A 115343-nucleotide genomic window follows, 5' to 3' on the forward strand; every position below is an offset into this window, starting at 1 on the left:
GATTGTCGTCCACCGCCTTACCCAGCCGTGCCCAATATTCGATCTGCTTCGGTACCGAACGGTGTTCCGCAGCCGCATGTGGCTTAGCCATTTCAACCAGCTCGGCTGATAATTTCAAAGCGATGGCCATCTAGGCACCTTTACAAGTTGGTTGATTCAAGTCTGCCACCAAAGACAACCTTTTGCAACCAATGCCTCTAGCTAGCCAGCCGCCAGCGCGCCAAGCTTCATCCGGCATCACCGCGAAAAATATCCGGTCCGTCAGTTCCGGTTCAGGCTCGAAGCCGGGAAACGAAGCTTGTGTCATTATTTCACCCGCTGCTTTTCCAGCTTGCGCGCCAGGGTACGACGGTGCATGCCGAGCCGGCGCGCCGCCTCCGAGATGTTGAAGTCGGTCTCGGCCAGCACCGTGTGGATATGCTCCCACTCCAGCGTTTTGATCGATGTCGACCGGTTGGTCAGCTCCAGCTCGGCCGAGCCGGCGACGTGCTCGAACGCCGCCTCGATATCGTCGGTGTTGGATGGCTTGGCCAGGTACTGGCAGGCGCCCAGCTTGATCGCCTCGACCGCCGTGTTGATGCTGGCGAAACCCGTCAGCACCACGATCAGCATCTCCGGATCGTGCTGGTGCAGCATCTGCACGCAGGCCAGGCCGGACGAGTTGCCCTTCAGTTTCAGATCCACCACGGCGTAGCCGGGCGAGTGGTCCACCAGCACCGCGCTGGTCTCGTCGACGTTCTCGGCCAGCAACACCTTGTAGCCGCGCCGTTCAAACGAGCGGCTCAAGGTGCGGGCGAAAGCGGCGTCGTCTTCGACCAGCAGCAGCAAACGTTCTTCAGTTTCTTCAGTACTCATGGTTAACTTGTTCCGATTTGATTTCAATGGCCGACAATGGCAGCGTCAACCGCACCATCGCCCCACCCTGCTCCAGGTTGCTGGCGGTGACGGCACCGCCCAAGGTGCGCGCCACGTTCACCACCAGGAACAGCCCGAGCCCTCCGCCCGGCCGTCCTTTACTGGAATTGTAGGGTTTGCCGAATTGTGCCAGCATCGCCTCGGCGAAGCCGGGACCGGCGTCGGTTACCTGCAGCACCAGCGCGTCGTCCTCGCGCGAGGCCTCCATGCGCAGCCACTGCGGCGACGCCTCCAGCGCATTATCGAGCACATTGCAGATCATTTGCTTCAGCGTTGAATCGGACACCACCGGCAGGTCCGGTACGATGCGGTTTTCGAACTCGAACGCCACCACCGGACGGCCGATGCGCCACTCGGCGACCACCTCGTCGAGGAAGGTGTTGATGGTGGTCGCGGCCGACGATTCGCCGCGCGTCTCGCCGGCCGACAGCAGGATGCCGCTAACGATGGATTTGCAGCGCTTGAGCTGCGTCTGCATCTCGGCGATTTCCTCCAGCAGCACCGGATTGCCCTTGAACTCGGGCATGTGTTTCCAGTCGCCCAGGATCACGGCCAGGGTGGCCAGCGGCGTGCCCAACTCGTGCGCGGCGCCCGAGGCCAGCAGGCCCATGCGGATGATGTGCTCTTCCTCGGCCGCGCGCTGGTGCAAGGCGGCCAGCTTGGCGGCGGTCGTGCGCATATTGCGGGTGATGCGGCTGATGAAGATCACCAGCAACGCGGCGTCGAGGATGAAGCACACCAGCATCCCCTGCACGTACAGGCTGAGGATGCCGCGCTCGTGGTCCTGCGGCACGCGCAACGGTTCGGAGAACAGCGCCAGCCAGGCGATGCAGGCACCGGTGACGGCAACGATGGTCCAGGTCGACCAAGCCTCCAGCAGGACCGCGCCCAGGATCACGTGCAGCAGGTAGAGGAATACAAAGGGGTTGGTGGCGCCGCCGCTCAGGTACAGCTGGGCGGTCAGGCTGGCGACATCCACCGTCAGCGCGAGCAGCAGCTCGTTGTTCGAAACGAACTGGTTTTCCTGCCAGCGCAAGGTGCTGGCGATGTTGAAGGCGATCAGGCAGGCCAGCACGTTGAGCATGGCCGGCATCGGCAGTTGCACGTCGAGCAGCTGCGAGGCGGCGGCGATGGTGGTGATCTGGCCGATCACGGCGATCCAGCGCAGCTGGATCAGCTGCTGCATGTTCTTGTGGCCGGCCGCGTGCGTGATGGTGTTGGCCGACGCTTTCACGGCGGCCAGCGGTTCGACCACGGGAGCGTTGGGACGACCGCGGTCGAAGGGGTTGGGATATTTTGTCGCCATCCCCGGTATTTTACGTGATCAACGGCCCCGGCGTGTGTCCCTTGCGATCCACCATGCGGCCGCCGCCACCATCAGCGCCAGCCCGAACCAGGTCAGCGCATAAACAAGGTGATTGTTGACAAAGGAGATCACCGTCAGCCCGCCGATCGGGCGCACGCTTTCGCCGGGCAGTTCCACCCGCGCGGAGGCGGCGTCGGCGTCGACGAAGTACGGCGCCACCGCCGGCAAACCGCGCGACTTGGCAATCGCCTGCAGGTCGCGCGTGTACCAGTAATTGCGCTCCGGTTCGTTGCTGCGCAGCGAGCTGGTTTTCTCACTGACGCGCAACAGCCCGGTGACCGTGACCGCCGGCCCGCCAGCGACCGCCGCGCAGGCATCTGCCGCCGCAGGCGCCGGCGACGGGCGCGGACTCCAGCCGCCCGTACCCGCCGGCACGAAGCCGCGATTGACCATGACGATGCCGCCGTCCGCCGTGCACAGCGGCGTCAGCACCCAGTAGCCGATGCCGCGCTCGAGCGACGCCAGGGTCCACGTGGTCGATGCCGGCAAATACACACCGCTGATGCGCACGCGGCGGTATTCGTCCTCTTCGGCGGTCAGCTTCGGCCAGTCGGCAATGCCGGGCGCAGGCGTCGGCGCCGCGTGCACGCGTTGCTCCACCCGCTCGATCAACGCCAGCTTCCATTGCAACCTGAATATTTGCCACGTTCCCAAAGCAAAAAACCCTGCGAACATCATCCCGGCCACGAGGGCCAGGATGACGCGCAGGGCGCGGGAACGTTGGCGCGATGCGCCAGTCGTCATTTCATGTCGTGCATGCTGTGCACATCCGAACCCATCGAAGGCATCATGTTCAGGTTCATGTGGTACATGACCCAGATCGAGCCGGCCAGGACGATCAGCAGCAACACTGCTGTGAACATCAGCGCCAGCAGCGACCAGCCGCCTTCGTTCTTGCCGTTCATGTGCAGGAAGTAGACCATGTGCACGACCACCTGGACGGCGGCGAAGGCCAGCACCACGGCGGCCGTGGTGCTGGACTTGTCGAACACCTTGGCCATCACCAGCCAGAACGGGATTGCCGTCAGGATGACCGACAGCACGAAGCCGATGGCGTAATCCTTCAGGCTGCCGTGGGCGCCTTCCGCGCCGTGGCCGTGGTCGTCATGACCGTGACCGTGGCCGTGGCCGTGGCTATGGTTGGTTGGCGCGCTCATGGCAGAACTCCCATCAGGTAAACAAAGGTAAATACACCGATCCAGATCACGTCCAGGAAGTGCCAGAACATCGACAGGCACATCATGCGGCGGTTGTTCTCCGGTGTCAGGCCGTGCTTTTTGAGCTGGAACATCAAGGTGACCAGCCAGATCGTACCGAAGGTCACGTGCAGGCCGTGGGTGCCGACCAGCGCGAAGAACGAGGTCAGGAAGGCGCTGCGCTGCGGACCGGCACCGATATGTATCAGGTGCATGAACTCTTCGATCTCCAGGAACAGGAACGCCAGGCCGAACAGGCCCGTGATCCCCAGCCAGATGATGGCGAACTTGAGGCTCTTGCGCTGGGCGGCGATCATGGCGAAGCCATAGGTGATCGACGACAGTAGCAGGAACGCGGTGTTCAGGGCGATGGTGCCCAGCTCGAACAGCTCGGCGCCCGAAGGGCCGCCCGCGTAATTGCGGCCGAGCACGGCGTAAGCGGCGAACAGGCCGGCGAACAGCAGGCAGTCGCTCATCAGGTACAGCCAGAAGCCCAGCAGTGTGCCGTTCTCCGGGTGGTGGTCGGCTACGTAGTAGCGCGCGCTTGGGTCGTCGCTCAGGGCGGCGTTAGCGGTTATATCAGACATGGCTTTCCAGCAAACGAGTGTGCGCTTCTTCGGTACGGATGACTTCTTCCGCCTTGATGTAGAAATCGCGCTTGTAGTTAAAGGTGTGCTTGATGATGGCGACCATCATGGCGACGAAGCCGACGATGGCCAGCGCCCACATCTGCCAGACCAGGGCGAAGCCCATCACGAACGACAGCGACGAGATGATGAAGCCGGCCGCCGTGTTTTTCGGCATGTGGATGTCGACGAAGCCCTTGGTCGGACGCTTGTAGTTGTGCGCCTTCATGTCGGCCCAGCTGTCGCTGTCATGCACCACTGGCGTGAACGCGAAGTTGTAGTCCGGCGGTGGCGACGAGGTCGCCCACTCCAGCGTACGGCCGCCCCATGGGTCGCCGGTGACGTCGCGCAGTTTCTCGCGGTCGCGCCAGGACACATAGATCTGCATCAGGAAGGCGCCGATACCGCCGGCGATGATCAGCGCGCCGATGGCGGCGATGACGAACCAGATTTGCAGCGACGGATCTTCGAAGTGATTCATGCGGCGGGTAACGCCCATGAAGCCCATCACGTACAGCGGCGTGAAGGCGACCCAGAAGCCGACCAGCCAGCACCAGAAGCAGACCTTGCCCCAGAATTCATCGAGCTTAAAGCCGAACGCTTTCGGGAACCAGTAGTTCATGCCGGCGAACAGGCCGAACACCACGCCGCCGATGATGACGTTGTGGAAGTGGGCGATCAGGAACAGCGAGTTATGCAGCACGAAGTCGGCCGGTGGCACCGCCAGCATCACGCCGGTCATGCCGCCGATGACGAAGGTCAGCATGAAGCCCACGGTCCACAGCATCGGCACGTCGAAGGTGATGCGGCCCTTGTACATGGTGAACAGCCAGTTGAAGATCTTGGCGCCGGTCGGGATCGAGATGATCATCGTCGTGATGCCGAAGAACGAGTTGACGCTGGCGCCCGAACCCATGGTGAAGAAGTGGTGCAGCCATACCAGGTAGGACAGGATGGTGATCACGACGGTGGCGTACACCATCGAGGTGTAGCCGAACAGGCGCTTGGCGCTGAAGGTCGAGACGATTTCCGAGAACACGCCGAACACCGGCAGGATCAGAATGTAGACCTCGGGGTGGCCCCAGATCCAGATCAGGTTGACGTACAACATCGGGTTGCCGCCGAGGTCGTTGGTGAAGAAGTTGGTGCCGACCATGCGGTCGAGCGACAACATCGCCAGGGTGACGGTCAGGATCGGGAACGTCGCGACGATCAGGGCGTTGGTGCACAGCGCGGTCCAGGTGAAGACAGGCATCTTCATCAGGTCCATGCCCGGCGCGCGCATCTTGACGATGGTGGCGATCAGGTTGACGCCGGACAGGGTCGTGCCCACCCCGGCAATCTGCAATGACCAGATATAGTAGTCGACTCCCACATCCGGACTGGCCATGATGCCCGACAGCGGCGGGAAAGCCAGCCAGCCGGTCTTGGCGAATTCGCCGACGAACAGCGACACCATCGTCAGCATGGCGCCGAAGGTGGTCATCCAGAACGAGAAGTTGTTCAGGAACGGGAACGAGACGTCGCGCGCGCCGATCTGCAGCGGCACCACGTAGTTCATCAGGCCGGTTACCAGAGGCATTGCCACGAAGAAAATCATGATCGTGCCGTGGGCCGTGAAGACCTGGTCGTAGTGATGCGGCGGCAGGAAGCCGGCGTTGTCGCCGAAGGCCATCGCTTGCTGGGCGCGCATCATCAGCGCGTCGGCGAAGCCGCGCAGCAGCATGATGATACCCAGGATCATGTACATGATACCGATCTTCTTGTGGTCGATACTGGTGATCCAGTTCTTCCACAGCGGGCCCCACAGGCGGAATTTGAACATGACGGCGAGGAAGGCCAGGCCTCCGATCGCCACCATGGCGAAGGTGCCGATCAGAATCGGCTCATGCAGCGGGATCGATTCCCACGACAGGCGACCCAGGATCGGGTGGTTGGGTGTCAAGGTATGTTCGGACATGGTCATTCTTTACGGATAGGTTGGGCGGTGGCGGCAACGTCGGTCTCACAGACGTCTTTGTCCAGCGCTTTGACTGCGGCCGCCGCCTTGATGCGTGTGGCGTCCTGGTGCATCAAGGTGTTCATGCAGACCGAACCTTCAACGACGCAACGGTTCAGCACGAGGTCGTACAGACCCTTGTCGACATTACCGAAGTGCATGATCGGGTGCTTGATGGTCGGCTTGTCCAGGGTCACGAACTCGGCGCGGGTGAGCGCACCGGTGTTGGCCTTGGTCTTGGCGACCCAGGCGTCGAAGTCGCCCTGGTTCACGCCGTGGTACTTGAAGCGCATCTGCGAGAAGCCGGCGCCGCTGTAGTTCGACGAGAAGCCATCGTACACGCCCACCTTGTTCATCACCGCGTTCAACTGGGTCTCCATGCCGGGCATGGTGTAGATCATGCCGGCCAGCGCGGGGACGTAGAACGCGTTCATCACGGTCGACGAGGTCAGCTTGAAGCGCACCGGCACGTCGATCGGGGTCACCAGTTCATTGACGGTGGCGATGCCCTGCTCCGGATAGATGAACATCCACTTCCAGTCCATCGCCACCACCTGGATCTCCAGCGGCTTGACGCCGGCGGCGATCGGACGGTGCTCGTCGAGGCGGCTCAGCGGACGGTACGGGTCCAGCAAGTGGGTGTAGACCCACGTGATGGCGCCCAGCACGATGATGATCAGGAGCGGCGCGCCCCAGATCAGCAATTCGAGCTTGGTCGAGTGATCCCAGTTCGGTTCGTATTTGGCGGAAGTATTTGCCTTCCTATAGCGCCAAGCGAACAGACAGATCAAAATCATAACGGGTACGATAATCAACAGCATCAGCAATGTGGAAACAATGACAAGGTTTCCCTGCTGAGCAGCGATATCTCCGGACGGGTTCAACACGACCGTGTTGCAGCCAGCAAGCCACAACAACGGTGCGAGGAATAGCCCACGACGTGCGATAGGAGGAATCATGCGGTAATTTACGTCACAGATTATGGATAACATGCTACTGTACCTATTACGGAATGTTCTTGCCATTGGACACTTTGTCCTAGTGGCCCAGGGACATGATCGTAATAAAAATTAATTTACTTACGAGACGAGACCATGGCCAACACGACTACATTAACGGGCGTCGTCCCAGAGCATCAAACCAGCCAAGGCGCACGCAACATCAATGCCCGGGATGGGGATATTTCACCAGGCGAAATCGCCATCGGCGTGGTCATCGGCCGCGCCTCCGAATACTTCGACTTCTTCGTCTACGCGATCGCCTCGGCGCTGGTGTTCCCGTCCGTGTTCTTCCCGTACGAGAGCCGCCTTGACGGAACACTATACGCCTTCGCGATTTTCTCGCTAGCATTTATTGCCCGGCCGCTCGGTACTGTGGCGTTTATGGCAGTGCAACACCGGTTCACCCGGGAAACCAAGCTGATGCTCGCGCTGATGGTGATGGGCGTGTCCACCGCCGGCATCGCCTTCCTGCCCGACTACGCGTCGCTGGGCACCACCTCGATTGTCATCCTGTCGCTGCTGCGCATCGGCCAGGGCATCGCCCAAGGCGGCTCGTGGGACGGCCTGCCGTCGCTGCTGGCGCTGAACGCGCCCGAGCACAAGCGCGGCTGGTACGCCATGCTGGGCCAGCTGGGCGCACCGATCGGCTTCATCATCGCCGCCGGCCTGTTCGCCTACATGATGGGCACGCTCAGTTCGCTGGACTTCCTCGACTGGGGCTGGCGTTTCCCGTTCTATGTGGCCTTCGCCATCAACGTGGTCGCGCTGTTTGCCCGCCTGCGCCTGGTGACCACCCATGAATACTCGCACCTGCTCGACGAGCGCCAGCTGGAACCGGTCAGCGTGGTCGAACTGCTGAGCAAACAGGGCCGCAACGTTCTGATCGGCGCCCTCGCCGCGCTGGCCAGCTACGCGCTGTTCCACCTGGTGACGGTGTTCCCGCTGTCCTGGATCAGCCTGTATTCGCCGCGCTCGGTGTCCGGCTTCCTGCAAGTGCAGATGGTCGGCGTGGTATTGATGACGATCGGCATCATTATTTCGGGCCTGGTGGCCGACCGCTACGGCCGCCGCCGCACCCTGGGTACGCTGGCCATCATGATCGCGGTATTCAGCGCCGCGGTGCCGTCGCTCATCGACGGCGGTGAAATCGGCCAGGACGTCTTCATCCTGGTGGGCTTTGCGCTGCTGGGCCTGTCGTACGGCCAGGCCGCCGGCGCCGTTACCGCCAACTTCGAACAGCGCTTCCGCTATACCGGCGCGGCCTTGACGTCGGATATCGCCTGGCTGGTCGGCGCCGGTTTCGCGCCGCTGGTGGCGCTGGGCGTGTCGGCGCACTTCGGCCTGGCGTATGTGGGCCTGTACCTGCTGTCGGGCGCCGTGGCGTCGCTGGCCGCGCTGAGCCTGAACCGCAGGCTGGATATCCGCAACTGATCTGTAGCCGATCAAGACGTTGAACGACAAGTTAGACAATAATAATATGCAATAAGACCTGCTTCAGGAGGTGGGGCCGCACATCGCGGCCCCTTTTCTTTCAGAGGAGACAACATGAAAGTATGTATCGTCGGCGCCGGGGCCATTGGCGGTTTCATCGGCACCCGTCTGGCGGCTGCGGCCGCGTGTGATTTAAGTGTGCTGGCGCGCCGCGCAGCACTCGTTTCGTTGCAAGAACACGGCTGGCGGCTGCGCCAGGGCGATGTCCTGACCACGGCGCCGGCCCGCGCCAGCGACGACGCCTCTCAGCTGGGGCGACAGGACGTGGTCATCGTCGCCGTCAAAGGCCAGGGCTTGACGGCCGTCGCGCGTGAGATCGGCCCGCTGATCGGACCGGACACGGTGATCCTGCCGGCCATGAACGGTGTGCCGTGGTGGTTCGGCCAGGGCGTGCCCGCCATCGGCGACCAGCCGCTGGCCAGCGTCGATCCCGAAGGCACGGTCACCGCCGCCCTGCCATATGCCCAGGTGCTCGGCTGCGTGGTCCACGCCAGCACCTCGTCGCCCGAGCCGGGCCTGGTGGCCCACAAAATGGGCAACGGCCTGATCATCGGCGAACCGGGCGGCGGCGACTCGCCGCGCGCCCGCCAGCTCGGCACGCTGCTGCGCGGCGCCGGCTTCGACGTCACCGTCTCCGACAACATCCGCTACGACATCTGGTACAAGCTGTGGGGCAACATGACCTTGAACCCGGTGTCGGCCCTCACCGGCGCCACCGCCGACCGCATCCTCGACGATCCGCTGGTGGCCGAGTTCTGCCGCGCGGCCATGCGCGAGGCGGCGCTGATCGGCGACCGCATCGGTTGCCACATCGACGAAACGCCGGAACAGCGCCACGAGGTCACGCGCAAGCTGGGCGCTTTCAAGAGTTCGATGCTGCAGGACGCCGACGCCGGCCGCGTGCTGGAGTTGGATGCGCTGGTGGGCGCGGTGCGGGAAATCGGCCAGCGTCTGCAGCTGCCGACACCCCACATCGACGCCCTGCTCGGCCTGGCCCGGCTGTTCGGCCGGGTGCACGGACTGTATCCGCACTAACTCGAAACCCGCGAAACCGTCAACCAGACGCCAACCGCCGCGCTTAGGGGTCGGCCCCCAAGGGTCCGACCCCGCGTGGCTGCGCGGGTTAAGTACCCAGCGCCACGCGCGTGCCCAGAATGCTGAACACTTGCTGGCGCAGCTCGCCCGGGCGCCACAACAGGCCGCCGCCGATATGGGTATTGTCGATGAAATTAAACTGCATGTCGAGGCGGCGCCGGCTGTCGGTGCTGCTCAGCAGATTGGTCAGCGTCGGCCCCAGCAGGCTGACAAACGAGATCCCCTCGACAGGCACCGGCGTGAAGCCGGTCAGCAGCGGCACCGACAAGGTCCCACCCAGCTTAAACAGCGACAACTCGATGGTATCCACCTGTTGCGCTTGCTCCATGAGCGCCGACAGCTCCCCCGCCTTGAGCGCGTCCAGGTCGGTGTAGCGATAGCGCAAGGTGCCCAGCAGCGTCAGACCCTGCGGACTCTTCAATAACAAGTTATAGACCAGCTCATCCATCACAACCTCCATAGGTAAAGTCACCGCAAACATGCCTGCCTCGCCAGCGAGCCAGGATTTCAGCTTACCGAGCCGGGCGGATGGCACCATGATCGGATCGACATCGGGGCGATATTGATCCGTCATCGGCAGGTCACATTCCGCGCGTAAGCTATGCCAGGTCCACACTGAGGAGCATTGCGTGAAATTGAACGAGCAAGAATTGCTGGAGCGCGTGCACCGCGAGCTCACCGACAGCTACGACGAGGAACTGGAGATGGAGCTGGAGGACCGCGAGATCGATCCGGTCACCAAGCTGGTCATCGAAACGGAACGCAGCGAGGCCGCCAAGGCCGCCCGCCGCCATTACTTCCGCGAATTGTTCCGCCTGCAGGCGGAGCTGGTCAAACTGCAGGACTGGGTGGTCCACACCGGCCACAAGGTGGTGATCCTGTTTGAAGGCCGCGACGCCGCCGGCAAGGGTGGCGTCATCAAGCGCATCGTGCAGCGGCTCAATCCGCGCGTGTGCCGGGTCGCCGCGCTGCCCGCGCCCAACAACCGCGAGCGCACGCAGTGGTATTTCCAGCGCTACGCCTCGCACCTGCCGGCCGCCGGCGAGATCGTGCTGTTCGACCGCAGCTGGTACAACCGCGCCGGCGTAGAGCGCGTGATGGGTTTCTGCAGCGACGAGCAATACGAGGAGTTTTTCCAGACCGTGCCGGAGTTCGAGCGCATGCTGGCGCGCTCGGGCATCCAGCTGATCAAATACTGGTTCTCGATCTCGGACGAGGAGCAGAACGCGCGCTTCCTCGGCCGCATCCATGATCCCCTCAAGCAATGGAAACTGAGCCCGATGGACCTGGAATCGCGCCGCCGCTGGGAGGAATACACCAAGGCCAAGGAAATCATGCTCGAGCGCACCCACATTCCGGAGGCGCCGTGGTGGGTGGTGCAAGGCGTGGACAAGAAAAAGGCGCGGCTGAACTGCATCCACCACCTGCTGGGACAGATGCCCTACGTCGAAGTCGAGCATCCGGCGATCCAACTGCCGGAGCGCGAGTACCACGACGACTATGTGCGCCGCCCGGTGCCGTCGGAAATCATCGTGCCGGAGATATACTAGTTGCAGATCGGGCAGGTTTGAACAGCAGATCTGGCAGGTGTGCTGTTCCACCCGGCGGGCTCGAACCCGGAGGCATCAGAGCAGAGCGATGTTGCAGTCGCGGCGCGCATTTTTAACATCTCGCGTTTACAGTTAGTCAATTCACTTATTATAATAATTTATTATTTAATAACGGAGACTGACATGACGGCGACTTGGAAAAGTAAGATCACCGCGGGCGTGGCTGCGGCAACGCTGACATTGTTGGCTGCGGGAGCGGCGCGCGCCGAAACGGTGACCTACACCTTCACCGCCGTGGTCGACCGGGTGATGGAACTCCATTACTTTCAGGGAGGCTATGTCGATAGCGCCAATCTGGAGGGACACCATATGGCCGTGAACGATCGGCTGACCGGTCGCATCAGCTTCGACACGTCGAATCCTTCGTGGTTCTTCGATTACGGCAACTACAGCCTGAGCACCCTGCCCACGTTCAGCCTGGAATACAGCTTCCAGTCCGGTCTGAATAACTATGCCAGCGCCTATGCCGGTTCTGCCGACGTGACCAACACACCGGCGCTCGACTCCTTCGCCTTGGGTAACGTCAACTACTACCCGGGCCAGGCGCCTGATCTGACCGGGGGCGCGGGGCTGGCTTTCGACGATGCCAGTGGCGCCTACCTTACCTCGACGGCGCTGCCCGCCTCGATCGACACCCTGTTCCCGGGCCTGGTCTCCCGGATCGGGGGCGGCTGGTACCGCACCAGCGACGAAACCAGCGTCTCCTTCTGGGGCACGCTCACCTCCATCGAGCGGGTCCAGGTCTCCGCCGTGCCCGAGCCGGAGTCGGCCCTGCTGATGCTTGCAGGCCTGGGGGCGATCGGCGCGGCCATGCGCAAACGCCGCGCCTGAGCATCGCCGGATGCAACAAGGGCGCCACTCCCGTGGCGCCCTTCCCCCTCCGCGCCCTGCTTCACATGGGGAATGCGAGCTGCGTGCCCAGCACACTGAACACCAACGTGCCCGGCTGTCCTGGCTGCCACGTCAGACCGCCGCCGAGGTGGGTGGCGTCGATCGGATTAACTTGCATGCTGACGCCGCGCGTTTCATCGGTACTGAAGAACAGCACCGTCAACAGGCCCGCCGGACTGCCGAAGCCGATGCCGCTGAGCGGCACCGGCGTCATACCGGTCAGCAGCGGCACCGAAATCGTCCCTTCCACCGGCAGGATGAACAACTCGATGGTGGGCCGATCGAGCGCGGCGCCCATCAGCGCCTGCATGTCGCGGGCGCGGGCGCCGGCACCGGCGTCCGCGTCGGCGGCAAGGTCCGTGAAGCGGTAGCGCAACGTGCCGAGCAGGGTCAATCCCTGCGTACCCTTCAACAGCAGACTGTAGACAAATTCATCCATCGTAACCTCCGTCCAGGTTGAGTGGTCACCAAGCGCGAGCAATAGTGACGAAGAGAACTTCCCGCCCGATATGGCAGAAGTCCAGCTTACCCAGCCCAACGGACAGCGATATGATCAGATCGACATTGCCTGCTGTTCGGCGACCGATCAGTACGCGGTCTGCGTGTACGGCCGCGCGGCCGCGCCCTTGCCCCACGCCTTGTTCGGTTCCTTGTCCATCGTAAACACAAGCTCGCCGCCGGCCATGATTTGCTCGTGGCGCAGGAAGGTCTGCGCCAGCGGCTTGCCGTTCAAGGTGACCCCGGCGACATAGACGTTGTCGGCACTCAGGCCGGCGGCGCGGATGGTGAATGTCTTGCCGTTCGGCAGGTTCATCACCGCCTTGTCCAGGAAGGGACGCCCGATCACGTACTCGTTGCTGCCCGGCGCCACCGGATAAAAACCCAGCGCCGTGAAGGCCAGCCAGGCCGACATTTGCCCCAGATCGTCGTTGCCCGACAAGCCCTGCGGCGTGGCGTTGTACTGCGACGCCACCACCTGCGTCAGGCGCTGCTGGGTCTTCCACGGCGCGCCGGCGTAGTTGTACAGGTAGGCCACGTGGTGCGACGGTTCGTTGCCGTGCGCGTAGTGGCCGATCAGGCCGGAGATATCCTCCATGTGGGCGTAGACGTTGTCGTCGACCTTGGCGTCGAACATCATGTCGATCTTTTTTTGCAAGCCGGCATCGCCACCGAGCATCTTGATCAGGCCGGCGTTATCGTGCGGCGAATACCAGGAATATTGCCAGGCGCTGCCCTCCGTGTAATCGCTGCCGAAGTTCGAGCGCACCGGATCGAACGGCTCGCGGAACTTGCCGTCGGATTTCTTGGCGCGCAGGAAGCCGGTCTTGGTGTCGAAGGAGTTGCGATAGTTCAGCGCCCGCTTGTAGTAGCGCGCGGCGACGTCCTGCTTGCCCATCTTTTCGGCCATGCGCGCGATGGTCCAGTCGTCGAACGCGTACTCGACCGTCTTCGACGCCGCCTCCGGCTCCAGGTCGATCGGCACGTAGCCCAGCTTCATGTAATGGTCCAGGCCGCCGTAGGGGCCGTATTCGGCGCTGCTGGTCATCGCCTTGAGCGCCTCCTCGGCGTCGAAGCCCTTCATCCCCTTCATGTAGGCGTCGGCGATGACGGGCACCGCGTGATAGCCGATCATGCACCACGTCTCCAATCCGTGGTACTGCCACACCGGCAGGATGCCGTAGGGGCTGGCCTTTTGCGAGGCGATCAGCGAGCGCACGAAATCGACGTTTCGCTGCTCCGGCTGGATCAAGGTCAGCAGCGGATGCAGCGCGCGGTAGGTGTCCCACAGCGAGAAGGTCGAATGGAAGCGGAAGCCGTCGGCCTGGTGGACCTCGTTGTCCGGCCCCCGATAGCGGCCGTCGCGGTCCATGAACAGGCCGGGTGCCAGCATGCTGTGGTACAGCGCCGTGTAAACCATGGTTTTCATCGGCGCGGCCGCCTCGATCGCCACCGCGCCCAGCGCCTGGTTCCACGCGGCCGACGCGCTGGCGCGTTCGGCGTCGAAGTCCCAGCCCGGCATGTCGGCCAGGTTGGCGATCGCGCCCTCCTCGCTGACGGCCGATATCGCCACCTTGACCAGCAGCTTGCCGTCGGCCGGCACGCCGAATTCGAGCGCGCCGACCAGCGCCTTGCCTTCGACGAAGGGTTTGAGGTTCGGATCGGCGTTCGGGCCGCTGCCAGGGCCGGCGAAGCCCTTGTATTCGATATCGGCCTCCATGTTGCGCAACGCGCGCGCCGTCAGCGGTTGCGAGAACGCGATCGCGAAGTACAGCTGGCGGCCGGCCGCCCAGCCGCGCGTCTCGCGCATGCCGGTGATCAGTTTGTCGTTGCGCACGCGCAGGCGCGACCACAGGTTCTTGGCCTTGTAATCGTAGATGCTGCTACGCAGGTCCAGGATCACCTTGGCCGGCGCGCCGGGCGCGTAGCGGTAGCGGTGCAGGCCCACGCGCTCGCTGGCGGTCAGTTCGACATCGACCTCATTGTCGAGCAGCTTGACAGCGTAGTAGCCCGGCTCCGCGCGCTCGTCCTTGTGGCTGAAGCGCGATCGGTAGCCGCTGAAGGGACGCTCGGGATAGCCCGGCTCCAGCTTGGTCTCGCCGCTGTAGGGCATCAGCAGCACGTCGCCCAGGTCGGAGTGGCCGCTGCCGGAAAAGTGCGTGTGCGAGAAGCCGAGGATGCTGTCGTCCTCGTAGCGATAGCCGGCGGCCCAGGGGTAGCTCTGGCGGAACGGTCGCACTTGCGTGTCCGGGCTCAGTTGGATCATGCCGAACGGGCGCGCCGCGCCGGGGAAGGTGTGGCCGTCGCCGCCGGTGCCGATGAAGACGTTCACCGCGGCGGCGGGCGTGCCTGGGGCTGTTTGCGCTTGCGAAAGCGAGGGGAACAACAGGGACAGCACCAGCGCGCCGGCCGGCAGTAAAGTAGTCGCGTTCATCGGGTTCCTGGCATCGTGGAAGAAGACAAACCAACTTTATAGCGCCAGTGTGACCGCCGGTCAACACAATCGGCGTGCGCAACGCGCTGTTTAGTAAATGCGCTAAACAAGCGGGATCGGACCGGACGATTGCGTTACTTGTACCAGGGCCGGGTGATCTGCAATGGCCTGACGTCGAGCCGCATATTCAAAACGGTGTAGGCGTCCATCGTTGCCGAGCTGTAGCCGGTGGTGCCGGCGTCGCGCGTCAGCTTGAACTCGAAGCCGAGGTCCTGGCGCGGATCCAGCGGGCCGGCGATGGCGATGCCGATCGCCTGCGTCTCGCTGTTGTCGACCAGCTTGGACATCAGGATCAGGATGGTGTTGTGGCCCAGGACCTCGGTCGAATACACCGGCTCCTTGAGATACGGCTTCTCCGGATCGACCTTGCCCTCGACCTTGTCGGCGGACGGCGTGTAGATGCCCGTGGCCAAGTCGTAGCGGTCGTCGCGGTCCAGGTAGCTGAGCCGCGCGTTGGACAGGTTGAAGTCCTTGACCGCCTTGTCGACCTTGGCTTGCGTCAGATCGACCAGCAGCGCGCCCTGGTAGCCGACCACTTCCACCTGGCGCCGTCCGGTGATGATGACGGCGGAGTTTTCATCGATGCCGATGCCCAGCTTATAGCCCTTCTTCAGCATCGCCGGCAGCATGCGCGCGAAGCGTCCGCGCGCCAGCAGGTGCTGGTCGACGAAGATCTCGTCGCCGATAAACCCCAGGCCGGCGGTCAGCTCGCGGCCGTTGACGCCTTCGCTCAAGGTGCCGAACACGGTCTTGGCCTCGTAAAACATGGTGCTGCTCATGATGGCCGCGCCGGCGCTGGTACCGGCGATCACGCCGCCGCGCTCATACACATCCCAGATCGCCTGCAGCACCGCCGTGCGCGTGCCGTCGGGACGCACCAGCGCCTGCGTGATCAAGGCCTGGTCGCCGCCGGAGAAGTAGACGCCGCCCGCTTCGCGGATCGAGCGCGCCAGGGTTTCGTCCTCCGCGTCGCGTTTGTAGTCGCGGTCTTTCATCCGCACGGCCAGCGGCACGACAAAGCCCTCGGCGCCGTATTGCTTCAATCCGGCCACCAGATAGGCGCCGGCCCGCGCCGGATTGGCCGAGGCGCTCGGCAGCACGGCGATGCGCGCGCCGGGACCGCCGGCCAGCTGCACCACGCGCTGCCAGATGGCCGCGTTATCCCCGCGCACCGCGCCGCCGGCGATGACCAGCGAGCCTTTCGGCGCGGTTTTTGCGGCGTCGGCGGCCAGCGCCGTGCTCCCCAAAGGCGCCACCGCCAGCGCGATCAATACCCCCAAGCCGACGCGGCGCACCGCGCGAACGAAAATCGACATACCGTATTCCTTGAATGTGTGGCGCAAAAATTATCAATCTTGTCTGAACAATCAGGCATAGACTACCATAGCGGCAGGCCGACACCGTCATCCGCCCCCTGCACGGCAGGCCGAAGTTGTGCCAAAATGAAACTCTTTCATCAATAATCTTTCATCAGCGACCGGGAATCAAGTGGCCGATAATAATAATGAACTCAAACGTGGCCTTAAAAGCCGCCACATCCAGCTGATCGCGCTGGGCGGCGCCATCGGCACCGGACTTTTCCTCGGCATCGCGCAGACCATCCAGATGGCCGGGCCGTCGGTGCTGCTGGGGTACGGCGTGGCCGGCATCATCGCCTTCTTCATCATGCGCCAGCTCGGCGAGATGGTGGTCGACGAGCCGGTGGCCGGCTCGTTCAGCCACTTCGCCGACAAATACTGCGGCAACATGGCGGGCTTCCTGTCGGGCTGGAACTACTGGGTGCTGTATGTGCTCGTCAGCATGGCCGAACTGTCGGCGGTCGGCATCTATGTCCAGTACTGGTGGCCGGGCATACCGACCTGGGTCTCGGCGCTGGCGTTCTTCGTCATCATCAACGGCATTAGCCTGGCCAACGTCAAGGCCTTCGGCGAGATGGAATTCTGGTTCGCCATCATCAAGGTGGTGGCCATCGTCGGCATGATCGGTTTCGGCGGCTACCTGCTGCTGTCGGGCGAGGCCGGCCCGCAGGCCACCATCGCCAATCTGTGGCAGCACGGCGGTTTCTTCCCCAACGGCTTCGGCGGCCTGGTGATGGCCATGGCCGTCATCATGTTCTCGTTCGGCGGCCTGGAACTGATCGGCATCACCGCCGCCGAGGCCGACGACCCGGCCCGCACCATTCCGAAGGCCACCAACCAGGCCATCTACCGCATCCTGATCTTCTACATCGGCGCGCTGGGCATCCTGCTGTCGCTGTACCCGTGGCAAAAAGTCGTCAGCGGCGGCAGCCCGTTCGTGCTGATCTTTCAGGCGCTCAACAGCAATATGGTGGCGCACGTGCTCAACGCGGTGGTGCTGACGGCCGCGCTGTCGGTCTACAACAGCTGCGTCTACGCCAACACCCGCATGCTGTACGGCCTGGCCAAGCAAGGCAACGCGCCGCGCGTGCTGCTGACCGTGAACCGGCGCGGCGTGCCGCTGGCGGCGCTGGGCGTGTCGGCGCTGGCGACCGCCATCTGCGTGGCCGTCAACTACTTCATGCCGGGCAAGGCGTTCGGCTTCCTGATGGGGCTGGTGGTGTCGGCGCTGATCATCAACTGGGCCATGATCAGCTGGATCCATCTGCGCTTCCGCGCGCAGAAGAAAATGGAGGGCAAGACCACGCTGTTCCGCAGCCTGGGCTACCCGCTGACCAACTACCTGTGCCTGGCCTTCCTGGCCGGCATCCTGGTGGTCATGTACCTGACGCCGGACCTGCAACTGTCGGTGTATCTGATCCCGGTGTGGCTGATCGCGCTCAGCGCCGGTTACTGGTTGCGCCAGCGCCAGCTTTAACCCGCCCCCAGGCGGGGTCGTACCCCGTGCGGGGTACGACCCCTAAGCGATAACGCTCGCGCCTCGCTAACCGCTGGCCGGTTGACGGCTAGCCCTCCTACATGCCGCGACGCGGTATTCCTATGTCACCGTGTTTGCCAAACGCGCACCATCCTCCGACGGGCGTCGCGGAAGGCCGTGCCGCCTCGTGCTCAACCACACCAATGAGGAGTGACCCACATGTTTGCCCACAACAAAAGGCTGCAATACACGGTTCGCGTCGGTGAAACCAATCCCGGCCTGGCCAATCTGATGCTGGAACAATTCGGCGGACCGCAAGGCGAGCTGGCCGCCGCCATGCGCTACTTCACGCAGGCGGTCGCCGAGGACGATCCCGGCCGGCGCGACATGCTCTACGATATCGCCACCGAGGAGCTCAGCCACCTGGAGGTCATCGGTAATATCGTCGTCATGCTCAACAAGGGCTCCAAGGCCGAACTGGCCGAGGGCGTCGACCAGGCCGGCGAGCTGTATCGCAAGATCAGCGGCGCCGGCAACGACAGCCATGTGACGCAGGTGCTGTACGGCGCCGGCGCGCCGCTGACCAACTCGGGCGGCGTGCCGTGGACGGCGGCCTATATCGACACCATCGGCGAGCCGACGGCCGACCTGCGCTCGAACATCGCCGCCGAGGCGCGCGCCAAGATCGTCTACGAGCGGCTCATCAACCTGACCGACGATCCCGGCGTCAAGGAGGCGCTGGGCTTCCTGATGACGCGCGAGATCGCCCACCAGAAGTCGTTCGAGAAGGCGCTGTACGCGATCCAGCCCAACTTCCCGCCGGGGAAACTGCCGGGGCAGCCCGCCTTCACCAGCGTCTACTTCAACATGTCCCAGGGCGGGCCAGAGGTGCAAGGGCCGTGGAACGAAGGCGGCGACTGGACCGTCGTTAGCGACCGCGACCAGCAAATGGCGGTCGATGGCGGCGACGGCCTGGCGACGGTCCAGGTCACCAACGAGGAGCGCGCGCTGCTCGACCAGATGGCGGTGCGCACCATGTCCGACCCCGAGACCGAGCCGCTGACAGGCGCCGAGCTGGGCATGGGCATCGGCCAGAACATCGCCGGCAAGAACGGCTCGTCCGCGCACTAGCGCCACACACCGCGCCCGATAGTACAAAGGGCTCCCCCGGAGCCCTTTTTCTTGTCCACACGTCCACGCCGCGCCGTGGGCGCGGTCACCGTCCTTCAGCGCACCCGGCCGCGCCGCACCAGGTTGACGATCGCCAGCAGGATCAGCGCGCCGATAAACGACACCCCCAGCGACGCCAGGCTGAAGTCGTCGGAATTGATGGTGCCGGTCCCGAGCATCGGCGCCAGCAGCCAGCCGCTCAGCAACGCGCCAACGATGCCGACCACGACGTTCAATAACAACCCTTGCTGCGCGTCCGTCTTCATGACCAGGCTGGCAAGCCAGCCCAGTATGCCGCCTATGACTATCCAAAGTATCAGGTTCATCGCATCCCCCTTGTTGGTAAAAGCCGGCCGGGCGGCCGGTCGAGTGATTATCCGAAGCCTGGGACACCGCTGCTATCGGCTCTCACGCCGCCCCGGCGTGGGACTGATCCTAGCTCGCTTGCTGGCCATTTTTCCGAGCTTGCCGATCTGGTTGCTGGCCTTGTGGCTGCGTCGAGAACGGCCGCGCATCGGCCGGCAGGTCGATCGTCACGGTCGTGCCGCGCTCGGCCGAACTGTCGATCAGCACGCTGCCGCCGTGCGACTCGGCCACATGCCGGACGAACGGCAGGCCCAGTCCCCAACCCTGCACGCCGTTGCGCGCATGACGGCGAAACATCAGGAACACGTCGGCGATGCGCTCCTCGGGTATCGGCTCGCCGCTGTTGCTGACGGCGATGCTGGCGCGGCCCGGCGCGGTGGAGATCGCGATCCGCAAAGGCCGCTCCCCATCGCCGTACTTCCAGGCGTTGCGCAGCAGGTTCTCCAGCGCGCGCTTGAGCAGGCGCCGGCTCCAGTGGCCGGGCGGCGCGTCGCCTTCCAGTTCGTACGGGCCGGGCCGCTTCGGCGCGTCCGCCAGCACCTCCTCGGCCAGTTCGCGCAGGCGGAAGCAGCTGATATCGAGCGGCAGCTTTTGGGCGCTGTTCAGCGCCGCCGTGTCGAGCAGCTCGCGCACCATCGCATCGATGTGCTCGACATTGGACTGGACGCGGGCGGCCAGATCAACCGCCTGTTGCGGCTCCGGGCGCCTGGCCAGCAAAGTCGCCGCCATGCCTATTGTGCTGAGCGGCGTGCGCAGATCGTGCGCCAGCGTCGCCACATAGTCCTGGCGCAACCGCTCCTGCGTCGCCGTGTAGGCGGCGATCGCCTCGAGCACGGCCGCATCGACCGATTCGTGCACTTGTACCAGTTGCTCGGGCGTTAGCGGCACCCGTTCCCGCTCGACCATGCGCAGGAAGACGCGCTTGAAGATCTGGTACTCGGCGATCAGCTCGTGCGGCTGGTAGGTGGTCATGCGGGCCCGCTCGTCGCCGTGGGCCGAGGCGATCGACGTGCCCACGACCGCGTTGCGGCGCGGGTAGCCCGGCGCCAGCGCCTGCACCAGGTTGTCGTAAAACGTCGGCAAGGTATTGATCAGTATTGGCGGCAGCAACTGATTGGCACGCTGGATGTCGGCCAGGATCGCGGCGGTCCAATCGGCCATCAGCCGATCGCGCAGCGCGAGCAGCTGCCGCGCCAGCGGCGGCAGGTCCTGCGGCCGGTCGTGGTAATCGGTACCGATGAGCTCGGGCGGACTTTTCGATGGCTGGATATCGCTCATTCACACTCCCGGCAGTGGGAACAGGTTGGCGCCATGGCAGGTCGCCTTGCAAATCTCCGCGAGCGCCACCTTGGGACTGCGGTCGGCGTTGAGCAGGCCGTTGGTCTCCTGGAAGGTATCGGTGAACTGCGTGTAGCAAAAGCCGCTGAACATCGTCGTCTCCGACACCGCCTTGAGCAGCTCGGTGTATTGCGTCAGGAACGACTCGTCGTCGGTCGCGCGCGAATAGCCCCAGGTGCGGTTGCCGGTGGCCCGGGTGTCGTAGGCGATGCCGCCGAACTCGGTCAGCACGATGGGCTGGCCGCGATGCGGGAAGCCGTCCAGCGTCAGGATGCGCCCGCCGGGGCGGCGCTGGTCGAACAAGGTGCGCACCGGATCGGCCACCTCGTAGCGCTGGCGCAGCCGCAACGGGTCGGCGTCGTAGTCGTGGATGCCCAGGATGTCGGTGGCCGACGCCTCCCAGCCGTCGTTGCCGATCACCGGCCGGGTCGAATCGAGCATGCGCGTCAGGTGGTACAAGGCCTCGACGGCGTTGCGGTGCGCCTGCATCGACGTCAGGTTCGGCACGCCCCACGACTCGTTGAACGGCACCCAGACGATCAGGCACGGATGGCTGTAGTCGCGCTCGATGGCCTCGGTCCATTCCTTCAGCAGCCGGGTGATGGCGCGCGCGCTGAAGGCATAGCCGGACGGCATCTCGCCCCACACCAGCAGGCCGAGCTTGTCCGCCCAGTACAGGTAGCGCGGGTCCTCGATCTTCTGGTGCTTGCGCACGCCGTTAAAGCCCATTTCCTTGGCCAGCTCGACATCGCGGCGCAGCGCCGCGTCCGACGGCGCCGTCATCAGCGTGTCGGGCCAGTAGCCCTGGTCGAGCACGAGCCGCAGCGGATATGGCCGGCCGTTGAGCATGAAGCGGTCGCGGTTGATCGCCACCGACCGCATCGCCGTGTAGGACCGGACCCGGTCGATGACCTGGTCGCCGTGGTACAAGGTCAGCTCGGCGTCGAGCAGGGTCGGACTCTCCGGGCTCCACAGCAGGTCGTTGCGCGAATCGTCGATGCCGGGGTCCGACAGCACGATCTTGCGGGTCGCCTCCATGCCGACCATCAGATAGCGGTCGGCCGCCAGCAGCGTGTCGCCGTGGGTGACGCGCACCTCGACCGACAGGTCGGCGCGCGGATCGCCACCGGCCAGCACTTCGCAGCCGATCTCGAAACCGTCGAACACCGGCGTCCAGCGCAGCGCGCGGATGTAGGTGGCCGGCACCGGTTCGAGCCAGACGCTCTGCCAGATGCCGGTGGTGCGCGGATACCAGATCGAATGCGGCTCGAGCTGCCAATCCTGCTTGCCGCGCGGCTTGGCCAGGTCGGCCGGATCGTCCTCGGCCCGCACCACGATGGTCTGCGCCGGCCCCTCGACCAGCACGTCGGTGATGTCGGCGCAAAACGGCGTGTGGCCGCCCTCGTGGTCGGCCACCAGCATGCCGTTGACCCACACCCGCGCATGGTAGTCGACCGCGCCGAAATGCAGCATCGTGCGCTGGCCGCGCCGGGCCAGCTCGACACGGCGGCGGTACCAGCAAACGCAGTGAAACGATCGGTCGCCCAACCCGCTGGCGCCGGACTCCGGCGCGAACGGCACGTTGATGCGGTGGGTCCACTCGACCCCCTCGCCCGCCATGCCGCGGCGGCGGTCGCCGTCGAAGGCGAACTCCCATTCGCCGTTCAGCGATTGCCAGTCGTCGCGCACCAGTTGCGGGCGCGGATACTCAAACAGAGGCTCAGTCAAACTCATGCAACTCCCCGCGTGTGAAAGCGACGGCGTCACCGCCAGATCGACTCCATGCTACCAAGCTTGCCACCGGCCCGACGTTCAATTCCGAGCGGAATCGAACCGGAAAAGATGACGCGGTCGAGGCTGCAGTCCTGCCAGCCAGTCGTCCCGCCTTCCCGACATCTGTCAAAACATGGCATCATGGGGTCGTCTCAGAAAACGGAAAATAAAGCACGGTAAGCCTTATCTAGCTGCTCGATCAGCAGTCCGAAATCATTGTTGGCGCAATCGGATGTGTAGATGGCGCAATATGATTTTGTGAATTTGGCCTGATGCATGAAGATTGCTATATCGCGCAAAACGCGCACATTGCACAGGAACCAAACCATGCCAAGCAAAACCATTTTCATTACTGGCACCAACTCGGGCTTTGGAAAAGCAACCGTGGAGCAATTTGCCCAAGCAGGCTGGCAGGTGGCCGCGACGGTACGTGGCCTGTCGGCACATAGCCAGTTATTCAAAGAGTTTCCCAATGTTGAACTGTTTGAGCTGGATGTGACTGACTTTGCACAGGTAGAAGCCGTCGCACAGGCCGTTATTGCAAAGTTCGGCACCATCGACGTGGTGGTTAATAACGCCGGTTACTGCCTGATGGGGCCGACCGAGACATCCAGCATGGAGCAAATCAAGCGGCAGTTTGATACCAATGTGTTTGGCGTGTTTGCAGTCACCAAGGCCTTTATCCCGCATTTTCGCAGCAAGCGCTCAGGCGTGTTTATCAACCTGGCGTCTGCCAGTGCCCAGTTCAACTACCCGTTTATTGCCGCCTATGGCAGCAGTAAATGGGCGGTACGCGGCATGACGGAGAGCCTAGGCATTGAGCTAGCCCCGTTCAACATCGAAGTAAAGGCCATCTACCCCGGCCTGCACGCCACCAAAATATTCACCAAACTGGACGACGGTGGCGACGCGAAAACTCCGGCATTCGGGTTTTATGAGAAGTATTTCAAAATCTTTTTATCGGCACAGGAATCGGTTACCAGCGTGACCTCTCCCACCAGCATCGCCAACGAAATTTTCAAGGCAGCCACCCACACCAAGGGCAAGCTCCATATTGTTTCAGGGGGCGATGCCAAGCTGTACGCTCTTCTCAAAGCCATCTTGCCGGAGCGCATGTTCCAGAAAATGCAACTCCGCACCATGTTGCAGCCACTGTCTGCCATGGAAATTTCATTTGCCAAACGGTTATTTGGTTCCAATCTGGCCAAGCTCGAAGTCGGCAAACAAAAACCATAGGAGCAGCATATGGACTTCGTACAACACTTGGTCAGTTACTACAAAGGTGAGTGGCTGGAAGCCGTTTTCTTGACGGCGTTTGGCGTCACAACCACAGGTCTTGCGGTAGTGATGTGGCAGCACGCAGACCAGAATACCCTACTCAAGGGGCTTTTCTACCCCATAGCATTTTTGGCTACATTTACTTTGCTTGCGGGAGTTTTTCAGGTCTACAGCAACGGTCAGCGGCTGGCCACCATGCCCGCGCAGTACGCGCAAAGCCAAGCGGAGTTTGTTCAGGCCGAGCGCAATCGTTTTGAAGGAACCAATGGAGTCAATGCCTGGTGGATGCCGTTGAAAGTGTTGTGGACCGTTCTGGCCATCGCTGGCATTGCTGTGTCGTTTGCCACCCGCAATGACCTCACCCACGGTATTGCCATCGGTTTAATTGTCATCGGAGCGATGGGGTTTGTGATTGATGGATTCGCACACCACAGGGCCAAGGTGTACACCGCTGTATTGCTATCCCCAAATGCGGTTCAACCATGAACGATCGACAGGACGCAAGCACCCATGGTAGCTGACCGGATTCCTCTGTTTGGCCCTGGACTCACACGATTAGCTCAACTGGGTTTGGACGTAGACCAAGTGCTGCGCCACGCAAGCATTTCGCCTATGTTGCGCCACCAAACAAAAGTGTTGCTGACCACGCGCCAGTATTTCGACCTGTGGGCGGCCATCGAAGCGGTGAGCGGGGACGCGCTAATTGGACTGCGCATCGGCGGCGAAGCGCGCACCGACCAATTCGACCCAGCATCCTTTGCAGCCCTGTACTCCCACACCTTTGGCGAGGCGTTGGAGCGACTGGCAAGGTACAAGCGCCTGACATGCCCCGAGACCATTCGCGTGGAGCCCGACAGTGATTCAACCCGCATCAGCTTTCACTGGTTGTGGGCGCATGGCCTCGCGCCCCATGCCTTGACCGATTCCGGGTTTGCCAATATCGACCTGCTTCTGCGCAGTGGCACCGGCAAATCCATTGCGCCTTTGCGGATTGAGTTAGCGCATTTGCGTAGCGATGTACAACGCTATGCAGACTACTTTGACTGCGAAGTTTGTGCTGGGGCGGATCACGATGCACTGGTCTACTCCAGCGCTACGTTGAACGAGCGATTTGTTACCGGCAATGCGGATCTGATCGCGGCATTGCTACCGGGGCTTGACTTGCAACTGGACGCCATCTCGCCTCAGTCATTGGATCAGCAAGTGAAAGCTGTACTAACCAAGATGATGCGTGGGGAACGCCCCAGCATGGAGGCCGTAGCCCGGCAATTGCTCCTGAGTCCACGTACCTTACAGAGACGACTGACTGAAGCCCATACCAGTTACCAAAGCATTCTGGACACCGTGCGTCAGGACATGGCCTGCAAGCTGCTGAGTCGCACGAGCATGGAACCAAGTGAGATTGCCTTTTACCTTGGTTTTGAAGAAGCCAACTCCTTCCAGCGGGCATTTTGCAAGTGGCAGGGCATGACGCCGACACAGTGGCGTGCTCAGGAATCCATCAACCCAAGCACCCGGAACTCGGCCCCCTGATCTGCGAGTCAGTTTGAGCTATACCCTAACCTGATGTCAGATGCTGGGTGCAAACTACGTCAGAATAGAGTTGCAGTTTGCATTTATTGACACAAGCTGCCAAGCGTAATAGATTTCATCCTGACACTTTCACCTTTGGAGGCATCTTGCAAGGTCAACGCATTGGCTATGTCCGCGTCAGCAGCTTCGACCAGAACCCTGATCGGCAACTAGAGCAAATCGATGTCGGTAAGGTCTTCACCGATAAGGCTTCCGGCAAGGACACGCAACGTCCCGAACTTGAAAGGCTGCTGGCCTTCGTCCGCGAGGGTGATACCGTGGTGGTGCACAGCATGGACAGGCTGGCACGCAACCTTGATGACCTGCGCCGCATCGTTCAGGGGCTGACACAACGAGGCGTGCGCATGGAGTTTGTTAAAGAAGGGCTGGCGTTCACCGGCGATGACTCACCGATGGCCAACCTGATGCTGTCGGTCATGGGAGCTTTTGCGGAGTTCGAGCGCGCACTGATCCGCGAACGCCAGCGCGAGGGGATCGTGCTTGCCAAACAGCGTGGCGCCTACCGGGGACGAAAGAAATCGCTAAACAGCGAACAGATTACCGAGTTGAAACGGCGAGTCGCGGCTGGCGATCAAAAAACCTTGGTGGCCCGTGACTTCGGCATCAGCCGCGAAACCCTGTACCAGTACCTGCGGGAGGACTGACCATGCCGCGCCGCTCAATCCTGTCCGCCACCGAACGCGAAAGCCTGCTGGCACTGCCAGATGTCAAAGACGAACTGATCCGGCAGTACACGTTCAACGAGACTGATCTGTCGATCATCCGCCAGCACCGTGGCCCCGCAAATCGATTGGGCTTCGCTGTGCAACTTTGCTACTTACGATTTCCCGGCATCTTTTTGGGCATCGATGAGCTTCCGTTTCAGCCCTTGTTGCGCATGGTGGCTGCGCAACTCAAAGTGCCAGTGGAAAGCTGGAACGAGTATGGTCAGCGCGAGCAGACACGGCGGGAGCACTTGGTTGAGTTGCAAACGGTGTTCGGGTTCAAGCCCTTCACCATGAGCCACTACCGGCAAGCCGTCCATACATTGACCGAACTGGCCTTGCAGACCGACAAAGGCATTGTGCTGGCCAGCGCCCTTATCGAAAACCTGCGGCGGCAGAGCATCATCCTGCCCGCCATGAATGCCATCGAGCGCGCGAGCGCCGAGGCCATCACCCGTGCCAACCGGCGCATTTACGCGGCGTTGACCGATTCTTTGTTGTCGCACCACCGTCAGCGCCTAGATGAACTTCTCAAGCGCAAGGACGGCAGCAAATTGACGTGGCTGGCATGGCTGCGCCAGTCGCCCATCAAGCCGAACTCTCGGCATATGCTTGAACATATCGAGCGCCTCAAGGCTTGGCAGGCGCTTGACCTTCCCGCAGGCATCGAGCGACAAGTTCACCGGAACCGCCTGCTCAAGATCGCCCGAGAGGGCGGACAGATGACACCCGCCGACTTGGCCAAATTCGAGGTGCAACGACGCTATGCCACTCTGGTTTCGCTGGCCATTGAAGGCATAGCTACCGTCACCGACGAAATCATCGACCTGCACGACCGCATCATTGGCAAACTATTTAACGCCGCCAAAAACAAGCATCAGCAGCAGTTTCAGGCTTCCGGTAAGGCGATCAATGACAAGGTGCGGATGTATGGCCGCATCGGCCAAGCCTTGCTGGAAGCCAAACAGAGCGGCGGCGATCCGTTCGCCGCCATCGAGGCAGTAATGCCGTGGGATACCTTCGCAGCCAGCGTCACGGAGGCGCAAAAGCTCGCGCAACCGGAGAGCTTCGACTTTCTGCATCGCATCGGTGAAAGCTACGCTACGTTGCGCCGCTACGCGCCGCAGTTCCTGGACGTACTCAAGCTACGGGCGGCGCCAGCCGTCAAGGGCGTACTCGATGCCATCGAGGTGCTTCGCGATATGAATAGCGACAACGCCCGCAAGGTGCCCGCCGACGCGCCGACCGCATTCATCAAACCGCGCTGGGCAAAATTGGTGCTCACGGACGACGGCATTGACCGGCGTTACTACGAGCTGTGCGCCCTGTCGGAGCTGAAGAACGCGCTGCGCTCAGGAGATGTCTGGGTGCAGGGTTCGCGGCAGTTCAAGGACTTCGATGAGTACCTAGTACCGGTCGAGAAATTCACCACCTTGAAGCTGGGCAACGAATTGCCGCTGGCAGTGGTCACCGATTGCGATCAGTATTTGCACGACCGACTGGCATTGCTGGAACAGCAGCTTGCCACCGTCAACCGCATGGCGGCGGCCAATGATCTGCCGGATGCCATCATTACCGAGTCCGGCCTGAAGATCACGCCGCTGGACGCGGCGGTGCCGGAGACTGCACAAGCCCTAATCGACCAGTCGGCGATGCTGCTGCCACACGTCAAAATTACCGAACTGCTGATGGAAGTTGATGAGTGGACAGGCTTCACCCGGCATTTCACGCATCTGAAGACCGGCGACACGGCCAAGGACAAAACCTTGCTGCTGACGACTATCCTGGCTGATGGCATCAATCTTGGACTCACCAAAATGGCTGAGTCCTGCCCTGGCACGACCTACGCCAAACTGTCGTGGCTGCAAGCTTGGCACATCCGGGATGAAACGTATTCGACGGCACTGGGCGAGCTGGTGAATGCGCAGTTTCGACAACCTTTCGCCGAAAACTGGGGCGATGGCACCACATCATCGTCAGATGGCCAGAATTTCAGAACTGGTAGCAAGGCCGAGAGCACGGGACACATCAACCCGAAATATGGCAGCAGCCCAGGACGGACTTTCTACACTCACATATCCGACCAATACGCGCCTTTCAGCGCCAAGGTGGTCAACGTTGGTGTGCGCGATTCAACCTATGTGCTCTATGGCCTGCTGTACCACGAATCTGACTTGCGGATCGAGGAGCACTATACCGACACAGCGGGCTTTACCGATCATGTCTTCGGCCTGATGCACCTACTGGGTTTCCGATTCGCGCCACGTATCCGTGACCTGGGCGACACCAAGCTATTCATCCCAAAGAGCGATACCGCCTATGACGCGCTCAAGCCGATGATTAGCAGCGACCGGCTGAACATCAAGCAGATACGCGCCCATTGGGATGAAATCTTGCGGCTCGCGACCTCGATCAAGCAGGGTACGGTGACGGCCTCGCTGATGTTGCGCAAGCTCGGCAGCTATCCGCGTCAGAACGGACTGGCCGTTGCACTGCGCGAGCTGGGGCGGATTGAGCGCACGCTGTTCATACTGGATTGGCTGCAAAGCGTGGAGCTGCGTCGCCGCGTTAATGCCGGACTGAATAAGGGCGAAGCGCGCAACGCGTTGGCCAGGGCTGTCTTTTTCTACCGATTGGGTGAAATCCGCGACCGCAGCTTTGAGCAACAACGCTACCGAGCCAGCGGCCTCAATCTGGTGACGTCGGCCATCGTGTTGTGGAACACGGTTTATCTGGAGCGTGCCACCAGTGCTTTGCGTACCCACGGCAAGGTGCTGGACTACACGCTGTTGCAATATCTGTCGCCGCTGGGCTGGGAGCACATCAACCTGACCGGCGATTACCTCTGGCGCAGCAGTGCCAAGGTCGGTGCGGGCAAGTTCAGGCCGTTGCGACCGCTGCCACCGGCTTAGCGTGCTTTATTTTCCGTTTTCTGAGACGACCCCATCATGGTCCAGTCTGACTCTTGATGGATGTTAAGAATGTCTGAAGGTAACTCCCGTACAGTGGTCACTCGCGATGCCGGCCAACACAGGGCAGCGATCGCGCGTCCACAGATATGGAGCGCCACATGCCGCAATCCCGCCTTCAGCCGCATCGCGCAGGCCTGGCCCTGACCATGGCCGCTGTCGCTTTTTATCTGATCTCCACCGCACCGGCCGCGCATGCCGAAGCTGCGGCCGGCCTACCCCGCGACGCATTGGCCGCAAGCTCCATAGGCCTTCATGCAGGAACCGATTTCCGCGTTACCAGAGCCGACTGCAAGGACTGTGCCGCCTCCCCGCAGGCCCGCTGGTATTTCGGCGACGACACCGTCGCCGTCGCGAGTGGAGACGCAGTCGGTTCGACGCCCCGTCTGCGCGCGCAGGACGATGTCCGCGCCTGGCTCTCCTCTACCGCCTCCAAAGCTCAGGGCAAACCACCCCAACTGATCTGGATCGGCTCTCCACAGATCGCCGAAGGACGCCTCGCCGCCGACGCCGCATCGCTGATCGGCGCCAGCTCCGCGCTGCCCGTGGCGCTAACCGCGAGACTTGCCAGCAACCGCTCGTACTTCGACGCCAGCAGCCAGGCCTACTTCGCCGGACGCGAGATGAAGGCGCGCGGGATGTTCAAGGAAGGTACCTTCCACGCGCGCACCTTATGGCCGAAGGACTACGCCCTGCCCGCACTCCCCGTCCTGTCCCCGCTGAAGAACGGCGAATCCATCGAAAGCCTGGTGCGTATCAACGGCGGCGGCGCGCGCGATCCGCTCGCCGCGCGCACCTTGTGGCGCCGCGACGGCGCCAGCGCCGGGGAATTCCCACTGGCCGGAAAACCGGCGCTGGCCTTTATCCTCAACGGCGCGCAGGGCGACGACGACGAAGCGTACGGCGGCCACTTCGCGGTGGCCACCGGCCGCTTCGACCAGCAAGGTGGCTGGGACAACTGGTTGGTCAACAACTTCTACAATCTCGGATCGGTCAGCGAAAAAGGTATCATCGCCTCGACCTTGCCAATGGACGCCTACATGGCGGACTTGAACAGCGGCCAATCCTGGTACCGACCCTCCTACATGCTGGTCGCCGTCATGAAAGGCCAGCGGGTGCCCGCGCTCTACCAGGAAGCGATCAGCCGCGTCTTCAACCACTTCTATAGCCAGGACTTCCACTACCGCCACGCGGGCACCAATTGCGCCGGCATCAACGTCGAAACGCTGCGCACCCTCGGCTGGGAAATTCCGCGCCTGGGTGGCGAAAGTCCGTTGAAGGCCGCACTCGCGTTGCCGTACATGGCGCTCAAGGAGGTCAGTCTCGCCAGCGGGCAAAGCGCCTACGACTACCTCACAACCGAGCGCACGGAATTGATGCCCTTCGTCGCCTTCAACACGATCGGCGAGGACTTGTTAAATCGTCTGACGGACAAGGGCGGCGCGCGCAGCGCGATCGAGGCACAACTGGCGGATGATCTGGAGGCGATCGTCTTCGTGCGCATCCCGCAGTTTCCCTCCTCGCGCGCGTTCGGCTCCGATCCGGTGATGTCGCTGAATGAATATCAAAAGCGCGCGCCGGCCGACCGCGCCGACTGGAAAATCATCCCGGTAGGGCCGCGCGACTTTCCCGCCTCGATGAAAAACCCGCTGGCGCCGAAGGAAAAAAGGCCGCAATCGGTCACCGCGACATATGTCCTGGCGGCCGGCGTTCTTTGCCTGACTGGCGGCATCGCGATGGCGTGGCGAAGCAGGCGGAAAAAAGTACGATCGCGTACAGACATCTGATCGGCGGCGGGTTAGACTCTCTGCACGACGATTAAACAGACCGAGTCATGACGCCAAACGCCCCAACCCACGCCAGACCACTGCGACTGCCGGCGCTTGCCGGATGGTTGCTGCTGACGTTCGCCTTCGCCGCCATCGGCGCCTTTGCATCGGCGCAGGCGGGCGCGTTCTACATGCAGCTGGACCGGCCCTCCTGGGCGCCGCCAGCGTGGCTGTTCGGTCCCGCGTGGAGCGTGTTGTATCTGTTAATGGGCATCGCCGCCTGGCGCGTGCAGCGCACCGACGATCAAGGCGGCGTGCGGACGGAGATGACGCTGTATGTGGTTCAACTGGCGTTGAACGCATTGTGGACATGGCTATTTTTCGCCTGGCGCCAGGGCGCTTGGGCGTTCGTGGAAATTCTCGTGCTATGGCTGCTGATCGCCGCCACGATCCGCGCGTTTGGGCGCCGCGACAGGATCGCCGGACTGCTGCTGGTGCCCTATATCCTGTGGGTCAGCTACGCCACGGCACTGTGCTACAGCATCTGGCAACGCAACCCCTCGGTATTGGGCTAGCGCCCACGGCAAGCCGGCCCGTCTCATACCTGATACTTCGAACGCTACGGAAACACGTAGGGCGGATTAGCCGAAGGCGTAATCCGCCAAGAGCCGCCAACCCGCGCGCAAAATACCGGAAGAAAATATCGTACATTATCAATATCGACTTTGATAAAACTGTTTGCGCCCGCACAACAGCATCTCAAAGCGCACGGATAGGCTGACTGCTTCCCCAAGGAGGACATATGCCCGACTACAAGCGGATCTACATCGAAGGCTGCACCTACTTCTTCACGCTCGTCACCGCGCGACGTGCGCCGATCTTCGTCAACCCGGAGGCAAGGCTACTCCTACGCACCGCGATTCAGAAGGTCCGATGTCGCCATCCTTTCGAGATTGTCGGCATGGTGCTCTTGCCAGATCACATGCACGCGCTATGGCGCTTGCCGGCCGGCGATAGTGATTTTTCAATCCGTTGGCGCTTGATCAAAACGCATATGACTCGGTATGCAGGTCAGGGAAAACGCCTTTGGCAAGCGCGGTATTGGGAGCATGCCATCCGCGATGAGCATGATTTAAGCCATCATTTGGATTATCTTCATTGGAATCCCCTTAAACACAGCCTGGTAAATCGGGTCCAGGATTGGCCTTGGTCGAGTTTTCACCGTTATGTCGCAGCCGGGGTTTATCCGGTGGATTGGTGTGGGGCGCGTGAGTTGGCGGATTACGCCTTCGGCTAATCCGCCCTACGTGGCTCTGGGGTGCGCCAGCATCCATGGCCACAATGTTGGGCTCATTCGCCGCTATCATCTCCATCGTCCGCCCCGCCATGATACGATCTGCAAAAAGCCACGAAGGAGACGAATGAAGCACCAATTCCTGGCCATCGACGAGGGCCTCCAGAAGCTGTCGCTGATCGATACCACCAATCCCCGCTACGGCTGGACGCGCAGCCTGGAAGACTTCCCCGCCGCCCGCGATATGCAGCGCATCGGCCCGAACCGCGCCCTGATCGGCTTCGAACGCGGCTTCTTCGAACTCTCCATCTCCTCCGGCGAAGTACTGGCCGCCTGCGACCGCTGGGACAATGTCACCTCCGCCCGCCGCATGGTCAATGGCGCCACCCTGGTCACCGGCCAAAACCTCGACGGCGCCGGCGGCATCAACGTGCTTACCCTCGACCGCGAGTACCGCCAGGTGTCCAGCGTGCGCCGCGATTGCGACTACGTTCGCCTGATGCGCACCACCGACCTTGGCACCTACCTGTTCTGCATGAACGACCACATTCTGGAAACCGACACCTCGCTGATCGCATTGAACGCCATGCGCGCGCCGGGCTTCGAGCACGCGTGGAAGGCCGAGCGCATGGACGACGGCTCCACGCTGGTCTCGGCCGGCTACGGCGCCTTCATGGCGCGCTTCGACCGGCGCGGCAATCTGATCGCCACCTTCGGCGGCGCCAATCTCATGCCCGGGGAAGTCTCGCCATTCTTCTACGCGACGTTCCAGGTGCTGGAAGACGGCCGCGTCATGGTCGCCAACTGGCAGGGCCACGGGTCGGAAAACGGCCACAAAGGTCGCCAGCTGCTGGAGTTCAGCGCGGGCGGAAAACTGCTTGGCAGTTGGTCCGATCCGCACAAGATCTCCTCGCTCCAGGGCATCCTGGTACTGTGACCGGTCAACCCACGCGCCGCACCTCGAAGTTCTCGATCTTCTGGCGCGACTGCGTGGTGCGGAAGCCGAAGTAGCCGCCGCCCGCCAGCGGCCCGGGCGCCGAGAAGAACTCGCGATCGTCGACATACAAACGCGTCCCCCTGGCATCGACCACGATGCGAATACGGTATGGGTGATTCGACTTGAGCAGATACTCCGGAGCCAGGTATTCCTGCAGCAGCTTGCGCTCGCCGCTGCCGTCGTAATAGCGGAAACGCGATGTCGTATTCGTGTTGCCGCCGATGCCGGCATAGAACATCGGCACCTTGTCGTATTCTTCCAGCTTGCCCGAACGGCGGAACGGCTCCGGAGTGCCGCCCCCGCCAGCTGCGCCTCCCAGAAGAAGTTCAAATCCGACAAGCGCTCGTTCGGTTTTCGCTCGGCCAGTACGGTCCGCGTGAAGCTGATCTCATAGTGACCGATCAACTGCTTGCGCAGCCAGACCGTCAAGCCACGGCTCGCGTCCAGCACCAGCGCACGCGATACCGCCTGCGCGGCCTTGCCTGCGCCGCCGGCCTCCGCCTCCACCGCCCATGCCTGCGGATCGAAGCGCTGGAAGTCATCCTTGCAGACGACGGCACTGGTCGCGTCGAGCGCCATCATGCCCAAGGCGCCGAGGCCCCACTGGGCGATCGAATTGGTCGAAATCCTCGGCGCCTCCTCCACTTCCGTCAGCACCACGGGCGGCTTCACGCGGCGCGATACCAGGTCCTTTTCCACCAGGCCCGCCCGGCCCTCATAAAACTGCGCCCAGGCGCGTTTGAGCATCGCGCGGTCCTGCCATTCCACCGCCGCATAGGCCAGCAGGCGCGCGTGGCCCTGTCCCAGGTTCAGCTTGCCGAGGTCCTGGCCGAGTTCCGCCTTCTGCTCCTTCTCGCTGGCGTTATACAAGCGGCAGTAGCGCAGCCACGCATCACGGAACCCCGGCTGCGGCACGGTGCGTATCAATTCGCTGCAAATCTCCGGCAGCCCGAAGACCGCGCTCAGATGCGACACACTGATTTTCTTCTCGCGATCGACGACGTACGCGCCGGTGCGCAGGTCCATCACGCCGCCGCCGGCCAGGAACCCGAGCGGCTGCGCGGCGATACTGGCCATGCTGGCTAACAGCTTGTCGCGGTACTTCGGCTTGCCGCTGCGCTCCCATTCGGTGAACCAGGCCGCCGCCACCGCGCCCCAGTCGGTGCCAAAGGCAACGCTAGCGTAGTTTTTCGGATCGTCCGCCGGCGCCACCTGGCCGATCTTCCGGCCCGGGATGACGGTGCGCAGGCGCTCCACCGCGTCGACCTGCTCGGTGAGCAGATCGCCGATGCGTTCGTCGGCAGTCAGGTAGTACATGAAGCGGCGGTTGACGGCGGTCGAGATGCGCAACTGCTTGGCGCTGTCGCCCCAGTGCTGAACGCTGTGGCGCGAACCGAGCGGCGCGAACGGACCGATATGGTGGACATCGACCTCGCCGGTGTGGCGCGTCATCGCCTCGGCCATGCGGAACACGTCGGCGCGGCCGCTGTGCAGGAAGTAGTGCCACAACCAGATATCGGTGCTCAACTCCGAGTTGTCCCACGCGTAACCGCCCACGTCATAGCGCCAGACGTGACGCTGCTCGTCATACGTGTGCATCACATCGCCGTAATCCCAGAAGCCGTACCATTTGCGGTACTCGACCTGGTTGCGATAAAAGTCGAAACTCCACGCCAGCTGCTTTTCCAGCTTGGCCGCCTCCGGCGACGGCCGTTCCGGCGCGGGACTCCAGTATTCGCTGAACACGCCGGCTTGATGCAGCCGCGCTGGCGTCGCCAGCAACTGGGGCGGCGACTGGATACGGCGGCTGATCGCCACCAGTTCATCGGCCGAAGGCGTCGCCGGCAGCAGTTGCCATTCCAGCTCGCTGGTGCGGGCGACGCCGTACGGCGTGCCGAATTCCGGCTCGTAGTCCTCGTAGGTGATGTCGAGCGCGGCGCGCTGCTTCTCGAACGTGTCCTCGCCCATGCCGTCATGGTAGAAGCGCAGGTCCATCGCCGACGCCTTGGGCGCCCACAGCCACATGGTGACCGTGGCAAGCGGGGTTTCCGCGCCACCGATATCGATCTGGCCGGGATAGCTTTGCCAGAAATTGCGCACGCCGAAAGCGACACCGCCGTCCGGCGTGCCGATATAGCCGGTGCCACTGGCGCGCGCGCCGGTGGCGGCGTGTATCCAGCCCTGGCCGGCCTTGGTGCGCTTGCTGATCGAGAAGCCATCCGGATGCGATTGCAGCAGCGTGTAGTGGCCGAACGCCGGGACGTAAGGCAGTCCCTTGGTGACCGCCGCCGACATTTCCTTCAGCGGCACCGCCCGGCCGGACAATTGGGCATCGTAGACGCTTTGACCGGCATCGCGGCGCAAGCCGGTCAGGCCGCGCACCGCCTCGCCGAAGACGCCGCCGTTGTCGCCGACGAAGCGGATGTGGCGGTCGTGCAAAGGGCTGGACAGCGGCACGCCGAAGCGCAGCCCGACGCCGCGGATATACGCTTTGGCCGGATCGGCGTCGTACACCAGCGTGTGCACCAGGCGAACCGTGTCCGAGTTCTTGTAGAAGTACAGGCGAACCACGAACGGCAGCAGCCTGGCGCCGTCCGCGTGCCGGTGGCTGCCATCGACACGAACCACCGCGCGCAGCGGTCCGTTCTGCTCGAGCGTCACCTTGTCGATCGCACCATCGTAGGAGCGGCGCCCGGCGCCCGCCGATTCGTCGTCGATCGTATCGTCCACCAGCAGCAACAGCCGGCCATCGCGCAGCAGCGGCTTGCCCGACCGCTTCATCGCCGTCACCAGCACCGCGCCCGATCGGGGAAGCGCGCATTGCAGCACGCCCGTATCGATGTCGATTCCGCCGGAACCTTCCTTTGCCAGCGTGGCGCCGGCCGGGCCGGCGCTGGAGGTTTCGGCGCCGATCAGCGGATGCAGCGTGTAGCCGGCTTCCGGCTTGCCGCCGCCGGCTTCGGGCGGCAGCGCGTGCGCCGACCATTTGAGCGTGCCATCGGGCCAGTAGGCCAGCGGCCAGGATTGCGCCGCCTTCACGGCGCCTTTGCGGGCACCGGCACCAGCGGCGGCGCCACGCAACTCGAACGCCGCATTCCCGGGCACCCGCCCCTGCGGCCATGGCACGCCCCAAGTCGCGCCACTGAAACTGGCGGGCGCGCCTTCGAGCCAATGCAGGACCGTTTCGCCGGCCGGCGCCGGGACGGGAGCGCCGGCATCCGTGCTGTGCGCGGCGAACGCCTGCGCGGGCAGCACGTCGGCCAGCACGGCGACGCCGCCCGTCAGCAAGGACGCCAGTTTAAGAAATTGACGCCGTTCCAGTGTATCGCTCATTTGCCGCCGCTCCGTACTCAATATTTGTAAGCCAGGGTCGCGCCGATCGTGCGCGACTCGCCCAGCCAGCCCCAGACCGTGCCGTAGTCGCCGCTGGAGAGACGGCGGTAGTACGTTGTGTCGAAGGCGTTGTTGATCCAGAGCGAGGCGCTCCAGTCGCCGCGTTGGAGCTTACCACCGGTGCCGGCCGAAAACGAGGCCAGGCCATAACTACTCACGCGGGTGAGCGAAGAATTGTCCACCGTGCCGTACATCCAGCCGCGATAGGCGTAGCGCGCGCCGACGAAGTTGTTCAGGCCATTTTCGCTGCGCCAGCTATAGCGCGCGCTGGCGTTCCACGTCACCTTCGGCGCATTGAACACGCGCTGGCCGGTCAGGTTGCAGGATGGCGGCGGTTTCGGCGACAACGTCACCTCCGGCGCGCAGCGCGCATTGTCATAGTCCGTGTAGGTGGCGTCGTTATACACGGCGGCGAAATCGACCTGCAGATTGCGCGTTAGCGCGGCACGGATACTGGTTTCGGCGCCGCGCGAGCGGAAGCTCCCGGCGTTCATCAAGTAGGTTTGTTGGTCGTCGGGATTGTAGCCTTGGGTTTGGAAGTCGCTGATCTCGGTCAGGAACAGGTCTGCCTTCACCGTCACCTTGTCGTCCCACAGCGAGCCTTTCACACCCAATTCGGCGGTTCTGGTCTTCTCGGGTTTGATGTACAGCGAATCGTTGCCGGCCTGTCGCGCGGCGCCGGCGGAGACATTCAGGCCACCGGACTTTTCGCCATAGGAGCCAGCCAGATAGCTGTTCCACTCCGGCGTCAATTGATACTTCAGCACCAGCGTCCCCGATGGCAGTTGATGGTATTCCTTCAGGTTGCCCGAATTGAAGGGCACGCGATTGAGGCGCACAAACTGGCCACTCTTCTCCTCGTAATTGAAGCGCAGGCCAGCGTTCAAATCCCAGCCCGAAGCGATGTGCCAGGTGCCTTGCGCGTAAGGCGACAGCATATGGTCGCGCAGTTTCCCGAACCGGATCACGTCGAGGTTGTTGTACGACGCCGAAGCGTAATACACGCCGGCCAGCGTACCGGCGGCGTAGCGGGTATGCGCCACCGTGTCCAGATTCTGGCCAAGATAATTCAGGCCGACCGCATAGTCGTAGTCCTCGCCGACCGGCGATTCCAGGCGCAATTCCTGCGACCATGTATGATCGCGCACCTGGGTGCCGGTGTTGTTGTAGATGTTGACGCTAAAGCCGTCGGCCATTACCGGATTTGTGCGGAAGTAGCGCACCGATGTCACTGAGCGCAGCTTGTAGCCGCTGTCGAGCTGCCAATCGGCGACGGCGGAAGCGCCGCCCTGCACCACATGCACCCGGTTTTCATCGTCCAGATCGACCTGCGGGCCGAACACGATGTTGTTCCCGATCGCCTTGGACTTCGCCACGTAGCCGTCGGTGCCGCTAAAGACATTGGTGGCCAGCAGCACCGGCGTCGGCTCGCTGTTGGTATTGCTGTAGTCGGCGCTTAGCCGCAATCGGAACGCGTCGCCCTGCTTATATAACAGTTGTCCGCGCGCGCCGGTGCTGGAAGCTCCGTTCAGGCGATTGCCGTTGCGGACATTGGTGACCGCGCCATCGTTATTGCTGTAGACCAGATTCAAGCGACCCGCCCAACTGGCATCCAGAGGGCCGGAGACCATCGCCCGTCCGCGCGCGTAACCATTCTCCCCGATCGACACCGTGGCCGATGCCTCGGGCGTGAACGACGGCTCCCGCGTATGGATATTCAACACGCCGCCGGTGGCGTTGGCGCCGAAGGCCGCGCCCTGCGCGCCGCTGAGCACCTCGGCATAGGCGATATCGCCCAGTCCATTCCCCAACATGCCGGCGCGCGCAAGGTAGACGTTGTCGACGTAGATCGCCACGCTGCTTGGCATGCCGATATTGGCGTCGCCGCTCGCCTGCCCTCCGCCGTCGCCGACGCCACGAATGCTAATCTGGGTATCGGACGGATCGGTGCTCTGTATCACCAGGCCCGGAATCAGCTGCTGCAAATCCTCGAGCGTCGTCAGGTTCTGCTGCTCGGCCTCGTCGCCGGTCACGCGGTACGACGATGTCGGCGCGCGCTGGATGTTGTCGGTCTCCTGATCGGCGCTGTTGCGGCGGGCGCCTTTGACCGTCACGCGCGCCAGCACTTCGGTTGCCGGCGCCACGGCGGCGGCGGCGGCGGAAACGGGCTGCCGCAACGAGGTCTGCACGATCGGCGCCTGAATCGGCGTGGCCGGACGCGCCGGCGCTGCGGGAGCCGGAGCGCGGCGGATGGTCAGCGCGCGCCCGCCGCCGCTGGTGGCGAGCTCGAAGCCGGTACCCTCCAAAGCGCGGGTGATCGCCTCGGTGGCGCTGAAATTGCCGCTGACGGGCGCCGAGCGCGCCGTCTCGACCAGCTTCGGGTCGTACGCCAGCGCCACGCCGCTTTCGGCGGCAATGCGCAACAGGGTTTTGTCCAGCGGCGCCCCGGCCAGCTGATACGGCTGGCGTGTCGAGTCCTGCGCCAGCGCGGCCGGCAAGGCGAGTAACTGGGTGGCGGCCAACATCGCCAGCATGTGGTGTGGATTCTTCAAAACGTGCCTCACTAGAGTGGTTGTGCACCTCAACCGAGGGGCTTCACAACACATGTGCAGTGAGAATCCAAAAGCGTCAGCACGTTGCGAAAATATTTTTCTGGCAGCGAGCGGTCAGCTGAAAACAACCACATAGCGGCCATAACGCGTCAACTTGACAGGCAACGCGGCGGCCACCTGCAGCAGCGCGCCGTCAATATCGTCGAGACGGAATACGCCGCTGATCTGATGCATCGCGGCTTTGCTGCTGGCCCGCAGCAACCCGGTACGATAGCGGCCGAAGACCTCCAGCAGCTCCGCCAACGGAAGGCGGTCTGCGACAAAGACGCCGCGCGTCCAGGCGCTAGCGGCGGCGAACGACAGCTCGCTGGCCCGGGCGCCATCGTGATCGAAGTAGAAAGTCTGGCCGGCCTCGATCGGCACGGCGGTTCCTCCCACGGGCCGCAGCAGCGCGCTGCCAGCGCCCACGGACACCACGCTGCGCTCCCGCAGCCGCCCCACATTGAATATCGCGCCGCTGGAGACGACGGCGCCGTGCGCGGTGGCGACAGTAACGGTGCCTCCCGATGGAGTTGAAGGCCTCACCAAGAGCTGCCCCTGGCGCAGATCCAGCACGGGCGCGGTGGCGCCGCCGGCAAGGTAGATACGGCTGTCGGCATCGTAGGCCAGCGGCGTGCCGTCCGCCAAAACGCCCTCGCCCCGCTCGCCCACGGCGCTGCGCCAGTCGGCGTCCAGTCCCAGTCCATGCGCGCCCTCGCGGACGCCCCAGGCGCCGACGCCCAGCGCCAGCAGCGCAAAGGCGCCGCGCAGGGCACGCCGCCTTTCCGCGGACGGCGTCCGCAGCGCATGCGCCATCGCCGAAGAACCTCGCGACCCGCCCGCCCCGCCACCGCCCATCCGCGCCAGCCGCTCCTGTAACGCGTCCCAGGCATGCGCATTCTCCGCCGTGGCGCCGCGCCAGCGCTCGAATGCGCGCAGTTCGGCATCATCGGCGTCGCCTTCGCGCAGGCGCACCTCCCACATCACTGCTTGTTGTAGTGGAGACGCTGGCGCAGCCATCAAGCGTACTCGCAGCAAGCCGTCAAGGCCTGTGCGACATATTTGCGGACCATGCTGACCGATACGCCAAGACGCTGCGCGATCTCCGCGTATCCCATTTCCTCGAACTGGCTGAGGATGAACGCCTCGCGCGCCTTGGCGCTGACGCGCTCCAGCGCCGCATCGATGCGCAGCAATTGGTCGACCGCCAGGCACACCTCCTCCGGCGAGGCATCGAACTGCTCGGGGACCAGCGCCAGCTCGGCCAGATAATCGCGCTCCAGATCGCGCCGGCGCCAGAACTCGTAGGTCAGGCGCCGGGCGATGGTCGTCAACAACGCGCGCGGTTGGCGGATATGGCTCACATCATCGAGTCCGGCCAGTTCGGTGAAGGCCGATGCCGCCAGGTCCTCGGCATCGTTGCGCGAGCCGACCAGCCGCTGCATGCTGGCGGTCAGCCAGCCGTAGCTGCGACGGAATTCACTGCCCAGAAAGGTGTCGCGCGCGGCGGAAACGAAGGAAACGGTACTCATGGCCGCCAATATAAACGGGCGGCTTGCGTAATAAAACGAACAATTCCGATCTAGCTTATTCGGAAACCGTCGCGTGACGCCGGGGAGAAAAACCGATCACGAAAGCTGATCGCGGCGCCCATTTTGGTTATCGCGGCAGCCCGCCTTCCAGCATGGCCAAATGACGCTGGATCGTCGCGAACATCTGCTCGACATCGATAGGCTTGGCGATGAAGTCGTCCATGCCGGCGGCGATGCATTGCTCGCGCTCGGACTCCATCACCCCCGCCGTCATGGCGATCACCGGCAGTTGCAGGTGCAACTCCTCACGTATCAGGCGGGTCGCGGTAAAGCCGTCCATCACTGGCATTTGCACATCCATCAGCACCAGCTCGTAGCGCTCGCCGCGCAGCAGCTCCACCGCCACCGCGCCATTTTCCGCCACGGCCACCGCCGCCCCGGCCTGTTCAAGGATGCCTCTGGCGACGTTCTGATTGATCGGATTGTCCTCGACCAGCAACAGGCGAACGCCCGCCAGCCCCGGTGATGCGGGTGCCTCCGCCTCGCCGACGGCGCCTGGCTCGCGCTGCGCGAGCGCCGTCTGCACCGCATCGAACAGGCTGGAAGATGTCACCGGCTTGGTCAGATAGGCCGAGGTGGAGACCTCCGCCAGGTCTTCCATCAGCTTTCCACGCCCATAGGCGTTGACCATGCAAACCACAGGCACGCTCGCATCGGCCGTCTGCGACTGAATCGCCTTGATCGTTTCGACGCCGTCCATGCCGGGCATATGCCAGTCGACCAGCACCACGTCGTAGACGGCGCCGCCGCGCAAACGCTCAAGCGCCTCCGGCCCGGACGCCACGCTGTCGCACACCCAGTTCCAGGCCTCGATGGTCTTGCAGATGAACGAGCGGCTGGTCTGGTTATCATCCACCACCAGAAGGCGCAGGCCGGCGGGCGCCGAGCGGCCAGCAGGCATCGTCGTCTCGTCGCCAGCCATCATCGGCAACGTGAAGCGGAACTCGCTGCCGGCGCCGGGCGTGCTGCGCACCTCGATAGCGCCACCCAGCATTTCGATCAATCCCTTGGAAATGGTCAGTCCCAGGCCGGTGCCGCCGAAACGCCGCGTGGTCGACAAGTCGCCCTGCGTGAAGGGCGAGAACAAGCGGGCCAGCTGCTCCTCGCTCATGCCGATGCCGGTATCGCGCACGACAAAACCCAGCGTCAACGGCAGGCGCGCCGCCAGCTCGACCCGCACCGACACTTCCCCGTTTTCCGTGAACTTGATCGCGTTCCCAGCCAGGTTGACCAGCACCTGCTGCAGGCGCAACGCATCGCCGACCAGTGCGCGCGGCACATCCGGTTCGACACCGATACACAATTCCAGATCCTTGTCGCCGGAGCTCACGCTCATGATGGTCGCCAGCTCGTGCAGCACCTCGTCCAGATGGAAGCGCACCGGATGCATCTCCACCTTCCCGGCCTGCATCTTGGAGAAATCGAGGATGTCGTTCAGGATGCCCAGCAGCGACTGGCCGGAGGCCCGTATCATGTCCAGGTAGCGGCGCTGCTCCGGCGACAGGCCGGTGGTGCCAAGCAGGTGAGCCATGCCCAGCACCGCGTTCATCGGCGTGCGCAATTCGTGGCTCATATTGGCGACGAAAACGTCCTTGGCCGCATTGGCGGTCTGCGCCTGTTTGACCGCCAACTGCAGCTGGAGCGTGCGCTGCTCGATCAGGTTTTCCAGGTGGTGGCGGTAGCGCAGCAATTCCGCTTCGACCGTGTGCAGTGTCACGATCGCGTCGTCGGCTTCGCGGAAGCTGAGGCGCTGGGGCGGCGGCGGCATGCCGCCTTTGCCTGCCAGCCTGACCACGGCGAACGACAAGGCGCTGACGGAACGGGCGATGTTGCGGGCGAAGTACCACGCCACGCCAAGGCCCGCAGCCAGCAAAACCAGCAGGAAAGCGGTGATCCACTTGATCGACGCCAGCATCTCGGACAGCACCACGCTTCTCGGCACGCCGATGACGACGGTCCAATTGCTGGTCCCCGAGCGGCTGAACATCGAATACACGGGTATACCTTCAAGCGTGACCGCCTCGATCGCGTCCTCCAGCTTGTAAGGCAGCTTGGCCAGCAACGACGGCGAGCCCTTATGGCCGACGAACCTGGCCGCTTCGTGAGTACGGGCGACCACCACGCCGGTCGAATCGAAGATGGCGATCACACGGTCCGGCGGCAGCCGCTGCTCCTTGAGCACCTGCCCGAGACGGTCGGGAAGATAAGCGGTCGAAATCACGTAGAGGACTTTACCTTCGCGCAGCACCGGCACGTGGATCGCCACCAGCGGCCGTTTCAGTGCGCCGCCGATGAACAGGTCGGAGATCACCGGCTTGCCTGTCTCGAACACCTTGTTGATCCGCTCCGCGCTGCCCGGATCGGCCAACAACGGACCGTAGGGCCGCGCGGTGTTCATCAACTGCACCGAATCGCGGTCGCTCAGGACGAAATTAAAACCGGGGAATTCAGGCCGCAGCACGTTGGAGGCCTGTTTGTAAAACGCGGCGATGTCGCCGCTATCGAGACTGGGCGAGTTGGCCAGCGCCAGCGCCACGGTGATGCCGGTGTTCAGGTCCCGGTCCACCGCCTGGATCAGCGCGCGGGCGGTGATCAGGGTGTCCTGCTGGATCTGCGTGCGCTCACGCTCGTAAAAGTTATCGGTCAGCAGCGCGAACCCTATGATGGCTGGCAATGCGCAGGCCCACACCAGACTATAAATCTGCGATCTGATGGTCGGCAACGCGGCCACGTATGCCAGGTTCCCTCGGTCCTGCGCCATAAAAGTCCTTCCCGACCGGTGTCTTACTCAGGGAACAACTTTATCACAACCCCAGCTTGCTCCCCAAGCGCAATACGGCGGCGATGTTGCGCGCCGACACGCGCACGTTGCGTGCCGCGTCGGCCAGCGCTTGCTCCACCGTGCACGGACGGCTGACCGCGCCGAACACCGCGTCGATCCCGTGCTCGTGAACCGCCGCCGCGCCGGGCGCCAGACCGCCGGCGATGGCGATCACCGGTTTGCCGTGGCGCTGCGCCACCCGCGCCACGCCGACCGGCGTTTTGCCGTGGATGGTCTGGCTGTCGATGCGGCCTTCGCCGGTGACCACCAGATCGGCGTCCGCCACGGCCGCGTCCAGGCCCACGGCGGCGGTGACGATCTCGCTGCCGGGGCGCAGCCGGCCGCCGAGGAACACCAGCATCGCCGCGCCGATGCCGCCGCCGGCGCCAGCGCCCGGCACGTCGGCCACCGGCCGTCCCAGATCGCGGGCGATGATGTCGGCGTAGTGGCGCAAGCCGGCGTCCAGCAGTTCGATCATCTCCGGCGTCGCGCCTTTCTGCGGCCCGAAGATGTGCGAGGCGCCCTGCGGGCCCACCAGCGGATTGCTGACGTCGCAAGCGACATCGAACACGCAATCGGCGATGCGGGCGTCGAGTCCCAACAGATCGATCCTGGCCAGCGTCGCCAAGGCGCCGCCGCCGGCCGCCAGGTCCTTGCCCGCGCTGTCCAGCAGGCGACCGCCCAGAGCCTGCAGCATGCCAGCGCCGCCGTCGTTGGTGGCGCTGCCGCCGACACCCAGCACGAAGCGCCGCGCGCCCGCATCGAGGGCATCGCGTATCAGTTCCCCCGTGCCGTAGCTGGTGGTGCGCAGTGGATCGCGCAGCGCCACCGGCACCAGTTCCAGGCCGCTGGCGGCGGCCATCTCGATCACCGCCGTCTCGCCATCGCCCATCATGCCGTAGAACGCCGGCACCGGCTCGCCGAGCGGGCCGCGCACGCGCAATTCCACCAGGCGCCCGCCGCTGGCGTCGATCATCGCCTGCACGGTGCCCTCGCCGCCATCGGCAACCGGCACCTTGAGGTACTCGGCATCGGGGAAAATCTCGCGGAAGCCGGCCTCGATCTCGTTGGCGACGGCCATCGCCGACAGGCTCTCTTTATACGAATCAGGCGCTATGACGATTTTCATTGGTGCTCCAACTCTCGACCCCATCATCGATTAACCAGCTTGGCCGGTACACGCAGCACCAGTATCGCACCAAGCAGCATCACGCTGGACAGAATATACAGCGCCACGTCGGTGCTCTGGGTAGCATCCTTGATCCAGCCAACCAGGAACGGGCTGACGAAACCTGCGATCTGGCCCAGCGAATTAATCAGCGCCAGGCCGCCGGCCGCCGCCGCGCTGCCGAGGAAGGCCGCCGGCAGCGCCCAGAACATCGACAACGCCGCCAGCGCGCCCATGGTCGCCATGCTCAAACCGGCGATGACGATCACCGGATTGCTGGAGAAATTGGCCGCCAGGGTCAGGCCGACAAGGCCCATCAGCATCGGCGCGGTGACGTGCCAACGGCGCTCGCCGTGGCGGTCGGCCGACCGTCCGGCCCAGATCATGAACACGGCGGCGAACAGATACGGCACGGCGCTCAACCAGCCGACCGTGACCGCGCTCTGGTAGCCGAGCGACTTGATGATCGACGGCAGCCAGAAGTTGATCGCATAGACGCCCATCTGGATACAGAAGTAAATCACGCCCAGCATCCACACGCTGCCGTTGCGCAGCACGTCGGAGAACGACTGGCCGACCGTGCTGGTGGACTGGCGCTGCTTTTCATCGGCCGCCAGCGCGTCCTGCATCGCGCGCTTCTCGTCGGCGTCGAGCCATTTGGCCTGCGAAATGCCATCGTTCAGGTAGAAATACACGCCAATGCCGAGCAGCACCGTCGGCACGCCCTGCAGCAGGAACAGCCACTGCCAGCCCATCATGCCCCCTTGGCCGGCCGAAAAGTGCGCCAGCATCCAGCCCGACAACGGGCCGCCGATCAGGCCGGAAATGGGAATCGCCGACATGAACAGCGCCATCACCTGGCCGCGTTTCTGAGAAGGGAACCAATGCGTAAAGTACAGCACCATGCCCGGGAAGAAGCCGGCCTCGGCCACGCCGGTGAAGAAGCGCAGCGCGTAGAACGACAGCGGCGTCGTCACGAACAGCATGCACGCCGACAAGGCGCCCCATGCCACCATCATCACGGCGATCCAGCGCCGCGCGCCCAGCTTGTGAAGGATAAGGTTGCTCGGGACGCCGCTCAGCACGTAGCCGATGAAGAAGATGCCGGCGCCAAGGCCGTAGACAGTGTTGCTCAGCTTGAGCGCGTCGAGCATTTCCAGCTTGGCGAAGCCGACGTTGACGCGGTCGAGGTAGTTAAAGAAGTAGCAGACGAAGATAAACGGTATCAGGTGCCACGTCGCCTTTTTGTACGCCCCCTCGAGGACGGACGCCGCAGGCGCTTGCGCGGCGATCGACGGATTGCTCATTCCAGGTCTCCTAAGTTTTTTATAGTGGAGCTGATTATGTGGAATCGCCCAATAAAAAACATCGGCCAAACGCACGAGAATCGGCGGGCTGAAACTGCGATTATTGGGCAACCGCACAAATATTGCCCCATTAAAAGGTTAGAATCAGCCCCATCCTTGGGAAATTATTACAGCAGAAACCACCATGAGCATACTAAGCACCCAGCTGGCGCAGGACATCGTCACGCGCACGATGAAAATCATCCCCTACAACGTGAATGTGATGGATGTCAGCGGCAGCATCATCGCCAGCGGCAATCCGGCGCGCATCGGCGAACTGCACACGGGGGCGATGCTAGCGCTGGCCAAGAAGCTGGCGGTGGAGATCGACAGCGCCAGCGCGCGCAACATGCACGGCGCCCAGCCCGGCATCAACCTGCCGCTGACGGTCAACGGCCAGCTGTGCGGTGCGGTCGGCCTGAGCGGCGCGCCCGACGAAGTGCGTCAATTTGGCGAGCTGGTGCGCCTTACGGCTGAAATGATCCTCGAGCAGGCGCAGTTGGCGGGTGAACTGCAGCGCGACAGCCGCTATCGTGAAGCGTTCGTGCTCAAACTGATCAACGATGACGGCAGCGACCACGCCGGACTGGAGGCATGGGCGCGGCGGCTGGGCGTCGATTTCGGCCGTACTCATCAGGTCTTCGTGTTGGAAGTGGACGACAATGCGGCCGGCACCGTCGAAGCGCTGACCGAAATCCAGCGCCTGCAAATGCGCATGCTGACGCGCCAGCCAACGGCGCTGACTGCGGCGGCCAGCTCACATGAAATGGTCATCCTCGACTTCCACGATGCGCCAGGCGCCGCCAAAACCCAGGCGTCCGGCCCGGCCCAGGACGCCCAGGCGTGGGCGCAAAAGCGGTTGCAATCGTTCTCTGCGATGCTAAAGGAGGAAGGCGGCGACGCCCACACGCTGACGATGGGAATCGCCCTGACCGGGATCGAAGGCGTCGCGATCTCCTACCAAAGCGCGCGCACGGCAGCCCGCATCGGCCGCGCGCGCCAGCCGCGCGGCACCCGCTTCAGCTACTACGAGCAGGCGCTGCCGGTGCTGCTGTCCGGCCTCGGCTCCGGCTGGCAAGCGGCGCAACTGAGGCGCCCGATCGCCCGCCTGCGCGCGCAGGACAAGAACAAAGAGCTGCTCCAGCGCACGCTCGAAGCCTGGTTCACGCACGACGGCCACCCGGCGGCGACGGCCGAAGCGCTGCACATCCACCGCAACACGCTCGACTACCGCCTGCGCCGCATCGGCGAGATTACCGGACTTGACCTCGGCAAGCTCGAAGATCGCTTCCTGCTGTACGTCTCCGCGCTGCTGACAGACCGATAAACCGACGGGGGTCAAGTCTGACATTCGTACACGGCCTGATCATTTATACGGATTCTTGCAACAAAGCAAACCATTAATTCATACCAAGTTCCTGTATCATTTGGCGGCGCCGCGATCCGGCGCGAGGGGCAGAACCCCACACCATAGATACAGACAAACACAAAAATAAATGGAGCCCAATTTTGAGCCTTTTTAGAACGAAGAATCTGGATGACATGATCGCCAACGCGCGAAAACCGGGCGGCTTGGCCAAGGTGCTTGGTCCCTTCGACCTGATATTGATGGGCATCGGCGCCATCGTCGGCACCGGCATTTTCGTGCTGACCGGCACCGGCGCCGTCACCGCCGGCCCCGCCCTGACCTTGTCCTTCATCGTCGCCGCCGTCGCCTGCGGCTTCGCCGCGCTGTGTTACGCCGAATTTGCCTCCACCGTACCGGTCGCCGGCTCGATCTATACCTATACCTACGCCACCCTGGGCGAACTGGCCGCCTGGATGATAGGCTGGGACTTGCTGCTTGAATACGGACTGGCGACGTCGGCCGTCTCGGTCGGCTGGTCCGGCTACTTCCAGTCGCTGATCTCCGGCTTCGGCCTGCAGTTGCCCACGGTGCTCACCGCCGCGCCCGGCGCCCTGCCCGGCGTGACCACCTGGATCAACCTGCCGGCGCTGATCATCATGCTGATCCTGACGGCCATGTTGAGCTGGGGCGTGCGCGAATCGGCCCGCCTGAACAACATCATGGTCGCCATCAAGGTCGGCGTGGTGCTGCTGTTCATCGCGGTCGGCGCGCGCCACGTGCAGCCGGCCAACTGGCAGCCGTTCATGCCCTACGGCTACAACGGCATGCTGAGCGCGGCCGCGCTGGTGTTCTTCGCCTTCATCGGTTTCGATGCGGTGACGTCGGCCGCCGAGGAAGTCAAGCGTCCCGAGCGCGATCTGCCGATCGGCATCATCGGCTCGCTGGCGGCCTGCACGATCCTGTATGTGGTCGTGTCCGCGATCATGACCGGCATCGTGCCTTACCAGCAATTCCTTGGCGTCGACCACCCTGTCACCCTCGCGCTCAAGTACGCCGGCGAAAACTGGGTCGCCGCCTTCGTCGACCTCGGCGCCATTCTGGGCATGACCACGGTGATTCTGGTGATGGCTTACGGCCAGACCCGCGTGATCTACGCCATGTCGCGCGATGGCCTGCTGCCGAAGCGCCTGTCGACCGTGCATCCACGTTTCCATACCCCGTTCTTCGCGACCTGGCTGGTGGGTATCGTGTTCGGCTTGATCGCGGCCGTTGTGCCGCTAAATATCCTGACCGAGCTGATCAACATCGGCACCCTGGCCGCGTTCAGCCTGGTGGCGATCGCCGTGGTTATCCTGCGCAAGAAGCGTCCCGATCTGAAGCGCGCCTTCCGTTGCCCTTGGGTGCCGGTGATCCCCGCGCTGGCAGTGATCTTCTGCGTCATGCTGATGACTTACCTGAGCTGGCATACCTGGGTCGCGTTCATCATCTGGATGGCGATCGGCCTGCTGATTTATTTTGGTTACGCGCGCAAGCATTCGGCGATGAACTGAAGGCCTGAGGCTCGAAAAAAACCCGGCGCGACCATCAGGTTGCGCCGGATTTTTTTTTGCTTACTCCCCCTGCCTTAATTCACGGTCAATTTCCCCGTCCCCGCGTTACTCAGCACCGACGCCTTCACCGCCGACGCCCCCAGCGGCGAGTACGAATACGGCACGGTCCAGCCGACAGCGTTGCTGAAGCTGCACGCACCGGCCACGTTCAACGCGCTGCCGTTCAACAGCGAACCGGTATCGACAATCGCGCCGGTCTTGCTCGACGAGCCCGGATTCTTGACGATGTCCGGACAGCTGCTGGCGCCGGCGATCTCGAACGCATTGTTGGTGGAAATCACCTTCGCCAGGTAAGCCACGCCGATGCTGTACTGATGCTTGTACACCGGATGGCTGCGCGAACCCTCGAAGTAGTTGTTGTAGACGTGAACCTTACCGAAACGCACACGCGGCGCGCGGTCGCTGATGTTCAGGTAGTGGTTGTTGTTGAAGGTAACCGTCAAATGGCCATCGTCCGTGGTCCGGCTGTCGGAAGAACCCACCAGGTTGTTCTTGGCGTGCAGCTCGAATCGATTGTTCGACACCGTCACATAGTCCGAGGCGTTCTTGACGTCCAGCGCGCCGTCGTGGCACTGCTTGAGCATGCCGTTCTCCGTCGGCAACTGGTCATCGGTCTTGGGTGCGTCGGTGAAGACATTGTGGTCGACCCAGACGTTGGTCGAGGCCAGGATGGTGACGCCGTCATACTCCGAGTTCCAGTTGCCGTTGGCCCCATCGTTCGGATCCCACAACGGATATTTGTCGCATGGCAGGCTGATGTTCAAGTTGCGGATGATGACATTCTTCTTGCCGTTGACGACCAGATTGGCGTTGACCAGCTTGGCATCGCTGCCAACGCCGATCAAAGTGGTATTGCTGCCCAGCTTGATCTGCAGACGTGCGGCCTGGTCGTCCTTGCTGGTGTACGGGCCGCCGTTGTCCGACGAGGTCGGATCGATGGTTCCGTACAGTTTGATGATCTTCGGATTGTCGCCCTGGGCCTTGATCGCCGCCATCAGCTGCGACGCGGAACTGACCTTGTAGATCGCGGTCGATGGCGCGGCCGCGCCGCCGGTGGTGCCGCCGTTAGTGCCGGCCCAGCCCGATGCAGGCGCCGACTGATAGGTGGCGTCGCCCGGAGTTGGCGTAGGCGTAGGCGTCGGCGTCGGAGTGGGAGTTGGCGTCGGGGTCGGCGTCGGGGTCGGCGTCGGGGTTGGCGTAGGTGTCGGGGTTGGCGTCGACGACAGCGGACCAACCGCACATTTTTCAGCCACCCCCGCATTCGGATCAGAACCGAAAGTCGCCGTGGTGCACGCCACATTGCCGGACAGGGTTTTGATCACCCACTTATCCTTCAAGCCGAACGAGACCTGGCGGCTCGTGGTTCCCGCCTTGCAAGTCCCGCCCTCATCGGCGCATTTCGAAAAGCCGGTGGGCCAATCGGCGGCGTAGGCGCTGGTTGAAAACAGCGCTGCCAGCGCCGCACACATTACGGAATATTTTGGTGCCATGATTTTTGTCTCCTAACGGGTTAGTTACGGGCCTTCAAACAGGCCACTTGGATGGACAACTGCAACAGAACCGCGCCCGGGGAGAAATCTTGGCGCCACCGTGGTAGCCTGTGGGACAGGCTAAAGGGAACGCCCCTGTCATAGCGGGGCGTGGATTGCTTCAATGGTGTTAATCGACGGTCAGCTTGCCGGTGCCCGCGTTGCTCAGCACGGAGCCCTTCACCGCCGATGCCGCCATCGGCGACGCGGTGTACGGCACGGTCCAGCCGACCGCGCTGCTCTCGCTACACGCACCCGCCACATTCAGCGGATTGCCGTTCAACAGCGAGCCGGTATCGGTGATCGCGCCCGGCTTGCTGGACGAGCCGGGATTCTTGACGATGTCCGGGCAGCTGCTGGCGCCGACGATCTCGAACGCGTTGTTGCTCGAGATAATCTTGGCTTTGTAGGCAACGCCGATGCTGTACTGGTGCCGGTAAATCGCGTGGGTGCGCGAGCCCTGGAAGTAGTTGTTATAGATGTGCACTTTGCCAAAGCGTACACGCGGCGCCCGCTCGCCGATATTTAGATAGTGGTTGTTGTTGAAGGTAACCGTCAGGTGTCCCTCGTCGGTGGTCCTCTCGTCGCTCGAACCGACCAAGTTGTTCTTCTCATGCAGCTCAAACCGATTGTTCGACACGGTCACATAATCCGACGCGTTCTTGACGTCAAGCGCGCCGTCGTGGCACTGCTTGATCTTGCCGTTCTCGACGGGCGACTTGTCATCGGTCTTGGGCGCGTCGGTGAAGACGTTGTGATCGACCCAGACGTTGGTCGAGGCCAGGATGGTCACCCCGTCATACTCCGAATTCCAGTTGCCGACGGGGCCATCCTTGGGGTCCCAGACCGGGAACAGATCGCACGGCAGATTGATGTTCAGGTTGCGGATGATGACGTTCTTCTTGCCGTTGACGACCAGATTGGCGTTGACCAGCTTGGCATCGCCGCCCACGCCGATCAAAGTCGTATTGCTGCCCAGTTGGATCTCCAGGCGCGCCTTTTGATCGGCAACGCTTTTAAACGGGCCGCCGTTGTCGGCATCGGTCGGATCGATGGTGCCGTACAGCTTGATGATTTTCGGTTTGTCGCCCTGCGCTTTAAGCGCGGCCATCAGTTGCGCCGCCGAGCTGACCTTGTAGATCGCGGTCGACGGCGCGGCCGCGCCGCCGGAGGTGCCGCCATTGGTGCCGGCAAAGCCGGTGGTCGGCGCCGTGTCGAGCGTGGCGTCGGCGGCCAACGCGCCGGTGGAGCAAATTGCCGCCAATGCGGCGCATAACAGTGAGTACTTCGGTGCCATGGGTGTGTCCTTAATGGTCGGTGTCGGACCTTTAAAAAGGTCGCTTATGTCATTCACAGCATCGGCAAAGATGCCAAAATGAAAATTAAGATTAGCAGCCTGTGCTGGCTGATACCTCGGCGATTCAAATAATCAAGCGCTTGATTATTTAGAAGGTCATCCGATATCGTATGACTAGCCTGGGCTGTCTGTCGGAAATAATTCGATTTGCTGTGCAGCAGTACTGCGCCCGGGAGGAGTTTGGCGCCGCCGTGATAAGCCCTTGATTATAAGGCGCTTATAGTCACGCCCCGGCGGTGTCGGGGCGCTTGGGGAGGCTCTGGAGGTCTTGGTTAAGGCCGAAGATTTCCCTAGAGAAATCATATCTCAATCGCAAGGGGTATGACAAGTCAAGTTTTTCAGTAGTTGTTTTTTCGTGAACTCAGGCTTGCACGGTGCAATCCGCGAACGGGACTGGCGACTAGCTGACGATGAATCCCAACTCGCGAAGGAAGCTTGCCGCTTGCGCGTGCGAGATGACGGCGCCCTTGAACATGCCGGCGTCGGCCAGCTTCACGCCCTCGATGTCGGTGCCGCGCAGGTCCGCGCCCTGGAACTTCGCCAGCTTCAGCACCGCGTTGCGCAAACTGCCTCCTTCGAAGACGGCGTCGCGGAAATCGCAGCCGGCCAGATAAGCGTCGGACAGATCCAGTTCCTTCAGGGTCGCCTTGCGGAACGAAAAGCCGCGCATGTCGGCGCCGACCAGCAGGCTCTCCTCGAAATGGATGCCCAGATGCGACACCTCCTCGAACGAAGCGCCGGTCAGCTTGCAGCCACGATACGATGCCGATGCCAGCTTGGCGCGCCGCCACTTGGTATTGTTCAGGTCGCAGCCTTCGAAGCGCGCATCGACGGCGTCGGCCGATTCGAAATCGGCGCCACCGGCACGGCAGCGCAGCCAGCTGGTGCGGGCCATCTTGCAAGCGAATAATATCGAGCCAAGGAAGGTGCAGCGTTCGAAGGTGCAGCCCTGCAGATCGAGCCGCGACAGGTCGGCGTCGTCGAAGGTGCAACCATCGAAGCGGCGCACCGCTTGCGACAGGTGTTGTTCAAGTTCCGCCCTGTCGAGCGTCACGCCGGAAATCGTAGAGTTGTCATGTATCATCAGGCAGAATTTTATCAGAAGCGAACGCATGAAACGTGATATCGACATCATCCGCCAGCTGGACGACACCGAGGACGCCATCAAGCGCGCCCGGCTGCGCACCATGCAAGCGGTCGCACTGGGTTTGCTGGTGCTCGCCGCCCTGCTGTTCGCGCTGGCGCGCTCGCAACACGGCGGCCATCCGGCCTGGGGCTATCTGGAGGCGTTCTCCGAGGCGGCCATGGTGGGCGCCATCGCCGACTGGTTCGCCGTCACCGCGCTGTTCCGCCACCCGCTCGGCATTCCGCTGTGGCACACCGCCATCATCCCCAACAGCAAGGACAGCATCGGCAAAAGCCTGGGCAACTTTGTCGAGAACCACTTCATCACCGAGGAAGGCATCGCCCAGCGCATCCGCCAGGTCGATATCGCCGGCCGCGCCGGCCGTTACATGCAGACCAACGCCGCGCAACTGAGCGCCTGGGTCGGGCCAGCGCTGGAAAAGCTGCTGCAGATGGCCGACCACGACAAGATCCGCCGCATGCTGCGCGACGTGGCAACGCGCGAACTCGCGCGCATTGACCTGTCCGGGCTGGCGGGCGACTGTGTCGAGGCGCTGGTCGCCGAGGATCAGCCGCAGCAGCTGGTGGACGCGGCGCTCGACCAATTCGCCGTCTATCTGTCCGATCCGGCCAACCACCCGACCATCGAGGCGATGGTGCAGAGCGCGGTCAACACCGAAAGCTCGGTGCTCAAGTATGCGTTGCGCAAGGCCATGCCCCGGATCATCCGTTCGTCGATCGAGAAAGTGGCCGAGATGCGGCTCAACCGCTCGCACGAGGTGCGCCAGCGGCTGGGCGTGTGGATCGCCAATAGCGCGCTGCGGCTCAAGGGCGATCCGGCCTGGCAGGAGGCCATCGGCCGCTATCAACAGCAGGCACTGACCAGCGAGACCGTGCAGCACATGTTCGACGGCATCTGGGATACCTTGCGCGCCCGGCTGCTGGACGACTTGCGCAGCGAGACGCCAAGCATTCCCGCCAGCGCCCGGCGGCTGGTCGAGAATGCCGGCAAGCTGCTGACCGACAATCCGGCGGTGGGCGACAGCCTGAACCGCGCAATCGAATCCGGCAGCGCGCAGCTGGTGAAAAGTATCGCGGTGAGGTCGGCCTGTTCATCGAGGCGCAACTGGCAACGTGGACCAAGGAAGAAATGAGCAACCGGATCGAGCTGTCGATCGGGCGCGACTTGCAGTTTATCCGCATCAACGGCACTCTGGTCGGCGGGCTGGTGGGTGTCGTGATCCATTTCATTGTGACGATGTTTTAAGCAGGTATTGTCAAACGCCAACGGAAAGTGCATCCTGACGCTATATAAATTGTTACGTTGGAACCATGATCACTTGCTTTGACATCGGCGGCAGCGCCATCAAATCCGCCGGCGCCAGCGCCGACGGCCAGATCGGCGAACTGCGCCGCATCCCCACACCCGCGCACGACTTCGCCGCCTTCAGCGCCGCCATGAAAGAGCTGATCGCCGCCGGCGGCCCGTCGCGCGGCGTGGCCATCTCCATTGCCGGCGTCATCGACCCCGCCGACGGCCGCATCAAATGCGCCAACATCCCCTGCATCGACGGCCGCGCGCTGGCCGCCGACCTCGCCGCCGAACTGAACCTGCCGGTCTGGATCGCCAACGACGCCGATTGCTTCGCGCTGGCCGAGGCCCATGCCGGCGCGGGTCGCGGCCACGCCAACGTCTTCGGCCTGATCCTCGGCACCGGCGTCGGCGGCGGCCTGGTGATCGATGGGCGACTGATCGGCGGGCCGGGCGGCTTCGCCGGCGAATGGGGACACGGCCCGGTCGCGCCCCACTTCGCCGGCACGCCGCCGCAGGCGATCCCGCGCTTCGCCTGCGGCTGCGGCCAGACCGGCTGCCTGGACGCCATCGGCGGCGCGCGCGGACTGGAACGGGTGCACGCCGCGCTGCATCCCGGCGCCTCGCCGCTCGATAGCCGGCAAATCATCGACGCCTGGCAGGACGGCGACGCCAACGCCGCCCGCACCATCGACTGCTTCGTCGACATTCTCTCCGGCCCGCTGGCGATGCTGGTCAACACGATCGGCGCGTCCGTGCTGCCGGTCGGCGGTGGCCTGTCCAATAGCGCGCCGCTGATCGCCATGCTCGATCAGGCGGTGCGCGCGCGCATCCTGCGCAAGACCGGCGCCGCGATCATCGTGCAAGGACAATCCGGCGCCGAACCGGGATTGATCGGCGCCGCCTGGCTGGGGCTCGCCGAATGTCGAAAAGAATCATGATCGATATCGCCGCCCCCATCGCGCTGGAAGTCTGCGTCGACAACGTCGAGGGCCTGTCGGCCGCGATCGCGGGCGGCGCCGACCGCATCGAGCTATGCGGCGCTTTGGAAGTCGGCGGCCTGACGCCCACTTCCGGCCTGCTGCGCGTGGCGGCGGCCAGTCCGCTGCCGGTGGTGGCGATGATACGTCCGCGCGGGGGCGACTTCTGTTTCGACGACGTCGAGATCCAGCTGATGCTCAACGAGATCGACGCGGTGGCCGCCGTCGGTCTGCAAGGCGTGGTGCTCGGCGCCTCGCTGCGCAACGGCGAGCTGGATCATCAAACGCTGGAACGGCTGGTGCGGCGCGCGCGCGACCACGGGCTTGAAAGCACGCTGCACCGGGCAATAGACCTGTGCCCCGATCTGGCGGTGGCGACCAGATTGGCCATCGACCTGGGTTTTGCGCGCATCCTCACGTCCGGCGGCGCGCCCCGCGCGCTGGAGGGCCTGCGCGGCTTGCAGCGCTGCTTCGACGCCGCCGGCGACCGCATCACCATCATGCCCGGCGCCGGCATCGGCGCCGACAACGTCGGCCGGCTGCTCGACACGCTGCCGGTGCGTGAAGTGCATGCCTCCTGCTCCGCGCCGGTGGCGGCCAGCATGCCGCCGGTGCTGGCCTTCGGCTTCGACACCGGCGCGCGGCGGCAGACCAGTGTGACACGGGTGGCGGCGCTGAAGGCCGCGCTGCGCACCAAATAATGTACTTACGCACCGCGTAGCGCCGCTTGAAACGTGCCGCGCTTTGTGTGACACTCGTGACTATTGATGTGAAACCGGTATCGCTTTTCAGGTTGGAGCTCACTGTTTGACGTTCGACCCCACGCTCCTTGCGCCCTATCTCCCCGACCTCGCGGCCGGCGCACGCCTGACGGCGCTCGCTTGCGCGCTCGCCCTGGCCGGCGGACTGGCGGTGGGAGTCGCCGTCGCCCTGCTGCGCGCCTCGGCCGCCCCGCTACCGCGACGGCTGGCCGATATCTACGTCGACATCTTCCGCAACGTCCCCTTCATCGTCCAGCTGTTCTTCCTGTTCTACGGCCTGCCGGAACTCGGCATTGAGCTCGACGCCTTCAGCACCGGCGTGCTGGCGCTGTCGCTGGCCGGCGGCGCCTTCACGTCCGACGTTATCCGCTCCGGCATCCTCGCCATCGATCCCGGCGTGATCGAAGCGGCGCAGGTCAGCGGCCTGTCGCGCCGCGTCATCTACCAGAAGATCGTGCTGCCGATCGCCTTGCGCACCTCGGTGCGGCCGCTCGGCTCCGTGTTCGTCAACCTGATACTGACGTCGTCCATCCTGTCCGCCATCACCCTCAATGAATTGACGGGAGCGGCCAAGATCGTCGCCGCCGACACCTTCGCGCCGTTCGAAGTCTACGCCCTGCTGCTGGTGGCCTACGTCACGCTCACCTATCTGGTGTCGCTGACCGCCGGCGCGCTGCACCGCCGCCTTAACCGCGAGCGCGCGCTGGGCGTCAACTGATGCGTTATACCGAGTTCACCGTCCACGACATCCTGTTGATGCTGCAAGGCGCCGGCGTCTCGGTCGCACTGTTCGCCGCCACCACGCTGATTGGCCTGATTATCGGTTTGAGCTGGGCGGTGCTGCGCTATTACCGCACGCCGGTGCTGTCGCCCTTCTTCGCCGCCGTCGCGGAACTGCTGAAAAATTCACCGGTGCTGGTGCAACTGTTCCTCGTCTTCTTTGGCTTGCCGGTGCTGCTGGAGACGGACATCACGCCGGTGCAGGCGGCAGTCATCACCTTATCCGGCAATACGGCGGCCTTCGTCTACGTCATCGCGGTATCCGCGATTGAATCGATCGGCCGCGAACAGCTGGAAACCGCGCGCGTGTTCGGCTTGAGCCGCTGGCAAATCCTGCGCAAGGTGGTCGCCCCCCAGGCGGCGGCCTTCGGCCTCGGACCGCTGACCGGCTTACTTGTGAACCAGTTGCAGGTGACGTCGCTGATCTCCGTGATCGGCGTGCTCGATCTGACCAAGGTCGGCGCCATCCTGAACCTGCGCACGCTCAAGCCGTTCATCGTCTGGACGGTGGTCGGCCTGCTGTACTACCTGATGGCGAAGCTGATCGCCAGCACCTGCGCGCGCCTGGAAAACCGGCTGCGCGCCCACAGCCAATGGAAAGGTTTGTAGCATGATTCAAATCGAAGGCGTCGGCAAAAGCTTCGGCCAGACCAAGGTGCTCGATGGCGTCAATCTGCGCGTCGCGCCGGGCGAAGTGGTCTCCATACTGGGCGCCAGCGGTTCGGGCAAGTCCACGCTGATCCGCTGCATCAACGGGTTGGAGAAACTGGACAAGGGCAGCATCGCCATCGACGGCTTCCGCGTCGACGATCCCAAACAACTGCAACAGGCGCGCCGCTGCTCGGGCACCGTGTTCCAGTTGTTCCACCTGTACCCGCACATGACGGCGCTGCAAAACATCACGCTGGCGCCGGTCGAAGTGCTGAAGGTGCCGCGGCGCGAGTCCGAAGACGCCGCCCGCGAGCTGCTGGCCTCCGTCGGCCTGTCGGACCGCGCAGACGCCTACCCCGCACAATTATCCGGCGGCCAGCGCCAGCGCGTCGGGATCTGCCGCGCGCTGGCCATGAAGCCGCGCTACCTGCTGCTCGACGAAGTCACCAGCGCGCTCGATCCCGAGATGACCGCCGAGGTGCTGGACATCCTTGCCAGGCTGGCGGCAGCCGGCACGACGATGCTGTTCGTCACCCACGAAATCGACTTCGCCCGCCAGATCTCCAACCGCATCGTTTTCCTCGAACAGGGCCGCCTGCTGGCCGACCTGCCGACGGCGGAATTCTTCGCAGCCGACGGCGGACTGGCACACCCGCGCATCGCCCAATTCCTCTCCAAGATGAAGAAAGACCATTGATGAAAATGCTGCTTGCCAACGCCGAGGCCTGGCCCGGCTTCGACACCACCGTCGATCTGCTCAAACAAGACGGCGCCGGCATCGACGCCATGATCGCCGGCATCGCCAAGGTCGAACGCGAAGCCAAGGTGCGCAGCGTCGGCTACGGCGGCTGGCCAAATATGCTGGGCGAAATGGAGTTCGACGCCGGCGTCATGGACGGCACCACGCGCGACGTCGGCGCGGTCGGCGCCGTGCCTGCCACGTTGCCCGTTTCCGCGCTCGCGCACGAGGTCATGAAGCACCTGCCGCACGTGATGCTGACGGGCGCCGGCGCGCGCCGTTTCGCCACCGAGCGCGGATTCGCGGTCGACGACACGCTGCACCCGGACAGCAAGCGCGTATGGTGGGAACGCCTGCAGAAGGAAATGACGCCGGAGCAGCTGGCCGCCTTCCCCGACATCGCCCTCGCCCCGCTCAGCAACACGATCACCGACCCGGAGCGGGTGCGCGACACCACCGTTTTCCTCGCTCGCGACGCCTCGCAGGGACTGGGCGTGGTTACCTCGACCTCCGGCTGGGCGTGGAAGTATCCGGGCCGTCTGGGCGACTCGCCCATCGTCGGCGCCGGATTCTACGCCGATAGCCGGTACGGCGCTGCCGCCTGCACCCACACCGGCGAGATGACGATGCGCTGCGGGACTTCGCGCAGCATCGTGCTGGCACTGCGGCTCGGCCACTCGCTCGACGACGCCGTCAAGCTGGCGGTCGAGGAACTGGGCGAGTTGAAGACCGGCTTCCTGGCGGAAGTCGTCATCCACGCCATGGACGCGATGGGCAATCACAAGGTTGTCAGCTTCCGCTGCGACGAGGAGATACGTTACTGGTATTGGGACGAACACATGGCCGCGCCGGAACTACGCGTCGCCAGCGCTGTGTAAAAAACCTAAATAAGGAATCGACATGCCGCAATTGAAACGCATCGCCGCCATCGCGGTCCTGACCATGATCGCCGGTTCCGCCGTCGCCGGCCGCATCGAGGAGATCAAGGCGCGCGGTTACGTGCGGATCGGCGTCTCGCTTGGCGGCGAGCCGGTTGGATTCCGCAACAGAAAGAATGAGCCGGTCGGGTACGACGTCGATGTCGCCACGCAGCTCGCGGCCAAGCTCGGCGTGCCGGTGCGGTTCTCGGACGTTTCGGCGGACGCGCGCATCTCGATGCTGATGTCGAAGCAGCTGGACCTGGTGGTGGCCAACGTATCGATCACGCCGCAACGGGCGCGTGTGGTCGACTTTTCCAAGCCTTACAACATGGCCGGGCTGCGCGTGATTGTGCAGAAAAGCGCCGGGATCAAGACATTGGCGGATCTCAAAGGCAAGCGCGTGGTGGTCGGTCGCGGCACCACGGCGGACGCCTTCCTGAAGCAGTCGGCGCCGCAAGCGATATTCGTCTACACCGACAATTTCGCGCCGGACGGCGTGCTGCTGCTCAAGCAAAAGCGCGTCGACGCCGGGATAGAGGATTCGTCGCTGCTCGACTACCTCGCCAGCAAGAACGACCAGCTCGGCGTCCTGCCGGGCATCCACGGCCAGACCCCGATCGGCATCGCCGTGGCGAAGGGCGACCCGGAGATGCTCAAGTTCGTCAACGCCTTCGTTGCCGATTACGTCAAGACGGGCGACTACGCCGTCAATTACCGCAAGTGGTGGGGAGAGAAAAGCGCGCCGCCGGCGTTGTAGTTCGCTTACGTGTGCACTAGCCCACAGACAGTGGCGGGCGATATTCCTATTCTTATTCGAGGAGTATCGCCCCCAATGAAAAAATACCGCAAGCAACCTTTCGATCCAGCCAACATCCGGCGTCCGCTCGGCCCACGCCCGGAGACCGCGTGAACACCAACCACTGGTTCCTGCTGGTCGGCCTGCTGATGCTCGCGCGCGGCCTGGCGGCGACCACCATCTCGCGCTCGCCTTTTACATCGGCGATGGTGTATCTCGGCTTCGGCATCCTGCTCGGACCGACCGTGTTCAACATCCTCGACTTCGACCCGATGCTGCAATCGGACCTGCTGGAGGTACTGACCGAGATTGCCATCCTGATTTCGCTGTTCTCCGCCGGTATCAAGATGCCGGTGCCGTTCAAACTGCGCCACTGGGACGCGCCGCTGCGGCTGGCCTGGGTCTCGATGACGTTGACGGTGGCGCTGGTGGCTGCCTTCGGCTTCTTCGTCCTCGGCCTGCCGCTGGGCGCCGGCATCCTGTTGGGCGGCATATTGGCGCCGACCGATCCGGTGCTGGCCACCGACGTCCAGGTGCGCCACGCGGGCGACAAGGACCAGCTGCGCTTCACGCTCACCTGCGAGGCCGGCATGAACGACGGCAGCGCCTTCCCGTTCGTGTTCCTCGGCCTGGCCATGCTGGGCATGGGCGACGACACCGGCGCCTGGCACTGGCGCTGGTTCCTGGTCGACGTGGTCTGGGCGACGGGGGCGGCAATCGCCGTGGGCTACCTGGGCGGCACCCTGACGGCGCGCCTGGGCTGGCGCCTGCGCATCATCAAACCGCAGCACGAAATCATGGACGACCTGGTGGGGCTGGGCCTGATCGCGGTGGTTTACGGCGTCTCCAGCCTGATACACGCGTGGGGGTTCCTGGCGGTGTTCTTCGCCGCCGTGGCGCTGCGCCAGACCGAGTTGGTGCTGGCCGGCGCACCCAGGGACCGTCAAGGCTTGCTGGAGCAGGACGTGGCCAAATCGGCCGCCGCCAGGAGCAGCGAAACGCACGAAGTGCCGATGACCGTCAGCACCGAGTCGCTGGTATTCAAGGAGCACCTGGAACGCCTGTCCGAACTGACCCTCGTGCTGCTACTGGGCGGCATGATCTCGCTGCATAACATGGATTGGGATGCGGTCTGGATGGCCGCCTTCCTGTTCTTCATCGCGCGTCCGGCCAGCGTATTCCTCGGCCTGGCGGGCGGCGACACCAGCATGCGGCTACGTGCGATGACGGCATGGTTCGGCGTGCGCGGTATCGGCTCGATCTACTACCTGATGTACGCGATCGAACAGGGGTTGGCACCGGACCTGGCGCAACGCCTGACGCACATTTCGCTGTTCGTCATCATGCTGTCGATCGTTGTGCATGGCCTGAGCGTCAAGCCGTTGATGGAAAGCGTGTGGCCCCGGCGCCAGTGAGCGGCCGGCTCAAATACCTTCCAGGCTAAGCGCGCGCACCGCGCCGCGCAGCAGCCCATGCAGGCGCACGCGTTCCTCGTGATCCATGTCGGGGAACATCTGCATCTCCACTTCCCTCACTTTGCCGTCGCATTGCGCCAGGATCGCGTGCCCGGCTTCGGTCAGCTGGATCTGGATGATGCGGCCGTGCGAGGGATCGGGCGTGCGCTCGATCCAGCCCTTCGCTTCGATCGACTTCACCATCTCGTTGGCCGATTGTGGCGACACCATCGTCCGCACCGCCAGCTGCGCATTCGATAACGCACCCTGCGCCCGGAACACCGACAACGCCGTGTACTGCGGCACCGTCACACCAGCAGGCGCGCAGCAATCGCGCAGGCGCTTGTTCAACACGTGATCGAGACGCCCCACCAGGTAGGCCAGCCCCAACGGTTTAGTGCTATCGGAAAAATCTGCTTTGACCATAAAAATTTTCTTGTAAAACAAAAGAGGTGGGTATAGTATAAGTCACATATCAGGTAGCCTGATACTTAAAACCAAACATTAGCGAACTAAAAGGAGACACATTGTATGTCCAAATATGAAGCCCGCTGGGAAACCGTCAAAGTCGATGTTGAAAAAGGTATCGGCTGGATCACCCTGAACCGCCCGGACAAGCGCAACGCCATGAGCCCGACCCTGAACCGCGAGATGATCGACGTTCTGGAAACGCTGGAACTGGACGAGGAAGCGCAAGTCATCGTGCTGACCGGCGCCGGCGACGCCTGGACCGCCGGCATGGACCTGAAAGAATACTTCCGCGAGAACGACGGCAAGCCGGAGATTTTTCAGGAGCGCCTGCGCCGCGACTGCTCGCAGTGGCAATGGAAGCTGCTGCGCATGTACAGCAAGCCCACCATCGCCATGGTCAACGGCTGGTGCTTCGGCGGGGCGTTCTCGCCGCTGGTCGCCTGCGACCTGGCCATCGCCGCCGACGAAGCGGTGTTCGGCCTGTCCGAGATCAACTGGGGCATCCCGCCCGGTAACCTGGTCAGCAAAGCCGTCGCCGACACCATGGGCCACCGCCAGGCGCTGCACTACATTATGACCGGCGACACCTTCACCGGCCAGGAAGCGGCCGCCATGGGCCTGATCAACAAGAGCGTGCCACGCGCCCAGCTGCGCGACGAAGTGGTCGCGCTGGCCGAAAAACTGCTGGCCAAGGCGCCGACCGTGCTGCGCATCGCCAAGAACGGCTTCAAGCGCTGCCGCGAACTGAATTGGGACCAGAACGAAGACTACCTGTACGCAAAGGTCGACCAGTCCAACTACCGCGATCCGGAAAAAGGACGCGCGCAAGGCCTCAAGCAGTTCCTGGACGATAAGACGATCAAGCCAGGTCTGCAGACTTTCAAACGCGGCTAAACTCTACAATAAAAATAAAGGAGACAACCATGTTTGACACCGATCTGCTGATCGGCGGCCAAGGCGCCGCCGCCCAGGACAACACCACTTTCGAACGGCGCAGCCCCGCCACCGGCGAGGTGGTCACCCGCGCCGCCGCCGCGCAACTGGCCGATGTCGACCGCGCAGTGAAAGCCGCGCAGGAAGCCTTTCCCGCATGGTCGGCGATGGCGCCCGGCGCCCGCCGCGCCCTGCTGCTGAAGGCCGCCGACACGATGGAAAAATACCGCGCCGAATTCGTCGCCCGCGGCGTCGCCGAAGCCGGCGGCAGCCCGATGTGGTATCAGTTCAACGTCACCCTGGCCGGGAACATGCTGCGCGAGGCGGCGTCGATGACCACCCAGATCAGCGGCGAGGTCATTCCGTCCGACGTCCCCGGCTCGATGGCCATGGGCCTGCGCCAGGCGTGCGGCGTGGTGGTCGGCCTGGCGCCGTGGAACGCCCCGATCATCCTGGGCACCCGCGCTATCGCCATGCCGCTCGCCTGCGGCAATACCGTGATCCTCAAGGCTTCCGAATTGTGCCCGGCGCTGCACCGCCTGATCGGCGCCGTGTTCGAGGAAGCCGGCTTCGCACCGGGCGTCGTCAACGTCCTAACCAACGCGCCGCAGGATGCGCCCCAGGTGGTGGAACGCCTGATCGCCGCGCCGGCCGTCCGCCGCGTCAACTTCACCGGTTCGACCAATGTCGGCCGCATCATCGCCCAGCATTGCGCCCGCCACCTGAAACCCGTTTTGCTGGAACTGGGCGGCAAGAACCCTCTGCTGATCCTGGACGACGCGGACCTGGACGAAGCCGTGGAAGCGGCCGCGTTCAGCGCCTTCTTCAACCAGGGCCAGATCTGCATGTCGGCCGACCGCATTTTGGTCGACAACAAAGTGGCGCCGGCCTTCCTGGAAAAGCTGGCCGCCAAGACCGCGACATTGAAAGCGGCGCAAAGCGACGCGCCGCTGTCCGGCATGATCGATCCATCGGCCACCACCCGCGTGGCCGCCATGCTGCAGGACGCCCGCGATCGCGGCGCCAAGGTCACGCAAAGCTCGGCCGAAGTGGTCGGCAACATCATGCAGCCGGCCATCGTCGACGGCGTGACGCCGGAGATGAAGGTCTATCAGGAGGAGTCGTTCGGTCCCATCGTCTCGATCCTGCGCTTCGATACCGACGAGGAAGCCATCGCGCTGGCCAACGACAGCGAGTACGGCCTGTCGTCGGCGGTCTTCAGCCGTGACATCGGCCGCGCGATGGCCGTCGCGCGCCGCATCGAATCGGGCATCTGCCACATCAACGGTCCGACCGTGCACGATGAGGCGCAAATGCCGTTCGGCGGCGTCAAAGGTAGCGGCTACGGGCGTTTCGGCGGCAAGGCGGCCATCGCCGAGTTCACGGAGCTGCGCTGGATCACGATCCAGACCACCTCGCGCCATTATCCGATCTGACAGGAGCTCCGCATGAATCAATCGATGAACGCGGAGCAGCCCGGCGGCACGGCAAAGCGACGCCCGGTCAGACTGGGCAATCCGCAGATCGCGGCCTACCAGGCCGACGGCCTGTGGCACGTGGACGCCGTCACGCCGCTGGAGGCGTTCCCGTCGCGCTTCACCGACCGCCTGGAATCAGGCGCCGCCGCCCACCCGGAGCGTACCCTGGTCGCGCGCCGCGCGGCCGATGGCGCCGGCGAATGGATACGGCTGTCGTACGCCGAGGTGCTGCGCCGCGCCCGCAGCATCGGCCAGGCGCTGCTCGATCGCGGCCTGTCGGCCGAACGTCCGCTGGTGATCCTGTCCGGTAACGACCTGGAACACTTCCAGCTCGCGCTGGGAGCCATGTACGCCGGCATTCCCTATGCACCGGTGTCGCCATCGTATTGTCTGGTGGCGACCGATTTCACCAAGCTGTCGGAAATGCTGGCCAAGCTGACGCCAGGCGCGCTGTTCGCCTGCGATGGCGCCGCCTACACCCGCGCCATCCAGGCGGTGATGCCGGCCGACGTGGAACTGATACTGGCCCACGGCGAAGTCCCGGGCCAGCAGTCCACCAGCTTCCAGTCGCTGCTTGACACGGCACCCTCGACCGTCGAAGCGGCGCACGCCGCCGTCGGCGTCGACACGGTCGCCAAGTTCCTGTTCACCTCCGGCTCGATCAAAAAACCGAAAGCGGTCACCACCACCCACGGTATGTTGTGCAGCAATCAGCAGATGCTGCTGCAAACCTTTCCGTTCATGGGCGACGAGCCGCCGGTGCTGCTCGACTGGCTGCCATGGAACCACACCTTCGGCGGCAGCCACAATGTCGGCATTGTGCTGTATAACGGCGGCACCCTGTACCTGGACGACGGCAAGCCAACCCCGCGCGACTTCCCCACCACCCTGAGGAACCTGCGCGAGATCGCGCCGACGATGTATTTCAATATCCCCAAAGGGTTCGAGATGCTGACCGACGCCATGAAGACCGACGCCCAACTGAGCGCCAACTTCTTCTCACGCGTGAAGCTGTTCCTGTGCGCCGGCGCCGGACTGTCGCAGGCGGCGTGGGACAGGCTGGACAACGCCGCCATCGCCGAAACCGGCGAATCGGTACGCATCATCACGGGGCTGGGCATGACGGAGACGTCGCCGTCGTGCACCTTCGGCACCGGCTCCATCATCAAGGCCGGCTACGTCGGCGTACCGGCGCCGGGCTGCAAGGTCAAGCTGGTACCGTTCGGCGACAAGCTGGAAGCGCGCTTCAGCGGCCCGCACGTGATGCCGGGCTACTGGCGCGCGCCGGACCTGAACGCCGCCGTCTTCGACGAGGATGGCTACTACTGCACCGGCGACGCCCTGCGCTTCGTCGATCCGGAAAGACCGGAGCTGGGCTTCATGTTCGACGGCCGCATCGCCGAGGACTTCAAGCTCAGTACCGGCACCTTCGTCAGCGTCGGTCCGCTGCGCGCGAAGGTGATCAGTGCCGCCGCGCCTTATGTGCTGGACGCGGTGGTCACCGGCATCGACCGCAACGCCATCGGCCTGCTGCTGTTCCCGCGGATGGAGCACTGCCAGGTGCTGTCGGAACTGGGCCCGGACGCCAGCGCCGCCGAAGTGCTGGCAAGCGCACCGGTGCGGGCCTGGTTCGCGCGCCTGCTCAAGTTGTTGAACCAGGACGCCAGCGGTTCGTCGATGCGCATCGACCGGCTGCTGCTGTTACCCGAACCGCCGTCCGTCGATCATCGCGAGATGACCGACAAGGGTTCGATCAACCAGTCGGCGGTGCTGACGCGGCGCGCGGCCGTCGTCGAAGCGCTGTATGAAGGCACGGATCCACAAGTAATCATCGCGGCATAAACCAAAAAAGACGGAGACAAGCAATGAAACTTAAAAAACTGGCCAACATCGGCATGGTCGTCAGCGTGGCCTTGATCGGCACCGGTGTAGCGCAGGCTCAGGACAGCATCAAGGTCGGCGTCATCGCCGCGCTGACCGGGCCTTTCGCCAACACCGGCAAGCCGTTCGAGGATGGCATCAAAACCTATATGCTGCAGTACGGCGCCACCGTGGCCGGCAAGAAGATCGAGATCATCTACCGCGACGACGGCGGCACCAACGCCGACATGTCCAAGCGGGCCGCCCAGGAGCTGATCTCGCGCGACAAGGTCAGCTTCCTGATCGGCTTCTCGCTGACGCCTAGCGCGCTGGCGGTGGCGCCGATCGCCACCCAGGCCAAGATTCCGATGATCGTCATGAACGCCGTCACCACCGGCATCACCGCCAAGTCGCCGTACATGCTGCGCACCAGTATGACGATGCAGCAGATGACCGAGCCTTTCGGCACCTGGACCGCCCAGAACAAGGTCGGCAAGGTGTACACGCTGGTGAGCGACTACAGCACCGGCATCGACGCCGAGGCCCGCTTCGGCAAGGGTTTCACCGCCGGCGGCGGCAAGTTGGTTGGCGCGTCGCGCGTGCCGTTGGCCAATCCGGACTACTCGCCGTTCATCCAGCGCATCAAGGACGAGAAGCCGGACGCGCTGTTCTTCTTCGCTCCCGGCGCCGAAGACGGCACCGCCCTGCTCAAGGCCTTCAGCGACAAGGGCCTGGACAAGGCCGGCATCAAATTCCTGGGCGTGGGCGACATGACCAGCGACCATCCGACGCTGGAAGCGCTGGGCGACCGCGCGCTGGGCGCCATCACGGTGCTGAACTATTCGACGGCGCTGGACAACGCCACCAACAAATCCTTCCTGACCGCCTACGCAGCCGCCCTGCCGAACGCGCGTCCGCCGACCTTCGTCACCGTGGCCGCGTACGACACGATGGCCATGCTGTACGAAACCATCCGCAAGCTGAATGGCAAGGTCACCGGCGACACCGCCATGAAGGTATTGTCGGGCATGAAGCTGGACAGCCCGCGCGGCCCGATCAGCATCGACCCGGCCTCGCGCGATATCGTGCAGAACATGTACGTCCGTGAGGTCAAGAAGGTCAACGGCAAGCTGGTCAACCAGCCGATCAGCACGCTCAAAGACGTGATGCCGAACTAGGTTTCGTTCCAACCCGCTCCACCCAGCACCACCCCGCTTCACCCCCAAGGCAGGTCCCGACGCAGCCCTCAGAACGCTGCGCGGGGCCCGCACGTCCATCGCTTTGCAAGAACAGAGGAGACAACTCGCATGAAAAGCCGCGACATCAACCCATCCACAGCCCCGATACTGCCACTCGCCACCGCCATCTCGGCGGCATTGCTGCTAAGCGCATGCGCCGGCGGCGGCGACAGCCTCGACAGTACCGGCCTGCCGCGCCTGGCGGCCGCCACCGGCGCAGCGCTGCCGTCCTGCACCGATTTGGTCACCCGAGTGCAGCTCGCCAACACCACCATCACCGGCGCCAACAGCATGGCCGCCGGCACCTTGCGCGTGGCCGGCAAACCAGTCACGGCCCATTGCCAGGTGACCGGCCGCATGTTCGACCGCGTCAGCACCGTCGACGGCGCCCGCTACGCGATCGGCTTCGAGATGCGCCTGCCGCTGAACTGGAACGGCCGCTTCTTCTATCAAGGCAACGGCGGCCTGGACGGCTCGGTCGTCCCGGCCACCGGTCAGGTTGGCGGCGGCGGTCCGCTGGACAGCGCGCTTAACATGGGCTTTGCGGTCATCAGTTCCGACGCCGGCCACGGTGCGCCCAATCCCGCCTTCGGCATCGATCCGCAAGCGCGGCTCGACTACGGCTACCAGGCGGCCGGCAAGCTGACGCCGATGGCCAAGAACCTGATCCAGATCGCTTACGGCAAGGCGCCGGAGCGCTCCTACTACGGCGGCTGCTCCAATGGCGGGCGGCACGCGATGGTGGCCGCAGCCCGCTTCGCCGACCAATACGACGGCTTCCTGGTCGGCAATCCGGGCTTCCGCCTGCCGCTGGCGGCGATCGCCAACATTGCCGGCGCACAGGCCTACAATGCGCTGGCCACCACGCCGGGCGACCTGTCGACCGGTTTCACCAAGGCCGAACGCACCACCGTCGAGAACGCCGTGCTGGCGAAATGCGACGCGCTCGACGGCGCCGCCGACGGCTTGATCCAGAACACGCAGGCGTGCCAGGCGGCCTTCAACCTTGATCGCGACGTGCCGACCTGCACGGGCGCGCGCAACGGCAGCTGCCTGAGCGCCGCGCAAAAAACCACCATCGGCGGCTTGTTCTCGGGAGCGACCACCAGCGCCGGGACGAAGTTCTATTCGAGCTGGCCGTATGACGCCGGCATCTCGACGGGCGGCTGGGCCGACTGGAAGTTCAACAGCCCGCTGACCCGCGACTCAGGCGCCGTCGGACTGATCTGGCAAGCGCCGCCGGAAAACCTGGCGACCTTCAACGGTCCGCAGTTCGCGCTGACCGGCAACGTCGACAGCATGCTGGCCAGGGTTGGCGCCACCACCTCCGTGTACACGGAAAGCGCGCTGTCGTTCATGCTGCCGCCCAACCCGACCAACCTCGGCACCTTGAAAAGCCGTGGCGGCAAGATGATGGTGTACCACGGCACCGCCGATCCGATCTTTTCCAGCGACGACACCACCACCTGGTATGACGGCTTGCGCGCGGCCAATGGCGGCGACGCCTCGAACTTCGCCCGTTTCTTCCGCGTGCCCGGCATGAACCACTGCGGCGGCGGCCCGTCGGCGGAGCAGTTCGACATGCTGACGCCGCTAGTCGCGTGGGTCGAACGCGGCCAGGCGCCGGACAACGTCATCGCCAGCGTGCGCGGCGCCGGCAATGCGGGAGGCGCCAATGCCGACGTGCCGGCCAACTGGTCGCCAAACCGCACCCGTCCGCTGTGCCCGTATCCGAAGGCCGCCAAGTACAAAGGCAACGGCAACATCGAGGATGCCGCCAGCTTCAGCTGCGAGTGATACTTTGGAAGGGGCGCGGCTCGAGAGCTTCGCCCCATCAGAAGTGACGTACGGCGGATTACGCGCTGCGCGCTAATCCGCCCCACGGTTCTTCGTAGATGCCTTGAGTGCCCGTGACAAGTACGGCGCCGTGCGACTACGCTTGTCCTTCGCCAACTGGTCCGGCGGGCCGGCGGCGACGATCGCACCGCCCTCCTCGCCCGCGCCCGGGCCGACGTCGATCACCCAGTCGCTGTCGGCCAGCACCTGCATATTGTGCTCGACCACCACCACGGTGTTGCCGGCATCAACCAGCCCATGCAGCTGTGTCATCAGCAACTCGATGTCGGACGGATGCAAACCCGTGGTCGGTTCATCGAGGACGTACAAGGTGTCGCCACGGCTGGCGCGCTGTAGTTCGGTGGCCAGCTTGATGCGCTGCGCTTCGCCGCCGGACAGCTCCGTCGCCGGCTGCCCGAGACGCAGATAGCCCAGTCCCACCGCGCGCAGCACATCCAGCGCATGCCGCAGCGGCGCCTCTTCGGCGAAGAACTCCCACGCCGCGTCCACCGTCATCTGTAACACCTCGGCGATATTGCGGTCGCGGTGGCGCACCGCCAGCGTATCCGGGTTATAGCGCGCGCCCTCGCATTCCGGACACGGCGCATAGACACTCGGCAGGAACAGCAATTCGACCATGACAAACCCCTCGCCCGCGCAGTTCGGACAACGGCCCTTGGCGACGTTGAACGAGAAGCGCCCCGCGTCGTAATGCCGGGCGCGGGCCGACTTGGTGGCCGCAAACAGCTTGCGCACATGGTCGAACAAACCGGTATAAGTGGCCAGGTTGGAACGCGGCGTGCGCCCGATGGGCCGCTGGTCGACCTGCACCAGCCTTCGAACACCCTCCATGCCGGCGACGATACGGCCGCGCACATCGCCGCCAGCCGTATCGTCGAGCGCCGCCTCGACCAAATCGGTGTCGGCGTCGCTGGCGGGCGCGTTTTGCCCCAACTGTTCCAGCACCAGTTGGACCAGCGCCTGACTCACGAGGCTTGACTTTCCGGAGCCCGAAACGCCGCTCACGCTGGTCAACACGCCCAGCGGAAAATCGGCGTCGACGCCATGCAGATTATTGCGCTCGACACCGCGCAACCGCAACCAGTCAGCCGGGGCGCGCACCGTGCGCGGCGAGCGCTCGACACGCTCGAACAGATACCGCGCGGTACGCGACTCTTCCACGCCGGCCAGTCCGTCCGGCGCGCCGCTGTACAGTATGCGGCCACCCTGTTGGCCCGCCTTTGGCCCGACATCGACAATCCAGTCGGCGTGCCGTATCACATCCAGCGCGTGCTCGACGACGAACAGCGAATTGCCTGCCGCCATGAGCCGGTCCAATGCCCGCAGCAGCGCCTCGGTATCGACCGGATGCAGGCCGGCCGACGGCTCGTCCAGCACATAGACCACGCCGAATAAGCTGGACCTCACCTGCGTCGCCAGGCGCAGCCTTTGCAGCTCGCCGGGCGACAACGTCGGCGTGCCGCGTTCGAGGCTTAAATAACCCAATCCAAGGTCCAGCAGCACGGCGAGCCGCGCCAACAGATCCTGGGCGATGCGCTGCGTGACGATCGCTTTTTCCGGATGGCGCTCGGCGTCCTTCGCCTTGGCCTTGGTCCTCGCGGCCGGCGGCTTGCCCTCCGCGTAAGGCGCCAGCAACTGCGCCAACCGCTGCAAGGGCAGGCGCCCGATCTCGGTGATATCGTGGCCGCAGAACGTCACCGACAGCGATTCCGTGCGCAGCCGCTTGCCGTCGCAGGTCGGGCAATCCATGCCCACCAGGTACTGCGACACGCGCTTCTTCATGATCGCGCTCTCGGTGCCGGCGAACGTCTGCAGCACGTACTTGCGCGCACCGGTGAAGGTGCCCTGGTAGCTCGGCGTCTCCTTGCGCTTGTGGGCGCGCCGCGCCTCGGCCGGGGTCAGTCCCGCGTACACCGGCACGGTGGGCTGCTCGTCGGTGAACAAAATCCAGTCACGCTGCTTTTTGGGCAGCTCGCGCCACGGCGTGTCGACGTCGTAGCCGAGCGTCACCAGGATATCGCGCAAGTTCTGTCCGTGCCAGGCGGTGGGCCATGCAGCCACCGCCCGTTCGCGTATCGTCAGGCTATCGTCCGGCACCATCGAGCGCTCGGTCGCCTCGTACACCCGGCCCAGTCCATGACACTGCGGGCACGCGCCCTGCGGCGTGTTGGGCGAGAACGATTCGGCGTACAGCAGCTCCTGGCCGGGCGGATAGTCGCCGGCGCGCGAGTACAACATGCGCAGCGAATTGGACAAGGTGCTGACACTGCCGACCGATGAACGGGTCGTCGGCGCGCCGCGCTGCTGCTGCAACGCCACCGCCGGCGGCAGGCCGTCGATGGCGTCGACCTCCGGCACCGCCATCTGATGGAACAGGCGCCTCGCATAAGGCGACACCGATTCGAGATAGCGCCGCTGCGCCTCCGCATACAAGGTGCCGAAAGCCAGCGACGATTTGCCGGAGCCGGATACGCCGGTGAACACCACCAGCGCGTTGCGCGGAATATCGACATCGACGTTCTGAAGATTATGCTCGCGCGCGCCGCGCACGCGGACGTAGCCCGCGTCGGCGGTCTCGATGGCTGAGCGGGTCTGTTCGCCGGGGCTTGAAGGGCGGTGCTTGGCCATAAAACGTTCCTATAGTAATTTATCCCAGCATCATCGATTCCGGGAAATTAGTATGTACGGCAACGTACCGGATCGCCAACTGGAGCGCATCGTTGCCAATCTACAAGACTTAGGAAGACGCGTGCGCTCCCTCCCCGTTACCAGCGATAAACTGCACTGATCCAATCATTGAAACAGGAATTCAATCATGGCCAAAACAGTCGCCGAAGTCGTTATCGAAACCTTGCAGCAAGCCGGGGCCAAACATTGCTGGGGCATTCCCGGCGATTCCCTGAACTACATCACCGACGCCATTCGCGTCAGCGAGATCGAATGGGTGCATGTGCGGCACGAGGAGGCAGGCGGTTTCGCCGCCGGCGCCGAGGCCATCGTCGCCAACCGCCTGACCTTGTGCGCCGGCTCCTGCGGGCCGGGCAGCCTGCATTTCATCAACGGCTTGTTCGAGGCGCACCGCAACCGCTCGCCGGTGGTGCTGATCGCCAGCCAGATCACCCGCGACGAGCTGGGGACCGACTTCCCGCAGGAGGTCGACTACAAGCCGATCTACGACCAGTGCAGCGTGTTTTGCCAGGAGATCCGCACGCCGGCCCACGCCAGGCGCATCACCACCATGGCGGCGCAGGCGGCCATGACCAAGGGCGGCGTGGCGGTGATCATCCTGCCGGTCGACCTGTCCAAGGAATCGGCGGTCGACGAGCCGCACTTCTCGGTCCACCTGCCGCAGCCGCAAAGCCGGCCCTCGGACACGGAAATGAACCGCATCGCCGAAATCATCAACGACGGCAAAAAGGTGGCGATCTACGCGGGTTCCGGTTGCGAAGGCGCGCACGGGCCGCTGATGGCGCTGGCCGAGCGTATCAAGGCGCCGATCGCGCACACCTCGCGCGCCAAGGATTTCGTCGAGTACAACAATCCCTATAACGTCGGCATGACCGGCATCTTCGGCATCGACTCCGGCTACCATGCAGTGACCGAGTGCGACACCCTGCTGCTGCTTGGATGCGACTTCGCCTGGCGCCAGTACTACCCCGCGCACGCGCGCATCATCCAGATCGACATCGACCCCACCCACCTGGGGCGGCGCCACCCGGTGGAAGTGGGCGCCTGCGGCGACATCGCCACCACCCTGGCGGCACTGCTGCCGCGCGTGCAGGTGCGCGGCGACCGCGAATTCCTCGACCACTGCGTCGAACGGCACCACAAGGCGGTCGAACACCTGAACGAGCGCGCCACGCCGGGCGACGGCGGCACGATCCGCCCGCAGTACCTGACCGCGATGATCGACAAGCACGCCGACGACGACTGCATCTTCACCGCCGACGGCGGCTCGCCGATGGTATGGGTGCTGCGCCATACCCGTGCCACCGGCAAGCGCCGCACCCTGGTCAGCCTGACCCACGGCACCATGGCCAACGCCATGCCGCAGGCGCTGGGCGCGAAGAAGGCGTTCCCGCAGCGCCAGGTGATCTCGCTGTCCGGCGACGGTGGACTGACGATGATGATGGGCGACTTGATCACGGCGGTACAGGAGAACATCGCCATCAAGGTCGCCGTCTACAACAACGGCTCGCTGGGCTTCGTCGAACTGGAACAAAAGGTCGAGGGCCTGCTCGACGCCTACACCGAGCTGAAAAATCCAAACTTCGCGGCGGTGGCGGAGGCGATCGGCATCTACGGCCGCCGCGTCGAATCGGCGGCCGAACTCGAATCGGAGGTGCAGGCCTGGCTGGCGCACCCGGGTCCGGCCTTGCTTGACGTGACGACCGACCGCTTCGAACTGGTCATGCCGCCGAACATACAGGCTTCCCAGGTCCTGGGCACCGCGCTGTACTCGGTCAAGGCGGTGCTCAGTGGTCGGGGTAGCGATGTGGTCGACATGATCAAGGACAATTTCGTCAAATAAGCACCCCTCCAACATCAAATGTTTGCGGTTAACATTTTTTGACAACTTTATGTTGACAAGCCCGGAGGGCGAACCTACACTGAAATGGTCGCGCAATCATTCAACCGATTTTGTGGCATTTTTCTGTAACGGGTTCTAGCTCTCCTGCCCCATCCCCCGGGGCAGTTTGTACACCGTCGCTTTACCGCGACGGTGTTTTTTTAACTGGATTTTCAGGAGCACCATGCGAGCACCGACACGACGCGCCGCGCTAACCTGCGCCTTCGCGCTGTTTCTGCTGGAAGGCGGCGCCGCGCTCGCCGCCAATTCCGTCCCTTACCTGCGCAAGCAAGGCACGGCTACGCAGTTGATGGTCAACGACCAGCCCTTCCTCGTCCTCGGCGGCGAACTGCATAATTCGTCGGCATCGCACCTGCCCTACCTGAACAAACTTTGGCCGGCGCTCAAGGGCGCGGAACTGAACACCGTGCTGGCGCCGGTGCAGTGGGACCAGATCGAGCCGGTCGAGGGCCGCTTCGATTTCACCGTGCTCGACGGGATGCTGAAACAGGCGCGCGCCAACGACAAGAAACTGATCCTGCTGTGGTTCGGCGCCTGGAAGAATTCGATGTCGACCTATGTCCCGCCGTGGGTCAAGCGGGATGCCCAGCGCTTCCCGCGCTCCCTCGCCCGCAACGGCGCACCGCAAGAGGTGCTGACGCCGTTCAGTCCCAAGACGCTGGCCGCCGATACCGCCGCCTACCGCGCGCTGCTGGCGCACCTGAAACAGGCCGACACCGAGCGCACCGTCGTCATGGTACAGGTGGAGAACGAGATCGGCATGCTGCCGGACGTGCGCGATTACAGCCCGCTGGCCAACGCCGCCATCGCCGGCCAGGTGCCCAAGGCCTTGACCGACTACCTGGGCGCCAACCGCGCCAGGCTGCATCCGTCGGTGCAGGCGCTGTGGGCCGCCAACGGCCACCGCACCAGCGGCACCTGGGCCGAGGTATTCGGCACGTCGACCGCCGCCGAAGAGGTGTTCCAGGCCTGGGGTTACGCCACCTTTGTGGAAACCATGACCGCCGCCGGCAAGGCGGCCTATCCGCTGCCGATGTACGTCAACGCCGCGCTGAACCGGCCAGGCAAGCGGCCGGGCGAATATCCGAGCGCCGGGCCGCTGCCGCACCTGTTCGATATCTGGAAGGCCGGCGCGCCGTCGCTCGACGTGCTGGCGATCGACACCTACTTCCCCAACTTCACCGAATGGGCGCCGCAGTTCAAGCGGGCCGACAATCCGCTGTTCATCCCCGAGGCCGACAACGCCGGCCGGCATGACGCGGCGGCCAAGGCGTTCTATGCGATCGGCGAGTTCGATGCGTTCGGTTTTTCGCCGTTCGGCGTCGAGGACAGCGAGCCCACCGATCCGCTACCGAAGGCTTATCGGCTGCTGCGCCAGTTGACGCCTTTGATCAACCAGGTGCAAGGCAGCGGCAACATGCGCGGTTTCAAGGCCAAGGTGTCGTATGACGGTGTGGTGGACGCATCGCCGCAGCAGGTGACGATGGGCGGCTTTAACTTGCAGGTCAGCTTCAGCAACCCGTGGGCCAAGACCGACAGCAAGGACCTGGAAGGATGCGGCGGTTTGATCATCAAACTGTCGGACGACGAGTTCCTGCTGGCGGGTAAAGGGCTGACGGTGAAGTTCACCGACGCCACCGGCGCCGGAGACCTGGTCGGGCTGGAAAAGGTGACCGAAGGGACGTACGAGAACGGCAAATGGAAAGACGGCCGCTGGCTCAATGGCGACGAGATCCACCAGGGCCGGCAGATCATGCTGGTGACCGGCGACTTTACGATGCAGAAGGTGAAATTGTACCGTTACCGGTAAGCTGAAATGGCGGATTACGCGCTTCGCGCTAATCCGCCAAGAGCCGCCAGCGGCTACCCCACCATCAACTTCACGGACTTCAATTTCACGCTATCCGGACCGGCGTGGATGGTAAAGCTCCCCGGCTCCACCACCCGCTTCATCTGCGCATTAAAGAACCACAAATCCGACGGCTTGATCTCGAAGGTCAGCGTACGCTTCTCACCCGGCTGCAACGTCACGCGCTTGAACGCCTTCAATTCCAGCACCGCCCGCGTCGCCGAACTGACGTCGTCCCGAATATAGATCTGCACAACCTCGTCACCCGCCAGCTTGCCGGTATTGGTCACATCGACCTGCACCGACGTCGTGCCGGCGATGCCGATCGACTCCTTGGTCAAACGCGGCGCCGAGATGTCGAATGTCGTGTAGCTCAGTCCAAAACCGAACGGATACAAAGGCTTGGTGCTGCCATCGATATAGCCGCGGCGAGCCGACGGCTTATGGTTATAAAACACCGGCAGTTGACCGACATTGCGCGCGATGGACACCGGCAGCTTGCCACCGGGGTTGGCGCGGCCGAACAGCAAATCGGCGGCGGCGTGGCCGGTCTCCTGCCCCATGTACCAGCCCTCGATCAGCGCATCGGCCTTTTCCGCCAGCAGGTTGACCGACAACGGACGCCCGTTCAGCAGGAACACCACGGTCGGCTTGCCCAGCGCGAAAATCGCCGCCGCCAGATCGTTCTGCTGGCCCATCAAGTCCAGGCTCGCGCGGTCGCCCAAATGCTCGTCGGCCCACGCCTCACGGCTGGTCTGCTCGTTGTCGCCCAGGACCATGATGATGGTATCGGCCGATTTCGCAGCCTGCACCGCCTCGGCGATCAGCTTCGCATTGACTTCCGGTTTGACGAACTTGATCTCGTCCTTGCCCCAAATGCGCTCCTCGGTGATGCGCACGCCTTCCGAATACGCCAGCTCGAAACCCTGCGCCTTGCTCTCCGCGAGCAGGCCGTCGTAGATCGAGACCACATGGCGCGGTATGTCGGAATAACCGCCGATCGGCGTATCCTTGGCGTGGGTCCCGAGCAGCAGCACCTTGCCCACCTTCTTGGCGTTCAGCGGCAGCAGACCCTTGTCGTTCTTCAGCAGCACCGGCGTGCGCGTCGCCGACAGGCGCGCCAGCGCGATCGCGTCGGGCGTGGCGGTCAGGCTGTCGGCCGCCTTGGCGTCGACGTAAGGCTGCTCGAACAGGCCGGCCTGGAACTTCAAGGTCAGCACGCGGCGCACCACCACATCGATCTCTTTTTCGCTGATGCGCTTTTCCTTAACCAGCGCGGCCAGCGTCAGATAGCCCTCGCCGTCCGGGGTCTCGACATCGACGCCGGCTTTGAACGCCAGCAAGCCCGCCTCTTTCGAATCGGCCGCCAGCTTGTGGCGCGTGACCAGTTCCTTGATGCCGAAATAATCGGATACGGTCAGGCCTTTGAAGCCCCACTCCTCGCGCAGCACCTTGTGCAGCAGCCAGTGATTGGCGTGCGACGGAAGGCCGCCGATCTCGTTATACGAGGGCATGACCGCGCCGACGTTGGTTTCCTTGATCAGTTTTTCGAACGGCGGGAAGAAATCCTCGCGCAAGGTGCGCTCGCTGATTTCGGCCGGGCCGATGTTGGTGCCGCTCTCCGGCTGGCCGTGGCCCGTCATGTGCTTGAGCGTGACGAAGACCTTGTCCTTGGCAAGCACCTTGTCTTTGCCGGCGAAGCCGATCACCGCCGCCTTGCCGATTTCGCCGCTCAGATACGGGTCTTCGCCGTAGGTCTCTTCGATGCGGCCCCAGCGCGGCTCGCGCGCCACGTCGACCACCGGCGCCAGCGCCAGGTTGGCGCCGCGCGCGCGCATCTCGCGCGCCGCCACGCTGAAGACTTTTTCAACCATTTCCGGGTCGAACGACGACGCCAGGCCGATCGCCTGCGGGAAGCTGGTGGCATCGCGCGCCACGTAGCCGTGCAGCGCCTCCTCGTGGGTCAGCATCGGAATGCCAAGGCGGGTCTGCTCGACCGCCCATTTTTGCGCAGCGTTGACGTAGTTCGCGGTCTCCAACGCGTTGCGGTTGGCCTTTTCGCCGGTGTCGCCGGCGCCGGCCGCCTGGCCAAGCTGACGGTCGGAAGGACGGCCCAACATGCCCATGCCGTTCGGGTAGTTCTTCTTGGCTTTTTCGGCGGAGAACTCGCCGGCGGCATCCTGCATCTCGGTCTTTTTCTGCCAGATGCACTGCAGCTGGGCGATCTTCTCGTCCAGCGTCATGCGGCCCAGCAGATCGTCCACGCGCTTTTCCAGCGGCAGCGAAGGATTCTTGTAAGGCGCCTGGGCGGCCGCCGCCAGCGCCATCGGCGCCGACATCACGGACAGGCCGGCGACGCCGGTCATCGAGGACAGGAACTGCCTGCGGTTACTTTTCATGTGCTACGTCTCCAATTGTTTTTAGTTGGTGTTCCGGTGCTACTTTTACTGATACCTTGCATTTCTATTTCGCGTTACTATAATATGAAAACGATTTCAGGGGTATGAAAAGCCCGTTTTCAGAACTGGTGCTGGATCTGGCCGGGCGTCGGCACGCGGAAGCGGAACAAGCCGCCGGCCAGCGGTTGGGTGGACAACTGCTCCTCCGACAAACCCTTGCGCGCCGTGGTGACGAACACCGTGCGCAGGTCATGGCCGCCGAAAGCGATCTTGGTGATGTTCGAACAAGGCATCGGCACCGTGGCGATCAACTCACCCTGCGGCGAATAGCGCTCGATGCGCGCGCCGGCGAACAAGGCGATCCACACGGCGCCGTCGGAATCGACGGTAGTGCCGTCCGGGTAGCCCTCACCCGCGATCCGCACGAACACGCGCTTGTTGGTCAGGTGGCCGGCATCGTCGATATCGAAGGCATAGATGGTCTTCTCGAGCGTATCGGTGTGATAGAAGGTGCGGCCATCCGGGCTGCAGGCCGGCCCGTTGGTGATGACGTAGCCCTTGTCCTTGCGGCGCGGTTGTCCCTTGCGCTGCACGCGGTACAACGAACCGCTGGCTTGCACCTCGGCGTTGTCCATGGAGCCGAACCACAAGGCGCCGTGACGGTCGATGTACCCGTCGTTCAAACGGTTGCCCGGCAAATCCGTTTCCACTTCGTGCAGCAGGTCCAGGGCGCCGCTGTCGAACGAAAACCGCATCAACTGGCCCGGCAGGCCGCAAACGAAGTCGCCGCCGCGCATCGGCAGCGCAAAGCCTACTTCATCGGGCAGGCTCCAGCTCTGGCGCAAGCCGCCGTCCTCGCCGCAGCGGTGCACCTTGTGCTGCTTGATATCGACAAAATACAGGGCGTTGTTCTCGGCGTGCCACACCGGACCTTCGCCCAAGGTCGCACCCAGGGCCCAAATGCACTCTGGTTGAATCTGGAATGTACTCATGCGACGTACCACCCTGCATCGACCAGGTAATCGCGGCCGAAAGTTGCTTGGACCATCTTGTTCATCTCCACTTTATTGTAATTGGTTTGATCCTGATCCCGCTGTGACGTTTAAGCCATATCCCCCAGCAAGCCGCGCTGCGCGAGATTGCGGTACAGCGCGCGCACGCCGAAGGTCCATGGCGCGATGGCGTCGCTGCGCTGCACGTGGTTGACCAGCGTGCCGAGCGCAGGGCTGGCGATGCTGACCCGGTCGCCCAGCTTGTGGGTGAAACCGGCGCCAGGCGCGCCACGGTCTTTGATCGGCGAGAACATGGTGCCGAGGAAGAGCATGAATCCATCGGGATATTGGTGGTGCGCGCCGGCGGTCTGCGCAACCAGGTCCAGCGGATCGCGGCTGATTTCGCGCATACGGCTTTCGCCGTCGAGGCGGAAGCCGTCGTCGGCGCCTTCGATCAGCAACCGCAGTTCAGCGTTGCGCACGGTATCGATGGTGAAGGAAGCGTCGAACAACCGGATGAATGGTCCCATGCCGCACGAGCCATTGTTATCCTTGGCCTTGCCCAGCAAAAGCGCGCTGCGTCCTTCGATGTCGCGCAGGTTGACGTCGTTGCCGAGCGTGGCGCCGACAGCCTGCGCGCGGCTGTTCACCGCCAGCACGATCTCCGGTTCCGGATTGTTCCACTTCGAATCCGGGTGCAGGCCGACATCGGCGCCAAAGCCGACCGCCGACATGGGCTGGGCCTTGGAGAACACTTCCGCATACGGCCCGATGCCCACTTCCATGTACTGCGACCAGGCGCCGCGCTCGATGAACTGCTGCTTGAGCTTTTCCGCTTCCGGCGAGCCGGGTTTGATGGCCGAGAGGTCGGCGCCGATGTCCTTGAGCAGGGTGCTGCGCAGCGCATTGGCGCGCGCCGCGTCGCCACCGGCCTGCTCTTCGATCACGCGTTCGAGCAGGCTGACCGCGAAGGTCACACCGCAAGCCTTGACCGCCTGCACATCGCAAGGCGCCAGCAGGCGCGTACTGCGCGAGGCGGCATCGGCGCTGAGCGCACCTTCGATGATTGCCTCCACGCGGCCCAGCGATTCGCCCTGCGCGGCGCGCGCGAAGCCGGCGGGATCTTCCCTGTCCAGCAGATCCGCCACCGTGGCGCTGCCAGCGGTGATGTCGAACACTTCACCATCGCGCACCACCACCACACACGGACCATTGACGTCGTCGCGCCACACGCGGCCGACCAGCAGCGCCTGCGGCAGATCGGCAGGCAAATGCACCGCCGTCGGCGCGTGCTTCAATTGATTTTTCATGTTCGTCCCAGACTCGGTTTGTTAGGGTAATACGTCCAACCGGGCACCAGATAGCGCATCGCCAGCGCGTCGTCGCGCGCGGTGGACGCCACCTTTTTATATAGTTCGTGCGCCGCCTCGATGCGATCCATATCCGGTTCGATGCCCAGGCCCGGCGCCTGCGGCACCTTGACCTCGCCGCCGACGATTTGCAGGGGCTCGCGCGTCAGGCGTTCCTGTCCTTCCTGCCAGATCCAGTGCGTATCGATGGCGGTGATTTTACCCGGCGCGGCGGCCGCAGCATGGGTGAACATCGCCAGCGAGACGTCGAAATGGTTATTCGAATGCGAACCCCAGGTCAGTCCCCATTCGTGGCAAAGCTGCGCCAGTCGCACGGAGCCCTGCATGGTCCAGAAGTGTGGATCGGCCAGCGGAATATCGACCGCGCCGAGTAAATGCGAATGGGCCATCTGGCGCCAGTCGGTGGCGACCATGTTGGTAGCCGTCGGGATGCCGGTCGCGCGGCGGAACTCCGCCATGATTTCGCGGCCGGAATAACCGTTCTCGGGGCCGCAGGGATCTTCGGCGTAAGCCAAAAGGTGGCCCTTGCCGCGACAGATATCGATCGCCTCGCGCAGCGACCAGGCGCCGTTCGGGTCCAGCGTCACGCGGGACTCGGGGAAGCGCGCCTTGATCGCCGCCACCGCTTCCATCTCCTCGGCGCCGTGCATCACGCCACCTTTGAGCTTGAAATCGCGGAAGCCATATTTTTCAACCGTCGCCTCGGCCAGTTTGGCGATGGCGGCGGGCGTCATCGCTTCCTGGTGGCGCATGTGGTACCAGTCGCTTGCTGCGCCCTGCCCAGACAGATAATCGAGGTCGGTGCGATTGCGGTCGCCGATGTAGAACAGGTAGGCCAGCATTGGCACGCCGTCGCGCTGCTGGCCTGCGCCCAGCAGCTCGCAAACCGGCACGCCAAGGTGTTGTCCCAGCAGGTCGAGCAGCGCCGCCTCGACGGCGGTGACGACGTTCTCCAGCCGCAGGTTGATCTCGTGCGGCTGCTTCAGCACCTGCGCCTCGGCCTCGGACGTCACCTGGTACTGCTGGCCGCTGACATCCTTGTTGGCGATGGCATCGCGGATGCCGTTGAGGGTGCGGTTGTAGCGGCCGATCTGCGTGCCGACCACCAGCGGGACGGCGTTTTCCAGCGCGCGCAATATGCCTGCGCCGCCGGGAACCTCGCCGATGCCGGTATGTCCGGCGCTATCCTTCAACAGCACCAGATTGCGGGTGAAGTATGGCGCATGCGCGCCGCACAAATTGAGCAGCATGCTGTCGCGGCCAGCCACCGGGAGGACGCGCATTTCGGTGATCACCGGTGCTGCCGACTTGTCTAAATTTGTTGCCTGTACCATGCCTTTACCCTAAAATGATAAGCGCTAACATTTAACCAGTGTGAAGGATTTATGCGACCAAGTCAACACGCGTCATACGTCCGCTTCGGCGGCTTGTTAGTCACCGCCCTGGCGGCGATCGTACCCGCCCTGGCGCTGACCGCCTGTGCCTCGCTGAACGGTCCCGCCACAGGCGGCGAAGTCCCGGCGCCGGATAGCCGCTGGGTCGCCTCCTGGGGCACGGCGCAGCAGATTCCCGACACGGCGAACGAGCTGCCCGCCGCAAACTGGCGCGACGGCAGCCTGCGCCAGACAGTGCGTCTGTCGCTCGGTGGCAGCCGCCTGAGGGTTCGGCTTAGTAATGTGCACGGCACCGCGCCATTGACGGTGGAAGCGGCCAGTGTCGCCCTTGCGCTGGCCCCGGGCAAAGTGCAGGTTGACGGCGCCACCACGCGCGCGCTCACTTTTGACGGCAGCCCCTCGGTGATGATCCCCGCCGGAGCCGAATATTATAGCGACCCCGTGGCGCTGGAAGTCAAACCGGCCGCCGACCTCTCCGTTTCGCTGTATTTCAAGGAAGCGCCGCCGCGCCAGACCAGCCATTCCGGCTCGCGCGCCACCAGCTTTTTCACCAAGGGTAACCGCATCATGGACGCCGACTGGAGCGGCGCCGGCACCATCGGGCGCTGGTTCCTGGTGAGCGATGTCGACGTGCAGGCCCCGCGCAGCGCCGGCGCCTTGGTCGCCATCGGCGATTCGATCACCGACGGCTACGGCGTCACCACCGACGGCAATAACCGCTGGACCGACCTGCTGGCGGCGCGTCTGCGCCAGGATAGCCAGCAAGTGGGCATCGTCAACGCCGGCATCGGCGGTGGCCGCATGCTGCGCGACGGACTGGGGCCAAATCTGGCGTCTCGCTTCGACCGCGACGTGTTGTCGCGCGCCGGCGTCACGCACGCGCTGGTATTCATCGGCGTCAATGACCTGGGCGGCCAGCACCGCAACACGCCCGACCTGCCGGCCGACCGCAAAAAACTGCTGGCCGATCTGCGCCTCGCGCATCGACAACTGGCCGAGCGGGCGAAGGCGCGCGGCATCTGTATGATCGGCGCAACCATCACCCCGTACGCAGGCAGCGACTACTATCATCCGGAGCCGGAGAACGAAGCCGACCGCCAGGAAATGAACGACTGGATACGCAAATCCGGCGTATTCGACGCGGTGGTCGACTTCGACGCCGCCCTGCGCGACCCCGCCGAGCCGAAAAAAATCAGCAAACCGCTGGACTCCGGCGACCACCTGCACCCGTCACTGGCAGGCTACCGCGCCCTGGCCGATGCGGTTCCGCTCGACCTGCTGCGAAAAAGATGCGCACCCGGCAGATAACCATCCCGCAACACCCATAAACACAAAAACCATTAAAAAATGAGACAACTCTACCTCGCAGGCGCGGCCCTCCTGGCGCTGCTAACCTGCGCCCTCCCCGCCCAAGCGCTGGGCCAAAAACGCCTGGCGACATTCGACACCCCGGCCGCCGACGCCGTCACGCTGGCCAACGCCGGCCGCGCCGCCACCATTTACGTCGACAAAGCCGACCACCCCGGCGTGCTGCGCGCCGCGCGCGACCTGCAGGAAGACATCGCCCGCGTGAGCACCGCGCGGCCCGCCCTGGAGCAAAGCGGCAAGCCCGCCGGCGCCGATGTCGTCATCATCGGCACCATCGGCAAAAGTCCATTGATCGACCAGCTGGTAAAAGCTGGCAAATTGGACGTCACCGCCATCAAAGGCAAATGGGAAGGCTGGCAGGTACAAACCCTGCGCAACCCGCTGCCCGGCGTCGAGCGCGCCCTGGTCATCGCCGGCAGCGACAAGCGCGGCGCCATCTACGGCATCTACGAGATCTCCGAGCAGATCGGCGTATCGCCGTGGCAGTGGTGGGCCGACGTGCCGGCGCAAAGCCATGCCAGCATTTACGCCTCCGCCCCCGTCGCCGTGAGCGACGCGCCGGTGGTGCAATATCGCGGCATCTTCCTCAACGATGAACAACCGGCGCTGACCGGCTGGGTGAAGCAGCGCTACGGCGGCTACAACCACGAGTTCTACACCAAGGTGTTCGAGCTGCTGCTGCGCCTGCGTGCCAACTACCTGTGGCCGGCGATGTGGAATTCGGCCTTTTACGACGACGACAAATTGAACGGCAAGCTGGCCGACGAATACGGCATCGTCATGGGCACCTCCCACCACGAGCCGATGATGCGCGCGCAACAGGAATGGAAGCGCCAGGGCAAAGGCCCGTGGGACTACAACAAGAACCAGGGAGTGCTGGACGACTTCTGGAGCAAAGGCCTGCGCAACACGCGCGACTACGAAAAGATGATCACCATCGGCATGCGCGGCGACGGCGACGAACCGATGTCGGAGGAATCCAACGTCTCGCTGCTGGAGCGCATCGTCAGCCGCCAGCGCGAAGCCATCGCCAGGCAGATCAACCCGGACGTGACCAAGGTGCCGCAAACCTGGGCGCTGTACAAGGAGGTCCAGGAATACTACGAGCGGGGCATGCGCGTTCCCGACGACGTGATGCTGCTTTGGTGTGACGATAACTGGGGTAATATCCGCCGCCTGCCGACGCAGGAGGAGCGCAAGCGCGCCGGCGGCGCCGGTGTCTACTACCATTTCGACTATGTCGGCGGGCCGCGCTCCTATAAGTGGATCAACGTCACACCGCTGCCCAAAATATGGGAACAGATGCATCTGGCATGGCAGTACCAGGCCAACCGCATGTGGATCGTCAACGTGGGCGACCTCAAACCGATGGAAGTGCCGATCGAATTCTTCCTGACCTATGCGTGGAACCCCGCCGCATGGCCGGCGCAGCGCCTGCCGGACTACCTGAAACTGTGGGCCACGCGCGAATTCGGGCCCGAACATGCGGACGACATCGCCGACATCGTCGCCAAGTATGCGAAGTACAACGGCCGCCGCAAGCCGGAACAGCTGGAGCCGACCACCTACAGCCTGGTCAACTATGGCGAAGCGGCGCGCATCGTCGAGGAGTACCGCGACATCGCCGCGCGCGCCGAACGCATTTCGGCCGCGCTGCCGGCAGCAAAGCGCGACGCTTTCTTCCAGCTGGTGCTATACCCGGTGCAGGCCAGCGCCGTGGTCAACGAGCTGTATGTCACGGCCGGCATGAACCGCCTTTACGGACTGCAGGGCCGCACCTCCACCAACGATCTGGCGGCGCGCACCCGCCAGCTGTTCCAGCAGGATGCGGAGCTGGTACGCCGCTATCATGAGGATATCAGCGGCGGCAAATGGAACCACATGATGTCGCAGACCCACCTGGGCTACACCTACTGGAACCAGCCGCCCCGCAACGTGATGCCGCCGGTGACCGAGGTACAGGTTCCGAAGGAAGGCGACATGGGCGTGGCCGTCGAAGGCAGCGCCAACGTATGGCCCGGCCCCGCCGGCGACACGCTGGCGCTGCCAGTCCTCGATCCGTTCGAGGGACGTCCACGTCACATCGAAATCTTCAATCGCGGCCAGCAGCCGTTCGACTACAAGGTAAGCGCCAGCGCGCCGTGGGTCTTGCTCGATAAACCTGCGGGCCGGGTGGAACGCGAGCAGCGCGTCATGGTCGACGTGCGCTGGGAAGATGTTCCGGCTGGCGTTGATCGCGCGACATTGACCATTGCCGGTCCAAACGGCGCCAAGACGACGGTGGCCGTGCCGCTGCGCCGCTCCACCGGACTGCCGAAAGCCGCCAAGGGCGACTTTATCGAAACCGCCGGTGTCGTGTCGATGGAAGCGGAGCACTACACCCGGGCGGTGGCGCCCGAAAAGCGCGAGTGGCTGCGCATTCCCGACCATGGCCGCACGCTGTCGGGCATGACGACGCTGCCGGTCGACGCGCCACCGGACGGCGTGCCGCAAATGCGGCTCGAGTACCAGATGCTGCTGACCACCAAAGGCAAGGTCAACGTGCACGCGACCCTGGCGCCGACCCAGAAGATCCAGCCGGGCCCCGGCCTGCGCTACGCGATTTCATTCGACGACGAGGCGCCGCAGATCGTCAACCTGCACGCGGACGGCTCCGAAAAAGCATGGGAGCGCAGCGTCTCGGACGGCGCCACGGTGATGACGTCCCGGCACGTGATCGACACCGCAGGCAAACATACCTTGAAATTCTGGGTGATCGATCCCGCCCTGGTGCTGCAAAAACTGGTGGTCGACACTGGCGGCCAACGCGACAGCTATCTCGGGCCGCCGGAAAGCCCGCGCGCGCGCTGATTAAAAAAATATAAACGGAGACAAGATGGCAAATATATTTATCAGGCTGATGGCCACCGTGCTGTTGTCGTTGGCCGCGGCGGCGCCGGCATGCGCCGCCGACGAAGACGGCTACGACCTGTGGCTGCGCTACCAACCACTGGAGCGCGCGGCGCAGGCCAAACTGCAGCCGCAGGCCCGCACCCTGGTCCTGGCGGGCAAGCCCTCGCCAACCACGCAGGCGGCGCTGAGCGAACTGCAAAAGGGACTGCAAGGCATGCTGGGAAGCGCGCCGGCGACATCGACCGCGATACGCGATGGTTCGCTGGTGCTGGCAACGCCGGCGGGGCTGCCGGAACTGACCGCGTCCTCCTCCCCACTGCGCGCCGAGCTGGCGGCGCTGGGCCAGGAAGGCTACCTGCTGCGCAAAACCCGCCTGCAAGGCCACAACGTGACGCTGATCGCCGCCAACAGCGACATCGGCCTGCTGTACGGGTCTTTCGCCTGGCTGCGCGCCGCTGCAATCGGCGCGGCGCCGGAAGCAAGTTCGGCGCCCAAGCTGCAACTGCGCCTGCTGAACCACTGGGATAACCTGGACCGCACGGTGGAACGCGGCTACTCCGGCTTCTCGATCTGGGACTGGTGGGCGCTGCCGGACATCGCCGACCGCCGCTACACCGACTACGCGCGCGCCAACGCCTCGCTGGGCATCAACGGCACGGTGCTTAACAACGTCAACTCCAAGCCGGAGGTGCTGACCGCGGCCTTCATCGCCAAGGCCGCAGCCGTCGCCGACATCCTGCGCCCGTATGGCATCAAGGTATATCTGTCGGCGCGCTTCTCCACACCGCTGGAACTGAAGGAAACCGACACCGCCGATCCGCTCTCGCCGGCGGTGCAGGCATGGTGGCGCAAGAAGGCCGACGAGATCTATCGCGCGATCCCGGACTTCGGCGGCTTCCTGGTAAAGGCCAATTCGGAGGGCCAGCCAGGCCCGCAGGACTACAACCGCACCCACGTGGACGGCGCCAACATGCTGGCCGCCGCCGTGGCGCCCCACAAGGGCATCGTCATGTGGCGCGCCTTCGTCTACGCGCACGGCGCGGACAAGGCCACCGACCGCGCCAAGCAGGCCTACGACGAATTCACGCCGCTTGACGGCAAGTTCGCATCCAACGTCATCGTTCAGGTGAAGAACGGCGCCATCGACTTCCAGCCGCGCGAGCCGTTCCACCCGCTGTTCGGCGGCATGCCGAAGACGCCGCTGATGATGGAGTTCCAGATCACCAAGGAGTATCTCGGCTTTTCCACCGACCTGGCCTACCTGGGCACGATGTTCGAAGAGACGCTGCACGCCGACACCAAGCGCGCCCCGCATGGGTTGACGGTGGCGCAGGTCGTCGAGGGCAAGGCGCTGCCGGCGCGTTCGGCCGGGCGCACAAGCCTGACCGGCATGGCCGGCGTGGCCAATATCGGCACGGACCGCAACTGGACCGGCCACCACTTCGACCAGGCCAATTGGTACGCGTACGGCCGCCTGGCGTGGAATCCGCAGGCGTCGGCGCGCGACATCGCCGTCGAATGGGCCGCCCAAACCTTCGGTCCCGACGTCCGCGTGACCGCCCCGGTGGTCGACATCATGATGATGTCGCGCGAAACCGTGGTCGATTACATGACGCCACTGGGCCTGCACCACATGATGGGCACCTCGCACCACCACGGCCCGGCGCCGTGGATCGACAATCTGGAACGCCCGGACTGGAATCCGGTCTACTACCATCGCGCCGCCCGCGACGGCATCGGTTTCGACCGCACCGCCAGCGGCACCAACGCGCTGGCCCAGTATGCGCCGGAGATCGCGCGCCAGTACGCCGATCCGCGCACCACGCCGCCGCAATTCCTGCTGTGGTTCCACCATCTGCCGTGGGATTACGCGATGCCGTCTGGCCGCACGCTGTGGGCCGAACTGATACACCACTACGACACCGGCGTGCGCGGCGCGCGCGAGCTGCAATCGCGCTGGATGGCGCTGCGGCCGCTGATCGACGCAAGGCGCCACGCGGAAGTGGCGCAGCGTCTGCAGCGCCAGGTCGCCAACGCCGAGTTGTGGCGCAATGCCTGCATCGCCTACTTCCAGTCGGTGAACGGCTTGCCGCTGCCGCCGGGTGTGCAGCCGCCGCCAAAACCGCTGGACTACTACAAGGCCATCCACTTCCCTTACGCGCCGGGCCGGGGATAACAGGTAAATCCTTTGCTAAAATCGCATCTGTAGCCCAGCTCGTGTAGCATTGGTGGACCTGACCCTGGAGTGAAGATGAGAAGTAGAGAGCAAGCCCCCCTGGATCCGCCGGCGCAAGCACCGACGATGACCGATGTCGCCAAGCTGGCCGGCGTGTCGCCGATGACGGTGTCGCGCGTGATGAACGGCGACGCCAAAGTGAGCGAGAAGACCCGCAACCGCGTGGCCGACGCCGTCGCCGCCCTGAGCTATGTGCCCAACCAGGCCGCGCGCCGCCTGGCCGGTTCGCGTTCGATCCGCATCGGCTTCTTGTACAGTAATCCGAGCGCCGGCTACCTGAGCGAATTCCTGGTCGGCCTGCTCAATCAGGCCGGCCCGAACAACGTCCAGCTGGTGGTGGAAAAATGCGAGGCCGATGAACACGGCGTCGAGCAGGCGCGCCGCCTGATCGCCAATGGCGTCGATGGCATCATCCTGCCGCCGCCGCTGTGCGACTCCAAACAGCTGATCGACTTGATCACCGACGCCGGCACCCCGACCGTGACGGTGGCCTGCGGCCAGCCGGACCTGCGCGTCAGCGGCGTGAGCATCGACGACTACGCTGCCGCCCACGCGATGGCCTGCCATCTGATCGCGCTGGGCCACCAGCGCATCGGCTTCGTCGCCGGCCATCCGAACCAGAGCGCGAGCGCGCGCCGGCTGGCCGGCTTCAAGGCCGCCATCGCCGAGCATCACGCGCAGGCCGACCCGGAGCTGATCGTACCTGGCATGTTCACCTATCGTTCGGGATTGGACGCGGCGGAGATCCTGCTCGCCCAGAAGCCGCGTCCGACCGCCATCTTCGCCAGCAACGACGACATGGCCGCCGCCGTGGTGGCGATCGCGCACAGGCTGGGCCTCGACGTGCCGGGCGACCTGACCGTGGCCGGCTTCGACGATACCGCGCTGGCCACGACCATCTGGCCCGAGCTCACCACCGTGCGGCAACCCATCACCGGCATGGCGGAAGCGGCGCTGCGCTCGCTGGTGCAGCAGGTCCGCGCCCGCCACAGCGGCGCGCCGCAGGCGCCGGAGCATGCGCTGATGGACTACGCGCTGATACGGCGCCAGTCGGATGCCGCGCCGCGCATGCGCCCACCGGCCAGGATCGTCAAGCGCAACGCGCGCTGACGCGTTCCACCTTCTACGTGATTTCGCTCATCAAATTGATCAATGTCGACGGCGACACCGGCTTCACCAGGTAATGGTCGAATCCCGCCGCGATGCCCTTGTCGCGGTCCGACGCCTGCCCGTACCCGGTCAGCGCCACCAGCACCATGCCGGCGCTGCGGCTGTCGGCGCGCAGCCGCCTGGCCAGCTCGTAGCCGTCCAGATCCGGCAGGCCGATGTCGAGGATGGCGACGTCGAGTCCTTCGCCCTCGTGCGCGCGCAGCAGGGCGTCGGCCGCATTGTGCACGGCGATGACATGGTGTCCGACCGCGTCGAGCATAATCTCCAGCATCTCCGCCGCATCGACATTGTCGTCGACCACCATGATCTTCAAGCCGCCCTCCTTCGCGTCCGCCGGCCGTGACGGCAGCGGCGCGGCCGCTTCCACGCGCGCGGTGGTGCGCGGCAGCGTGACCGTGAAGCGGCTGCCCATGCCGACACCGTCGCTGTGACAACCGACCGTCCCGCCGTGCAGCTCCACCAGGTTTTTCACCAGCGCCAGGCCCAAACCCAGCCCGCCCTGCGTGCGGTCCGGCGTGCGCTCGGCCTGCGAGAACAGCTCGAACACGGCCGACTGCAAGGCCGGCGCGATACCGGCGCCGTTGTCCTCCACCACCAGTTCGACGTCCTGGCCTACCAGCTCGGTGCGCACGGTGATGCGGCCGCCGTCGGGCGTGTACTTGGCCGAGTTGTTCAGCAGGTTGCTGATGATCTGCACCAGCCGCTTCTGGTCGCCCAACACCGACCCGACATCCGGCGCCAGGTCGGTGACCAGCCGGTGGCGTTTGCTCTCAATCAGCGGCCGCACCTGTTCGATCGCGTGGAACACCACGTTGCGCACATCCTGCGGCGTGCGTTCGATATCGACCAGTCCCCGCGTCACGCGCGACACGTCCAGCAAATCGTCGACCAGCGCCGTCATGTGGCTGACCTGGCGCGCGATCACGCCGCTGGTGTGGCGCAGCCGCTCGTCCGACAGCTTCGTCATGCCGATCAACTGGGCGGCGGCGCTGATCGGCGCCAATGGATTGCGCAATTCGTGCGCCAGCATGGCCAGGAATTCGTCCTTGCGCCGGCTCGCCTCGCGCAGTTCCTCCTCCGCCTGTTTGTGGGCGATGATATCGAGTTCGCGCACCCGCTCCTCGGCCTTCACCTCCGCCTGCAGCGCCGCCTCGCGCGCGGCCGAAGTGCGCCGCTGATGCGACAAGTTGATGGCGCCGTCGATGCGCGCCACCAGCTCGCGCGCATCGAAGGGCTTGACCATGTAATCGTCGGCGCCGGCGGCCAGGCCCTCGACCCGCGCTTCCGGACCGGCGCGCGCCGACAGCAGGATCACCACCATATCCCGCGTGGCCTCGCCGGCGCGCAGCGTCCTGAGCAAGGTAAAGCCGTCGGTATCGGGCATCATCACGTCGGTCAGCACCAGATCTGGCAGCGCCCCGGCGGCGATGGCCTCGAGCGCCTCGCGGCCGTTCTTGACCAGCGTGACCTGGTGGCCGTTCTTCTCGAGAATACGCTGGATATAGGAACGCATGTCGGCGTTGTCGTCCGCCAGCAGAATACGCGCGCTGATGGCGCCGGCCGGCGCTGGATCCGGCGCAGATTCGGACGACGCGCCCTTGCGGTCGAGCCACCCCACCGCCTCTTCCAGATAGCTGGCGGTGCCGGCCCAGCGCCCGGCTTGCGCCGGCTGCTCGACGATCTGGCCCGGCGGCAGGTGAGCGAAGCCGAATTTGAGCCGGACGCTGAAAACCGAACCCCGGCCGTCGGCGCTGCGCACCCGCACCGCGCCGCCATGCAGCGCGACCATCTCCTTGACCAGCGACAGGCCGATACCGCTGCCCTCCATCGAGCGGCCACGCTGTCCCTCGACCCGGTGGAAGCGGTCGAACACCAGCGCCGCATCGGCTTGCGGAATACCGACGCCGCTGTCGGCCACCTTCAACTCAACACCGTCCCCGCGCACCTTCAGCGTGACCTTGATGCCGCCCTCCAGCGTAAACTTGAAGGCGTTCGACAACAGGTTGAGGACGATCTTTTCCCACATCGCCCGGTCCACATACACCGGCTCCGGCAGCGGTTCGCAATCGACCACCAGCTCAAGCCCCGCTTGCACGCAGGCCGACTGGAAGTGGCTCGCCAGTTCCGCGGTCAACGACGTCAGGTCGGTGGCGCTGAAGGTGGCCTGGGTGCGCCCCGCCTCGATGCGCGAGAAATCGAGCAGCGAGTTGACCAGCCGTAGCAGGCGGTGCGCATTGCGCTCGGCGATCTGCAGGCGCTCGCGCTGGCCGTCGCGCATGGGTTCCGCCAGCGCGTCGCTCAAAGGCCCCAGCATCAATGTCAGCGGCGTGCGGAACTCGTGGCTGACATTCGAAAAAAACAGCGTCTTGGCGCGGTCGGCGGCGGCCAGCGCCTCGATCCTGGCTTTTTCCTGCTCCTGCGTCGCGATGCGGTCCATCGCGGCGTCGATGGCGGCAAACAGCAACTGCTGGAATTCCTGGTACGTCTCGTCCCACGGCAGCCTGGCGCTGGCGCCCAGCATCATCAGCATGCGCGGATGCCCGTCCTGCTGTTGGCGCGTCGGACGAGCGAGCGCGTAATCGGGCGCTTCGTCGTACGGACCGCACCGGTCTCCGGCCATCAGCGCGCGCAAGCCCGATATCTGCACCGCCGCCTGCGACTGCGACAGCTTGTCGACCTGCCAGCAGGACTCGGCGCCGGCCGACAGCAGCGCCGGACTGATGGCGCTCGCCGGCGCCACGCCATGGTGTCCCGTCAGCGCATAGCCGCCGAACGCCTTGTCGAACGCGTACAGCAGCACGAATGGAATATCGAACTCGAACTGCGCCAGCGCGGCGACGGTCATGCGCACGACGTCGTCGTCCGATTCGGCGCTCCCCAGGCCGGATGTCAGATCGCGCAGCGCCCGCGTGCGCCGCTCGCTGAGCATGGTGCGCGTGGTTTCGGTCACCGGATGAAACAGGCCGCAGACCTCGCCGTCCGCACGGATCGGGCTCAGCGAGAACGTGAAGAAGGTCTCTTCCAGGTAGCCGTTGCGCTGCAAAAACATCCGTTGATTCTCGAGAAACGAGGTTTGGCCCGCCACGGCGCGCTCGAACGGCTGGCCGATCGCCGGCCACGCCGACTTCCAGCACTCGCGGTAATCCATGCCGAGCGAGAACGGGTGCTTGTCCCCACACACGATGCGATAGCCGTCGTTGTAGATCTGGACGTGCCCGGGCCCCCAGATGATATTGATTGGAAAGTTAGATGCAAGACACAGACTCACTGTCGTGCGCAGGCTGTGCGGCCATTCGGCGATGGGCCCCAGCGGTGTGCTCGACCAGTCGAGCGAGCCGATCAGGCGCGCCATCTCGCTCCCGCTTTCCGCAGCGAGGAACGTGTCGGCGATTTCAACTTGATTGGAGGGAATGCTCATGGGTGTGAAAAAAAATGATTTCCTTCAGCCTATCATGAGTCGGCGCGAGCGGCGCGCCCCACTGTGAACCAGGTTTTTAGTTCACGACACGATTTAAGACTAGTCCTACAAACAGGCCGCGAGAACGCCTATACCGCGCGACCTCAGGTGTAGCTAAGATACGTTTCAACACTACACCAAGGAGGTCACCATGAAACATCTGAATGTACCCGCCAAGTTCGCCTTTGCGTTGATCCTGACTGCCGCAGCTGTTACCGGTTGCAAAAAGCAAGAAGCCGATCCAGTGACACCAGAAGCCACGACCGCCCCGGCCCCGGCCCCTAGCGCAACGCCTTCGACGCCGACCCCGGCACCGGACGCGACCACGCCACCAGCCGCCGGCGGCACGACCCCAACGGACTCCACCACTCCACCGGCAACGACCACGCCCGAGTCGACTCCTCCGGCTCGCTAATCGACCACCGCGCGGCACCCGTGTCGCGCGTTGTGGCGTAGTATGATGTAGCACCGGCCTGAAGGCGGCACTCCCGCCCTCGGGCTGGATTCATCTCTACTGCATGTCCGAATGCCGTTTCATCCAATTACCTCGCTCGATTGCTCGCAGCTGTTGTCCGGCCGCGCCAAATCGGTCCGCTACGCGACCGCCTCCATCGATGATCATCACCGCACCATCGTCATTGAAGTGGCGATGCATTACCGTATGCCGCCGCTGGCGGCGCGGGTTCTGGGCCAATCAAGGCGCGTCGCGCAAGACCGCTTCACCCATTACACGCAACTGGCGGACCTCGGCTTGGGCAGATACTGGAGCCGAACCATCACCTTGAATGGCGTCGGCTACGCGGTGACCGTCTCGGCACGACAATCGCGGGACGGCCTGCCGCTGATCCTGGCACACACCGGCAGCCCGCTGCTGGGGCCATTGAGCAGCCGCTCCAGCAATCCCTACCCTCTTTTGAGCGGAAATCTGTATTACGAACCCCGTCACGAGGGCGACGCCGACGCCATGTTCGCAATGACGGCGGCGCACGAAATCGGCCACGCCTTCCTCACCAGCGCATTCGGCATCCACTGGTCCTGGGGGCATGGGGGAACCTCCTCGATCTTCGGACGGATCGCTTCCGCCGCACCGCCGTATCCGCAAGCCGGAGAAATAGAACTGATGACCTACTACCGCGAGAATCCGCTCGCGGCGATCTATCGGCAGGACATCCTGCGAAGGACCATCGCGAGCGAAAACGACGTCAAGACCTTGCTCTACATCGCGCGTAGAAGCTAGCCTTACTTCAGCGCGATCGCCAGGTCGATCAAGCCCACCTGGCCGTTGCCGATCGCGGAATTCGCGATCGTCCCGGTGCCGTTGACCGGCACCGCAGCGCCGGTGGCCAGATCCAGCCGATACAGCACGCTGGCGCCGTTGATCGAGCTACGCAAAGCCGTCAGCGCCAGTCCATTGGCGCCGCCGGCGATATCCATCGCCACGTCGCCCACCGCATTCGCGCCCAGCGATCCAACGTTGACCAGAATGCCGTCGTTGGGTGGATTCTGCGTCACCAGGTTGCCGCCGCTGGTGTTGATATCGTAAAGCACGGTGGTCGTGGCGCCGGCGTAGCTGTTGGTGTACGCCGCCGCCGTCACGCCGGTGCTGTTGACCGGGCCGTCGGTCGTGGTGGCGCCGCTGTCGACGTTGATGCGCAGGTTTTGTCCGGAATCGCTGATCACCCGCAGGCGGTCGGCGACCGGATTGAAGTCGACCGCGAAGCCGGTGCCGATCAGATTCGAGAATGGCGACGAGCTGTCGGCGGTGTCCGCGGCCAGCGTCGCCTTGGCGGTGACGGCGCCCGTCACCGGATCGATGGTCACGATACGGCCGGTCGAGGACAAGCCATACAGCAGGCCATCCTTGGGACGAATATCGAAGCCCAGCAGACGTTCGCTGCCGGTCAGGCCGGTGATCGTGACATTGGTGTCCAGCGTGTTCGGCGTGGCAGTCTTGAACGAGACGATACGGCCGTCGGATGTCAGGCCGTAGGCGACCGGCGCGGCGGGAGTGCGGACGGCGACGCCGCGCAAATCCTCGCTGACGCCAACGGCGGCGACCAGCGTGGCGGGATTGGCGGTCGCGCTCAAATTGATGGTGTACAGATTGCGCGCGCCGCCGACTGTCATGACGGCGTAACCGGTGTTGGTGCGGGCATCGATGTCGAAGCCTGCCACGCTGGTGGCGGCCACGCCCAGCGGCACGGGGTTGGCCAGGGTGCCGTTGTTGGGAGGGTTCTGCGTGTACAGCGTGCCGTTGACGGCGTCGAGGACGAACAGCGTGGTGCCGGCGGTGCCCGCAAAACTATTGGTGTAGGCGGCGGCGCTGACGGCGGTGTTGGCCGCGCCGCCGTTGATCGAGCCGTCGGTGGTGGTGGCGCCCGTGTCCACATTCACGCGCAGGCTCTGTCCCGTGTTGCCGACGATGCGCAAACGGTCGGCGGCCGGATTGAAATCGACGCCGAATTCTGTGCCGGCGAGCGCCGTGAACGGCGCGCTGGTGTCGCCGCTGTCGGCGGCCAGCGTCGATTTGAGCGTGGCCGCGCCGGTGGCGCCATTCAGCGTGTAAATCCGGCCGGTGCTGCCGACGCCATACAGCTGGCCGTCGGCGGGACGATAGTCGATACCGAGCAGGTTTTCGCCGGCCTGCAATCAGGTGACGGTGGCGGTGGTGCGGATGGTGGCCGGGGTGGCGCGGTCGAAGGACAACAGCTTATTGCTGACGGTCAAGACAAACACATCGCCCGTCTCGCTGGCCTGGGGCGGTTTGTCGTCGTCCTTGTCGATATCCTCGGTGAACCCGCAGGCCGCCAGCGAGGCGGCGATGGCGGAAACCAATAACAGTTTGCTGAATGGCAGTGGCATGGTTGGTCTCTTCTTTTAAAGTGAGTGGGCGTGCCGCCAGGCCGTGATGACGAGGAGCGCACCCACACACTACCCATGGCCGCTGCGTTTGGATGCAGCGCACGTAAAAAATAATTTATAGCTAAGATTTTACGCTACTTGGCCCGGGTTCGAGCAGTCAAACGGCCATGCCGAGCCACATGCCAGCCAGCGCAATGAATCCGCCGCCGGTGCGCAACCAGCCGGTGTGACGGCGTACCGCGCGTCCCAGTCCGAGTCCCGCGATGTGCAGCGCGGCGCTGGCGGCGACGAAGCCCACGCCGTACAACCAGGCGTTGCCCATGGCCGGCATCTCGGTGCCGTGGGCGTAACCGTGGAAAATGGCGAAGCCGCCGACGATCAGCGCCGCCGGCAGGGTCTTCAACTTGACAGCGAAGCCGATCAGCAAACCAAGCAGCAGCACCGAAGTGACGATACCCGCTTCGACCAGCGGCAGCGCCGCGCCGCCCATGCCCAGCGCGCCGCCGGCGGCAAGGAAGGCCACGAAACTGGCCGGCAGCAGCCATTGCGCGCGGCCGCCCAGTTGCGCGCCCCACAGGCCGACGGCCAGCATCGCCAGAATGTGGTCGATACCCGTCAGCGGATGCATCAGGCCAGCCATCGCGCCGTCGGAATGGCCGGGATGGGCCAGCGCGGCGCCGCCATAGGTCAGCGCCAGCAACGTCGGGATCAATCTGGATTTCATAGGTACTCCTTCAGGTAGATAATAAAATTTTGGGTTCAGCGCCAAGCGGTGCCGGTGCGCTCCGTCAGCAGCGTGGCGACCCTGACGCGGTCGATGTGATAGCCGATGAAAACCAGCTGCGAACGCGGCGCCGCCACCCTGGCGGCATCGGCCTGCAAGGTCAGGCGCGTCCGCACGCCCTGGACCAGCACCGCGTTGTCCGTGTCGCGCAGGCGGATGTAGCCTTTGCTGCGCAGGATAGGCTCGGCGCGGGCCGCTTCGAGCAGCGCGGATGTGAGCTGTTTCCCGTCCTGCGGCGCGTCGCTGCGCAGCACGAAAGACAACCAGCCCGGGTCCTGTTCGTGAAAATGCTTGTGGGTGGCCAGTCCGTGGCTGTGCGCGCCCAGGCCCGAATGCGCGTGGCCGTTCAGGCGGTTCTGGCTCGCCAATGGCGCTGCCTGCGCGCCGGGCATCGTCGCCAGCGGGGTGAAGACGTGGGTATGTTCGGTGCGGGTGGGCTGGTGCAGCCGCAGGCCCAACGCCAGGCGGATATCGAGCTGCGCGCGGTACGCCAGCTCCAGGAAGCGCACTTTGGGCGCGCGCCGGCGCACGCGCGTCTCGGCCAGCAGCAATGCCGCCTCGTCCAGCTCATCGATCTTGTTCAGCACGACCACGTCGGCGTATTCCAACTGCTGGTCGAACATGGTCGCGGCGGCGCTCTCGCCCTCTTGCGGGCCGTGCTCGAAGCGGTCGGACAGCAGCAACGGCGTGTCCACCACCGCCAGCGTCGCGTCGAGGATGAAATCGTCGGCCAGCTCCGCGCTTTGCAGCAGTTCCATCACCGCCGTCGGCAGCGCCAGGCCGGAGGTTTCGATCAGCACATGGTCGATCTGCGCGCGCCGCCCGGCGATTGCCCGCATGGCCGGCAAGAACAGCACATCGTCGCCGTAAGCGATCAACCCATGGGGGAAATCCTGGATGCATACCTGCGGATCCTCGCCGACGCCGTCGCGCACCAACGCGCCGTCCACGGAAATCTCGCCGAACTCGTTGATCAGCAAGGCCAGACGGCGCGTTTGCCGCCGTTCGACCAGGCCGCGCAACAAAGTCGTCTTGCCGGCGCCGAGAAAGCCGGTGACGATGGTCACGGGGATCAATTGCTTCATAACGCCGCACATTCCCTTATCGCGTCGGCGGCATCCGTCACCATCCCCGGATACACCAGCGTTGGACGCGCCACCACCAGCAATGGAATCCCCAACGCCTTCGCGGCGCGCACCTTGGCCTGATAACCGCCCGCGCCGCCGGAATCCTTGGTCACGACGCAATCGATGCCCCAATCGCGCCACAGCGCCGCATTGAACTCGGCGGAAAACGGTCCCTGCATCGCGCAAATGCGTTCGCGCGGAATGCCGAGCGCCAGCGCCCGTTCGATCAATTCCGGTTCGGCGGTCTGGCGCACGAACCACTGCTTGCCGGCGGCGCCGGGTGTGCGCATGAACGTCGCCAGATCCTTCGATCCTGTCGCCAGGAAGATACGCAGTCCCAGGGCGGCGGCGCGCTCGGCCGCCTGTTCCATGGAAGCGCACAGCTCACCATCATGCGGCTGGTACTCGCTCGGGCGCTCAAAGCGCAGGTAAGGGATGCCCAGCTCCTTCGACAATCCGATCAGCTGTTCCGACATGGCGCTGGCGTAGGGATGGGTGGCGTCGAGCAGCACGCGGGCGTTTTTTTGCGTCAGCACGCGGCGCCGCGCCTCCACGCCCTGCCGGCCCGACCAGACGCTGACGCCGGGACAATCCTGGCGCGCCATGTCGCCGCCATGGTCGCTGGCCGCCGATACCACCACTCTCCTGCCCTGCCCCTGCGCCAGTTGCGCGGCCAGGGCGTTGCCGTCGCTGGTGCCGGAGAACACCCACAGCGCGTTGTCCGGCAATTCCTGTTCCAGCGACGTGTCGTTCGCCTCCGGCTGCGCCCAGTCGTTGTAGCCACGCGGCGTGAAGATGCTGCCACGCTTGCGCATCGTGAAGCGGTTGCCGACCACGATGGTGGTCAGCATGTCGAACTTCAGCGATGGCAGCTCGTCGAGCCGGTAAATCGCCACTTCCTGGCCGGGACGATAGGCGTTCTTGACCACGCCGCACAGCGTGTGCGGGGCTTTCGATTCCAGCATCAACTGCAGCACGCGGTAGACGCCCTCCTGCCTGCTGGCGCTTTGCACGTTGTACATCACGCAGGCCAGGTCCGCCTGGGCGATATGGCGGGCGCGGTGCTCGATCCACTCCCACGGGCAAAGCAGGTCGGAGAGGCTGAGCGTGGCGAAATCGTGCGACAGCGGAGAACCCAGCAAGGACGCGCAGGCATTGGCGGACGTGATGCCCGGCACCACATTCACCTCGTAGGTGTCGTCCTCACGCATCTCCTCGAACGCCAGCGCGGCCATCGCGTAAATGCCGATGTCGCCGCTGGAAATCAACGCGACTTTGGCGCCCGCCCGCGCATGCTCGATCGCCAGCATTGCGCGTTCGCGTTCCTGCGTCAGCGGCGGCGTGTGGATCTCCTTGCCCTCGATATGGGGCGCGATCCAGCGCAGATACAATTCATAGGCCACGATGACATCGCTCTCGCGCAAGGCCGCCATGGCGCGCGGCACGATCAAGTCGTCGAAGCCAGGTCCCACCGATACCAAATTCAAAACACCACTCATCAGATTTCCATCCATTTATCCAGTACCACTGCGACGGCGACGCCGTCCAGGCTCGTTTTCGGCACCAGCAGCGCGCCGCGCGCGCTGGCCACCAGCGCGCATGGCTCGCACACGCCTTCCAGTCCCACGTTTTGCCGCACCCAGTCGGACGGCTTGCCAACCCAGGGCCGGGCCGCCAGTTCGGCCCGGGCGAACACCCGCAACGGCAAATCGTACCGGGCGCAAAATTCGAGCAGGCCGGGTTCCTCCGCCTTCAGGTCGACGGTCGCCATTTCGCGCACATCACCGATGCCGTAGTCGCCACCCGCTTTGAGCGCCTGCATCACGGCAGCCTCGATGCGCTCGGCCGCGACGCCCTTGCGGCAGCCTATGCCCACCGTCAGCGGCTTGAGCGCCTCGGTGGCTGTCGTCACCACCGGCACCGCGCCAACCAACCTGGCCACACGGTAGGCCAGCGCATTGCCGCCACCCTCGTGGCCGGCGAGCAGCGCGATGGCGAAACGTCCCGCCTCGTCCAGCACGACGACCGCGGGATCGGTGTGCTTGTCCGCCGGCAGACCGTCGAGAAAGCGCACCGCGATGCCGCTGGCCGCCACCATGATCCATTGGGCATGGCGCCGGTAGCCGGCGGCGAATTGCGCCTTCTGGCTGGTGTCCGGCGACAGCCATGGGCGGTGTATTTCCCCGCCCAGACTCCTTTGCAGCGCGGCCGCCAGCGCTTCGCCTTCCGCGCGCACCAGCCATATGCCCAGGCTCGAGGTCCGGGTCATGCAGCGTCCTTCTTCTTCACCACCCGGAACAGATGGGTGAAGTCCTTCGAATACAAGCTCGATTCGGCGGCGACACCCTTGTCCAGCGCGGCGCCGACCAGCATCATCGTGGTCAGGTTCCACGCACCGCGCTTGGTGTCTTGCAGCACCGTTGCCAGCGTGCCTTGGTAGATCTTCTGCTGCGGCCAGCTGGCGCGGTAGACCAGGCTGACCGGCGTATCCTGCGGATAGTGAAGCGACAAGTCGGCCACGATCTTCTTCAGGTGCGGTCCGGAGAGGAAGATGCACATGGTGGCGCGATGTTCCGCCAGCCGCGCGATCGATTCGAGTTCCGGCACCGCCGACGCCCGGCCGGAGACCCGCGTCAGTATCACGCTCTGCGACACTTCAGGCTTGGTCAGTTCCGACTGGATCGCGGCGGCGGCCGCCGTGAACGACGACACGCCGGGCACGATCTCGTACTCGATACCCAGCGCCTCCAGGCGGCGCATCTGCTCCGCCGTGGCGCCGTAGATGGCCGGATCGCCGGAATGCAGCCGCACCACGTCGGTACCGGCCTTCTGCGCACGCACGTAGCAGGCCTGCTGCTGTTCCAGATCCAGTTCGGCCGTGTCGATCAACTCGGTGCCTGGCACGCAGTGGTTCAGCATCTCGGTCGGCACCAGCGAGCCGGCATACAGCACCATATTGACGCTGCCCAGCAGGCGCGCGCCGCGCAGGGTGATCAGATCGGCCGCACCGGGTCCGGCTCCTACAAAGTAAACTTTCATCTCAACGTTCCTTTCGCGGTGATCGGCGCACCAGCAAGGTGGCGAGATACCCCATCGCCTCGTCGGCCACCAGGTCGCCGACGCCGGAGGCCAGCAGCTCGCCCGGCAAGCCGATACGGCGGGCGAAGGCGCAATGCCGGGCGATGTCCATCTCGCGCAGCAGGTCGAGCACCCAGCCCAAACGGGTGCCGACTTTCATCAGCACGACGATATCGTGGCTCTCGATGTCACGCCGCAGCTCCTCCGGCGTTTCGGGACACGGCAGTATCAGCACGCGCTCCTTGCCCTCGCCCAGCGGCCATGACAAGGCCGATGCCGCCGCCGCGTAGCTGGTCACGCCCGGGAAGGTGCGGTGCGGCAGCCCCGGAATGCGCTCGCGCAGCGCCGCCAGCACGTAGCCGTAGGTCGAGTAGGTCAGCGTGTCGCCGATGGTCAGGTAGGCGACATTGCGGCCGGACCGCAGTTCGACGGCGATCATGTCCGCCAGCTGCGCGTAATGCTCGCTGAGCACCGCGCGGTCCGGGTCCATATTGAATTCGATTTCGCGCAGCTTGCCGGCATCGGGCTCGAAACCGGTGCCGGCAAGGCATTGCAGCGCCACCGAATCGGCCGCGCCGCGCGCACGCGGTGCGTACACCAGATCCGCCTGGCGCAAGGCCTCCAGCGCCGCCAGCGGCAGGTAGCCGGCCGGACCGGGACCGACGCCGATGCCCCAAAGTGTGCCGACGCCGCTCATGCGCGCTCTCCGAGCAGATTGCCCGCCAGGTCGAACAGGCGCACCTCCAGCCGTTTGACCGACGGCACGCGCGCATGCGCCAATTCGCCGATGCGGCGCTCAATCTCGCGCCAAAATGCCGGCGCACCGGGTTCCCGCTTTAATCTTTCCATTGCCGCTTCCACTGTATTTGCTGTTTCAATATCGTTCACCACTTCCGGGCCATAGCCCCACCGGGCGGCCACCCGCGCCACGCCACCCATGGCCATGTTGCTCTTGCTGGAATGGGTGTCCCAGGCGCCGTCCAGCACCTTGGCCAACTTGCCGGGGTGGCCGGCCAGCCACAGGACGTCAAGCGTGCGTTCATCCTCGGCCAACACCGATTGCGTGAAGTCGAGCGCATCGCCCAGAAAATTCGCGATCTGCACGGTGCGCTGCTCCGGCAACCGCAGCACGTCGCGCGCATACTCCCGGCCTATCTTGCCCGGCAGGTAGGCCACGCATTGCTGGCCGCCCGCCAGCGCCACCCGCACATACACTTCGACCGAGGCTATCCAGGTCGACAGCGACATCGGCTCGACGATGCCGGAAGTGCCGAGGATCGAGATACCGCCGACGATGCCCAGCCTCGGATTGAAAGTCTTTTTGGCGATGATCTCGCCGCCCTCGCAGCCGATCGTCAGATCGAATCCCGCATCGGCCGGTTCCGCCATCGCATCCGCCAGCACCTCCTCCACCGCGCGGCGCATCATCTGGCGCGGCACCGGGTTGATCGCCGGCTCGCCGACCGCCACCCGCAAACCCGGGGCGGTGGCGATGCCGACGCCGCGACCGGCGAAGAAGCGCACCTCGCCGGCGGCGTTGCGTCGCACCTCTGCGAAGATGGTGGCGCCATGCGTGTTGTCCGGATCGTCGCCGCCATCCTTCAGCACCTCCGACCTGACCGCCTGCCCGTCCAGCCAATCGACATGCTGTATCGGCACCGTCAAAAAATGCACGCCATCCGGCAGGCTGATATCGACCTGCGTGTCACGGTCGCCGTGCAGCAGCAGCTTCAATGCAGACTTGACGGCAGCCGTGGCGCAACTGCCCGTTGTGCGACCGCGCCGCAGGCCATTCATGGCCGGCACGCTCAGATCGAAAGCCTGGCGTTCAGCCAGCGCCGTATCCATCGTCGTCTCCGGCGCCATCTCCAGCCGTAACGCGCGCGAGCTGGTTGAGCCCATCGATCAACAAGCCATTGACGACGCTGGCCGCCCACGGCGAACCGCCGCGCGTGCCGCTGTTGGTGATGCGCGGCACCTGCAGGCAGCGCCGCAGCGCATCCTTGCTCTCGCGCGTGCCGACAAATCCGACCGGCAGCGCGATCACAAGCTGCGGACGCCAGCCATGGTCGCGGATCAGCCGCACCGCCTCGAAGATTGCCGTTGGCGCGTCGCCGATCGCCACCACCACGTCGTTGCCGAATTTTTCCCAGCCGCGCCGGATGCCGGCCGCCGACCGCGTGATGCCGTATTGTTCGGACATCAAATGCGTCTCTCGGTCGTGCACGCCGCACCAGGTATCGATGCCCAGTTCTTCCAGCAAAGCGCGTTTCAGGCCGGTCTGCACCATCGTCACGTCGGTCAGTACGCGCCTGCAGCGCAACAGCGCGCGAATCCCGCTGTCGACCGCGCCCGGCGAGAAATAGATGTCGTTGACGGCGTCGAAATCGCCGCTCGTGTGCACCAGGCGTTGTAGCACCGTCAGTTGGTCCGGCGGGAAAGCCGACCAGTCACGCCCGGCCGCGATGATGCGAAAGCTCTCCGCCTCGATCGGATGCGGATCGTAAGGTTTGTAGACCGGTTCCGCGCTCGCCGCTACGCCGCCGGCATCCGTCTGCGCCAGCAGTCCGCGCACGGCGAGATGGTGTGCGCGTTGCGGCTCGCCGACCTGCTGCTCGAAGCCGACGATCTGCACGCGATATTTGCACAGCGAGCAGTTCATCGCAGCCCGCCCGGCGACTGCCTCGCGCGCGCGGTCGATCATCACGTCGGCGACAAGTGGATGGACGCCGAAATAGCCCGCCTTCAGTACCTCCAGCCCGGGCTCGCGCTCGCGCAAGTCGTCCGCCGCCGCATAAATGCGCTTCACCAGCACGCCGTCGAACAGGAAGAACGGCAGCACGACGATCCGCGCGTAGCCCAGCCTGGCCGCGCTGCGAAGTCCATCGGCGACCAAGGGCTGCGCCGTACCGGAGTAGCAGACGAAGGCGGTGCCGAAGCCCATGCCTTCCTCCAGCATGCGTGCCAGCTTGGCCACTTCGCCGTTGGCGTCCGGGTCGGTCGTGCCGCGTCCCACCACCACCAGGCAGGTATCGGAACGCCTGATCGTCTGCGGCGACGTCGCCTCGGCGGCGACGATGCGTTCCTGCGCCAGCTGCAGCAGCTTGGGATCAAGGCTCATCGGCGCGCCGAAGTGGAAGTCGATCTGCGGATGGTCGCGCGCGACCGCCTGCATCTCGGCCGGCATGTCGTTCTTGGCGTGGCGCGCGGCCAACAGCACGCCCGGCACCACCGCCACCTGCCGGGCGCCGGCCGCCAGATTGTCCGCCACCGCCTGGGCGATGGTCGGACTGGCGAATTCCAGATAGCCGTGACTGACCGCGTCCTGCGGCGCGCGTTCGCGCACCAGTTCGACCAGCGCTTCGAATTCGCGCACGGCGTCCGGATCGCGGCTGCCATGGCCGGCGATCACGATACCGAACTTCTCGCTCGCCGTCATTTCAGCCGCGCCGCTTCGATCTGGCTGTCCATCGGCGCCAGCGTACGGATCAACATGATGCTCATGTCGGAGCACTGATGCTCCGCGCATTCGGCCAGCGTGCCATGCCACTCCGCCTCGCCCCGGGTCAGGTTCTCCCACACCTCGGTGGGATGCGACGCCGGAATACCCTGCCCGATCAGGTAGGCGGCGATATGCCAAGGCATGAACGAGCGCGCCGCGTCCCATGGACATGGAATGACGATGGCATTGCGCTGATCCTGCAGCACATGCACCAGGTGGCGCTTGAACGGTTCCAGATCGCCACGGCGGTGGAATGTGATGAAGGTGGTTTCGTCGAAGCAGACCTTGGCGCGCGACGCGAGGATCTGCGCCGACGATATGCCGGGCAGCGATTCGACCGGATGGCCGCAGGCGCGTTCGACCCGCTCCAGGTACTGGAAGCCGCTGAAATGGATGTCGCCCATGAAAACAACCACGCAGCGCTTGCCGGCATGGTGTTCCAGCGCCACCTTGTCCAGCTGTTCGACCTGGTCCCGGTAACCCATGCTGACCACTTTCGCCGTCTCCGGTATCAGGCTGCGCACGACATTGAGCACGGCCTCGAAGCCGGCTACGACGTCGGCCTCGCGTATCAGCTGCGCGCCGCGCTGCGTCAGATAGCCGATGTCGCCCGGCCCGGCACCTATACAAATAATCATGCAACCACTCCTAAGTTATCTCTTTATGCGCCGGCAAGCCGGGCGCGCACGGTCAGCGCCAGATTGTCGGCGGAAAGCTCTTCCAATGTCAGGCACTCCGCCTTCAGCGCCTCAGCCAGGCGCGCGGCGCGGCCGAACCGCGTATAGCCGCTCTCGGTGTCGATCACCAGCGATGGAATGCGGCGCTCGGACAGCAATTCCGCCAGCTCCAGCGACTCGCGCCACGGGTCGCCGGCGTAGGCCAGCGGCACGTTCGCTTTACCATCGGTCATCAGCACCAGCAACGGCGGACCGCTTTGGGCACCGTTCTTCGCACTCTCCACCACCTCCAGCGCCAGTTGTAGCGCATGGGGCAGCGGCGTACGGCCGCCGGTCGGCAGTCCCCGCAAATTCCGCTCGGCCAGGTCGACGCTGCGGGTCGGCGCCAGCAGCACTTGCGCGTCCTGGCCACGGAAGGCGACCACCGCCACCTCATCGCGTTGCTGGTAGGCGTCGGTGAGAAGATTCAGCACCGCGCCTTTGAGCGCCTCCATGCGGCGCTGCGCCGCCATCGAACCGGAGGCGTCCACCACGAACACAATCAGGTTGCCGCTGGTGCCGGCCCTGACCTGCTGATGCAGGTCGGCGCGGACCACGCGCATGTTTGCCGGGTCGCGTAGCGCCGCGCTGCGCAAAGTCGCGCCGATGGCGAGGCTGGTCGGCTGCTCATTCGGCACCGCGCGCAGCATCTGCCCGCGCGCCGTGTTGGTGGCCGCGCTGCGGCGCCCCTGTGTTTGCGCAAAGTCGGTCGTCGCTTCCACCGTAATGCGCGGCGCGGCGCCACCGGCGGAGGCGGCGAAGACCTGCTCATCGTCGGACTGGCCCGGCTGCGCGTCGTCCGGCGCACCGTCGCCATGCTCGCCGGACGTTTGCTCCGGCGGTTGCGGCTCGTTGGCCGCCTGCGGCATCAAATCATCAAGGCGCTGCTGGTCCAACCCTGGCTGCTCGAAAGGCTTGCGCCGGCGCCGATGCGGCAGCACCAGCTCCGCGGCGCCGCGTATGTCGCGCAGATCCACCACCGCGCGGCCCTCCAGCGCGGCGAGCGCGCGCGCGGCCTTGTGCATGACGATATCGGCGCGCAAGCTGGCGACCTCGAACTCGCAGCACAAGTGGCTGATCAAATCCAGCATGGTGTCGTCCAGGACGACCGTCGGCAGCAGCGCCTGCGCCGTCGCCAGCCTGGCTTGCAGCGCCTCCTGCTGTTCGCGCCATTGCTCGACGTAGCCGGCCGGATCGGCCTCGAAGGCGATGCGGCGCCTTACGACTTCCGACCTTTCCGCCTTCTCGCGCGGCGCCGTCACCTCGACCATCAGACCGAAACGGTCGAGCAGTTGCGGGCGCAAGTCGCCCTCTTCCAGATTCATCGTTCCGACCAGGGTAAAGCGCGCCGCGTGCCGGATCGACAGCCCGTCCCTTTGCACGCTATTGACCCCCATGGCGGCGACGTCCAGCAGCACATCGACCAGGTGGTCGGCCAGCAGGTTGACCTCGTCGATATACAGCAGGCCGCGATGCGCGGACGCCAGCAAGCCCGGTTGAAATGCCTTTTGCCCGCCTTGCAGCGCACGCGATATATCGAGGCTGCCCAGCACCCTGTCCTCGGTCGCGCCCAATGGCAACGTCACGAAGGGCACGGTGGACAATTCCGGCGCCCGCCCGTCACAGACGTCGCAATGCTCGCAAGGCGCACCGGCGGCGCAATTGAACGCGCATCCGGCTACCTGCTCGATGCGCGGCAGGACGTCCGCCAGCGCGCGCGCGGCGGTGCTCTTGGCGGTGCCTTTGTCGCCCCTTATCAACACGCCGCCTATGCTTGGATCGACCGCGCACAACATCAGGGCCGTACGCAAAGTCGATTGACCGACGATGGCGGTGAAAGGGAAATTCATATGGCGCATCCTATCCATGGCGCGGCGTCTCGCCGCGCTCCTCAAGTAGTTCTTCGCTGCGCAGATATAGTTCACGCAACTGGTCCAGCGTCTCCGGGCGCGGCTCGGCCCACATGCCCCGGCTGGCCGCCTCCAGCAAACGCTCGGCGATCGCGTTCTGCGCCCATGGATTGGCGTCCTGCAGGAACTGCCGCATCGCCGGATCGAAAGCATAGGACTGCGCCACATCCTCGTACATCCAGTCGTCCATGACCTGGGCAGTGGCGTCGTAGCCGAACAAGTAATCGACGGTCGCGGTCAGCTCCAGGCCTCCCTTGTATCCGTGCCGCTGTATGCTGGCGAGCCATTTTGGATTGACCACGCGCGAACGGAACACGCGCAGCGTCTCTTCCTTCAGGTCGCGCACCTGTGCGCGCGACGGATCGTGGCTGTCGCCGAAATAGTGGCGTGGCTGTTGGCCACTCAACGCACGGATGGTGGCGATCATCCCGCCATGGAATTGCAGGTAATCGTCGCTGTCGAAAATATCGTGCTCGCGGTTGTCCTGGTTGTGCAGCGCGATCTGCACGCCGCCCAGACGCATGCGGAACGCGTCGCGCTGGTCGGCGCCCTGCATGCCGCGCGCATAGGCGTAGCCGCCCCAGTTGACGTAGGCTTCTGCGAAATCGGCGTCCGCCTCCCAGTTGCGGTGCTGGATCAGCGGCAGCACACCCGCTCCATATGCGCCCGGCTTGGCGCCGAAGATGCGGTAGGCGGCGCGTAGCGTGGCTTCTTCCTTCTCGACGCCCTGGCCCAGCCAGTCCGCCAGTTCGGCCAGATAGTGCTTGCGCACGAAATTAAGCGTGAGCGGTTCGTCCAGCGCGATGACCTGGTTGACGGCGTCGTCGATCAAATCGATCAGTTGCGGGAAGGCGTCGCGGAAAAATCCGCTGATGCGGGTCGTGACGTCGATACGCGGACGTTTCAGTTCGTCCAGCGGAATGATCTCCACCCCGCTGACCTGACGGCTCTCCGGCCGCCATACCGGCCGCACACCCAGCAGCGCGAGGATCTGCGCCACATCGTCGCCGTGGGTGCGCATCGCGCTGGTGCCCCAGATGCTGATGGCGACACTCTCCGGGTAGTCTCCGCTCTCGCGCTGATACCGCTCAAGCACCTCGCGCGCGAGCTGCTGGCCGACCCGCCAAGCCGACTGCGAAGGCACACTGCGCGGATCGACCGAATAAAAATTGCGGCCGGTCGGCAGAATCTGCGCCATGCCGCGCGTCGGCGATCCGCTTGGGCCGGCCGGCACGTAGCGGCCCGACAGGCCATTCAATAAATTGTCGATTTCGTCGGTCGCGCGGACCAGGTTCGGCACAAGCTCGCGGCAGGCGAAACCGAGGATGCGGCGGATGGCATCGAAGCGCGCGGGGCCGCTTGCGACGGCGGCAACTGGCGATTGTGCACGTGCCTCCGCCGGTTTGGCGCGCGGTTTCCCCATCTGCGACAGGACGTTGGCTTTCGTACGCAGAGCCGGTTGCAGCAAAGGCGCGGCGGCTTCCGCGATATCGAGCGTACCGAGGACGCGGTCGATCGCCGCATCGATGCGTGCCGGATCGTACCGGCAGGCAGCCAGTTCCTGGTAAAGACGCAGACACAGTATGTCCACCGCGTCCAATGCATTGGCGCGCGAGACGACGGCCCGATCGGCCAGCCGCGCAAGAGCCGGCACCACATTCAAACGGCGCGTCTGCTGGTCCAGCAGCATCTCCATCGTCAGGCCGAACAGCCGCGCCACTTCCGATTGCAGACCGGGGATGTCGAGGTTGGGCAAGCGCGTAAGCGATACCAGCATGTCCGGCATCTGTTCGTCGTCCGGGCAGCGGCCCAGGATGTGCAGCCCGTCGCGTATCTGGGCCGAACCCAGTTCGCACAGGTAGCCGTCCAGGTCCTCGATCAGGTGGGCCACATCGGAGCCGCCCATCGCCGCCAATGCCGCCGGCAAGCCGCCGTCATGGTCATGGTCATGGTCATGGCCGTGATGGTGGTCGTGGTCATGGTGATGGTGCGCATGGCCCTGATCGTGATCATGGTCGTGATGCAGTAGCCGCATCTGCAAATCCGCATTCAGATTGGTTTGTTTGACCAGCTCCCAAATCTGCTGCTGCAACAGCGGCAGCTTGGCCGGATCCAGCACCTCAACCTGATAGTACTCGTCGACCAGCTGTGTCAACTGCGCCAGCGCGCCATAGGTATCTGCGGTGGTCATCGGCGGCGTCAGGTGATCGACGACGACCGCGTGGCCGCGCCGTTTTGCCTGCGAGCCTTCGCCCGGATCGTTGATGATGAACGGGTAAAACAACGGCAAATCGCCCAGCAGCGCATCCGGGAAGCACTCCTCGGACAAGCCGACACCCTTCCCCGGCAGCCACTCCATCGTGCCATGCTTGCCGACATGGACGATAGCGTCGGCGCGCCACTCGTCCCGCAGCCAGCGATACAGCGCGTAGTAGTGATGCGTCGGCGGCAGGTCCGGCTGATGGTAGATCGCATCCGGATCCATGCCATAGCCCCGCGGCGGCTGCAACGCCACGAACACGTTGCCCATCTCGATTCCGGCCAGCGACACATGGCCGTCGTGGACATAGGCCTCGCCCGGGGCCTCGCCCCACTGCTTGGTCATCTTGTCCCGCAGCGACGCCGGCAACTCCGCAAACCATTGCGCGTAGCGCTCCGCCGGCACGCGGCCGGCGGCGTTCCGCAACTGCTCGGCGGTCACGTAAATATTGTCGTATGAGCAGCGTGCTATCAGGTCATGGATCAACGCAGTGCCGTCACCACCGGGTTGGCCCGCATCATAGCCGTCGACCCGCATGGCTTCCAGGATGCGCATCAGCGACGCCGGCGCATCCAGCCCGACCGCGTTGCCGATCTGCGAAGCCTTGCTGCTGGAATTGGTGAACATGAAGGCGATTCGCTTCTCCGCGTTCGGCAGCCGCTTCAGCCGCGCGAAACGTGCGGCGATGCCGGCGATGCGCGCCACACGGTCCGGCAACGGGTCGTACTCGACCGCCTCGTTCGGCAAACCCGCGGCGCGCGCCTTGAACGACAGCGGCACCGTGATAATGCGGCCATCGAATTCCGGCAGGACCACGTTCATCGCCGTATCGAGCGGATTGAGGCCGCGCGCCGACTGGCTCCACTGGTCAAGCGTCATGCCGCTGGTGATGGCTTGCAGCACCGGCACGTCGAGCGCCTCCAGCACGCCGACCGACCATCCGGCCGGCGTCGGGCCGCCCGGCGTGATCTCGCCCATCGCGAACGAGGTGGTGTTGATCAGTACATCGACATGCGCTCCCGAGGCATCGGCGACATGGCGCAACGCGCCGGGCAAGCTGCCGCCATCGCCGGCACCGGCGCGCAGCGACGACGTAAACACCGGCAGCACGTTCATGCCGCGCGCTTCCAGCGCGGCCAGCATGGCGTCGATGAAACGCGTATTCCCGCTCATCCAGTGGGCGCGGTAAAACACGATGCCCACGCTGGGACGCGCCGGATCGCGCAGTGCCAGCCAATCGGCCAGGCCGGCGCCGGGCGCCAGATCCGGATGATAGATGCCGTGTTCCGGCAGCGGGTGGGCCGGCTCGAAACCGAAGCCGGTCAATAGCAGGTGGTCGGAAAGATAGCGCAGCAGTTGCGCCAGATTGGCGCTGCCGCCGGCCTGGAAGTACTTCAACGTCATCTGCAGCACGTCCGCCGACGCCGCCGACACCGCGGCCAGTTCCGGATCCGGCTCGCCGGTGCCGCTGACGACGATCAAATGCCGGCCATGGCGGCGCGCGTGGTCCACCAGCTCCGAAAATCCGGGAACGCCGCCAAGCCGGCCCAACACGCGCACGATGATCACACGCGCCGCGCGCAAATCCCCCTCCAGCAGCCCGGCCATCGAGGTATCCGCATCGAGCGATTGCAGGTTCACGCCCGCCACCGCGCCGAAGCCCGCAGGCAGCTGCGCCCGCGCCTGATGCAGCACCGTCAAATCGTTGGACGCATGGGTCAGCAGCGCGATGTGCGCCGGGCCGGTTGTTGTTTCAAGCATCTTTGGGGTCCGGTGCGCAGGTATCGCCTTCACCAAGGCGATGGAATATCAGGTCGCCGACTTCGCGTCCGCCGATCAGGTGTTCGTTGACGATGCGTTCCGCATTGGCCTCGTTCACCCGCTGGTACCACACGCCTTCCGGATAGACCACCATCACCGGCCCCTCGTAGCGGCAGGCCACCATGCAATGGGTGCGCGTGCGCTTGACCGCAAGTTCCGGATGGGCGTCGATCATTTCGCCCATGCGCTCGAACACGGCCTGCGCGCGCCCCTCGGCGGGAGCGCAACGCGGACCGACGCACATGAAGATGTGACGGTGGTGGGTTCTCATCGATCGGCGAAACGCTTGTGAAAGAAGCCTGCCAGCGCGCCCAGCGCCAGCCAGAACACGCCGTTGGCGAGCGCGGTGGCATAGACGAAGGAACGCTGCAAATGCTCCGGCGCGACGCTGGCATGAACCAACGGCTGCGGCGCGCCGACCAGATGCGGCACCATCAGCAGCGCGACGGCCGCCAGCTTCAGCGCCCAATGGCGTCCAAAGGCCAGCAGCGCCAGCGCGGTGGCGGTCGACATTGCGGTTGCGATCCACCAGCCCTGGCGCGCGGCCACCGGCGCGGCGGCGGTGCCGGGCAGCTCCGGTGGCAAACCGATCGACGGCGCCAGGAAGAACACCGCGTAACCGGCGACGCCCCAGAGCAGGCCGGATCGCCAGTCGACCGGCCGTCCGCGCAGCCCGATGGCGGCCGCCAGCAGCAATCCATAACCGACCGCCATGCTGACGTCTGCCAGCGCGGTGTACAGCGTGCGCTCGACGCCGTCCTCCGGCTGCCAGCCGCCATGCTCATGCGCCGCTTCGTGCGCGGCTTCGTGCGCTGTTTCGCGGGTTTCTTCGTGCGCCGCTTCGTGCGCATGCTGCGCGCCGTCGGCGTGCGTATGCACCACCGGCGCCGCCTCGCCGGCCGATTCCAGCACCTCGGCCTGGGCGATGATGCGCGTCACCTGCAAGTGCTGCACGCCGGTCAGCATCAAGCCTGCCAGCAGGCCCGCCGCCGCGGCGGTGCGCACCATCCGATTGAACATGCCGGTGCCCGCACCGGCGCCGGTACGGCTCAATGACACGGGAAGCCCGCCGAGTGGCGGCTGTCGTGGGCGGCGTTATGCAGCGCTTCCATCGACGCGAATCCCGCGCCGAACAGCAGCACCGCGCCAAGGCTGGCGGCCATCGTGGCGGCAATCAGCTTGTCTTTCAGTGCGACGGGACGGGCATGTGCGGGGGAATGGGCCTGGGCCTGGCCGGCGTGGATGGTGTTGATGGACATATCGTTTTCTCCGAAAAGCAGCGGCGACCACGGGGTCGGAAAGCTCGTATCGGAAGATGGACCAGGGGAGAGAGGAATGCGGCGCCAGGAAGAACCGGAACGAAGGTGCGCGGATCAAACCATGACAGTTCTCCACCCGTATCGCCCTCCGCAATACAAACGTGTTTACCGCTACTGGCTGGTTTCCGGGCTGGCGAGTGGGCATCCGTGTGGATACACCTGGATTTGCGCCTTCCCATGCTGTCGCACAGTGGCATCGTACAAATCCTTAACCTCGCTTACCGTTGCGGGGGCAGCGCCGGCATTGCCGTTCCAGCGGAACGGCGCACCGGCTTCCCATTTAAATCTGCAAACGATCATTTGCAGATACCAGAAGCTGACTACCGGCGCAGTATAGGTCTGCGACTGCGGAATTGCAAGACGATCATGCCATCGTGTGTGCGCCGGTGAAGAATGGCCTGGGCGTCAGCCGTCCACCGGATGCGCCGGCGTATCCAGCATCAGCTGATAGAACGCCAGGTCCAGCCAGCGGTCGAACTTGAAGGCGGCATGACGAATAGTGCCTGCATGCACGAATCCCGCCTGTTCATGCAGGGCGATGCTGGCGGCGTTGGCGGCGTCGATGCCGCCAACCAGGATGTGCAGGTCGGCCTGCCGCGCGGCGTCGATGATGGCGCTTAGCAAAGTGCGCCCCAAGCCTTTGCCGCGCTGGTCGCCGCGCACATAGACCGAGTGCTCGACCGAGTATTTATTGGCCGGAAAGCCCCGAAACGCGCCGTAACTGGCGAATCCCAGCAACTCGCCCGCGCCGTCCTCCAGCCCGATGACGGGATAGCCGCCGGCCCGCTTGGCCGCGAACCAGTTCTTCATCGTTTCCATCGTGCGCGGATGGTATTCGTAGAGCGCGGTCGAGTTGGCGATGGCGTCGTTGAAGATGGCGAGGATGGCTGGCGCGTGACGCTCTTCCGAACAGCTGACGAGTTGCATTGAGGCTCCGAAATAAGGGCTTGGATTGAGACTGCTCAACATGATAGACGATAAATCTCAAGCCTTCCAACGGCCATCCCTGTCATCCAGACATTTTCGTACAGAAAATTAGGACAAAGGAATAGACTGGCTGACGAAAGTACTTTCCATGTTGTAATATCACGAAAAATGGGTATCGCGCCTCACCAATAATAATAGAGCGAGGTAGCATCAATCATGAAATTAGCGCATGCGCCGTCTATTCGGACCCGGCTGATCTGGCTGGTGGTGGTTTGCGTCGTCCCCGCGTCGCTGATGGTGGTGAAGATGATCGCCTCCGACTACGAGTTCGCGCGCGCCGCTTTCATCCGCAGCGCCATGACGACCGCCCACGCCAACGCCATGGCGATCGACAAGGAATTCGCCGTCATCGAATCGACGCTCAAGGTGCTCGCCACCTCGCCCAGCCTGCTGGGCGAGGACCTCAAGCCGTTCTACGATCAGGCGCGCGCCATCTGCGCCAGCCAGGATATTTTCAACATCGTGCTCGAAGACGGCGCGGGCCAGCAGCTGATCAACACCTTCAAGCCCTACGGCGCCGCGCTGCCCAGCACGAGCATCGACCACCTGTTGACCTACATGCGGGACAACGACACCACCGCCATTTCACAGGTATCCATGGGCCCCCTGTCGAAGCGCTACATCGTCGCCGTCGCCGTTCCGGTCACCAGGAAGTCGAACGGCTTCAACGCGCTGAGCGCGGTGGTGACGGTGGAGCGCTTCGGCACCATCCTCAAACAGCAGCAATATCCCGAACACTGGATCGCCACCATCCTCGATAACAAGGGCACGGTGGTCGCGCGCACCAGCGACATGCAGCGCTACGTCGGGCAGCACGCGATTCCCGAGGTGCTGGAACGCCTGAAGGAACTGCCGGAAGGGGTTTTCGACACCAAAACGCTCGACGGCAAGCCTATCCTGGCCGTGCTGGCCAAAGCGCCCAATTCGCAGTGGACGGTGGCCATCGGCATTCCCATCGAGGTGTTGAACTCAGAATTGCTTGCCAAACTGTGGACGCTGGTGCTGTCGACCATCCTGCTGCTGGGCGGCGGGCTGCTGTTCGCCTGGCACATCGGCAACCGCATCAGCCGCTCGATCCGCGACCTGGTGGCGCCGGCGCTCGCCCTTGGCGCCGGCGACAGCATCGAGCCGGCCACCTACGGCCTGCGCGAGGCGAACGAGGTGGGACAGGCGCTGGTCAAGGCGTCGAGAATGCACGCGCTGGCCAAGCATCAGGCCACGCACGATCCGCTGACCGGCCTGGCCAACCGCGCCATGTTCACCGAGTTCCTGGCCCGCCAGCTCAATCTGAGCGAGCGCAATCAGCAGCCGATGGCGGTGCTATATCTGGATCTGGACAACTTCAAATTCATCAACGACACCTACGGCCATGGCGCCGGCGACGTGTTGTTGAAGGATGCGGCCGACCGCCTGCGCTCGGAACTGCGGAAATCCGACATGGCCGCAAGGCTGGGGGGCGACGAGTTCGCGGTGGTGCTGGTCGCCAGCGGCGGCGACGACGCGGCCGGCGTCGTCGAGAAGCTTTCGCGCCGCCTGGCCATGCCCTACGAGATAGACGGCCACGAACTGCTGGCCGGCGCCAGCATCGGGGTGGCCATCTATCCGCAGTCGGCCAGCACCGCCGACGATTTGATCGCATGCGCCGACGATGCCATGTACAAGTGCAAGGCGGAGCGCAAAAAAGCGCGCGCCCTCACGATCGACTAGGGTCGGCCAAGTCGGCCAAGTCGGCCAGGGGCCGGTCAATCGCGGCCGGCGCCTTCCACATACACCTCGTCGCCGCAGCCCACCGCGCGCACGCGTACCGGGGCGGCGTTGCCCACCATCTGCTTCAACTCACCGTCGGTGCTGAATTCGAGCGGCAGCGACAGGCGGATCTCC

The 115343-nt window shown here is 64.3% G+C and carries 86 protein-coding genes, 2 pseudogenes and 1 riboswitch (2 of these 89 only partly in view); of the genes and pseudogenes, 38 read left to right on the plus strand and 50 right to left on the minus strand.

Annotation, left to right across the window (positions count from 1 at the left end; genetic code table 11):
- From AC0IYS_RS16310 to cyoA, 8 genes are all read right to left on the minus strand, one after another.
- Positions 1-130, minus strand: partial view of a TA system antitoxin ParD family protein gene (locus tag AC0IYS_RS16310; RefSeq protein WP_471706136.1) — the 5' portion only. Its footprint begins 92 nt before the window's first position; the window shows 130 of its 222 coding nt (coding positions 1-130); the start codon lies at positions 128-130; its stop codon lies off the left edge, out of view.
- Positions 131-306: 176 nt separating this feature from the next.
- Positions 307-855 carry a response regulator transcription factor gene (locus tag AC0IYS_RS16315; RefSeq protein ID WP_471706137.1) on the minus strand — a complete coding sequence of 183 codons (549 nt, stop codon included), beginning with the start codon at positions 853-855 and terminating at the stop codon, positions 307-309.
- Entirely contained in the window at positions 845-2221 is a 1377-nt protein-coding gene (locus AC0IYS_RS16320; RefSeq protein ID WP_471706138.1) for an ATP-binding protein, read from the minus strand. Before AC0IYS_RS16320 ends, AC0IYS_RS16315 begins: the two co-directional genes overlap by 11 nt.
- 18 nt (positions 2222-2239) lie before the next feature.
- Complete coding sequence (locus AC0IYS_RS16325; RefSeq protein ID WP_471706139.1) at positions 2240-3025, minus strand: SURF1 family protein; 786 nt, start codon at positions 3023-3025, stop codon at positions 2240-2242.
- On the minus strand, positions 3022-3438 hold the full coding sequence (cyoD, locus tag AC0IYS_RS16330) for a cytochrome o ubiquinol oxidase subunit IV (RefSeq protein ID WP_471706140.1): 417 nt from the start codon (positions 3436-3438) through the stop codon (positions 3022-3024). Before cyoD ends, AC0IYS_RS16325 begins: the two co-directional genes overlap by 4 nt.
- On the minus strand, positions 3435-4064 hold the full coding sequence (cyoC, locus tag AC0IYS_RS16335; protein ID WP_471706141.1) for a cytochrome o ubiquinol oxidase subunit III: 630 nt from the start codon (positions 4062-4064) through the stop codon (positions 3435-3437). Before cyoC ends, cyoD begins: the two co-directional genes overlap by 4 nt.
- Positions 4057-6069 carry a cytochrome o ubiquinol oxidase subunit I gene (cyoB, locus tag AC0IYS_RS16340; protein WP_373923576.1) on the minus strand — a complete coding sequence of 671 codons (2013 nt, stop codon included), beginning with the start codon at positions 6067-6069 and terminating at the stop codon, positions 4057-4059. The genes cyoC and cyoB overlap by 8 nt, the downstream gene beginning before the upstream one ends.
- Positions 6066-7061 (minus strand): ubiquinol oxidase subunit II, encoded by a 996-nt coding sequence (cyoA, locus tag AC0IYS_RS16345; protein ID WP_471706142.1) that lies wholly within the window; start codon positions 7059-7061, stop codon positions 6066-6068. The genes cyoB and cyoA overlap by 4 nt, the downstream gene beginning before the upstream one ends.
- Positions 7062-7196: 135 nt before the next feature.
- Between cyoA and AC0IYS_RS16350 the strand changes: the two genes are divergently transcribed.
- Both AC0IYS_RS16350 and AC0IYS_RS16355 read left to right on the plus strand, forming a co-directional pair.
- The gene (locus tag AC0IYS_RS16350; protein ID WP_471706143.1) at positions 7197-8534 is read left to right on the plus strand and encodes an MFS transporter; all 1338 of its coding nucleotides are present in this window, start codon (positions 7197-7199) and stop codon (positions 8532-8534) included.
- Between the two features lie 114 nt (positions 8535-8648).
- The gene (locus AC0IYS_RS16355; RefSeq protein ID WP_471706144.1) at positions 8649-9629 is read left to right on the plus strand and encodes a 2-dehydropantoate 2-reductase; all 981 of its coding nucleotides are present in this window, start codon (positions 8649-8651) and stop codon (positions 9627-9629) included.
- 88 nt (positions 9630-9717) lie between these two features.
- Here AC0IYS_RS16355 and AC0IYS_RS16360 read toward each other — a convergent pair whose 3' ends face one another.
- Positions 9718-10263, minus strand: a complete 546-nt coding sequence (locus tag AC0IYS_RS16360) for a hypothetical protein (RefSeq protein ID WP_471706145.1) — start codon at positions 10261-10263, stop codon at positions 9718-9720.
- Between the two features lie 130 nt (positions 10264-10393).
- Between AC0IYS_RS16360 and ppk2 the strand changes: the two genes are divergently transcribed.
- Both ppk2 and AC0IYS_RS16370 read left to right on the plus strand, forming a co-directional pair.
- Positions 10394-11239, plus strand: coding sequence for a polyphosphate kinase 2 (ppk2, locus tag AC0IYS_RS16365; protein ID WP_471708894.1), 846 nt, complete (start codon positions 10394-10396; stop codon positions 11237-11239).
- Positions 11240-11422: 183 nt separating this feature from the next.
- The gene (locus AC0IYS_RS16370; RefSeq protein ID WP_471706146.1) at positions 11423-12130 is read left to right on the plus strand and encodes a PEP-CTERM sorting domain-containing protein; all 708 of its coding nucleotides are present in this window, start codon (positions 11423-11425) and stop codon (positions 12128-12130) included.
- 61 nt (positions 12131-12191) lie between these two features.
- Here the strand turns inward: AC0IYS_RS16370 and AC0IYS_RS16375 are convergent, their stop codons facing one another.
- The 3 genes from AC0IYS_RS16375 to AC0IYS_RS16385 all read right to left on the minus strand — a co-directional run bounded on the left by AC0IYS_RS16375 (position 12192) and on the right by AC0IYS_RS16385 (position 16498).
- Positions 12192-12629 (minus strand): hypothetical protein, encoded by a 438-nt coding sequence (locus tag AC0IYS_RS16375; RefSeq protein WP_471706147.1) that lies wholly within the window; start codon positions 12627-12629, stop codon positions 12192-12194.
- A 147-nt stretch (positions 12630-12776) separates the two neighbouring features.
- Complete coding sequence (locus AC0IYS_RS16380) at positions 12777-15122, minus strand: GH92 family glycosyl hydrolase (protein WP_471706148.1); 2346 nt, start codon at positions 15120-15122, stop codon at positions 12777-12779.
- Between the two features lie 134 nt (positions 15123-15256).
- Complete coding sequence (locus AC0IYS_RS16385; protein ID WP_471706149.1) at positions 15257-16498, minus strand: cyanophycinase; 1242 nt, start codon at positions 16496-16498, stop codon at positions 15257-15259.
- Positions 16499-16670: 172 nt separating this feature from the next.
- Between AC0IYS_RS16385 and AC0IYS_RS16390 the strand changes: the two genes are divergently transcribed.
- Entirely contained in the window at positions 16671-18017 is a 1347-nt protein-coding gene (locus AC0IYS_RS16390) for an amino acid permease (protein WP_471706150.1), read from the plus strand.
- Positions 18018-18236: 219 nt separating this feature from the next.
- Positions 18237-19148, plus strand: coding sequence for a manganese catalase family protein (locus AC0IYS_RS16395; RefSeq protein WP_471706151.1), 912 nt, complete (start codon positions 18237-18239; stop codon positions 19146-19148).
- Positions 19149-19243: 95 nt separating this feature from the next.
- Here AC0IYS_RS16395 and AC0IYS_RS16400 read toward each other — a convergent pair whose 3' ends face one another.
- The 3 genes from AC0IYS_RS16400 to AC0IYS_RS16410 all read right to left on the minus strand — a co-directional run bounded on the left by AC0IYS_RS16400 (position 19244) and on the right by AC0IYS_RS16410 (position 22625).
- On the minus strand, positions 19244-19513 hold the full coding sequence (locus AC0IYS_RS16400; protein WP_471706152.1) for a GlsB/YeaQ/YmgE family stress response membrane protein: 270 nt from the start codon (positions 19511-19513) through the stop codon (positions 19244-19246).
- Positions 19514-19622: 109 nt separating this feature from the next.
- On the minus strand, positions 19623-20831 hold the full coding sequence (locus tag AC0IYS_RS16405) for a sensor histidine kinase (RefSeq protein WP_471706153.1): 1209 nt from the start codon (positions 20829-20831) through the stop codon (positions 19623-19625).
- Entirely contained in the window at positions 20832-22625 is a 1794-nt protein-coding gene (locus AC0IYS_RS16410) for a glycoside hydrolase family 2 protein (protein WP_471706154.1), read from the minus strand. It abuts the gene before it with no gap.
- 366 nt (positions 22626-22991) lie between these two features.
- On the opposite strand from AC0IYS_RS16410, the gene AC0IYS_RS16415 reads away from it, so the two are divergent.
- The 8 genes from AC0IYS_RS16415 to AC0IYS_RS16450 all read left to right on the plus strand — a co-directional run bounded on the left by AC0IYS_RS16415 (position 22992) and on the right by AC0IYS_RS16450 (position 32274).
- Entirely contained in the window at positions 22992-23900 is a 909-nt protein-coding gene (locus tag AC0IYS_RS16415) for an SDR family oxidoreductase (RefSeq protein ID WP_471706155.1), read from the plus strand.
- A 9-nt stretch (positions 23901-23909) separates the two neighbouring features.
- The gene (locus AC0IYS_RS16420) at positions 23910-24428 is read left to right on the plus strand and encodes a hypothetical protein (RefSeq protein WP_471706156.1); all 519 of its coding nucleotides are present in this window, start codon (positions 23910-23912) and stop codon (positions 24426-24428) included.
- Positions 24429-24452: 24 nt separating this feature from the next.
- Entirely contained in the window at positions 24453-25475 is a 1023-nt protein-coding gene (locus AC0IYS_RS16425; protein WP_471706157.1) for an AraC family transcriptional regulator, read from the plus strand.
- A 146-nt stretch (positions 25476-25621) separates the two neighbouring features.
- Complete coding sequence (locus tag AC0IYS_RS16430) at positions 25622-26179, plus strand: recombinase family protein (RefSeq protein WP_471706158.1); 558 nt, start codon at positions 25622-25624, stop codon at positions 26177-26179.
- A 2-nt stretch (positions 26180-26181) separates the two neighbouring features.
- On the plus strand, positions 26182-29151 hold the full coding sequence (locus tag AC0IYS_RS16435; RefSeq protein ID WP_471706159.1) for a Tn3 family transposase: 2970 nt from the start codon (positions 26182-26184) through the stop codon (positions 29149-29151).
- Positions 29152-29309: 158 nt separating this feature from the next.
- A complete protein-coding gene (locus AC0IYS_RS16440) occupies positions 29310-30995 on the plus strand; it encodes a hypothetical protein (protein ID WP_471706160.1) in 1686 nt (561 codons plus the stop codon).
- A 47-nt stretch (positions 30996-31042) separates the two neighbouring features.
- Entirely contained in the window at positions 31043-31552 is a 510-nt protein-coding gene (locus AC0IYS_RS16445; protein ID WP_471706161.1) for a TspO/MBR family protein, read from the plus strand.
- A 227-nt stretch (positions 31553-31779) separates the two neighbouring features.
- Entirely contained in the window at positions 31780-32274 is a 495-nt protein-coding gene (locus AC0IYS_RS16450; protein ID WP_471706162.1) for an REP-associated tyrosine transposase, read from the plus strand.
- A 1306-nt stretch (positions 32275-33580) separates the two neighbouring features.
- Here AC0IYS_RS16450 and AC0IYS_RS16455 read toward each other — a convergent pair.
- The 7 genes and pseudogenes from AC0IYS_RS16455 to AC0IYS_RS16485 form a co-directional block, all read right to left on the minus strand.
- Positions 33581-36601 (minus strand): annotated as a pseudogene (locus tag AC0IYS_RS16455) (exo-rhamnogalacturonan lyase family protein); the annotation flags it as partial.
- 17 nt (positions 36602-36618) lie between these two features.
- Positions 36619-39213, minus strand: coding sequence for a TonB-dependent receptor (locus AC0IYS_RS16460; RefSeq protein WP_471706163.1), 2595 nt, complete (start codon positions 39211-39213; stop codon positions 36619-36621).
- Positions 39214-39327: 114 nt separating this feature from the next.
- Entirely contained in the window at positions 39328-40236 is a 909-nt protein-coding gene (locus AC0IYS_RS16465; RefSeq protein ID WP_471706164.1) for a DUF4880 domain-containing protein, read from the minus strand.
- A gap of 35 nt (positions 40237-40271) precedes the next feature.
- On the minus strand, positions 40272-40784 hold the full coding sequence (locus AC0IYS_RS16470; RefSeq protein ID WP_471706166.1) for a sigma-70 family RNA polymerase sigma factor: 513 nt from the start codon (positions 40782-40784) through the stop codon (positions 40272-40274).
- A 127-nt stretch (positions 40785-40911) separates the two neighbouring features.
- A complete protein-coding gene (locus AC0IYS_RS16475; RefSeq protein ID WP_471706167.1) occupies positions 40912-43605 on the minus strand; it encodes a response regulator in 2694 nt (897 codons plus the stop codon).
- A 43-nt stretch (positions 43606-43648) separates the two neighbouring features.
- The gene (locus AC0IYS_RS16480; protein ID WP_471706168.1) at positions 43649-44794 is read right to left on the minus strand and encodes a glycerate kinase; all 1146 of its coding nucleotides are present in this window, start codon (positions 44792-44794) and stop codon (positions 43649-43651) included.
- A gap of 23 nt (positions 44795-44817) precedes the next feature.
- Entirely contained in the window at positions 44818-46140 is a 1323-nt protein-coding gene (locus tag AC0IYS_RS16485) for an MFS transporter (RefSeq protein ID WP_471706169.1), read from the minus strand.
- Positions 46141-46324: 184 nt separating this feature from the next.
- Here AC0IYS_RS16485 and AC0IYS_RS16490 point away from each other — a divergent pair, with 184 nt between their 5' ends.
- Complete coding sequence (locus AC0IYS_RS16490; RefSeq protein WP_471706170.1) at positions 46325-47506, plus strand: sugar diacid recognition domain-containing protein; 1182 nt, start codon at positions 46325-46327, stop codon at positions 47504-47506.
- 182 nt (positions 47507-47688) lie between these two features.
- Entirely contained in the window at positions 47689-49077 is a 1389-nt protein-coding gene (locus tag AC0IYS_RS16495) for an amino acid permease (protein WP_471706171.1), read from the plus strand.
- Between the two features lie 74 nt (positions 49078-49151).
- Here AC0IYS_RS16495 and AC0IYS_RS16500 read toward each other — a convergent pair whose 3' ends face one another.
- The 3 genes from AC0IYS_RS16500 to AC0IYS_RS16510 all read right to left on the minus strand — a co-directional run bounded on the left by AC0IYS_RS16500 (position 49152) and on the right by AC0IYS_RS16510 (position 53077).
- On the minus strand, positions 49152-50627 hold the full coding sequence (locus AC0IYS_RS16500; protein WP_471706172.1) for a pectate lyase family protein: 1476 nt from the start codon (positions 50625-50627) through the stop codon (positions 49152-49154).
- A gap of 169 nt (positions 50628-50796) precedes the next feature.
- Positions 50797-51963, minus strand: a complete 1167-nt coding sequence (locus AC0IYS_RS16505; protein ID WP_471706173.1) for a pectate lyase family protein — start codon at positions 51961-51963, stop codon at positions 50797-50799.
- Between the two features lie 460 nt (positions 51964-52423).
- Positions 52424-53077 carry a pentapeptide repeat-containing protein gene (locus AC0IYS_RS16510; RefSeq protein WP_471706174.1) on the minus strand — a complete coding sequence of 218 codons (654 nt, stop codon included), beginning with the start codon at positions 53075-53077 and terminating at the stop codon, positions 52424-52426.
- A 250-nt stretch (positions 53078-53327) separates the two neighbouring features.
- Here AC0IYS_RS16510 and AC0IYS_RS16515 point away from each other — a divergent pair.
- The 9 genes and pseudogenes from AC0IYS_RS16515 to AC0IYS_RS16555 all read left to right on the plus strand — a co-directional run bounded on the left by AC0IYS_RS16515 (position 53328) and on the right by AC0IYS_RS16555 (position 61502).
- Positions 53328-54415, plus strand: a pseudogene (locus AC0IYS_RS16515) (DUF445 domain-containing protein).
- 65 nt (positions 54416-54480) lie between these two features.
- The gene (locus tag AC0IYS_RS16520) at positions 54481-55401 is read left to right on the plus strand and encodes an ROK family protein (RefSeq protein ID WP_471706175.1); all 921 of its coding nucleotides are present in this window, start codon (positions 54481-54483) and stop codon (positions 55399-55401) included.
- Positions 55398-56141 (plus strand): copper homeostasis protein CutC, encoded by a 744-nt coding sequence (locus AC0IYS_RS16525; RefSeq protein ID WP_471706176.1) that lies wholly within the window; start codon positions 55398-55400, stop codon positions 56139-56141. The genes AC0IYS_RS16520 and AC0IYS_RS16525 overlap by 4 nt, the downstream gene beginning before the upstream one ends.
- 106 nt (positions 56142-56247) lie before the next feature.
- Positions 56248-56919, plus strand: a complete 672-nt coding sequence (locus AC0IYS_RS16530; protein WP_471706177.1) for an amino acid ABC transporter permease — start codon at positions 56248-56250, stop codon at positions 56917-56919.
- Positions 56919-57590 (plus strand): amino acid ABC transporter permease, encoded by a 672-nt coding sequence (locus AC0IYS_RS16535; protein WP_471706178.1) that lies wholly within the window; start codon positions 56919-56921, stop codon positions 57588-57590. The genes AC0IYS_RS16530 and AC0IYS_RS16535 overlap by 1 nt, the downstream gene beginning before the upstream one ends.
- Before the next feature lies 1 nt (position 57591).
- Positions 57592-58329 carry an amino acid ABC transporter ATP-binding protein gene (locus AC0IYS_RS16540; RefSeq protein WP_471706179.1) on the plus strand — a complete coding sequence of 246 codons (738 nt, stop codon included), beginning with the start codon at positions 57592-57594 and terminating at the stop codon, positions 58327-58329.
- Positions 58329-59249, plus strand: a complete 921-nt coding sequence (locus AC0IYS_RS16545) for an isoaspartyl peptidase/L-asparaginase (RefSeq protein WP_471706180.1) — start codon at positions 58329-58331, stop codon at positions 59247-59249. Before AC0IYS_RS16540 ends, AC0IYS_RS16545 begins: the two co-directional genes overlap by 1 nt.
- A 22-nt stretch (positions 59250-59271) precedes the next feature.
- The gene (locus AC0IYS_RS16550) at positions 59272-60048 is read left to right on the plus strand and encodes a transporter substrate-binding domain-containing protein (RefSeq protein WP_471706181.1); all 777 of its coding nucleotides are present in this window, start codon (positions 59272-59274) and stop codon (positions 60046-60048) included.
- Positions 60049-60197: 149 nt separating this feature from the next.
- The gene (locus tag AC0IYS_RS16555; RefSeq protein WP_471706182.1) at positions 60198-61502 is read left to right on the plus strand and encodes a cation:proton antiporter; all 1305 of its coding nucleotides are present in this window, start codon (positions 60198-60200) and stop codon (positions 61500-61502) included.
- Between the two features lie 9 nt (positions 61503-61511).
- On the opposite strand, the gene AC0IYS_RS16560 is transcribed toward AC0IYS_RS16555, so the two are convergent.
- Positions 61512-61967: a MarR family winged helix-turn-helix transcriptional regulator gene (locus AC0IYS_RS16560; RefSeq protein WP_090319988.1), complete on the minus strand. Its 456-nt coding sequence runs from the start codon at positions 61965-61967 to the stop codon at positions 61512-61514.
- A 105-nt stretch (positions 61968-62072) separates the two neighbouring features.
- Between AC0IYS_RS16560 and AC0IYS_RS16565 the strand changes: the two genes are divergently transcribed.
- The 5 genes from AC0IYS_RS16565 to AC0IYS_RS16585 all read left to right on the plus strand — a co-directional run bounded on the left by AC0IYS_RS16565 (position 62073) and on the right by AC0IYS_RS16585 (position 69318).
- Positions 62073-62906 (plus strand): p-hydroxycinnamoyl CoA hydratase/lyase, encoded by an 834-nt coding sequence (locus tag AC0IYS_RS16565; protein WP_463450669.1) that lies wholly within the window; start codon positions 62073-62075, stop codon positions 62904-62906.
- Between the two features lie 29 nt (positions 62907-62935).
- Positions 62936-64381, plus strand: coding sequence for an aldehyde dehydrogenase (locus AC0IYS_RS16570; protein WP_471706183.1), 1446 nt, complete (start codon positions 62936-62938; stop codon positions 64379-64381).
- A gap of 12 nt (positions 64382-64393) precedes the next feature.
- Positions 64394-66265, plus strand: coding sequence for a feruloyl-CoA synthase (locus AC0IYS_RS16575; protein ID WP_471706184.1), 1872 nt, complete (start codon positions 64394-64396; stop codon positions 66263-66265).
- 23 nt (positions 66266-66288) lie between these two features.
- On the plus strand, positions 66289-67461 hold the full coding sequence (locus AC0IYS_RS16580) for an ABC transporter substrate-binding protein (protein ID WP_471706185.1): 1173 nt from the start codon (positions 66289-66291) through the stop codon (positions 67459-67461).
- Positions 67462-67590: 129 nt separating this feature from the next.
- Positions 67591-69318 (plus strand): tannase/feruloyl esterase family alpha/beta hydrolase, encoded by a 1728-nt coding sequence (locus tag AC0IYS_RS16585; protein ID WP_471706187.1) that lies wholly within the window; start codon positions 67591-67593, stop codon positions 69316-69318.
- Between the two features lie 72 nt (positions 69319-69390).
- On the opposite strand, the gene AC0IYS_RS16590 is transcribed toward AC0IYS_RS16585, so the two are convergent.
- Positions 69391-72006: an excinuclease ABC subunit UvrA gene (locus AC0IYS_RS16590; protein WP_471706188.1), complete on the minus strand. Its 2616-nt coding sequence runs from the start codon at positions 72004-72006 to the stop codon at positions 69391-69393.
- 187 nt (positions 72007-72193) lie between these two features.
- Here AC0IYS_RS16590 and AC0IYS_RS16595 point away from each other — a divergent pair, with 187 nt between their 5' ends.
- The gene (locus AC0IYS_RS16595) at positions 72194-73909 is read left to right on the plus strand and encodes a thiamine pyrophosphate-dependent enzyme (RefSeq protein WP_471706189.1); all 1716 of its coding nucleotides are present in this window, start codon (positions 72194-72196) and stop codon (positions 73907-73909) included.
- Positions 73910-74132: 223 nt separating this feature from the next.
- Entirely contained in the window at positions 74133-75779 is a 1647-nt protein-coding gene (locus AC0IYS_RS16600; RefSeq protein ID WP_471706190.1) for a GH35 family beta-galactosidase, read from the plus strand.
- Positions 75780-75832: 53 nt separating this feature from the next.
- On the opposite strand, the gene AC0IYS_RS16605 is transcribed toward AC0IYS_RS16600, so the two are convergent.
- The 4 genes from AC0IYS_RS16605 to AC0IYS_RS16620 form a co-directional block, all read right to left on the minus strand.
- Positions 75833-78217, minus strand: a complete 2385-nt coding sequence (locus tag AC0IYS_RS16605) for a glycoside hydrolase family 3 N-terminal domain-containing protein (RefSeq protein ID WP_471706191.1) — start codon at positions 78215-78217, stop codon at positions 75833-75835.
- 119 nt (positions 78218-78336) lie between these two features.
- Positions 78337-79209: an SMP-30/gluconolactonase/LRE family protein gene (locus AC0IYS_RS16610; RefSeq protein ID WP_471706192.1), complete on the minus strand. Its 873-nt coding sequence runs from the start codon at positions 79207-79209 to the stop codon at positions 78337-78339.
- 110 nt (positions 79210-79319) lie between these two features.
- Positions 79320-80519: a fumarylacetoacetate hydrolase family protein gene (locus AC0IYS_RS16615; RefSeq protein ID WP_471706193.1), complete on the minus strand. Its 1200-nt coding sequence runs from the start codon at positions 80517-80519 to the stop codon at positions 79320-79322.
- Positions 80516-81913: an enolase C-terminal domain-like protein gene (locus AC0IYS_RS16620; RefSeq protein ID WP_471706194.1), complete on the minus strand. Its 1398-nt coding sequence runs from the start codon at positions 81911-81913 to the stop codon at positions 80516-80518. The genes AC0IYS_RS16615 and AC0IYS_RS16620 overlap by 4 nt, the downstream gene beginning before the upstream one ends.
- Positions 81914-81964: 51 nt before the next feature.
- Here AC0IYS_RS16620 and AC0IYS_RS16625 point away from each other — a divergent pair, with 51 nt between their 5' ends.
- From AC0IYS_RS16625 to AC0IYS_RS16640, 4 genes are all read left to right on the plus strand, one after another.
- Complete coding sequence (locus tag AC0IYS_RS16625; protein WP_471706195.1) at positions 81965-83281, plus strand: SGNH/GDSL hydrolase family protein; 1317 nt, start codon at positions 81965-81967, stop codon at positions 83279-83281.
- Positions 83282-83320: 39 nt separating this feature from the next.
- On the plus strand, positions 83321-86191 hold the full coding sequence (locus AC0IYS_RS16630; protein ID WP_471706196.1) for a glycosyl hydrolase 115 family protein: 2871 nt from the start codon (positions 83321-83323) through the stop codon (positions 86189-86191).
- A 25-nt stretch (positions 86192-86216) separates the two neighbouring features.
- Positions 86217-88409, plus strand: a complete 2193-nt coding sequence (locus AC0IYS_RS16635) for an alpha-glucuronidase family glycosyl hydrolase (protein ID WP_471706197.1) — start codon at positions 86217-86219, stop codon at positions 88407-88409.
- A 75-nt stretch (positions 88410-88484) separates the two neighbouring features.
- Positions 88485-89579 (plus strand): LacI family DNA-binding transcriptional regulator, encoded by a 1095-nt coding sequence (locus AC0IYS_RS16640; RefSeq protein ID WP_471706198.1) that lies wholly within the window; start codon positions 88485-88487, stop codon positions 89577-89579.
- A gap of 13 nt (positions 89580-89592) precedes the next feature.
- Here the strand turns inward: AC0IYS_RS16640 and AC0IYS_RS16645 are convergent, their stop codons facing one another.
- Positions 89593-93057, minus strand: a complete 3465-nt coding sequence (locus AC0IYS_RS16645) for an ATP-binding protein (RefSeq protein WP_471706199.1) — start codon at positions 93055-93057, stop codon at positions 89593-89595.
- 565 nt (positions 93058-93622) lie between these two features.
- Here AC0IYS_RS16645 and AC0IYS_RS16650 point away from each other — a divergent pair.
- Positions 93623-94333 (plus strand): hypothetical protein, encoded by a 711-nt coding sequence (locus tag AC0IYS_RS16650; RefSeq protein WP_471706200.1) that lies wholly within the window; start codon positions 93623-93625, stop codon positions 94331-94333.
- A 2-nt stretch (positions 94334-94335) separates the two neighbouring features.
- Here the strand turns inward: AC0IYS_RS16650 and AC0IYS_RS16655 are convergent, their stop codons facing one another.
- From AC0IYS_RS16655 to AC0IYS_RS16735, 17 genes are all read right to left on the minus strand, one after another.
- Positions 94336-95745, minus strand: a complete 1410-nt coding sequence (locus AC0IYS_RS16655) for a DUF4394 domain-containing protein (RefSeq protein WP_471706201.1) — start codon at positions 95743-95745, stop codon at positions 94336-94338.
- A complete protein-coding gene (locus tag AC0IYS_RS16660) occupies positions 95746-95958 on the minus strand; it encodes a hypothetical protein (protein ID WP_471706202.1) in 213 nt (70 codons plus the stop codon).
- Positions 95959-96115: 157 nt separating this feature from the next.
- Positions 96116-96682 (minus strand): HupE/UreJ family protein, encoded by a 567-nt coding sequence (locus AC0IYS_RS16665; protein WP_471706203.1) that lies wholly within the window; start codon positions 96680-96682, stop codon positions 96116-96118.
- A gap of 35 nt (positions 96683-96717) precedes the next feature.
- Entirely contained in the window at positions 96718-97827 is a 1110-nt protein-coding gene (locus tag AC0IYS_RS16670) for a CobW family GTP-binding protein (protein WP_471706204.1), read from the minus strand.
- Positions 97824-99368 (minus strand): precorrin-3B C(17)-methyltransferase, encoded by a 1545-nt coding sequence (gene cobJ, locus AC0IYS_RS16675; protein ID WP_471706205.1) that lies wholly within the window; start codon positions 99366-99368, stop codon positions 97824-97826. Before cobJ ends, AC0IYS_RS16670 begins: the two co-directional genes overlap by 4 nt.
- On the minus strand, positions 99368-100138 hold the full coding sequence (locus tag AC0IYS_RS16680; RefSeq protein WP_471706206.1) for a cobalamin biosynthesis protein: 771 nt from the start codon (positions 100136-100138) through the stop codon (positions 99368-99370). Before AC0IYS_RS16680 ends, cobJ begins: the two co-directional genes overlap by 1 nt.
- A complete protein-coding gene (gene cobM / locus AC0IYS_RS16685; RefSeq protein WP_471706207.1) occupies positions 100135-100908 on the minus strand; it encodes a precorrin-4 C(11)-methyltransferase in 774 nt (257 codons plus the stop codon). Before cobM ends, AC0IYS_RS16680 begins: the two co-directional genes overlap by 4 nt.
- A 1-nt stretch (position 100909) precedes the next feature.
- On the minus strand, positions 100910-101644 hold the full coding sequence (cobI, locus tag AC0IYS_RS16690) for a precorrin-2 C(20)-methyltransferase (protein ID WP_471706208.1): 735 nt from the start codon (positions 101642-101644) through the stop codon (positions 100910-100912).
- A complete protein-coding gene (cbiD, locus tag AC0IYS_RS16695) occupies positions 101641-102795 on the minus strand; it encodes a cobalt-precorrin-5B (C(1))-methyltransferase CbiD (RefSeq protein ID WP_471708895.1) in 1155 nt (384 codons plus the stop codon). Before cbiD ends, cobI begins: the two co-directional genes overlap by 4 nt.
- The gene (locus tag AC0IYS_RS16700; RefSeq protein WP_471706209.1) at positions 102776-104386 is read right to left on the minus strand and encodes a precorrin-8X methylmutase; all 1611 of its coding nucleotides are present in this window, start codon (positions 104384-104386) and stop codon (positions 102776-102778) included. Before AC0IYS_RS16700 ends, cbiD begins: the two co-directional genes overlap by 20 nt.
- Entirely contained in the window at positions 104383-105087 is a 705-nt protein-coding gene (locus AC0IYS_RS16705; RefSeq protein ID WP_471706210.1) for a cobalt-precorrin-7 (C(5))-methyltransferase, read from the minus strand. Before AC0IYS_RS16705 ends, AC0IYS_RS16700 begins: the two co-directional genes overlap by 4 nt.
- A gap of 23 nt (positions 105088-105110) precedes the next feature.
- Positions 105111-107015, minus strand: a complete 1905-nt coding sequence (locus AC0IYS_RS16710; protein WP_471706211.1) for a putative cobaltochelatase — start codon at positions 107013-107015, stop codon at positions 105111-105113.
- A 10-nt stretch (positions 107016-107025) separates the two neighbouring features.
- Positions 107026-111096: a cobaltochelatase subunit CobN gene (locus tag AC0IYS_RS16715; protein WP_471706212.1), complete on the minus strand. Its 4071-nt coding sequence runs from the start codon at positions 111094-111096 to the stop codon at positions 107026-107028.
- Complete coding sequence (locus AC0IYS_RS16720) at positions 111089-111427, minus strand: (2Fe-2S) ferredoxin domain-containing protein (RefSeq protein ID WP_471706213.1); 339 nt, start codon at positions 111425-111427, stop codon at positions 111089-111091. Before AC0IYS_RS16720 ends, AC0IYS_RS16715 begins: the two co-directional genes overlap by 8 nt.
- The gene (locus AC0IYS_RS16725; protein WP_471708896.1) at positions 111424-112164 is read right to left on the minus strand and encodes a CbtA family protein; all 741 of its coding nucleotides are present in this window, start codon (positions 112162-112164) and stop codon (positions 111424-111426) included. Before AC0IYS_RS16725 ends, AC0IYS_RS16720 begins: the two co-directional genes overlap by 4 nt.
- Before the next feature lie 41 nt (positions 112165-112205).
- The gene (locus AC0IYS_RS16730; RefSeq protein WP_471706214.1) at positions 112206-112415 is read right to left on the minus strand and encodes a CbtB domain-containing protein; all 210 of its coding nucleotides are present in this window, start codon (positions 112413-112415) and stop codon (positions 112206-112208) included.
- Between the two features lie 159 nt (positions 112416-112574).
- A riboswitch (cobalamin riboswitch) is annotated at positions 112575-112804 on the minus strand.
- Between the two features lie 76 nt (positions 112805-112880).
- Positions 112881-113402: a GNAT family N-acetyltransferase gene (locus AC0IYS_RS16735; RefSeq protein ID WP_471706215.1), complete on the minus strand. Its 522-nt coding sequence runs from the start codon at positions 113400-113402 to the stop codon at positions 112881-112883.
- A 216-nt stretch (positions 113403-113618) separates the two neighbouring features.
- On the opposite strand from AC0IYS_RS16735, the gene AC0IYS_RS16740 reads away from it, so the two are divergent.
- Positions 113619-115169 carry a cache domain-containing protein gene (locus AC0IYS_RS16740; protein WP_471706216.1) on the plus strand — a complete coding sequence of 517 codons (1551 nt, stop codon included), beginning with the start codon at positions 113619-113621 and terminating at the stop codon, positions 115167-115169.
- 35 nt (positions 115170-115204) lie between these two features.
- Here the strand turns inward: AC0IYS_RS16740 and AC0IYS_RS16745 are convergent, their stop codons facing one another.
- A protein-coding gene (locus AC0IYS_RS16745) for a ribonuclease T2 family protein (protein ID WP_471706217.1) crosses the window boundary here: on the minus strand, positions 115205-115343 show its 3' end. The gene runs 857 nt beyond the window's last position; only the last 139 of its 996 coding nucleotides appear in the window; its start codon lies off the right edge, out of view; it ends in the stop codon at positions 115205-115207.

The sequence above is a fragment of the Duganella sp. AC237 genome, from assembly GCF_979254035.1.

Bases quoted from the DNA above. Each gene is read 5' to 3' on its own strand.
- AC0IYS_RS16315 (WP_471706137.1), bottom strand. From the start codon at position 855: ATGAGTACTGAAGAAACTGAAGAACGTTTGCTGCTGCTGGTCGAAGAC.
- AC0IYS_RS16320 (WP_471706138.1), bottom strand. From the start codon at position 2,221: ATGGCGACAAAATATCCCAACCCCTTCGACCGCGGTCGTCCCAACGCT.
- AC0IYS_RS16325 (WP_471706139.1), bottom strand. From the start codon at position 3,025: ATGACGACTGGCGCATCGCGCCAACGTTCCCGCGCCCTGCGCGTCATC.
- cyoD (WP_471706140.1), bottom strand. From the start codon at position 3,438: ATGAGCGCGCCAACCAACCATAGCCACGGCCACGGCCACGGTCACGGT.
- cyoC (WP_471706141.1), bottom strand. From the start codon at position 4,064: ATGTCTGATATAACCGCTAACGCCGCCCTGAGCGACGACCCAAGCGCG.
- cyoB (WP_373923576.1), bottom strand. From the start codon at position 6,069: ATGACCATGTCCGAACATACCTTGACACCCAACCACCCGATCCTGGGT.
- cyoA (WP_471706142.1), bottom strand. From the start codon at position 7,061: ATGATTCCTCCTATCGCACGTCGTGGGCTATTCCTCGCACCGTTGTTG.
- AC0IYS_RS16350 (WP_471706143.1), top strand. From the start codon at position 7,197: ATGGCCAACACGACTACATTAACGGGCGTCGTCCCAGAGCATCAAACC.
- AC0IYS_RS16355 (WP_471706144.1), top strand. From the start codon at position 8,649: ATGAAAGTATGTATCGTCGGCGCCGGGGCCATTGGCGGTTTCATCGGC.
- AC0IYS_RS16360 (WP_471706145.1), bottom strand. From the start codon at position 10,263: ATGACGGATCAATATCGCCCCGATGTCGATCCGATCATGGTGCCATCC.
- ppk2 (WP_471708894.1), top strand. From the start codon at position 10,394: ATGGAGCTGGAGGACCGCGAGATCGATCCGGTCACCAAGCTGGTCATC.
- AC0IYS_RS16370 (WP_471706146.1), top strand. From the start codon at position 11,423: ATGACGGCGACTTGGAAAAGTAAGATCACCGCGGGCGTGGCTGCGGCA.
- AC0IYS_RS16375 (WP_471706147.1), bottom strand. From the start codon at position 12,629: ATGGATGAATTTGTCTACAGTCTGCTGTTGAAGGGTACGCAGGGATTG.
- AC0IYS_RS16380 (WP_471706148.1), bottom strand. From the start codon at position 15,122: ATGAACGCGACTACTTTACTGCCGGCCGGCGCGCTGGTGCTGTCCCTG.
- AC0IYS_RS16385 (WP_471706149.1), bottom strand. From the start codon at position 16,498: ATGTCGATTTTCGTTCGCGCGGTGCGCCGCGTCGGCTTGGGGGTATTG.
- AC0IYS_RS16395 (WP_471706151.1), top strand. From the start codon at position 18,237: ATGTTTGCCCACAACAAAAGGCTGCAATACACGGTTCGCGTCGGTGAA.
- AC0IYS_RS16400 (WP_471706152.1), bottom strand. From the start codon at position 19,513: ATGAACCTGATACTTTGGATAGTCATAGGCGGCATACTGGGCTGGCTT.
- AC0IYS_RS16405 (WP_471706153.1), bottom strand. From the start codon at position 20,831: ATGAGCGATATCCAGCCATCGAAAAGTCCGCCCGAGCTCATCGGTACC.
- AC0IYS_RS16410 (WP_471706154.1), bottom strand. From the start codon at position 22,625: ATGAGTTTGACTGAGCCTCTGTTTGAGTATCCGCGCCCGCAACTGGTG.
- AC0IYS_RS16415 (WP_471706155.1), top strand. From the start codon at position 22,992: ATGCCAAGCAAAACCATTTTCATTACTGGCACCAACTCGGGCTTTGGA.
- AC0IYS_RS16420 (WP_471706156.1), top strand. From the start codon at position 23,910: ATGGACTTCGTACAACACTTGGTCAGTTACTACAAAGGTGAGTGGCTG.
- AC0IYS_RS16425 (WP_471706157.1), top strand. From the start codon at position 24,453: ATGGTAGCTGACCGGATTCCTCTGTTTGGCCCTGGACTCACACGATTA.
- AC0IYS_RS16435 (WP_471706159.1), top strand. From the start codon at position 26,182: ATGCCGCGCCGCTCAATCCTGTCCGCCACCGAACGCGAAAGCCTGCTG.
- AC0IYS_RS16440 (WP_471706160.1), top strand. From the start codon at position 29,310: ATGCCGCAATCCCGCCTTCAGCCGCATCGCGCAGGCCTGGCCCTGACC.
- AC0IYS_RS16445 (WP_471706161.1), top strand. From the start codon at position 31,043: ATGACGCCAAACGCCCCAACCCACGCCAGACCACTGCGACTGCCGGCG.
- AC0IYS_RS16450 (WP_471706162.1), top strand. From the start codon at position 31,780: ATGCCCGACTACAAGCGGATCTACATCGAAGGCTGCACCTACTTCTTC.
- AC0IYS_RS16465 (WP_471706164.1), bottom strand. From the start codon at position 40,236: ATGTGGGAGGTGCGCCTGCGCGAAGGCGACGCCGATGATGCCGAACTG.
- AC0IYS_RS16470 (WP_471706166.1), bottom strand. From the start codon at position 40,784: ATGAGTACCGTTTCCTTCGTTTCCGCCGCGCGCGACACCTTTCTGGGC.
- AC0IYS_RS16475 (WP_471706167.1), bottom strand. From the start codon at position 43,605: ATGGCGCAGGACCGAGGGAACCTGGCATACGTGGCCGCGTTGCCGACC.
- AC0IYS_RS16480 (WP_471706168.1), bottom strand. From the start codon at position 44,794: ATGAAAATCGTCATAGCGCCTGATTCGTATAAAGAGAGCCTGTCGGCG.
- AC0IYS_RS16485 (WP_471706169.1), bottom strand. From the start codon at position 46,140: ATGAGCAATCCGTCGATCGCCGCGCAAGCGCCTGCGGCGTCCGTCCTC.
- AC0IYS_RS16490 (WP_471706170.1), top strand. From the start codon at position 46,325: ATGAGCATACTAAGCACCCAGCTGGCGCAGGACATCGTCACGCGCACG.
- AC0IYS_RS16500 (WP_471706172.1), bottom strand. From the start codon at position 50,627: ATGGCACCAAAATATTCCGTAATGTGTGCGGCGCTGGCAGCGCTGTTT.
- AC0IYS_RS16505 (WP_471706173.1), bottom strand. From the start codon at position 51,963: ATGGCACCGAAGTACTCACTGTTATGCGCCGCATTGGCGGCAATTTGC.
- AC0IYS_RS16520 (WP_471706175.1), top strand. From the start codon at position 54,481: ATGATCACTTGCTTTGACATCGGCGGCAGCGCCATCAAATCCGCCGGC.
- AC0IYS_RS16525 (WP_471706176.1), top strand. From the start codon at position 55,398: ATGATCGATATCGCCGCCCCCATCGCGCTGGAAGTCTGCGTCGACAAC.
- AC0IYS_RS16535 (WP_471706178.1), top strand. From the start codon at position 56,919: ATGCGTTATACCGAGTTCACCGTCCACGACATCCTGTTGATGCTGCAA.
- AC0IYS_RS16540 (WP_471706179.1), top strand. From the start codon at position 57,592: ATGATTCAAATCGAAGGCGTCGGCAAAAGCTTCGGCCAGACCAAGGTG.
- AC0IYS_RS16545 (WP_471706180.1), top strand. From the start codon at position 58,329: ATGAAAATGCTGCTTGCCAACGCCGAGGCCTGGCCCGGCTTCGACACC.
- AC0IYS_RS16550 (WP_471706181.1), top strand. From the start codon at position 59,272: ATGCCGCAATTGAAACGCATCGCCGCCATCGCGGTCCTGACCATGATC.
- AC0IYS_RS16560 (WP_090319988.1), bottom strand. From the start codon at position 61,967: ATGGTCAAAGCAGATTTTTCCGATAGCACTAAACCGTTGGGGCTGGCC.
- AC0IYS_RS16565 (WP_463450669.1), top strand. From the start codon at position 62,073: ATGTCCAAATATGAAGCCCGCTGGGAAACCGTCAAAGTCGATGTTGAA.
- AC0IYS_RS16570 (WP_471706183.1), top strand. From the start codon at position 62,936: ATGTTTGACACCGATCTGCTGATCGGCGGCCAAGGCGCCGCCGCCCAG.
- AC0IYS_RS16575 (WP_471706184.1), top strand. From the start codon at position 64,394: ATGAATCAATCGATGAACGCGGAGCAGCCCGGCGGCACGGCAAAGCGA.
- AC0IYS_RS16580 (WP_471706185.1), top strand. From the start codon at position 66,289: ATGAAACTTAAAAAACTGGCCAACATCGGCATGGTCGTCAGCGTGGCC.
- AC0IYS_RS16585 (WP_471706187.1), top strand. From the start codon at position 67,591: ATGAAAAGCCGCGACATCAACCCATCCACAGCCCCGATACTGCCACTC.
- AC0IYS_RS16590 (WP_471706188.1), bottom strand. From the start codon at position 72,006: ATGGCCAAGCACCGCCCTTCAAGCCCCGGCGAACAGACCCGCTCAGCC.
- AC0IYS_RS16595 (WP_471706189.1), top strand. From the start codon at position 72,194: ATGGCCAAAACAGTCGCCGAAGTCGTTATCGAAACCTTGCAGCAAGCC.
- AC0IYS_RS16600 (WP_471706190.1), top strand. From the start codon at position 74,133: ATGCGAGCACCGACACGACGCGCCGCGCTAACCTGCGCCTTCGCGCTG.
- AC0IYS_RS16605 (WP_471706191.1), bottom strand. From the start codon at position 78,217: ATGAAAAGTAACCGCAGGCAGTTCCTGTCCTCGATGACCGGCGTCGCC.
- AC0IYS_RS16610 (WP_471706192.1), bottom strand. From the start codon at position 79,209: ATGAGTACATTCCAGATTCAACCAGAGTGCATTTGGGCCCTGGGTGCG.
- AC0IYS_RS16615 (WP_471706193.1), bottom strand. From the start codon at position 80,519: ATGAAAAATCAATTGAAGCACGCGCCGACGGCGGTGCATTTGCCTGCC.
- AC0IYS_RS16620 (WP_471706194.1), bottom strand. From the start codon at position 81,913: ATGGTACAGGCAACAAATTTAGACAAGTCGGCAGCACCGGTGATCACC.
- AC0IYS_RS16625 (WP_471706195.1), top strand. From the start codon at position 81,965: ATGCGACCAAGTCAACACGCGTCATACGTCCGCTTCGGCGGCTTGTTA.
- AC0IYS_RS16630 (WP_471706196.1), top strand. From the start codon at position 83,321: ATGAGACAACTCTACCTCGCAGGCGCGGCCCTCCTGGCGCTGCTAACC.
- AC0IYS_RS16635 (WP_471706197.1), top strand. From the start codon at position 86,217: ATGGCAAATATATTTATCAGGCTGATGGCCACCGTGCTGTTGTCGTTG.
- AC0IYS_RS16640 (WP_471706198.1), top strand. From the start codon at position 88,485: ATGAGAAGTAGAGAGCAAGCCCCCCTGGATCCGCCGGCGCAAGCACCG.
- AC0IYS_RS16645 (WP_471706199.1), bottom strand. From the start codon at position 93,057: ATGAGCATTCCCTCCAATCAAGTTGAAATCGCCGACACGTTCCTCGCT.
- AC0IYS_RS16650 (WP_471706200.1), top strand. From the start codon at position 93,623: ATGCCGTTTCATCCAATTACCTCGCTCGATTGCTCGCAGCTGTTGTCC.
- AC0IYS_RS16660 (WP_471706202.1), bottom strand. From the start codon at position 95,958: ATGCCACTGCCATTCAGCAAACTGTTATTGGTTTCCGCCATCGCCGCC.
- AC0IYS_RS16665 (WP_471706203.1), bottom strand. From the start codon at position 96,682: ATGAAATCCAGATTGATCCCGACGTTGCTGGCGCTGACCTATGGCGGC.
- AC0IYS_RS16670 (WP_471706204.1), bottom strand. From the start codon at position 97,827: ATGAAGCAATTGATCCCCGTGACCATCGTCACCGGCTTTCTCGGCGCC.
- cobJ (WP_471706205.1), bottom strand. From the start codon at position 99,368: ATGAGTGGTGTTTTGAATTTGGTATCGGTGGGACCTGGCTTCGACGAC.
- AC0IYS_RS16680 (WP_471706206.1), bottom strand. From the start codon at position 100,138: ATGACCCGGACCTCGAGCCTGGGCATATGGCTGGTGCGCGCGGAAGGC.
- cobM (WP_471706207.1), bottom strand. From the start codon at position 100,908: ATGAAAGTTTACTTTGTAGGAGCCGGACCCGGTGCGGCCGATCTGATC.
- cobI (WP_471706208.1), bottom strand. From the start codon at position 101,644: ATGAGCGGCGTCGGCACACTTTGGGGCATCGGCGTCGGTCCCGGTCCG.
- cbiD (WP_471708895.1), bottom strand. From the start codon at position 102,795: ATGGATACGGCGCTGGCTGAACGCCAGGCTTTCGATCTGAGCGTGCCG.
- AC0IYS_RS16700 (WP_471706209.1), bottom strand. From the start codon at position 104,386: ATGACGGCGAGCGAGAAGTTCGGTATCGTGATCGCCGGCCATGGCAGC.
- AC0IYS_RS16705 (WP_471706210.1), bottom strand. From the start codon at position 105,087: ATGATTATTTGTATAGGTGCCGGGCCGGGCGACATCGGCTATCTGACG.
- AC0IYS_RS16710 (WP_471706211.1), bottom strand. From the start codon at position 107,015: ATGAATTTCCCTTTCACCGCCATCGTCGGTCAATCGACTTTGCGTACG.
- AC0IYS_RS16715 (WP_471706212.1), bottom strand. From the start codon at position 111,096: ATGCTTGAAACAACAACCGGCCCGGCGCACATCGCGCTGCTGACCCAT.
- AC0IYS_RS16720 (WP_471706213.1), bottom strand. From the start codon at position 111,427: ATGAGAACCCACCACCGTCACATCTTCATGTGCGTCGGTCCGCGTTGC.
- AC0IYS_RS16725 (WP_471708896.1), bottom strand. From the start codon at position 112,164: ATGGTGCGCACCGCCGCGGCGGCGGGCCTGCTGGCAGGCTTGATGCTG.
- AC0IYS_RS16730 (WP_471706214.1), bottom strand. From the start codon at position 112,415: ATGTCCATCAACACCATCCACGCCGGCCAGGCCCAGGCCCATTCCCCC.
- AC0IYS_RS16735 (WP_471706215.1), bottom strand. From the start codon at position 113,402: ATGCAACTCGTCAGCTGTTCGGAAGAGCGTCACGCGCCAGCCATCCTC.
- AC0IYS_RS16740 (WP_471706216.1), top strand. From the start codon at position 113,619: ATGAAATTAGCGCATGCGCCGTCTATTCGGACCCGGCTGATCTGGCTG.